92 protein-coding genes, 1 tRNA gene, 2 rRNA genes and 3 riboswitches (1 of these 98 running past the window's edge) are annotated in these 97,259 nt (G+C 53.1%); of the genes, 70 read left to right on the top strand and 25 right to left on the bottom strand.

Annotation, left to right across the window (positions count from 1 at the left end; genetic code table 11):
- From EVJ20_RS11680 to clpB, 27 genes are all read left to right on the top strand, one after another.
- Positions 1 to 123, top strand: a 23S ribosomal RNA gene (locus tag EVJ20_RS11680); the annotation flags it as partial.
- 51 nt (positions 124 to 174) lie between these two features.
- A 5S ribosomal RNA gene (gene rrf / locus EVJ20_RS11675) occupies positions 175 to 290 on the top strand.
- 85 nt (positions 291 to 375) lie between these two features.
- Complete coding sequence (locus tag EVJ20_RS11670; protein WP_034809046.1) at positions 376 to 567, top strand: NETI motif-containing protein; 192 nt, start codon at positions 376 to 378, stop codon at positions 565 to 567.
- A gap of 141 nt (positions 568 to 708) precedes the next feature.
- Positions 709 to 810: riboswitch (purine riboswitch) on the top strand.
- Between the two features lie 69 nt (positions 811 to 879).
- Complete coding sequence (gene purE / locus EVJ20_RS11665) at positions 880 to 1,368, top strand: 5-(carboxyamino)imidazole ribonucleotide mutase (protein ID WP_131508259.1); 489 nt, start codon at positions 880 to 882, stop codon at positions 1,366 to 1,368.
- On the top strand, positions 1,368 to 2,462 hold the full coding sequence (gene purK, locus EVJ20_RS11660; protein ID WP_131508257.1) for a 5-(carboxyamino)imidazole ribonucleotide synthase: 1,095 nt from the start codon (positions 1,368 to 1,370) through the stop codon (positions 2,460 to 2,462). Before purE ends, purK begins: the two co-directional genes overlap by 1 nt.
- Positions 2,459 to 3,751: an adenylosuccinate lyase gene (gene purB, locus EVJ20_RS11655; RefSeq protein ID WP_131441204.1), complete on the top strand. Its 1,293-nt coding sequence runs from the start codon at positions 2,459 to 2,461 to the stop codon at positions 3,749 to 3,751. Before purK ends, purB begins: the two co-directional genes overlap by 4 nt.
- 48 nt (positions 3,752 to 3,799) lie before the next feature.
- Positions 3,800 to 4,504, top strand: coding sequence for a phosphoribosylaminoimidazolesuccinocarboxamide synthase (purC, locus tag EVJ20_RS11650; RefSeq protein WP_131465790.1), 705 nt, complete (start codon positions 3,800 to 3,802; stop codon positions 4,502 to 4,504).
- Positions 4,501 to 4,743: a phosphoribosylformylglycinamidine synthase subunit PurS gene (gene purS, locus EVJ20_RS11645; RefSeq protein ID WP_021065194.1), complete on the top strand. Its 243-nt coding sequence runs from the start codon at positions 4,501 to 4,503 to the stop codon at positions 4,741 to 4,743. Before purC ends, purS begins: the two co-directional genes overlap by 4 nt.
- Positions 4,740 to 5,420 (top strand): phosphoribosylformylglycinamidine synthase subunit PurQ, encoded by a 681-nt coding sequence (gene purQ, locus EVJ20_RS11640; protein ID WP_070328802.1) that lies wholly within the window; start codon positions 4,740 to 4,742, stop codon positions 5,418 to 5,420. Before purS ends, purQ begins: the two co-directional genes overlap by 4 nt.
- A complete protein-coding gene (purL, locus tag EVJ20_RS11635) occupies positions 5,404 to 7,623 on the top strand; it encodes a phosphoribosylformylglycinamidine synthase subunit PurL (RefSeq protein ID WP_131508254.1) in 2,220 nt (739 codons plus the stop codon). Before purQ ends, purL begins: the two co-directional genes overlap by 17 nt.
- The gene (gene purF / locus EVJ20_RS11630) at positions 7,599 to 9,008 is read left to right on the top strand and encodes an amidophosphoribosyltransferase (RefSeq protein ID WP_131444204.1); all 1,410 of its coding nucleotides are present in this window, start codon (positions 7,599 to 7,601) and stop codon (positions 9,006 to 9,008) included. The genes purL and purF overlap by 25 nt, the downstream gene beginning before the upstream one ends.
- 12 nt (positions 9,009 to 9,020) lie before the next feature.
- The gene (purM, locus tag EVJ20_RS11625) at positions 9,021 to 10,055 is read left to right on the top strand and encodes a phosphoribosylformylglycinamidine cyclo-ligase (protein ID WP_131508252.1); all 1,035 of its coding nucleotides are present in this window, start codon (positions 9,021 to 9,023) and stop codon (positions 10,053 to 10,055) included.
- Positions 10,052 to 10,630, top strand: coding sequence for a phosphoribosylglycinamide formyltransferase (gene purN / locus EVJ20_RS11620; protein WP_131508250.1), 579 nt, complete (start codon positions 10,052 to 10,054; stop codon positions 10,628 to 10,630). Before purM ends, purN begins: the two co-directional genes overlap by 4 nt.
- On the top strand, positions 10,627 to 12,147 hold the full coding sequence (gene purH / locus EVJ20_RS11615; protein ID WP_131465786.1) for a bifunctional phosphoribosylaminoimidazolecarboxamide formyltransferase/IMP cyclohydrolase: 1,521 nt from the start codon (positions 10,627 to 10,629) through the stop codon (positions 12,145 to 12,147). The genes purN and purH overlap by 4 nt, the downstream gene beginning before the upstream one ends.
- Positions 12,148 to 12,160: 13 nt before the next feature.
- Positions 12,161 to 13,414, top strand: coding sequence for a phosphoribosylamine--glycine ligase (gene purD, locus EVJ20_RS11610; protein ID WP_131508248.1), 1,254 nt, complete (start codon positions 12,161 to 12,163; stop codon positions 13,412 to 13,414).
- A 99-nt stretch (positions 13,415 to 13,513) separates the two neighbouring features.
- Complete coding sequence (locus EVJ20_RS11605) at positions 13,514 to 15,799, top strand: bifunctional diguanylate cyclase/phosphodiesterase (protein WP_236636396.1); 2,286 nt, start codon at positions 13,514 to 13,516, stop codon at positions 15,797 to 15,799.
- A 175-nt stretch (positions 15,800 to 15,974) separates the two neighbouring features.
- Positions 15,975 to 17,717: an adenine deaminase C-terminal domain-containing protein gene (locus tag EVJ20_RS11600; RefSeq protein ID WP_131465780.1), complete on the top strand. Its 1,743-nt coding sequence runs from the start codon at positions 15,975 to 15,977 to the stop codon at positions 17,715 to 17,717.
- Between the two features lie 67 nt (positions 17,718 to 17,784).
- Entirely contained in the window at positions 17,785 to 18,090 is a 306-nt protein-coding gene (locus tag EVJ20_RS11595) for a YerC/YecD family TrpR-related protein (protein ID WP_016509246.1), read from the top strand.
- A gap of 35 nt (positions 18,091 to 18,125) precedes the next feature.
- Complete coding sequence (locus EVJ20_RS11590; RefSeq protein ID WP_083274110.1) at positions 18,126 to 19,508, top strand: TrkH family potassium uptake protein; 1,383 nt, start codon at positions 18,126 to 18,128, stop codon at positions 19,506 to 19,508.
- Between the two features lie 12 nt (positions 19,509 to 19,520).
- Positions 19,521 to 19,754 carry a hypothetical protein gene (locus tag EVJ20_RS11585; RefSeq protein WP_016509263.1) on the top strand — a complete coding sequence of 78 codons (234 nt, stop codon included), beginning with the start codon at positions 19,521 to 19,523 and terminating at the stop codon, positions 19,752 to 19,754.
- Between the two features lie 91 nt (positions 19,755 to 19,845).
- Positions 19,846 to 20,526, top strand: a complete 681-nt coding sequence (locus tag EVJ20_RS11580; protein ID WP_131508244.1) for a heptaprenylglyceryl phosphate synthase — start codon at positions 19,846 to 19,848, stop codon at positions 20,524 to 20,526.
- A gap of 40 nt (positions 20,527 to 20,566) precedes the next feature.
- On the top strand, positions 20,567 to 22,783 hold the full coding sequence (gene pcrA / locus EVJ20_RS11575; protein ID WP_131508242.1) for a DNA helicase PcrA: 2,217 nt from the start codon (positions 20,567 to 20,569) through the stop codon (positions 22,781 to 22,783).
- A 9-nt stretch (positions 22,784 to 22,792) separates the two neighbouring features.
- Complete coding sequence (gene ligA, locus EVJ20_RS11570; protein ID WP_131465778.1) at positions 22,793 to 24,787, top strand: NAD-dependent DNA ligase LigA; 1,995 nt, start codon at positions 22,793 to 22,795, stop codon at positions 24,785 to 24,787.
- 255 nt (positions 24,788 to 25,042) lie between these two features.
- Positions 25,043 to 26,473: an LPXTG cell wall anchor domain-containing protein gene (locus EVJ20_RS11565; RefSeq protein ID WP_131508265.1), complete on the top strand. Its 1,431-nt coding sequence runs from the start codon at positions 25,043 to 25,045 to the stop codon at positions 26,471 to 26,473.
- 205 nt (positions 26,474 to 26,678) lie between these two features.
- Positions 26,679 to 27,788: a CamS family sex pheromone protein gene (locus EVJ20_RS11560; protein WP_236633753.1), complete on the top strand. Its 1,110-nt coding sequence runs from the start codon at positions 26,679 to 26,681 to the stop codon at positions 27,786 to 27,788.
- A gap of 140 nt (positions 27,789 to 27,928) precedes the next feature.
- Positions 27,929 to 28,795, top strand: coding sequence for a DnaJ C-terminal domain-containing protein (locus tag EVJ20_RS11555; protein ID WP_070328816.1), 867 nt, complete (start codon positions 27,929 to 27,931; stop codon positions 28,793 to 28,795).
- 18 nt (positions 28,796 to 28,813) lie between these two features.
- Positions 28,814 to 31,405, top strand: coding sequence for an ATP-dependent chaperone ClpB (gene clpB, locus EVJ20_RS11550; protein ID WP_070328817.1), 2,592 nt, complete (start codon positions 28,814 to 28,816; stop codon positions 31,403 to 31,405).
- 33 nt (positions 31,406 to 31,438) lie between these two features.
- Here clpB and EVJ20_RS11545 read toward each other — a convergent pair whose 3' ends face one another.
- Both EVJ20_RS11545 and hemG read right to left on the bottom strand, forming a co-directional pair.
- Entirely contained in the window at positions 31,439 to 32,512 is a 1,074-nt protein-coding gene (locus tag EVJ20_RS11545; protein ID WP_070328818.1) for a TIGR04053 family radical SAM/SPASM domain-containing protein, read from the bottom strand.
- Entirely contained in the window at positions 32,509 to 33,876 is a 1,368-nt protein-coding gene (gene hemG, locus EVJ20_RS11540; RefSeq protein WP_131508240.1) for a protoporphyrinogen oxidase, read from the bottom strand. Before hemG ends, EVJ20_RS11545 begins: the two co-directional genes overlap by 4 nt.
- A gap of 111 nt (positions 33,877 to 33,987) precedes the next feature.
- Here hemG and EVJ20_RS11535 point away from each other — a divergent pair, with 111 nt between their 5' ends.
- Entirely contained in the window at positions 33,988 to 34,167 is a 180-nt protein-coding gene (locus tag EVJ20_RS11535; protein ID WP_070328819.1) for a hypothetical protein, read from the top strand.
- Positions 34,168 to 34,226: 59 nt separating this feature from the next.
- Entirely contained in the window at positions 34,227 to 35,168 is a 942-nt protein-coding gene (glsA, locus tag EVJ20_RS11530) for a glutaminase A (RefSeq protein WP_035386199.1), read from the top strand.
- Here the strand turns inward: glsA and EVJ20_RS11525 are convergent.
- Positions 35,165 to 35,938: a CHAD domain-containing protein gene (locus tag EVJ20_RS11525; protein WP_131490662.1), complete on the bottom strand. Its 774-nt coding sequence runs from the start codon at positions 35,936 to 35,938 to the stop codon at positions 35,165 to 35,167. The two genes, glsA and EVJ20_RS11525, sit on opposite strands and share 4 nt — an antisense overlap.
- A 39-nt stretch (positions 35,939 to 35,977) precedes the next feature.
- Between EVJ20_RS11525 and EVJ20_RS11520 the strand changes: the two genes are divergently transcribed.
- The 4 genes from EVJ20_RS11520 to EVJ20_RS11505 all read left to right on the top strand — a co-directional run bounded on the left by EVJ20_RS11520 (position 35,978) and on the right by EVJ20_RS11505 (position 40,697).
- A complete protein-coding gene (locus EVJ20_RS11520) occupies positions 35,978 to 37,348 on the top strand; it encodes an MATE family efflux transporter (protein WP_070328822.1) in 1,371 nt (456 codons plus the stop codon).
- Between the two features lie 179 nt (positions 37,349 to 37,527).
- Positions 37,528 to 38,676, top strand: a complete 1,149-nt coding sequence (gene nagA, locus EVJ20_RS11515; RefSeq protein WP_131505109.1) for an N-acetylglucosamine-6-phosphate deacetylase — start codon at positions 37,528 to 37,530, stop codon at positions 38,674 to 38,676.
- Positions 38,673 to 39,437, top strand: a complete 765-nt coding sequence (gene nagB / locus EVJ20_RS11510; RefSeq protein ID WP_131465764.1) for a glucosamine-6-phosphate deaminase — start codon at positions 38,673 to 38,675, stop codon at positions 39,435 to 39,437. Before nagA ends, nagB begins: the two co-directional genes overlap by 4 nt.
- Before the next feature lie 156 nt (positions 39,438 to 39,593).
- Positions 39,594 to 40,697 (top strand): LCP family protein, encoded by a 1,104-nt coding sequence (locus tag EVJ20_RS11505; protein WP_131508238.1) that lies wholly within the window; start codon positions 39,594 to 39,596, stop codon positions 40,695 to 40,697.
- A gap of 36 nt (positions 40,698 to 40,733) precedes the next feature.
- Here the strand turns inward: EVJ20_RS11505 and EVJ20_RS11500 are convergent, their stop codons facing one another.
- Positions 40,734 to 41,462: a GntR family transcriptional regulator gene (locus EVJ20_RS11500; protein ID WP_070328826.1), complete on the bottom strand. Its 729-nt coding sequence runs from the start codon at positions 41,460 to 41,462 to the stop codon at positions 40,734 to 40,736.
- A 95-nt stretch (positions 41,463 to 41,557) separates the two neighbouring features.
- Between EVJ20_RS11500 and EVJ20_RS11495 the strand changes: the two genes are divergently transcribed.
- From EVJ20_RS11495 to lysA, 10 genes are all read left to right on the top strand, one after another.
- Complete coding sequence (locus tag EVJ20_RS11495) at positions 41,558 to 42,718, top strand: alanyl-tRNA editing protein (RefSeq protein WP_131508236.1); 1,161 nt, start codon at positions 41,558 to 41,560, stop codon at positions 42,716 to 42,718.
- Positions 42,712 to 43,140, top strand: coding sequence for a GNAT family N-acetyltransferase (locus EVJ20_RS11490; RefSeq protein ID WP_131508234.1), 429 nt, complete (start codon positions 42,712 to 42,714; stop codon positions 43,138 to 43,140). Before EVJ20_RS11495 ends, EVJ20_RS11490 begins: the two co-directional genes overlap by 7 nt.
- 77 nt (positions 43,141 to 43,217) lie before the next feature.
- Positions 43,218 to 43,398, top strand: a riboswitch (Lysine riboswitch).
- Between the two features lie 114 nt (positions 43,399 to 43,512).
- Entirely contained in the window at positions 43,513 to 44,712 is a 1,200-nt protein-coding gene (locus EVJ20_RS11485) for an aspartate kinase (RefSeq protein WP_070328972.1), read from the top strand.
- Positions 44,713 to 44,724: 12 nt separating this feature from the next.
- Complete coding sequence (locus EVJ20_RS11480; RefSeq protein WP_131508232.1) at positions 44,725 to 45,720, top strand: aspartate-semialdehyde dehydrogenase; 996 nt, start codon at positions 44,725 to 44,727, stop codon at positions 45,718 to 45,720.
- 12 nt (positions 45,721 to 45,732) lie between these two features.
- The gene (gene dapA / locus EVJ20_RS11475; RefSeq protein ID WP_070328830.1) at positions 45,733 to 46,614 is read left to right on the top strand and encodes a 4-hydroxy-tetrahydrodipicolinate synthase; all 882 of its coding nucleotides are present in this window, start codon (positions 45,733 to 45,735) and stop codon (positions 46,612 to 46,614) included.
- Positions 46,611 to 47,360 carry a 4-hydroxy-tetrahydrodipicolinate reductase gene (dapB, locus tag EVJ20_RS11470; protein WP_070328831.1) on the top strand — a complete coding sequence of 250 codons (750 nt, stop codon included), beginning with the start codon at positions 46,611 to 46,613 and terminating at the stop codon, positions 47,358 to 47,360. The genes dapA and dapB overlap by 4 nt, the downstream gene beginning before the upstream one ends.
- Positions 47,338 to 48,045: a 2,3,4,5-tetrahydropyridine-2,6-dicarboxylate N-acetyltransferase gene (dapD, locus tag EVJ20_RS11465; RefSeq protein WP_070328832.1), complete on the top strand. Its 708-nt coding sequence runs from the start codon at positions 47,338 to 47,340 to the stop codon at positions 48,043 to 48,045. The genes dapB and dapD overlap by 23 nt, the downstream gene beginning before the upstream one ends.
- Before the next feature lie 46 nt (positions 48,046 to 48,091).
- Positions 48,092 to 49,018, top strand: a complete 927-nt coding sequence (locus tag EVJ20_RS11460) for a branched-chain amino acid transaminase (protein ID WP_071399081.1) — start codon at positions 48,092 to 48,094, stop codon at positions 49,016 to 49,018.
- 13 nt (positions 49,019 to 49,031) lie between these two features.
- The gene (gene alr / locus EVJ20_RS11455; RefSeq protein WP_131465756.1) at positions 49,032 to 50,120 is read left to right on the top strand and encodes an alanine racemase; all 1,089 of its coding nucleotides are present in this window, start codon (positions 49,032 to 49,034) and stop codon (positions 50,118 to 50,120) included.
- Complete coding sequence (lysA, locus tag EVJ20_RS11450) at positions 50,090 to 51,382, top strand: diaminopimelate decarboxylase (protein ID WP_236633752.1); 1,293 nt, start codon at positions 50,090 to 50,092, stop codon at positions 51,380 to 51,382. The genes alr and lysA overlap by 31 nt, the downstream gene beginning before the upstream one ends.
- 99 nt (positions 51,383 to 51,481) lie before the next feature.
- On the opposite strand, the gene EVJ20_RS11445 is transcribed toward lysA, so the two are convergent.
- Positions 51,482 to 52,096 carry a hypothetical protein gene (locus EVJ20_RS11445; RefSeq protein ID WP_131508230.1) on the bottom strand — a complete coding sequence of 205 codons (615 nt, stop codon included), beginning with the start codon at positions 52,094 to 52,096 and terminating at the stop codon, positions 51,482 to 51,484.
- 186 nt (positions 52,097 to 52,282) lie between these two features.
- Between EVJ20_RS11445 and EVJ20_RS11440 the strand changes: the two genes are divergently transcribed.
- On the top strand, positions 52,283 to 52,831 hold the full coding sequence (locus EVJ20_RS11440; protein WP_131465752.1) for a nitroreductase family protein: 549 nt from the start codon (positions 52,283 to 52,285) through the stop codon (positions 52,829 to 52,831).
- Between the two features lie 428 nt (positions 52,832 to 53,259).
- On the opposite strand, the gene EVJ20_RS11430 is transcribed toward EVJ20_RS11440, so the two are convergent.
- Positions 53,260 to 53,796, bottom strand: a complete 537-nt coding sequence (locus EVJ20_RS11430) for a gamma carbonic anhydrase family protein (protein WP_070328839.1) — start codon at positions 53,794 to 53,796, stop codon at positions 53,260 to 53,262.
- Between the two features lie 119 nt (positions 53,797 to 53,915).
- On the opposite strand from EVJ20_RS11430, the gene ade reads away from it, so the two are divergent.
- The 3 genes from ade (at position 53,916) to EVJ20_RS11415 (ending at position 57,966) form a co-directional block, all read left to right on the top strand.
- Entirely contained in the window at positions 53,916 to 55,625 is a 1,710-nt protein-coding gene (ade, locus tag EVJ20_RS11425; protein ID WP_131465750.1) for an adenine deaminase, read from the top strand.
- A gap of 117 nt (positions 55,626 to 55,742) precedes the next feature.
- A complete protein-coding gene (locus EVJ20_RS11420) occupies positions 55,743 to 56,015 on the top strand; it encodes a hypothetical protein (protein ID WP_070328841.1) in 273 nt (90 codons plus the stop codon).
- A 69-nt stretch (positions 56,016 to 56,084) separates the two neighbouring features.
- Positions 56,085 to 56,260, top strand: a riboswitch (Lysine riboswitch).
- Positions 56,261 to 56,373: 113 nt separating this feature from the next.
- Positions 56,374 to 57,966 (top strand): Na+/H+ antiporter NhaC family protein, encoded by a 1,593-nt coding sequence (locus tag EVJ20_RS11415; RefSeq protein WP_131465748.1) that lies wholly within the window; start codon positions 56,374 to 56,376, stop codon positions 57,964 to 57,966.
- Positions 57,967 to 58,076: 110 nt separating this feature from the next.
- Here the strand turns inward: EVJ20_RS11415 and EVJ20_RS11410 are convergent, their stop codons facing one another.
- Positions 58,077 to 59,705: a peptide ABC transporter substrate-binding protein gene (locus EVJ20_RS11410; RefSeq protein ID WP_131465746.1), complete on the bottom strand. Its 1,629-nt coding sequence runs from the start codon at positions 59,703 to 59,705 to the stop codon at positions 58,077 to 58,079.
- 224 nt (positions 59,706 to 59,929) lie between these two features.
- Between EVJ20_RS11410 and EVJ20_RS11405 the strand changes: the two genes are divergently transcribed.
- Positions 59,930 to 61,333 carry a basic amino acid/polyamine antiporter gene (locus EVJ20_RS11405; protein ID WP_070328844.1) on the top strand — a complete coding sequence of 468 codons (1,404 nt, stop codon included), beginning with the start codon at positions 59,930 to 59,932 and terminating at the stop codon, positions 61,331 to 61,333.
- Between the two features lie 42 nt (positions 61,334 to 61,375).
- Here EVJ20_RS11405 and EVJ20_RS11400 read toward each other — a convergent pair whose 3' ends face one another.
- Complete coding sequence (locus EVJ20_RS11400; protein ID WP_131465744.1) at positions 61,376 to 63,418, bottom strand: EAL domain-containing protein; 2,043 nt, start codon at positions 63,416 to 63,418, stop codon at positions 61,376 to 61,378.
- 157 nt (positions 63,419 to 63,575) lie between these two features.
- On the opposite strand from EVJ20_RS11400, the gene EVJ20_RS11395 reads away from it, so the two are divergent.
- From EVJ20_RS11395 to EVJ20_RS11385, 3 genes are all read left to right on the top strand, one after another.
- Positions 63,576 to 64,778: an ornithine--oxo-acid transaminase gene (locus EVJ20_RS11395; protein ID WP_131441167.1), complete on the top strand. Its 1,203-nt coding sequence runs from the start codon at positions 63,576 to 63,578 to the stop codon at positions 64,776 to 64,778.
- A gap of 92 nt (positions 64,779 to 64,870) precedes the next feature.
- Positions 64,871 to 65,275: a fluoride efflux transporter CrcB gene (crcB, locus tag EVJ20_RS11390; RefSeq protein ID WP_131441166.1), complete on the top strand. Its 405-nt coding sequence runs from the start codon at positions 64,871 to 64,873 to the stop codon at positions 65,273 to 65,275.
- A complete protein-coding gene (locus EVJ20_RS11385; RefSeq protein WP_236633519.1) occupies positions 65,275 to 65,622 on the top strand; it encodes a fluoride efflux transporter FluC in 348 nt (115 codons plus the stop codon). Before crcB ends, EVJ20_RS11385 begins: the two co-directional genes overlap by 1 nt.
- A gap of 29 nt (positions 65,623 to 65,651) precedes the next feature.
- Here EVJ20_RS11385 and yhfH read toward each other — a convergent pair whose 3' ends face one another.
- On the bottom strand, positions 65,652 to 65,813 hold the full coding sequence (yhfH, locus tag EVJ20_RS11380; RefSeq protein WP_016509445.1) for a protein YhfH: 162 nt from the start codon (positions 65,811 to 65,813) through the stop codon (positions 65,652 to 65,654).
- Between the two features lie 145 nt (positions 65,814 to 65,958).
- Here yhfH and EVJ20_RS11375 point away from each other — a divergent pair, with 145 nt between their 5' ends.
- Together EVJ20_RS11375 and EVJ20_RS11370 are read left to right on the top strand one after the other, a co-directional pair.
- On the top strand, positions 65,959 to 66,324 hold the full coding sequence (locus tag EVJ20_RS11375) for an ArsR/SmtB family transcription factor (protein WP_070328849.1): 366 nt from the start codon (positions 65,959 to 65,961) through the stop codon (positions 66,322 to 66,324).
- A 109-nt stretch (positions 66,325 to 66,433) separates the two neighbouring features.
- Positions 66,434 to 68,470 (top strand): heavy metal translocating P-type ATPase, encoded by a 2,037-nt coding sequence (locus EVJ20_RS11370; protein ID WP_131508227.1) that lies wholly within the window; start codon positions 66,434 to 66,436, stop codon positions 68,468 to 68,470.
- Between the two features lie 45 nt (positions 68,471 to 68,515).
- On the opposite strand, the gene EVJ20_RS11365 is transcribed toward EVJ20_RS11370, so the two are convergent.
- Entirely contained in the window at positions 68,516 to 69,139 is a 624-nt protein-coding gene (locus EVJ20_RS11365; RefSeq protein WP_236633751.1) for a hypothetical protein, read from the bottom strand.
- Between the two features lie 168 nt (positions 69,140 to 69,307).
- Here EVJ20_RS11365 and EVJ20_RS11360 point away from each other — a divergent pair, with 168 nt between their 5' ends.
- Entirely contained in the window at positions 69,308 to 71,377 is a 2,070-nt protein-coding gene (locus EVJ20_RS11360; protein WP_070328852.1) for an alpha-amylase, read from the top strand.
- A 43-nt stretch (positions 71,378 to 71,420) separates the two neighbouring features.
- Here the strand turns inward: EVJ20_RS11360 and EVJ20_RS11355 are convergent, their stop codons facing one another.
- From EVJ20_RS11355 to EVJ20_RS11345, 3 genes are all read right to left on the bottom strand, one after another.
- Entirely contained in the window at positions 71,421 to 74,024 is a 2,604-nt protein-coding gene (locus tag EVJ20_RS11355; protein WP_236636394.1) for a putative bifunctional diguanylate cyclase/phosphodiesterase, read from the bottom strand.
- A 100-nt stretch (positions 74,025 to 74,124) separates the two neighbouring features.
- Positions 74,125 to 74,991, bottom strand: coding sequence for a YitT family protein (locus EVJ20_RS11350; RefSeq protein ID WP_070328853.1), 867 nt, complete (start codon positions 74,989 to 74,991; stop codon positions 74,125 to 74,127).
- 86 nt (positions 74,992 to 75,077) lie between these two features.
- Positions 75,078 to 75,485, bottom strand: coding sequence for a YkvA family protein (locus EVJ20_RS11345; RefSeq protein WP_070328854.1), 408 nt, complete (start codon positions 75,483 to 75,485; stop codon positions 75,078 to 75,080).
- 114 nt (positions 75,486 to 75,599) lie between these two features.
- Between EVJ20_RS11345 and EVJ20_RS11340 the strand changes: the two genes are divergently transcribed.
- The gene (locus EVJ20_RS11340; protein ID WP_070328855.1) at positions 75,600 to 76,838 is read left to right on the top strand and encodes an aminopeptidase; all 1,239 of its coding nucleotides are present in this window, start codon (positions 75,600 to 75,602) and stop codon (positions 76,836 to 76,838) included.
- A 54-nt stretch (positions 76,839 to 76,892) separates the two neighbouring features.
- On the opposite strand, the gene EVJ20_RS11335 is transcribed toward EVJ20_RS11340, so the two are convergent.
- Positions 76,893 to 77,675: an alpha/beta hydrolase gene (locus tag EVJ20_RS11335; RefSeq protein WP_070328856.1), complete on the bottom strand. Its 783-nt coding sequence runs from the start codon at positions 77,673 to 77,675 to the stop codon at positions 76,893 to 76,895.
- A gap of 127 nt (positions 77,676 to 77,802) precedes the next feature.
- Here EVJ20_RS11335 and EVJ20_RS11330 point away from each other — a divergent pair, with 127 nt between their 5' ends.
- The 6 genes from EVJ20_RS11330 to EVJ20_RS11305 all read left to right on the top strand — a co-directional run bounded on the left by EVJ20_RS11330 (position 77,803) and on the right by EVJ20_RS11305 (position 80,680).
- On the top strand, positions 77,803 to 78,381 hold the full coding sequence (locus EVJ20_RS11330; protein ID WP_131490653.1) for a TetR/AcrR family transcriptional regulator: 579 nt from the start codon (positions 77,803 to 77,805) through the stop codon (positions 78,379 to 78,381).
- A gap of 11 nt (positions 78,382 to 78,392) precedes the next feature.
- The gene (locus EVJ20_RS11325; protein ID WP_070328974.1) at positions 78,393 to 78,722 is read left to right on the top strand and encodes a DMT family transporter; all 330 of its coding nucleotides are present in this window, start codon (positions 78,393 to 78,395) and stop codon (positions 78,720 to 78,722) included.
- On the top strand, positions 78,719 to 79,033 hold the full coding sequence (locus EVJ20_RS11320) for a DMT family transporter (RefSeq protein ID WP_070328858.1): 315 nt from the start codon (positions 78,719 to 78,721) through the stop codon (positions 79,031 to 79,033). The genes EVJ20_RS11325 and EVJ20_RS11320 overlap by 4 nt, the downstream gene beginning before the upstream one ends.
- 67 nt (positions 79,034 to 79,100) lie before the next feature.
- On the top strand, positions 79,101 to 79,658 hold the full coding sequence (locus EVJ20_RS11315; RefSeq protein WP_131465726.1) for a GNAT family N-acetyltransferase: 558 nt from the start codon (positions 79,101 to 79,103) through the stop codon (positions 79,656 to 79,658).
- An 86-nt stretch (positions 79,659 to 79,744) separates the two neighbouring features.
- Positions 79,745 to 79,817 (top strand) — tRNA-Val (locus EVJ20_RS11310).
- Between the two features lie 158 nt (positions 79,818 to 79,975).
- Complete coding sequence (locus tag EVJ20_RS11305) at positions 79,976 to 80,680, top strand: DUF554 domain-containing protein (protein ID WP_016509421.1); 705 nt, start codon at positions 79,976 to 79,978, stop codon at positions 80,678 to 80,680.
- Between the two features lie 26 nt (positions 80,681 to 80,706).
- Here EVJ20_RS11305 and EVJ20_RS11300 read toward each other — a convergent pair whose 3' ends face one another.
- From EVJ20_RS11300 to EVJ20_RS11285, 4 genes are all read right to left on the bottom strand, one after another.
- Positions 80,707 to 80,922: a FeoB-associated Cys-rich membrane protein gene (locus EVJ20_RS11300; RefSeq protein ID WP_131508225.1), complete on the bottom strand. Its 216-nt coding sequence runs from the start codon at positions 80,920 to 80,922 to the stop codon at positions 80,707 to 80,709.
- Positions 80,923 to 80,937: 15 nt separating this feature from the next.
- Positions 80,938 to 82,914 carry a ferrous iron transport protein B gene (gene feoB / locus EVJ20_RS11295; protein ID WP_131508223.1) on the bottom strand — a complete coding sequence of 659 codons (1,977 nt, stop codon included), beginning with the start codon at positions 82,912 to 82,914 and terminating at the stop codon, positions 80,938 to 80,940.
- A complete protein-coding gene (locus tag EVJ20_RS11290; protein ID WP_070328862.1) occupies positions 82,911 to 83,147 on the bottom strand; it encodes a FeoA family protein in 237 nt (78 codons plus the stop codon). Before EVJ20_RS11290 ends, feoB begins: the two co-directional genes overlap by 4 nt.
- Before the next feature lie 185 nt (positions 83,148 to 83,332).
- Positions 83,333 to 84,130: a pyrroline-5-carboxylate reductase family protein gene (locus EVJ20_RS11285; protein ID WP_236633749.1), complete on the bottom strand. Its 798-nt coding sequence runs from the start codon at positions 84,128 to 84,130 to the stop codon at positions 83,333 to 83,335.
- Positions 84,131 to 84,339: 209 nt separating this feature from the next.
- Between EVJ20_RS11285 and yidD the strand changes: the two genes are divergently transcribed.
- Both yidD and EVJ20_RS11275 read left to right on the top strand, forming a co-directional pair.
- Positions 84,340 to 84,609 carry a membrane protein insertion efficiency factor YidD gene (gene yidD, locus EVJ20_RS11280; RefSeq protein WP_083274114.1) on the top strand — a complete coding sequence of 90 codons (270 nt, stop codon included), beginning with the start codon at positions 84,340 to 84,342 and terminating at the stop codon, positions 84,607 to 84,609.
- Between the two features lie 132 nt (positions 84,610 to 84,741).
- The gene (locus EVJ20_RS11275) at positions 84,742 to 86,100 is read left to right on the top strand and encodes an alanine/glycine:cation symporter family protein (protein ID WP_131465718.1); all 1,359 of its coding nucleotides are present in this window, start codon (positions 84,742 to 84,744) and stop codon (positions 86,098 to 86,100) included.
- A gap of 19 nt (positions 86,101 to 86,119) precedes the next feature.
- Here the strand turns inward: EVJ20_RS11275 and EVJ20_RS11270 are convergent, their stop codons facing one another.
- Entirely contained in the window at positions 86,120 to 86,482 is a 363-nt protein-coding gene (locus EVJ20_RS11270; RefSeq protein ID WP_131465716.1) for a potassium channel family protein, read from the bottom strand.
- Between the two features lie 89 nt (positions 86,483 to 86,571).
- Positions 86,572 to 87,321: a sugar nucleotide-binding protein gene (locus EVJ20_RS11265; protein WP_070328866.1), complete on the bottom strand. Its 750-nt coding sequence runs from the start codon at positions 87,319 to 87,321 to the stop codon at positions 86,572 to 86,574.
- 101 nt (positions 87,322 to 87,422) lie between these two features.
- On the opposite strand from EVJ20_RS11265, the gene EVJ20_RS11260 reads away from it, so the two are divergent.
- Both EVJ20_RS11260 and EVJ20_RS11255 read left to right on the top strand, forming a co-directional pair.
- Positions 87,423 to 87,977 carry a GNAT family N-acetyltransferase gene (locus tag EVJ20_RS11260; RefSeq protein WP_236636391.1) on the top strand — a complete coding sequence of 185 codons (555 nt, stop codon included), beginning with the start codon at positions 87,423 to 87,425 and terminating at the stop codon, positions 87,975 to 87,977.
- 105 nt (positions 87,978 to 88,082) lie between these two features.
- Positions 88,083 to 88,892, top strand: a complete 810-nt coding sequence (locus tag EVJ20_RS11255) for a DUF368 domain-containing protein (RefSeq protein ID WP_070328868.1) — start codon at positions 88,083 to 88,085, stop codon at positions 88,890 to 88,892.
- An 80-nt stretch (positions 88,893 to 88,972) separates the two neighbouring features.
- On the opposite strand, the gene EVJ20_RS11250 is transcribed toward EVJ20_RS11255, so the two are convergent.
- Positions 88,973 to 89,527, bottom strand: a complete 555-nt coding sequence (locus tag EVJ20_RS11250; protein ID WP_016509434.1) for a methyltransferase family protein — start codon at positions 89,525 to 89,527, stop codon at positions 88,973 to 88,975.
- A 99-nt stretch (positions 89,528 to 89,626) separates the two neighbouring features.
- A complete protein-coding gene (locus EVJ20_RS11245; RefSeq protein ID WP_070328869.1) occupies positions 89,627 to 90,472 on the bottom strand; it encodes an ABC transporter ATP-binding protein in 846 nt (281 codons plus the stop codon).
- Positions 90,473 to 90,662: 190 nt separating this feature from the next.
- Here EVJ20_RS11245 and EVJ20_RS11240 point away from each other — a divergent pair, with 190 nt between their 5' ends.
- Positions 90,663 to 91,712, top strand: coding sequence for an NAD(P)/FAD-dependent oxidoreductase (locus tag EVJ20_RS11240; protein WP_070328870.1), 1,050 nt, complete (start codon positions 90,663 to 90,665; stop codon positions 91,710 to 91,712).
- 10 nt (positions 91,713 to 91,722) lie between these two features.
- Here EVJ20_RS11240 and EVJ20_RS11235 read toward each other — a convergent pair whose 3' ends face one another.
- Positions 91,723 to 92,136 (bottom strand): VOC family protein, encoded by a 414-nt coding sequence (locus tag EVJ20_RS11235; protein ID WP_070328871.1) that lies wholly within the window; start codon positions 92,134 to 92,136, stop codon positions 91,723 to 91,725.
- A gap of 102 nt (positions 92,137 to 92,238) precedes the next feature.
- Between EVJ20_RS11235 and EVJ20_RS11230 the strand changes: the two genes are divergently transcribed.
- Complete coding sequence (locus tag EVJ20_RS11230; protein WP_070328872.1) at positions 92,239 to 92,610, top strand: hypothetical protein; 372 nt, start codon at positions 92,239 to 92,241, stop codon at positions 92,608 to 92,610.
- Between the two features lie 62 nt (positions 92,611 to 92,672).
- Here EVJ20_RS11230 and EVJ20_RS11225 read toward each other — a convergent pair whose 3' ends face one another.
- Complete coding sequence (locus EVJ20_RS11225; RefSeq protein WP_131508221.1) at positions 92,673 to 93,554, bottom strand: hypothetical protein; 882 nt, start codon at positions 93,552 to 93,554, stop codon at positions 92,673 to 92,675.
- 331 nt (positions 93,555 to 93,885) lie between these two features.
- Here EVJ20_RS11225 and EVJ20_RS11220 point away from each other — a divergent pair, with 331 nt between their 5' ends.
- A complete protein-coding gene (locus tag EVJ20_RS11220; protein ID WP_035385937.1) occupies positions 93,886 to 94,107 on the top strand; it encodes a hypothetical protein in 222 nt (73 codons plus the stop codon).
- A gap of 177 nt (positions 94,108 to 94,284) precedes the next feature.
- Here the strand turns inward: EVJ20_RS11220 and EVJ20_RS11215 are convergent, their stop codons facing one another.
- Positions 94,285 to 95,199 (bottom strand): hypothetical protein, encoded by a 915-nt coding sequence (locus EVJ20_RS11215; protein WP_070328874.1) that lies wholly within the window; start codon positions 95,197 to 95,199, stop codon positions 94,285 to 94,287.
- A 201-nt stretch (positions 95,200 to 95,400) separates the two neighbouring features.
- On the opposite strand from EVJ20_RS11215, the gene EVJ20_RS11210 reads away from it, so the two are divergent.
- Together EVJ20_RS11210 and EVJ20_RS11205 are read left to right on the top strand one after the other, a co-directional pair.
- The gene (locus EVJ20_RS11210) at positions 95,401 to 96,615 is read left to right on the top strand and encodes an LCP family protein (RefSeq protein ID WP_131508219.1); all 1,215 of its coding nucleotides are present in this window, start codon (positions 95,401 to 95,403) and stop codon (positions 96,613 to 96,615) included.
- Between the two features lie 79 nt (positions 96,616 to 96,694).
- A protein-coding gene (locus EVJ20_RS11205; RefSeq protein WP_071399121.1) for an NAD(P)-binding oxidoreductase crosses the window boundary here: on the top strand, positions 96,695 to 97,259 show its 5' portion. 140 nt of this gene lie beyond the right edge of the window; only the first 565 of its 705 coding nucleotides appear in the window; its start codon is at positions 96,695 to 96,697; the stop codon falls past the right edge of the window.

The following is a 97,259-nucleotide window of genomic DNA, read 5'->3' as shown; positions in this document are numbered from 1 at the left end:
GATGAGATTTCCCTTTGAGCAATCAAGAAAGACCCCTCAGAGACGATGAGGTAGATAGGTCATGGGTGGAAGCACGGCGACGTGTGGAGCTGAATGATACTAATCGGTCGAGGCTTTGATCTAGAAACGGTTTGAACTTGATGAGTCTTCAGTTTTCAGGGAACAATTCCCTTGTCTGGTGGCGATAGCGAAGCGGCCACACCCGTTCCCATGCCGAACACGGAAGTTAAGCGCTTCAGCGCCGAAAGTAGTTGGGGGTCTCCCCCTGTGAGGATAGGACGTTGCCAGGCAAACGGTGGTTCTGGAGCATTCGCTCAAGGGCCGCCGCTTTTTTGTATTTTGTATCGTGACTCAAATGAAGGAGAGGAATAACAGATGGCCAAGAAAATCAAAGTATACGTCGAGCCAAACGAGACAGTCGGTGAGTGTTTAGACCGAATCGCTCAAATGGGGTATCGCCCGGTACGAAGGATTGAAAAGCCTGTCTTTGAAAAAACGGGAACCAAAGACGAACCTGTTCATTCTCATCAATCAATCTTATTTGAGTGCGTCGCTCTCAAACCATAATGCCAAACCGTCACGAATGCGTGGCGGTTTTTTTGTTTTTGTAAAAACATCGTAAAGACGAACGATAAATATTCAGACAATTAAATTGTTCGCTGTTTGTTGACATGTTTTCAAAGAACAAGGTACGATAGGCTTGTGAGTTAAGAAAATCAAATATTGCTCCATATAATCGCAAGGAAATGGCTTGCAAGTTTCTACCTGATCACCGATTCTGATCAGACTATGGGGTATAGCCGACATTTTTTTGTCATGGCCTATACCCTAAACTGTTTAATCAGTTTAGGGATTTCTTTATTTAAGGGGGACGTTGATGTGAAGGCAACAGTAGGTGTGATCATGGGAAGTTCTTCTGACTGGGAGACGATGAAGCATGCGTGCGACGCGCTAGAAGAGTTAAATATTCCATACGAAAAACAAGTCGTCTCCGCGCATCGAACGCCGGACTTGATGTTCCAATACGCCGAAGCGGCTCGGGAACGAGGAATACACGTCATCATCGCCGGTGCAGGCGGGGCGGCCCACCTTCCGGGTATGGTAGCAGCGAAGACGACGCTTCCGGTCATCGGAGTCCCGATTCAATCGAAAGCACTGAACGGACTTGATTCGTTACTGTCAATCGTTCAGATGCCAGCAGGTGTTCCTGTCGCAACGGTCGCCATCGGAAAAGCCGGAGCGACAAACGCCGGACTGTTTGCCGCTCAAATTCTCAGTCTTCAATTCCCTGAAGTCATCAATCGTCTAGAAACGTATCGTCAACAAAAACGAGACATGGCGCTGCGCGGAACGGAGGAACTCGTCTAATGAGAATCGGGATATTAGGCGGAGGACAGTTAGGGCGGATGATGTCACTCAGTGCGAGCGCAATGGGTTACGAGACGCTCAGTCTCGACCCGAACCCGACGGCTCCGGCAGCCCAAGTCGCACCGAGTATCGTCGCCGGGTTCGACGACATCTCAGCGGCAAAAGAACTAGCAGCCCGTTCGGACATCGTCACGTACGAATTTGAAAATATCGACTCAGCGATGATTGAGGCGATTGCCGATAAATGTCCGCAAGGGATGGACGTGTTAACAGCGACGCAGCATCGTCTGTTCGAAAAACAGATGATCGAGGCGGCCGGATTGCATGTCGCACCTTACGTGCCGGTCCGATCGGTACGGGACGTTTACCGGGCCGAGGATTTGCTAGGACTCCCATTGGTCATCAAAACATGCCGCTTCGGTTATGACGGGAAAGGGCAAACCGTGCTCCGGACATCACAGGACGTACGCGCGTTCACAGAACAGTTCAATGAAGGTGAGTATGTCGCCGAGGCGTGGTTGCCATTCCGAAAAGAAATCTCGGTCATCGTGACGAGAGGCGCACATGAGACGACAACATTCCCAATCAGTGAAAACATCCATCAAAATAACATCTTACATTTATCGATCGTTCCGGCCCGGCTCGACACCGGCATTCTAGAAGATGCGCGCCATTTAGCACTTCAGCTCGCTGACCATGTCGGATTGATCGGCACGCTCGCCGTCGAGCTGTTCGTGATGGAAGACGGCGAGCTATACGTGAATGAGCTCGCGCCACGTCCTCACAATTCAGGGCACTATACGATTGACGCCTGTGAGACGTCACAGTTCGAACAACACATCCGCGCGATTACCGGCATGTCACTCGGACGGACGACGCAGTACACACCGGTCGTCATGGTCAATCTGCTCGGCGAACATATGGATAAAGTGAACCCACAAACGTTACCATCGAATGTTAAACTACATCTGTATGGAAAAGAAGAAGCGAAACCCGGACGGAAAATGGGGCACTTGAACGTGCTCGGCAGTACCGTCGAGGACGCGCTTCACACCATCGAACAACTGGCAATTTGGAAGGAGACCGTTTTATGATTTCACGTTACACCCGTCCCGAGATGGCGGCGATTTGGACAGATGAGAACAAGTTTGATGCATGGCTCAAAGTAGAGCTTTACGCTTGCGAGGCGTGGAGCGAACTAGGTGTCATCCCGAAAGAGGACGTCAACGTATTATGGGACAAGGCATCATTCGATGTCGAGCGTATCCTTGAGATCGAGCAGGAGACGCGCCATGACGTCATCGCCTTCACACGGGCCGTCTCAGAAACGCTCGGAGACGAGAAGAAATGGGTCCATTACGGTCTCACGTCGACCGATGTCGTCGATACGGCGCTATCGTACTTGATCAAACAAGCGAATGACATCCTTGAAGCCGATATCGACCGCTTCATCGACATCCTCGCCGAGAAAGCGAAAGCCCACAAATATGACATCATGATGGGTCGTACACACGGAGTCCACGCAGAACCGACGACGTTCGGTTTGAAACTCGCACTCTGGTACGAAGAGATGAAGCGAAACAAGAAACGGTTCATGGCCGCACGCGAGACGATCGAGTTTGGAAAAATGAGCGGCGCCGTCGGGACGTTCGCAAACATCGACCCGTTCATCGAGTCGTATGTGTGTGACAAGTTAGGGATTCAAGCAGCCCCGATCTCGACACAGACGTTACAGCGTGACCGCCACGCCGAGTACATGTCGACGCTTGCTTTGATCGCCACATCCATCGAGAAAATGGCGACCGAGATCCGCGGCCTTCAAAAGACAGAGACACGTGAGGTCGAAGAGTTTTTCGCCAAAGGCCAAAAAGGTTCGTCGGCGATGCCGCATAAACGTAACCCGATCGGTTCGGAGAACATGACGGGACTCGCCCGCGTGATTCGCGGTCATATGGTGACGGCATATGAGAACGTCCCGCTTTGGCACGAACGCGATATCTCGCACTCGTCAGCGGAACGGATCATCCTCCCGGACGCGACCGGCCTTCTGAACTACATGCTCAACCGCTTCGGCAACATCGTGAAAAACTTGACGGTGTTCCCGGACAACATGCGCCGCAACATGGACCGGACGTTCGGCATCATCTTCTCGCAACGCATCCTGCTCGCCTTGATCGAGAAAGGCTGGTCACGTGAAGCCGCTTATGACGCGGTCCAACCGAAAGCGATGCAAGCGTGGGAAGAAGAGACGATGTTCCGGACGTTGATCGAGCAAGATGCCGAGATGGGCGCACTCTTCACGAGTGACGAGCTCGATGACTTGTTCGACCCGAGCCATCACGTACGTCGTGTCGATACAATCTTTGAACGCTGTGGTTTGTGATCGTTGAGGGGCGCTATGCCCCTCTCACTTTAAAGGGGGACGATACAGATGGAAGCAATCTACGAAGGTAAGGCGAAAGCGTTATACGAGACAGAAGAACAAGGTGTGCTCCGTGTCTATTATAAAGATGACGCGACGGCATTCAACGGAGAGAAAAAAGAATCGATCGCAGGGAAAGGCGTGTTGAACAACGCCATCACGACGCGTTTGTTCGAGCTCATGCACGACAACAAGATTCCGACCCACTTCATCAAGAAACTGTCAGACCGCGAGCAGCTCGTACGCCGCGTCGACATCATCCCGCTCGAAGTCGTCGTACGCAACGTCGCCGCAGGGAGTCTCGCTAAACGGCTCGGCTGGGAAGAAGGGACGCCGCTGTTGTCGCCGATCGTCGAGTTCTACTATAAAGATGACGCACTCGGAGATCCGCTTTTAACAGAGGACCATATCCGTTTACTGCAAGTCGCCACACACAAAGAAGTCGAAACATTGCGACAACTCGGGTTGTGGGTGAATGATGTCTTGCTCGACTTCTTCGACGGACACGGTATCGATTTGATCGACTTTAAACTTGAGTTCGGTAAACTCGATGACACGATCATCCTCGCCGATGAGATTTCGCCCGACACGTGTCGCCTGTGGGATAAAGAGACGAAACAAAAGCTCGACAAAGACGTGTTCCGCAGAGACCTCGGATCACTGACAGAGACGTACGGCCAATTGTTAACACGCATAGGGGGAACTGACCAATGAAAAAAGTGAACGTGTACGTGACATTACGTGAAAGTGTACTTGACCCACAAGGCGTCGCAGTCAAAGGCGGACTCGAGCATCTCGGCTTCACAGGCGTCGAATCGGTACGAATCGGCAAAGTCATCGAACTTCAAGTCGCAGACGAGACGACCGAGGCGATGGTCCGTGACATGTGCGAGAAATTGCTCGTCAATACGGTCATCGAGAACTATCGGATCGAGATGGGGGTACTCGCATGAGGTTCGCAGTCATCGTCTTCCCGGGATCAAACTGTGACCTCGACATGTATCATGCGGTCAAAGACGTGCTCGGGGAGGAAGCGGAATATGTATTCCACACGGAGACGTCACTTGTCGGTTTTGATGGTGTGCTGTTACCAGGCGGGTTCTCATACGGGGACTACTTGCGTTGCGGCGCGATCGCCCAGTTCTCACCGATCATGAGTGAGGTGAAGCGATTCGCTGAAGAGGGACGTCCGGTACTCGGCGTCTGCAACGGGTTCCAAGTGCTCGTCGAGGCAGGACTCCTACCCGGCGTATTGATGCGCAACCGTGATTTGAAGTTCATGTGCAAGACGGTCGAACTGAAAGTCGAGACGAACGAGACGATGTTTACGAGCGATTATGCGGTGGGCGAGACGATTCGCGTCCCAATCGCACATGGAGAAGGCAACTACTACTGTGACGAAGCAACACTTGAGACACTGCGAACGAATGGCCAGATCGCTTTCACCTACACAGACAACCCGAACGGATCGGTCGCGAACATCGCGGGCATCACGAACGCACAAGGAAACGTGCTCGGCATGATGCCACACCCGGAACGAGCGGTCGAGGCGATGCTCGGCGGAGAAGACGGCAAACGGTTATTCACTTCGATTGTAAAATGGGGGACACGACATGTTACTTACAACTGAACCGACAGCGACGCACATCCGTGAACAAAGACTGTATGCCACAATGGGGCTCACTGACGACGAATACGCACTCGTCGTCTCGCTCTTAGGCCGTGACCCGAACTACACCGAGATCGGTTTATTCTCGGTCATGTGGTCTGAACACTGTTCGTACAAAAACTCGAAGCCAGTGCTCCGTAAATTCCCGACGACCGGAAAACACGTCCTTCAAGGACCCGGTGAAGGAGCTGGAATCGTCGATATCGGCGATGGTCAGGCGGTAGCCTTCAAAATCGAGAGCCATAACCACCCGTCGGCCATCGAGCCGTATCAAGGTGCGGCGACAGGTGTCGGCGGGATCATCCGCGACATCTTCTCGATGGGCGCACGTCCGGTCGCACTCCTCAACTCGCTCCGCTTCGGAGATTTGAACGAATCACGTGTGAAACATCTCTTCGGCCACGTCGTCTCCGGCATCGCCGGCTACGGCAACTGTGTCGGCATCCCAACGGTCGGCGGAGAAGTCGCGTTCGACCCGGCCTACGCCGGCAACCCGCTCGTCAACGCGATGTGTGTCGGTCTCATCCGCCACGAAGACATTCAAAAAGGGATCGCTGAAGGAGTCGGCAACTCGGTCATGTACGTCGGGGCGACAACAGGACGCGACGGCATTCACGGCGCCACGTTCGCCTCTGAAGAGCTCGGCGAAGACGCCGATGAGAAACGTCCGGCCGTCCAAGTCGGCGACCCGTTCATGGAGAAGTTGTTGATCGAGGCGTGTCTTGAAGTCATCAAACATCCGGCCCTCGTCGGCATTCAAGACATGGGTGCGGCCGGTCTGACGTCGTCTTCGGCTGAGATGGCATCGAAAGCGGGCATGGGTATCGAGATGAACCTCGACCTCGTCCCACAACGTGAGGCGGATATGACGTCTTACGAGATGATGTTGTCCGAGTCACAAGAACGGATGCTCCTCGTCGTCAAGGCAGGACACGAAGACGAGATCGAAGCGATCGTAACGAAGTGGGGACTTCATGCGATCAAGATCGGCGAAGTCATCGAGCAGAAAGTGCTCCGTCTCGTCCATCACGGCGAAGTAGCCGCTGAAGTGCCGGTCGACGCGCTCGCGGAAGATGCGCCAGTCTACCATAAACCGTCAAAAGTTCCAGCATACTACGAGGCGTTCCAAGCGATGACACCGGTTCAACCGGTCGTCACAGACGTGCTCGCGACGTGGAAAGACGTCCTCGCGATGCCGACGATTGCTTCGAAACGCTGGGTGTACGAGCAATATGACCATATGGTCCAAACGTCGACCGTCGTCGCACCAGGTAGCGACGCGGCCGTCATCCGAATCCGTGACACGGACAAGTCGCTCGCGATGACAACCGACTGTAACGCGAAGTATGTCTACCTCGACCCGCGCGTCGGCGGTGCCATCGCGGTCGCTGAAGCGGCGCGCAACATCATCGCGAGCGGTGCCGAGCCACTCGCGCTCACCGATTGCCTGAACTTTGGGAGTCCGGACAAACCGGAAGGGTTCTGGCAGCTCGACCAAGCCGTCGAAGGTATGGCCGAGGCGTGTTTAGCACTCGACACACCGGTCATCGGCGGGAACGTCTCACTTTATAACGAGTCGAACGGAACGGCGATCTACCCGACACCGGTCGTCGGCATGGTCGGTTTGATCACGAAGCCGGAACATATCACGACGTCACACGCCAAGACAGCGGGAGATGTCATCTTCCTTCTCGGTGATACGGAGCCTGAATTTGGCGGCAGCGCGCTACAAATGTTGCAAGACGGAAAAGTGAGCGGACAAGCACCGACGCTCGACCTCGAGATCGAGAGCCGTCACCAGCAATCTCTGCTCACGGCAATTCGTCAAGGACTCGTCACGGCAGCTCACGACGTCTCAGAAGGTGGCTTAGCAGCGGCACTTCCTGAGCTCGTGTTCGGAACGGGGCTCGGTGCAGACGTCAGCAACGACACGGATCTCGTGACGACACTGTTCAGCGAGTCACAGTCGCGCTTCCTCGTCACGGTCGCGCCAATTCACGCGGACACGTTCGCCAAATTGACGAACGCCACACGAATCGGTCAAGTGACCGAAGCGGCGCAACTGACGGTCCGCTCGAGCGATCGGTTAATTGAAATGGACGTCACTGAACTTGAACGTGTATGGGAAGGAGCTATTCCATGTTATATGACATCCGAGGCATGAACGAGGAGTGTGGGGTGTTCGGGGTGTTCAATCACCACGAAGCGTCACACCTCGCCTACTACGGACTGCACAGCCTGCAACACCGAGGTCAGGAAGGGACGGGCATCGTCACGGCTGACGGCGAACGCCTGCACGCGAAACGCGGGCTCGGTCTCGTCGCCGAAGTGTTCGACGAACCGTCGCTCGATGCCCTCACGGGACATCACGCTATCGGTCACGTCCGTTATTCGACCGCGGGCGGCAACACGCTTGAGAACGTCCAACCGCTCCATTTCAAATCGCTCACCGGGGACCTTGCGATGGCGCATAACGGCAACCTCGTCAACGCCAACGAGTTGAAGCATATGCTCGAGGCGGAAGGGGCGATCTTTCAGACGACGTCTGACACGGAAGTCGTCGCCCACTTGATCAAACGGAGCCGCGGCAACTCGTTGAAAGAGCGGATCTCGGACAGCTTGGCGCGTCTCGTCGGCGCGTTCGCGTTTCTTTTCTTGACGGAAGACGCGCTCTACGTCGGCGTCGATGTCCATGGTTTGCGTCCACTCTCGCTCGGAAAGACTGAAGACGGGGCGTTCGTGTTCGCTTCAGAGACGTGCGCGTTCGACGTCGTGGGGGCGACGTACGTACGTGACGTCGAACCGGGCGAACTGTTGATGATCACGAAAGACGGGATCGTCTCAGAACGTTACAGTGAAGCAGCGGTCCGGGCGATGTGTTCAATGGAATACATCTACTTCTCGCGGCCAGACTCGATCATCGACGGGATCAACGTGCATACGGCCCGTAAGGCGATGGGGAAAAAGATGTTCAACGAGGCACCGGTCGAGGCGGATGTCGTGACCGGTGTCCCGGACTCGAGCATCTCGGCAGCCATCGGGTACGCCGAGGCGAGCGGGATCCCGTACGAGATGGGTCTCATCAAAAACCGTTACGTCGGGCGGACGTTCATCCAGCCGTCACAAGAATTGCGTGAGCGCGGCGTCAAGATGAAGCTGTCGGCGCTACGTGGGGTTGTCAACGGCAAGCGTGTCATCATGGTCGATGATTCGATCGTCCGAGGCACGACGAGCCGTCGCATCGTCAAGTTGCTGCGGGAAGCAGGGGCAACCGAGGTACATGTGCGCATCACGTCACCACCGATCAAACATCCGTGCTATTACGGTATCGATACATCATCAAAGGACGAGTTGATCGCGGCCATCAAATCGATCGAAGAGATTAAACAAGAGATCGGGGCCGACTCATTAGCGTTCCTCACATTAGACGGTACGGTCGAAGCGATCGGCCGACCGTTCGAAGGAAACTTGCGCGGGCAGTGTGCCGCTTGCTTCACCGGACTTTATCCAACTGAACTGGCGGAACTTGTGACAGAGACAAAAGCTTGAGGGGGACTGACGATGAGTTTAAGATATGAACAAGCGGGTGTGAATTTAGAGGCAGGTTATGAAGCGGTGTCACGCATGAAGCGTCACGTCGCACGGACGATGCGTCCAGAAGTGATGACCGGACTTGGCAGTTTCGGGGCGATGATCGATCTCGGCTCGATGCAATTGAAACATCCAATCCTCGTGAGCGGGACGGACGGGGTCGGCACGAAGCTAAAACTCGCGTTCGCGCTCGACCAACATGATACGATTGGAATCGATTGCGTGGCGATGTGCGTCAACGACTGTCTCGTCCACGGAGCCGAACCGCTCTACTTCTTAGACTATATCGCGACTGGAAAAGCGGAACCGGCGAAGCTCGAACGCATCGTCGCGGGTGTGGCCGAAGGCTGCGTCCAAGCAGGGTGTGCCCTCGTCGGCGGCGAGACGGCCGAGATGCCGGGCATGTATCCGGACGGGGAGTACGATATCGCCGGGTTTGCCGTCGGTGTCGTCGAGAAAGAGTTACTCATCGACGGACGGACGATCGAAGCGGGGGACATCGTTCTAGGGTTAGCTTCGTCAGGTGTCCATTCGAACGGTTTCTCGCTCGTCCGTCACATCGTCGAGGCGCAAGGGCTCGAGTACACGGATGAAATCGCGATGCTCGATACGACGCTCGGGAACGCCTTATTGCTACCGACCCGCATCTATTCGGAAGCGGCGAAAGCGGCCATTTCGACCGGACTCGTCCAAGGGATGGCCCACATCACTGGCGGCGGTTTCTATGAGAACGTACCGCGCATGCTGCCTGAAGGTCTTGGTGTCACGTTTGACGCATCAAGCTGGCCGAGCCTGCCGGTATTCGACTGGCTCGAACAAGTCGGCCACGTGTCGAAACAAGAGATGTTCAACGTGTTCAATATGGGCATCGGCTTCATGATTACGGTACGTCCCGAAGACGTCGACACGGTACAAGCCGCGCTCGAACGGATCGGCGAGACGTCGCATCGGATCGGCAAAGTCGAAGCGAAACCAGGCATCCGGATTATGGGGGTCGACCAGTGAAGCGGTTCGCTATCTTCGCCTCTGGATCTGGGAGCAACGCCGAAGCGATTTGGGAAGCGATTGAGCGCGGCGAGCTGAGCGGACAGTGTATGCTCCTCGTCACGGATAAGCCTGAGGCGAAAGTGCTCGAGCGGGCAGACCGTCATCATATCCAGACGTTCTCGTTCGAGCCGAAGGCGTATGCGTCGAAGTCAGAGTTTGAGTGGGAGCTGCTCGTTCTGTTAGAAGCGCTACACGTCGACTATATCGTCTTGGCGGGTTATATGCGTTTAATCGGGGATGTGCTGCTCGCGGCGTATCCAGGTCGGATCATCAATATCCATCCGTCGCTCTTGCCGGCCTTCCCAGGAAAAGACGCGATCGGTCAAGCGCTTGCGGCGAACGTGTCGACGAGCGGTGCCACCGTCCATTACGTCGACGCCGGGATGGACACGGGTCCAATCATCGCGCAACAAGAAGTCGACATCGCGGGATGTGACCGTATCGAGGCGGCCCACCGGATTCAAGCGATCGAACACCAACTCTATCCACGCGTATTACAACAAGTGTTGAACCAACAGGAGGTTTTCAAGTGAGAGCATTACTGAGTGTGTCAGATAAAACAGGTATCGTCGAACTCGCGCGCGTCTTGCACGAAGCGGGCATCGAACTCATCTCGACAGGTGGGACGGAAGCGGCACTCGTCGCGGCCGGACTGCCCGTGAAAAATATTTCGGAAGTGACATCGTTCCCCGAGATGCTCGACGGACGTGTCAAGACGCTGCATCCGCTCGTCCATGGCGGTCTGCTCGGACGCCGTGATTTAGATTCACACGTCGAACAGATGAAACATCACCACATTGAGCCGATCGACTACGTCGTCGTCAACTTGTATCCGTTCAAAGAGACGATCGCGAAAGAGAACGCGACGTATGAAGAGGCGATTGAAAACATCGATATCGGTGGCCCGAGCATGCTCCGTTCAGCCGCGAAGAACCATGCCAGCGTGACGGTCGTCGTCGACCCGGCCGACTACGGCAACGTTGCCGCAGAGATTCAGAATGGCGGTACGTCGTTTGAGACGCGGCAACGACTCGCTTTGAGGGCGTTCCGTCATACGGCGGCGTACGACGCCTTGATTGCCGACTATTTAGGTCAGCAAATCGGCGAAACGTTCCCAGAACAGCTGACGGTCACGTACGAAAAAGTCCAAGACCTTCGTTACGGGGAGAACCCGCACCAACAGGCGGCGTTCTATAAGACTCCGCTCTATGACGGCATGACGCTCGCCAACGCGGTGCAACTCCACGGCAAAGAACTCTCGTACAACAACATCCAAGATACGAACGCGGCGCTCGAGGCGCTCAGCGAATTGACGGAACCGGCAGCGGTCGTCGTCAAACATATGAACCCGTGCGGCGTCGCTGTCGGTCGGACGATCAGCCAAGCGTTCGCTCGCGCCCATGCGGCCGACCCGATCTCGATTTTCGGCGGTATCGTCGCCCTCAATCGTGAAGTCGACCTCGAGACGGCAGAAGCGCTCCGCAACATCTTCTTAGAGATCGTCATTGCCCCATCCTTTAGTGAGGCAGCACTTGACCGATTGAAAGAGAAAAAGAATTTACGTCTATTGACGCTTGAGATGGGGCAGATGACAGGCATGCGTCTGACGGCAGTCGCGGGCGGTCTCCTCGTCCAAGACGGCGACGACATGATACTCGACGATGCTTCGTGCCAAATCGTGACCGACCGTCGTCCGACGGCGGCCGAATGGGAAGACTTGAAGCTCGCGTGGCGTGTCGTCAAACACGTGAAATCAAACGCAATCGTCGTGGCGAAAGACGAGACGACGATCGGCATCGGTGCCGGACAGATGAACCGGGTCGGTGCGGCGAAAATCGCTTTCGAACAGGCAGGGGACCGTGCAGTCGGTGCCGCGCTTGGCAGCGACGCGTTCTTCCCGATGGGCGATACGGTCGAAGCTGCAGCTGCAGCCGGCATTACGGCCATCATCCAGCCAGGTGGTTCGATTCGGGACGACGAGTCGATTGAAGCGGCGAACCGTCACGGCATCACGATGGTGTTCACTTCAGTCCGACATTTCAAACATTGAGAGGAGCAAGAGGATGAACGTACTCGTCATTGGCCGCGGCGGCCGTGAACACGCGCTCGCGTGGAAGTTGAGACAAGACGGGCATGACGTATTCGTCGCCCCGGGTAACTTGAACATGGACGGTGTGACGTGTGTGCCGATTGAAGAGACGGACGTCACCGCACTCGTCCGCTTCGCAGAGACCGAAGACATCGATTGGACGATCGTCGGGCCTGAGTCAGCGCTCATGGCGGGTGTCGTCGATGCGTTCAACGCGAGCGGACGACGCATCTTTGGACCGACGAAAGCAGCGGCGTTGCTAGAAGGCAGCAAAGCGTTCGCCAAAGAAATCATGCGTGAAGCGAACATCCCGACAGCAGCTTATGAGACGTTCACGGAAGCGGAAGCGGCGCTCGCTTATATTGAGTCAATCGGGGCACCGCTCGTCGTCAAAGCGGACGGTCTCGCTGCCGGTAAAGGGGTCACGGTCGCCTTCTCGCTCGATGAGGCACGTGCGGCGATTCATGACATCTTCGCGACCGACAAGTTCGGTGACCAATCACGCGTCGTCATCGAAGAATTTTTGGACGGGGAAGAGTTTTCACTCATGGCGTTCGTCTCCGGTGAACACGTCATCCCGATGATCACGTCGCAAGACCATAAGCGCGCGTTCGACGGGGACAAAGGACCGAACACGGGCGGGATGGGGGCGTATAGCCCGATGCCTCATTTAGAGGAAGCCGTTTACGTTGAGTCGGTGGAACGTGTGCTCGTCCCGCTCGCGCGGGAGATGGTGGAGCGGGGGACGCCGTTCGAAGGATTCTTATATGCGGGTCTGATTCTGACGGAAGACGGACCGAAAGTAATCGAGTTCAACGCCCGGTTCGGTGACCCGGAAACGGAAGTCATCCTCCCGAATTTGGTGTCGCCGCTCCTTGACGTCATCGAGGCGGCCGTCGCTAAACGACCGTATGCGATTGAATGGCTTGACGGGTATACAATCGGTGTCGTCGTCGCGGCCGCCGGTTATCCGGAGCGAGCGACGACGGGGCAAGTGCTCTCGGATTTTGAGCGCTTACCGAAAGACGTGCTCGTGTTTCATGCGGGGACGACGCGCGACGGAAGTCACATCATCGGGAACGGTGGGCGACTGTTCGTCATCACGTCGACGAAACCGACCTTGCTTGAAGCGAAGACGGCCGTTTACGCCGCGCTCGAACAGTTAACATTACCGCACACGTTCTATCGTCGAGACATCGGCGGACGGGCGCTTGCGCGGATTTTTTAAAGGATGGGTCAACCCATCCTTTTTTTCATGCGAAAAAAAGGGAATACCGGCTTCCTGCTCTACAATGGTGAAGTAGATTGAAGGAAGAAGGTGGTCGACGTGCGCATTCGGACGAAGCTGATGATTGCGATTGCCGTGAATATACTTGTGTTTGTCAGTGTCATCTTTTTTGTGATTCGTCCCTACTTTATCGAGAAAAGCATGGAGCAAGACCGTCAAACGGTCGAGAGTCAAATTGCGAGTGTGACCGAGACGCTCGCGAATCGAAAAAGTACGCTTGAACGGACGCTCGTCGACTGGGCGGTTTGGAACGACACGTATGCGTTCATTCAAAATCAGAACGATTCTTACATAGCGAGCAATATAAGTGAGGAGTCGCTCGAAAACTTGAGTGTGCAAGCGATTGTGTACTTGAACCGTGAAGGTGAGGTCCACTATTCGACATTCCGTCAAGAAGACGCCCCGTTGTCTAAAGCGGATCGGCAAACGATCATCTCAGATATTACGAATCGGTTGAGCCCGGGCCTAGAAAAACAAGACGGTGTATATGACAGCGACTATGGACCGATCCTATACGCCAGTCACCCGATCTTACGGAGTGACACGAGCGGACCTGTTCAAGGAACGCTCGTCATGCTTGAATTTGTTGACGCGGATTTTTTGGCAGACTTAAGCGCCCAAACGAAAATTCAGCTGACGATGCAGCCTGTCCAACATAGTGAGACGAAGATGACGCTCAAAAACGAGGGGACCGAGGTCGTCGTGCCACTCGATACCGTCTTTCAAACGGCAGACTTTGAAGTCGGCTTTATCGTCGAACCGACCCATTACCAGAACACGATCTCGATGCTGAGGCTCGGGATGTTGTCGTTGCTTGCTTTAGCGTTAGGTCTGTTCTTGTCACTTCTATGGACGATTCATCATGTTGTGATTCGGCGGGTGATGGAAATCGTCGATGAGTTGAAACACATCACGGTCGAGCGCGATAGCCGGCTCCGTCTGCGTCGAGATCAACATAGCCGAGACGAGATCGAACAGATGGCGACGAGCATGAACGAAGTGCTCTCGGCACTCGAAGATACGCGGGCAGAAGTGCTCGATCGCGCGTTTCGCGATGCGTTGACGTTACTGCCGAACCGGCTCGCCCTCGAAGACTATTTTTCGACCGTGAGGGGGAGCCATGAACGGATCGGTGTGATCGGTTTAGACTTAGACGACTTCCGACGTATCAACGACCAGTTCGGTCACCGTACCGGTGATGCCGTCTTGATTTATATCGCGTCGCGTTTGAATTTCTATAAAGAAGCCGGATTTGCGGCCCGGCTCGGTGCGGATGAGTTCATTTTCTTGCATCCGGATTGGACACTCGAAGAATTGAAGCCGATCGCGCGACGGCTGACGAAAGACTTGAAAGACTGGTCCGACATGAACGGTGTCAAAGGGATGGCTGCGACGATCGGTCTTGATGTGTTTGCCTGTCGCGAGTCGCATCATACGTACGAAGTCATGATGGGACGGCTCGACGTCGTCATCCATGAGGCCAAGCTGTCCGGTAAAAATCGGACCTTGTCGTTCCAAGACATCGAGGATGGAAGCCACTATCTCCAGACGCTCGAGATGGAGCGTGACTTACGCTACGCGCTTGAACATGATGAGTTTGAACTGTACTACCAACCGATCGTGTCCCCGCGCCCGTTCGCTGTCCGCGGGGTCGAGGCACTCATTCGCTGGAACCATCCGGGGAAAGGACAAATTTCGCCGGGGCTGTTTATCCCGATTGCGGAGCAGCTGGGACTCATCTCGGACATCGGGCGCTGGGTACTCAGGCAGTCCATATTGGAGATGAAAGAGCACGCAGCCCGCCATCACTTGTTCTTGTCGATCAACGTCTCAAAGCGTCAAATCGCGGACGGTTCGTTCCTTCAGGAGTTAGAGGATGTGTTGCATGAAACAGGGTTTGACCCGCTCCTGCTCCATGTCGAGATTACGGAGAGCGAGGTCGGGGGTAACTTGTATGAGCTGCAACAGTTCATCCGTTCGCTCAAAGCGATCGGCGTCAAGATCTCACTCGACGACTTCGGTGTCGGCACATCGTCGCTGTCGTTCTTGCAATCGCTGCAACTCGACATCATCAAAATCGATCAAAACTTCGTCAAAGGGATTCCCGAGAACACGTTCGACCGGGCCCTCCTCGAAGGACTTTACCAGACGTTCCATACGCTCGGGCTCGACATCGTCACCGAAGGGGTCGAACGTCCGGAACAGCTCGCGTTCGTGCTCGAGCATAGCGGTTCATTGATTCAAGGCTACCATTACAGTAAGCCGGTTCCGCTCGCGCAACTGGAGCATTATTTGAAGAAAACGGCAACGATGTACGATTGGTGAAGGCGCCTCTGTGAAGAGGCGTCTTTATTATGTGAATTTCGTGTGAATTCCGTTACAATTGGCAACATAGCTTGCAGGTGTTTCATAGAAAAGGTAAACTTGAAACAAATGAAAGAAAACGCTTACAATATTATTTTTTGATACTATTGAAGCGATTAAGGGAGGACTGGGTTCGATGCCTTTAAAACGATCGGCGCGGGCACCGTGGTCAAAAGCGATGATTCGCTCACAACTTGAAGTCGTGGATCAATTGCGACCACCTTCGCTCGTATTGACAAATGCCACATACTTAAACGTGTACGTGAAACAGTGGAAACAGGCTAACATATGGATTGAAAACGACCGCATCGTTTACGTCGGACCAGACGTGCCGGATTCGGCCGTCGAGACGGTCGACATGACCGGGAAATATATCGTACCAGGTTACATCGAGCCGCACGCGCATCCGTTCCAACTTTATAATCCGGCGACGCTGTCGAAGTATGCAGGCGAGCGGGGTACGACGACGCTCGTGAACGATAACATGCTTCTTTTTTTACAAGACAAGGAGCAAGCGTTTGCGCAACTCGAGGCGATTCAACAGCTCCCGACGAGCACGTATTGGTGGGCTCGGCTCGACACGCAAACCGAGCTCGACCGCGACAGCGTCCTCGTCGACTCGGAGCGCGTCCACGCTTGGTTCAATCATCCTGATGTCGTCATGGCCGGAGAATTGACGGCTTGGCCGCGTACGTTAAAAGGTGACGATGAGATGCTCCAATGGATGCTCGACGCGGAGACGTGCGGTCTCCCGGTCGAAGGACATTTCCCAGGCGCGTCCGCGAAGACGTTGACGAAGATGGCGTTGATGGGTGTTCACAGCGACCATGAGGCGATGACGGCGAACGAGGCGTTATGCCGACTCGAACATGGTTATACGACGACGCTCCGCCATTCGTCGATCCGTCCCGATTTGCCGGGCATGATCCGCGGGTTATTGGACGCAGGTCTCGAAGCGTACGACCACTTGATGGTGACGACGGACGGTTCGACCCCTGGGTTTTATCAAGACGGCCTTCAGGACGCGCTCGTGAAGATTATGATCGAGGCGGGTCTGCCTGCCATCGAGGCGTATCGGATCGTGTCGCTCAACGTGGCGCGGCATTTCGGACTCGATCACGTCCTCGGCTCGATTGCGCCGGGACGGATCGCCCACCTGAACATCCTCGATGCGATCGATGAGCCGCGTCCGTCGGCCGTCATCGCTAAAGGCCAATGGATCTACCGGGACGGGGCTTCGCTCTTCCCGAACGAACTCATCGAGGCGGCGCTCGCGCTCATGCCGGCGACCGACGTCACGATCGACTTGACGCCAAACGATTTATCGTTCAGCATGCCGGTCGGTCTCGATATGGTCAATTCGGTCATCATGAAGCTGTTTAAAATCACACACGACACCGGTCAAGACGAACTGCCGCGCGACTGCGACGAATCGTTCTTGATGCTGTTAGATAAAGAAGGAAAATGGCGGCTCAATACGGTGCTGAAAGGGTTCGCCAACGATTTCGGCGGTCTTGTCAGCTCGTATTCGATCAGCGGCGACTACTTGATCCTCGGGAAGTGTAAACAAGACATGTTGATGGCGTTCGAACGGATGAAAGAGCTCGGCGGCGGGATCGTCCTCGTCGACAGAGGGGAAATCATCGCGGAAATCCCGTTACCGCTTTGCGGGATGACTTCGACAGAGCCGCTCGAACAATTGATTGTCCAAGAACAACGGTTGCGTGCCGAGCTGATTGCCCGCGGCTATCACTTCGAGGACCCGGTCTATACGTTGCTGTTCCTGGCGTCGACCCACTTGCCTTACGTCCGGGCGACACCGCTCGGTATATACGAAGTTATGAAAAAACAAATACTATTTCCGGCGATTTTACGATGAACAGTTGAGTCCGAGCCGGTCGTGCTTTAGAATGATAAAGAAGTACGATGAGAGAGGATGCTTGCGGATGCAACTCGATAAATTACGAGGACGAGAGCTCGATCAGCTTTTTGAAGCGATTTTGAAGCTCGACACACTCGAAGACTGTTATCAACTATTCGAAGATTTAGCGACCGTCAACGAAGTGCAGGCGTTGTCCCAACGGTTAGAAGTGGCACGCCAAATTCGTGAAGGCAGCACGTATCATAAAATTGAAGAAGCGACAGGTGCTTCGACGGCCACGATTTCCCGCGTCAAGCGTTGCTTGAATTACGGGTCAGGCGGCTATGATCTTGCCCTTGAACGTCTACAACAATCAGAAGGTGACTCGTAAGAGTCATCTTGTTTTTGATGGAGAGGAGGGGCGAGATGCAAGATAAGTTCATGAAGCGAAATTTACAGCTATTTTTCCGGAAATTGACGCCAGTCCAGACGCTCGTTTTAATTTATAGCGCGGCGGTCGTCCTTTCCGTGGTTTTATTGGCTCTGCCGATCGCAAGACAACCTGGTGTCACCATCACGTTCACCGATCTCGTCTTCTTCGCGGTCAGTTGCGTCAGTGTCACCGGACTCACCCCGATCGTCGTGACCGATACGTTCTCGACGTTTGGACTGTTCATCATTTTATTCATCGTTCAAGTGAGTGGGGTCGGTTTGATCAGTCTCCACGTCATCATGTGGATCTTGCTCGGGAAACGGATCGGATTCCGCGAGCGCCAGTTGATTTTGCGCGACCAGAACCAGACGTCGATGTCTGGCATCGTCAAATACATCGCGGAAATCGTCATTACCGTTATCGCGATCGAAGCGGTAGGGGCGATCCTGCTCGGGGTCCATTACTTAAACTACTTTGACACGGCCGGAGAGGCGTTCCTGCAAGGCTTATTCGGTTCGATCAGTGCGACGACGAACGCCGGGTTCGATATTACCGGCAGCTCGCTCGCACCGTTCCGTGAAGACCCGTTCGTCATCTTCACGCAAATCGTGCTCATGACCGGCGGCGCGATCGGCTTCCCAGTGCTCGTCGAGATCCGGACGTACTTGACGAACCGGATCAGTCGCAAGAGTGAGAACTTCCCGCGTCGTTTTTCTTTGTTCACAAAGTTGACGGTATCAACGTTCTTCAGTTTGATCGCCGTAGGTACGGTCGGTCTGTTCTTGTTCGAATACAATAACGCGTTCAAAGATTTACCGCTTTGGCTCGCGCTTTCCGATTCGTTGTTCCAGTCCGTGACGACGCGAAACGGAGGGCTGTCGACGGTTGACGTCAACTTGTTCTCCGAAGGCAGTATGCTGCTCTTATCCATCTTGATGTTCATCGGGGCCTCGCCGTCTTCTGTCGGCGGGGGGATTCGGACGACGACGTTCGCCGTCGCCGTGCTCGGGGTCATCGCGTTCATTCGCGGGGACTCATCGATCAAGGTGTTCGGACGTGAGATCGTGCTCGAAGATATATGGAAAGCGTTCGTGATCATCACGGTATCGCTTGCTGTATTACTGACCGGAGTGTTGATTCTCACATTCTTTGAGGACGCATCGCTCACGCGCATTTTGTTTGAGGCGTGTTCGGCGTTCGGGACGACCGGGCTCTCGGTCGGGCTCTCGTCGGAGTTTAGCAATGTCGGCAAATGGGTGCTTACCATTCTCATGTTCATCGGTCGGATCGGTGTCATCGCCTTCATCTTGCTCTTGCAACGGAGACAGCCGAAGCGAATGTACAACTATCCGAAAGAATCGATTATTTTAGGTTAAGGAGATTGTGACATGAAGGCATTTTGGATCAATTTCGGTTACGTGTTCGCTGTTCCGGTGTTGCCGTTTATCGCTGTTGTGAACGGGACGGCGCTTTGTTCGCCGGATTCACCGCTACTCGATATCCCTGTGCTTGGCTTTTTCTTGGCCAACCCGCTCTGGTTCGTCCCGGTCTATGGTTTGTTCGCGCTCCTCGTCGCCAAATGGTTGACGGAGCGCGAGCGTAGCCGGACCGCACGTACATGACTTGCTTCGGCAAGTCTTTTTTTTGTCCAACAGATGCAACATGTCCTAAAAATCGCTACACTAGAGAAGGTATCGAATGGAGGGAAGATGGATGGATTTTCAGACGTGGCGCCATGTGTTTAAACTGGACCCGAACAAACAGCTCGATGAATCGGCACTTGCCGCGCTCGTCCGTTCAGGTACGGACGCGTTTCTCATCGGTGGTACGGACGGGGTCGATGCGGAGAACACGTTCGCCCTTTACGCACGGCTGCAAGGTTACGGGATTCCGGTCGCGCTCGAGATGAGTCATCCTGAACACGCCATCCGTGGATTCGATCATTACTTTATCCCGACGGTGTTGAACGCCGGCACCGTCGATTGGGTCGTCGGTCATCAAATGCGGGCTTTCGAACGGTACGGCCATCTGTTTGACTCAAACAACGTAACCGGGCAAGGGTATATCGTCTTGAATCCGGAGGCGAAAGTGGCCGCTGTGACCGGGGCGAGAGCAACGTTGACGCTTGAAGAAGTCGTCGCCTACGCGGAAACAGGTCATCACCTGTTCCGTCTCCCGTCGCTTTATCTCGAATATAGCGGCACGCTCGGTTCACCTGACGTCGTCAAAGAAGTGAAGCTGGCTTTACCCGATGCCCACGTGTTTTATGGGGGCGGCATCGACGGGAGCGACACGGCCCGGATGATGGCCGAATACGCCGACACGATCGTCGTCGGCAATATCATTTACGACAATCTCGAAGGGGCGCTTGCGACTGTGCAAGTAGTCCGTTAAAATAAGAACAAATGTTTGGAAATAAGGAAGGATACCCCCTATGTATAACTTAAGCGAAGAATTAGTCAAAGGCATGAACCCGCCACAAGCAGAAGCGGTCAAATATACAGACGGTCCGCTCTTGATCATGGCTGGTGCCGGATCAGGTAAGACACGTGTGTTGACGCATCGCGTCGCCTATTTGATGGCGTCGAAACAGATCGCGCCATGGAATATTCTCGCGATCACGTTCACGAACAAAGCAGCCCGTGAGATGAAAGACCGGATTGCCCGTCTCGTCGGCGGCGTGGCAGACGACATTTGGATTTCGACGTTCCACTCGATGTGTGTGCGCATCTTGCGCCGCGACATCGACCGGATCCGTTACGACCGTAACTTCTCGATTTTGGATTCGTCCGATCAGCTCACGGCGATCAAGCAAGTGCTCAAAGAGTTGAACCTCGATCCGAAGAAGTACGAGCCCCGGACGTTACTCGGCATGATCTCGAACCATAAAAATGAACTGCGCACAGCGAAAGACGCGGCCGGACTCGTCGGCAACAATCCGTACGAAAAAGTCATCTCGGACGTCTACACGGCGTATGAGAAGAAGCTGAAACACAACAACGTCCTCGACTTCGATGACCTCATCATGAAAGCGATCCAGTTATTCGAAGAAGCCCCGGACGTGCTCGCGTTCTATCAGAAGAAGTTCCAATACATCCACGTCGATGAGTATCAAGATACGAACCGGGCCCAGTATACGCTCGTCAAGATGCTCGCGGCCGCTCACGAGAACCTATGTGTCGTCGGTGACTCGGACCAGTCGATCTATCGCTGGCGCGGGGCCGACATCGCCAACATTTTGACGTTCGAGAAAGACTATCCGAGCGCGCACGTCATCTTGCTCGAACAGAACTATCGGTCGACGAAACGGATTCTAGAAGCGGCGAACGGGGTCATTAAAAACAACTCGAGCCGTAAAGACAAAAACTTATGGACCGATAACGACGAGGGAGAGAAACTGCTCATCCACGTCGCCTCGGACGACCGGGACGAAGCGTTCTTCATCATCAACGAGATGAAAGAACTGCGTCAAGAAGGCATCGAATACGGCCAGATGGCCGTCTTATATCGGACGAACGCTCAGTCGCGTGGTCTCGAGGAAACGTTGCTCAAGTCGAACATCCCATACAAGATGGTCGGCGGCACGAAGTTCTATGAGCGTAAAGAAATTAAAGACATTCTGTCGTACTTGCGCTTGATCGCCAATCCGGACGAGGACCTCTCGTTCGTCCGCGTCGTCAACGAACCGAAACGCGGCATCGGCGCGGCGACGGTCGATAAGCTCGGCGACTTCGCCGGTATGCAAGGCGTCTCGCTCATGGAAGCGATTCGCGACATCGAACTGTCGGGCATCGCGCCGCGAGCGGCGACGAAGCTGACCGAGTTCCGCCAGCTCATGATCGACCTTCGGCAAATGGCAGACTATTTGTCGATCTCTGAACTGATTGAAGAAGTGCTGAAGAAGTCAGGCTATGAAGAGATGCTTAAAATCGAGAAGACGCTCGAAGCCGAGAGCCGCCTCGAGAACTTACAAGAATTTCTCTCGGTCGCTCAAAACTTTGAGAAGGAGAGCGAAGAGCAGACGCTCGTCGCCTTCTTGACCGATTTGACGCTCGTCTCAGACCTTGACTCGCTTGAAGAGGTCGATGAGTTGCATCAAGTGACGCTCATGACACTTCACTCGGCGAAAGGGCTCGAGTTCCCGGTCGTCTTCTTGATCGGGATGGAAGAAGGGTTGTTCCCGCACAGCCGTTCGTTGAATGACCCGGAAGAGATGGAAGAAGAACGCCGTCTCGCCTACGTCGGCATCACCCGTGCCGAGAAGCGCCTGTATTTGACACGGGCCCAGTCGCGCATGTTGTACGGACGCTTCCAAAACAATCCGGAATCCCGTTTCTTGCACGAGTTGCCGGAAACGCTGCTCGAACGTTCCGGCAAAGCGAAGAAAGCGATGCCGTGGAATCCGGTCGAATCACCTGGGAAGTTGCCAGTCAACGGGTTCAGCTCGAAACCGAAACCAAAAGTCGCCCAATCGTCCGGTGCCGAGTCGATGAGCTGGCAAGTCGGGGATAAAGCGAATCATAAAAAATGGGGACAAGGGACGGTCGTTCAGACACGCGGCGAGGGCGATCAGCTCGAACTTGATATCGCCTTCCCGCAAGTCGGCATTAAGCGCCTGCTTGCCAAATTTGCCCCGATCGAAAAAGCGTGAGGTGATCGTATGGAGATGACAGAACACGTCGAAACGTTACGACAAAAGTTGAACCAATACGGCTATGAATATTATGTGCTTGACCGGCCGAGCGTCCCGGACGCCGAGTACGACCGGCTCATGAACGAGTTGATTCAAATCGAGACGGACTATCCGGAGCTTAGGAGCCCGGATTCGCCGACGCAACGCGTCGGCGGCGCCCCGCTCGATGCGTTCGTGAAAGTGACGCACGATACCCCGATGCTCTCGCTCGGCAACGTGTTCTCGAAAGACGATTTGATCGAGTGGGTCGAGCGGATTGAAAAAGATCTTGGCTATGCCCCGTTGTTCGTCGCCGAGCTGAAGTTCGACGGTCTTGCCGTCTCGCTCAAATACGAAGACGGTCGCCTCAAGCGCGGGGCGACGCGTGGAGACGGGACGACTGGTGAAGACATCACGCAAAACTTGAAGACGATTCGCACGATCCCGCTCCGTCTGAATGAGGATGTGACGTTCGAAGTGCGCGGCGAGGCGTATATGCCGAAACGTTCGTTCGAACATTTGAACGACGAGCGGGAACGCCTTGGGGAGCCGTTGTTCGCCAATCCGCGTAATGCGGCCGCGGGGTCGCTGCGTCAGCTCGATTCGAAGATCGCGTCGTCACGAAATCTCGCCTTCTTCGCGTATGGGCTCGTCTCAAACGATGAGCTCGTCGCGTCACATGATGAGTCGCTCGAATACTTGAAGCGTCTCGGGATCGCCGTGAGCGGGGAATATACGACATGTCGGACAGCGGACGAGCTGTGGGACTATATCGAGATGTACGTGACGAAACGTTCAGAACTTCCGTATGAGATTGACGGGATCGTCATCAAAGTCGCGGCTTACGAAGAACAAGAACAGCTCGGTTTTACGGCCAAGAGTCCGCGCTGGGCCGTCGCCTATAAATTCCCGGCCGAAGAAGTCGTCACGACGATCGAAGACGTCGATTTCAGTGTCGGACGGACGGGGAAAGTGACGCCGCGGGCCCGGTTCGCGCCGGTCGCGGTCGCGGGATCGACCGTGACGTACGCGACACTCCATAACGAAGACTTCATCAAAGAGAAAGACCTTCGGATCAACGACCGGGTCGTCATTAAAAAGGCCGGGGACGTCATTCCGGCCGTCGTGTCCGCACTCGTCAGCGAACGGACCGGGAACGAGGCAGAAATCGTTTTCCCGACCCGGTGCCCGGCTTGTGAGTCCGAACTCGTCCGCTTAGACGGTGAGGCGGATCATCGCTGCGTCAACCCGGAATGTCCGGCCCAACTGCTCGAAGGGCTGATTCATTTCGTGTCACGACCAGCGATGAATATCGACGGTCTCGGTGAAAAAGTCATCACCCAGCTTCATGAGGCCGGCCTCGTCCATAACGTCGCCGACTTGTACGTCCTCGAGCGAGAAGCACTCCTTGATTTAGAACGGATGGGTGAGACGTCAGTGACGAACTTGCTTGCCGCAATCGAACAATCGAAACAGAATTCGCTTGAACGGGTGTTGTTCGCCCTCGGGATTCGTCTCGTCGGTCAGAAAGCGGCCTCACTCATCGCAGAGCGGTTCGAGACGATGGACGCGATTATGGACGCCTCGGTTGAAGCGTTGATCGAGATTGACGGGATCGGGACGAAGATGGCGGAATCGATCGTTCTTTACTTCGAGAAGCCTGAGGCGCGTGAACTCGTCCGTGAACTCGATACGGCCGGTGTCAACTTGACATTCAAAGGAGTGAAGCGGTCCGTCGCCGCCGACGCCCCGCTCGCTGGTAAGACGGTCGTCTTGACCGGGAAGTTGTATGAGATGACACGCGGTGAGGCGGGAAAACGATTAGAACTCCTCGGCGCGAGCGTGACCGGAAGTGTCAGTAAGAACACCGATCTCCTCGTCGCTGGCGAGAAGGCAGGTTCAAAACTGTCGAAAGCCGAAGCGCTCGGTGTCGAAGTATGGGATGAATCGAAACTGCTCGCCTTTTTAGCGGAACACGTCTGAACGGAAGACCCTCAAAGAAGCGAGGGTCTTTTTTCATTGACTTGATTTATAAAAATCTCAGTATATGGACGGATTCACTAAAGTGGTGGACGGGTAATGAATAGTAACAACAAAATTGTAAAATTTTTCTGCAACCGAGGTACTCTTGACACCACGACTCGTGCACACTCACCCTCTATCTCCCCTCCGTGCCAGAGCGCTGTCGTCGGGACATTTTGTCACTGATGGACATACATCTTAGAGGAGGGGACCACCATGCGTAGCGCCACCAAACGGTTCACGGCATTCATCACGTTATTCGTTTTACTCATCGGCATGTGGGCACCAAACGTTCTTTATGCAAGCGACACGACGGAAACGAGCACGCTGTACGTCCAAGTCGATCTCACCGCTGAAGAGCAAGCGACACTAGACGAAGCTAGTCTTGTCTATGCCGATATTACGTATTATGGGGTTCGCGAGACCGCGGACGTCTGGCGTTTTATCGTGGACGTTCAAGCAGTCGAGACGTCCTTGATTGATCAAGTCACGTTATATAACGAGGAAGGCGTGCCGTACTCGTTTACGCCAGCATCGATTACAGCTGAGCTACCGATTGAAGAGCCAGCGCTCGAGGTGACAGAATCTGGTGTCACCGACGAGAGCAGTGAACCAGTGAGCGAAGTGGCAGAACCGGCAACCGAAGCGCCGATGATCGAAGAAGTCGCGGCGACGACGGTCGAACCAGCGGTCGCAATCGGACTTGAAGTCGGCAAAGAGGCGAACATCGACCAAGCCGTCGTCGGAGGGAGCATCCCTTATACGTTCGTCATCGAGAACACGGGCGATGCGACGTTGATGATCACGTCGATTGAAGACGAGTTTTTCAGCGGTGGGATTCAAGACGATGCCGTCACTGCTTTCAACGAGGAAGTACGCAGCAAGTTGACGGCGCTCATCGGTGACGATGGTCTCGCTTCCGGCGAACGCGTCGAAACGACTGTAATTCTCGATGTGCCGAGCGACTACGACCAAGTGATGCATCCTGAAGTTGGGAACATCTTCCGTGTCGCTGCGACTGATGAATCGGGTCGTGTCGTTAACGCCGAAAGTCAGCAAATCGTTTTGCTCAACCGGCTCGATTTCACGGTCACGAAAGTCGCGAACCCGCAAACGGTTCATCCGGGCGAGACGATCCTCTATACGTACACGCTCACGAATACGTCGAACGTCACCCTTTACTTCGTCGACGTGGTGGAAGAGTGGACGAGCGGCGCTTTGACGGCGAAAGAACAACGCGAGACGACAGAGGTGCTCCGCGACGGGATGCGAGCGCTCGCTGAAGTCGAGAACGGATTGATTCCGGGCGAGGAAGTCGTGCTCGAACTAGAAAAAGTGTTGCTGCCGTCATACGATGTTCGAGCCGGGGGGATTTTGACGAACCGGGTCACGTTCACGTTTGAAGTCAACGAGGCAGCTCGCGTCTCTCGGTCGGCGGAAACGACAGTCCACGTCAAACAAGCGATCCCGGAACGGGAAGACGAGGAAGCATACGTACCAGAACCGACCACTCCCGTGTCACCTGAGCAAGGCACATTGCCAATGACCGGCACGACCGAGACGTGGGCTACTGTGATTGGCCTCGTCTTGATCGTACTCGGCCTATTGTTCTTCACACACCGGCGCCGGCCGTCTTCAAAAACTTGATCATACGTCCTTCGATGAAAGTCGAGGGACGTATTTTTGTGATTCTCGACTGATTCCGCTTCGACACTTTTTTCAACAGACGATTTTGTTATAATGGACGAAGTGTATAACGAATTGATTCGTCAAAGGAGTTTGGACATAGATGAAATGGAAACAAATAATAATCCCCGCCCTCGCCGCGACGGTATTTCTCGGTGGGTGTTCAATGAAAATTCCGATGGGGGAAGAAGAAGTGACGCCGACCGGGAACGAGACGACGTCAGAAGGTGTCACACAAGCGATTGAAGCGCGTGACTCGTATTACCAGATGGTGATTCCGTTCAAGCCGGCCGCAGCGCGCGGGCTCGCCCAACGCCAAGTCAGTTCATCGCTCGAACTAGAAGAAGTCGAGCTTGGTCTCATGCGCCATTCGACCGGCGCGTTCGCCCCTGAACAATACGTTTATCAAGAAGGGCAATTATTGAAGGCTGAAGACGTCTCTCGTCTGCTCGGACGAAAAGATAAAACGTCTGAAGGCCTGACACCGCTCAACCCGGCCTATGCGAACGGGACGGCAGAAGTGGCAGAGGACAAGTTCGTTGAAGAAAACAAGAAGTCGCCGCTCTATTTGGCGTCGCTCATCGAACAAAACTATATGACAAAGACGGATAGCGGATATCAACTCGATGGCGTCTCATTCGCCCTCATTTTGAACCGTGAGTACGTCTTCCAGGCCCCGAACTTCGGTCCGACCTATACGGAAAAGTTAGATGCGAAAAAAGTCATCGCAGAAGGGGAACGGATGGCAAATGAACTCGTCGCACAACTGCGGAAGCGTGAAGACTTTAAGGGTCTTGACATTAACGTTGCCCTATACATGAAGTCGGCGCAAGGGTCACCGACACCTGGCAATTATGTCAAGTCAGCGTTCGTCGGGGAAGGTGCGGAAGTAGCCGCGTCTGATTGGAAAGCAATCGACGAGAAGTACTACTACTTCCCATCGAATACGGCGACGACCGAAGTGCGTGATGACGCACAGAAGTTCACGTTGTTTAGCGACCGAATCGCTGATGTCTTCCCTGACTTCAGCGGCATGATCGGTAAAGGATTCTATCAGAACGGTGACTTGTCACGCATCGAGATCGACATCCCGATTCAATTCTACAGCCGGGCCGAACTCGTCGGTTTCACGCAACACGTCGTCGGTTTGCTTGAGAACCGTTGGGAATACAATCGGAACGTCCCGGTGCGTATCAATGTCACCTCACTCGGTGGCACACAAGAAGTGACGATCGTGTTCGAAGAAGGTATGGATACACCGAAAGTTTACTTTTAACAGATGAGGTGCTTCGTAATGAAACGAAGCGCCTCTTTTTTTCGTATGTATTGTAACGAGGAAAATCTTTGACCTTCTTTGACCAAATCGGTAGAATAGACTTAACAGAAACGGGAAAGAATAAGGTGAGGTGAATCGAGATGACGAAAAACTACTATGACGTACTTGGCGTGTCGAAACAGGCATCCGACCAAGACATTAAGCGAGCTTATCGAAAACTAGCGAAACAATATCATCCGGATGTGAATAAAGAGCCGGGGGCACAAGATCAGTTCAAAGCAATCCAAGAAGCGTTCGATGTGTTGAGCGACCCTGACAAGAAAGCGAATTATGACCGTTACGGCAGTCCGGAAGGCCCGACGTTCGGTCAAGGGACGTATGACGGTGACGGATACGGGGAAGGTTCGGCGCAATTTGAAGACTTGTTCCGTCAGTTCGGTGGCGGATCACGCACGACGTCGCGGACGTTCGGATTCGACGACATGTTCGGAAGTTTCTTCAACCAAGCGGTAGAAGAAGATTTAGATGAGACGGTCCGGGTCAACGTGCCGCTCAGTCAGTTGACGAGTGATTCGAAAGTGAGTTTGCGCCTGCAAACGGGTACGGTCAACGTGAAGATTCCGCAAGGCGCCCATGAGGGCCAAAAACTTCGACTGAAAGGCAAGAGCAGCAAAGTCGGTCAATCAGGCGACCGGGGCGATGTGTACGTCGAACTCCATTTCACCGATGACGAGACGTATCGACGAGAAGGAGCGAACGTCATCACCGTCAAACGGTTGCGGCCACTCGCTTTCCTAGACGGTACCGAAGTCGTCGTGGCGACGCTCGACGGCGGCCGCGTCAAGCTTAAAGTCAAACCGGGCTCACGTCCGGGCCAACGGATGCGGATTCCGGGTCGTGGTTTCATGACCGCTTCAAAAGTCCGGTCCGATTTGTTCATCCAACTCGAGGTCGACTTGCCGCTCGACGCCGCCCACCGGTCTGTTTATGAACAACTAGAACGCTGAGCATAAGGAGGAAACAACATGGATTTCAATCGATTTACAGATAAAGCGCATGAAGGGATTGTCAGTTCGCAAGCACTTGCTAAACAGTATCATCATAGCGAGATGAATGAATGGCACGTCCTCGCCTCGATGATTTCGCAAGCTGATGGCATCATTCCACTGTTGTTGCAAAAGATGGAGTTGAACGTCGCGGAGATCGAGGCAGAGGTCGCGATGGCGCTCAAGAACGCACCGAAACTTCAAAACCCGACGACACCGATGATCTCGGCCTCGCTGCTTAACGTGTTGACGACAGCTGAGCGTGAAGCGACCGGTATGAGTGACGAGTACGTCTCGGTCGAACACATCTTGCTCGGCATCCTTCTCAACAAGAGTCAGACGCAAGCGATGCTCGAGCGTAAAGGCGTGACCGAGGACAAGTTGCGCGAGGCGCTCGTCGCCGTGCGCGGCAACCGACGCATCACGTCGAAGTCACCGGAAGCGACGTACGACGTCTTGACGAAGTACGGCCGTGATTTGATTCAAGAAGTGAAGACCGGAAAGATCGACCCCGTCATCGGGCGCGACAGTGAGATTCGCCGCGTCATCCGCATCTTGAGCCGGAAGACGAAAAACAACCCGGTGCTCATTGGGGAGCCAGGGGTCGGGAAGACGGCGATCGTCGAAGGGCTTGCCCAACGGATCGTCCGCGGTGACGTCCCGGAAAGCTTAAAAGACAAGACGATCTTCAGCCTCGACATGAGCTCGCTCGTCGCCGGTGCCAAATATCGCGGTGAGTTCGAGGAACGGTTACAAGCGGTCTTGAACGAAGTGAAAGAGGCGGAAGGGAAGATCCTCCTCTTCATCGACGAGTTGCACACGATCGTCGGGGCCGGCAAAGCGGAAGGCGCGATGGACGCGGGGAACATGCTCAAACCGATGCTCGCCCGCGGTGAACTTCACTGTATCGGCGCGACGACACTCGATGAGTACCGCCAATATATCGAAAAAGACCCGGCGCTCGAACGTCGCTTCCAGCAAGTGCTCGTCGCCGAGCCGGACGTCGAAGACACGGTCTCGATTTTGCGCGGATTGAAAGAGCGCTTTGAGATCCATCACGGCGTCCGCATTCATGATAATGCGCTCGTCGCGGCGGCTGTGCTGTCGAACCGCTACATCACCGACCGGTTCATGCCGGACAAGGCGATCGACCTTGTCGACGAATCGTGCGCCATGATCCGGACCGAGATGGAATCGATGCCAGCGGAACTCGACGAACTCGTGCGTCGCGTCATGCAACTTGAAATCGAAGAGGCCGCTTTGAAGAAAGAGAGCGACGAGGCTTCGAAAAAACGTCTCGACGTGCTCCAGCAAGAGCTCGCCTCGACGCGTGAACAAGCGGATGCGCTCCGCCTGCGCTGGGAGAACGAGAAAGAGTCGACACACCGCGTCCAACACATCCGCGGGGACCTCGAGAAAGTGAAGCTCGAACTGCAAGAAGCCGAGAGCCGCTACGACTTGAACCGGGCTTCCGAGTTGAAGTACGGACGGATTCCAGAGCTCGAACGTGACCTCGCCGAAGCGGAACGTCTCGCCGGCTCGGTGACGCGTGAACTCGTCCGGGAAGAAGTGACGGAAGAAGAGATCGCCGAGGTCGTCTCGAAATGGACGGGCATCCCGGTGACGAAGTTGACAGAAGGTGAGCGCGACAAGTTGCTCAACCTCGAGACGGTGCTGCATCAACGTGTCTTCGGACAAGATGAGGCGATCCGACTCGTCAGCGACGCCGTCATCCGGGCCCGGGCCGGCATTAAAGACCCGAACCGTCCGATCGGCTCGTTCCTCTTTCTCGGTCCGACCGGGGTCGGGAAGACCGAGCTCGGGAAAGCGCTCGCCGAAGCGATGTTTGATTCTGAAGACCACATCGTCCGTCTCGACATGAGTGAGTACATGGAGAAACACGCCGTATCTCGACTCGTCGGGGCACCTCCAGGATACGTCGGCTACGAAGAGGGCGGTCAATTGACCGAAGCGGTGCGCCGCAGCCCGTTCTCGGTGCTCTTGCTTGACGAAGTCGAGAAAGCGCACGCTGACGTGTTCAACATCTTGCTACAACTGCTCGACGACGGTCGCCTGACCGATTCACACGGCCGCGTCGTCGACTTTAAGAACACGATCGTCATCATGACTTCAAACATCGGGGCCGATATTTTACTCGAGGCTGCGAAAGACGGTGTCATCGATGAAGAGGAAGAACGTCAAGTCATCGAGCGGCTCCGTCGCCACTTCCGGCCGGAGTTCTTGAACCGGGTCGATGAGACGATCTTGTTCCATCCGCTCACGCGTGCCCAAATCGGGCAGATTGTCGAGAAAGCGGTCGCTCGGATGGGCAGCCGCTTGACGGCACGCTCGATTCGGATCGAAATTTCGGACGCGGCGAAAGCGTTCATCGCCGACGAAGCGTACGAGCCACAGTTCGGCGCCCGTCCGATCAACCGTTACGTACAACGGACGATCGAGACGAAGCTCGCGCGCGGCATTCTCGCCGGTGACGTCGAGGATGGTCAGACCGTCATGATCGACGTCGAGAACGGAGAATTGACGCTCCGTCCGACGACGGTGGCGTACTAAACAATAAGGAGCACAGGCCTCGGCCTGTGCTCCTTATTTAGCGTGTTCAGGTTGATACGTGCAATACGGTTCCTCTGCCTTATAGTCGCCGGTGACGGCGTAGGCTCGGGCACGCGATCCGCCGCATAAGTAACGGTATTCGCAGTAGCCGCATTTGCCGCCGTGCGTGTCCGGGTCACGCAGCGTCTTGAACACCGGATGTTCCCGATAAATCTCGGCAAGCGGTGTCGTTTTGACGTTGCCGCAGTTGATCGGCAGGAAGCCGGACGGTTGAACATCACCGGTGTGAGAGATGAAGACGAAGCCGTTGCCGTCATTCGTCCCGCGTGGCGCTTTGGCGAGGTCGTCATGCGGATGACCGATCGGCGCGAGTCCTGCGTCTTTCCGTTTTTGATTTTCTTGCCGGGCGACCCGGCGATAGAACTGGGCCTCGGTCGTCGAGATGATGTATGGCACATGTTCTTGCAGCGCGAACGCCCAGCGCAGCACGTCCTCATGTCGTTCCGGCGAGATCGGTTGCAGGAGCGAGCCGCGACCGGTCGGGACGAGGAAGAACAGCGTCCAGACCGAGACGCCGAGCTCACCAACGAGTTTCGCGATCTCTGGCAGTTGGTCGACGTTGTACTCGGTCACGGTCGTATTGATTTGGAACGACATGCCTTCCTCCCGGAAATAGGAGATGCCGCGGATCGTCCGCTCGAAGCTACCCCGTGTCCCCCGGAAATAATCGTGCGCTTTCGCGTCGGCACCGTCGAGTGAGAACGCCCAGCGTGTCAACCCGGCCGCTTTGGCCCGTCTGACCGCGTCATGAGTCACCCGTGGCGTCGCTGATGGGGTCATTGAGACGCGCATGCCGAGTGAAGCCGCGTATTCAGTCAACTCGAACAAGTCTTCACGCATGAGTGGGTCGCCGCCTGTGAAGACGAGAATCGGGTTGTCCATCGCGTAAATGTCACGAATGAGCGCTTTGCCTTGCGCCGTGTCTAATTCATCCGGGTAACGATGGTACTGCGCCTCGGCCCGGCAATGGACGCAAGACAAGGCGCAGGCGCGCGTCACTTCCCAGATGACGATGAACGGGTTCTCGTTGTAATCAATCCGTTTCATGAGCGCACCACCTGCTTCGCCGTCATCGCCCGCATGACGGCCTGTTTGGCGGAATCGACACAGTCGGGAAGCCCGACCCCGTGTAAGATCGCCCCGCACGCCTCGACGCCATCGAGAGCGGCCAAGGCATGTTCGAACGCGTGCACATGTTGCTTATGACCGACCTCGTATTGCGGCATCGTATCGACGTGGCGCTCGACTTTCGTGAAAAGCGGTGTTCCGACGTGTTGAATTTTGCGGAGCTCGTTTAACGCAAACTCGGCGACCGCTTGATCCGTTGCAGCTAATAAGGCGGGAACGTGATCGGAACCGATATAGACGCGCAAGAGCGCCTTACCTTTCGGTGCCATGTGGGGCCATTTCTTATGCATCCAACTGCAGGCGGTCAACGCATTGGCTTCCGCTTTGGCGATGACGTAACCTGTCCCGTCGAGTGCCGCCACATCTTTCTCGTCGAACGCCGCGAGGACGGTGATCGATGAGGTGCGCTTCAATTGAGATAATCGCTCCGCCTCGGGGATTCCGAGGATCGGGCCGAGCGCATTCGGCGAAGTCGCTAAGATGATGCCGTCAAACTGTTCGATCGTACCGTCCTCGAGTTCGATCTCATGAGGGCGGACCGAGGCGACACGGGTGCCGGTGTAGAGGCGGTCGATCGACGGACGGAGCGCCTCGATGAGGATTCCGAGCCCGTTTTGTAATGATAAAAACTTCCCGGCCTCACGCGGTTTCACTCCGGCTTGTACAGGCGGCGTGAGTGCTTTCATGCCGAGAATCAAGCTGCGTGTTTTTTGTTCAATCGTGATAAACTGAGGGAAAGTAGACTCGATGCTCATATCTTGAAGCGTCCCGTTATAAATGCCTGACAGGAGTGGTTCGATCATCGATTCGACGACTTCAGAGCCGAGCCGGGTTCGGAAAAACGTGTCGAGCGAAATGTCTTCGCCCGCATAGACGCGGGGGAGCACCAAGTCCATCCCGGCCCGAGCCTTTCCACGCCACGTGAACAGGTCGGTCTTCACCATCGGCCAAAATTTCGTGGGGATGCCCATGACAGAACCGTTTGGCATTTGCCGTAACTTGTTGCGAACGTATATGTAAGACGTGCCGGTCTGTGAACGAACGAGCTGTTCATCAAGACCGAGTTCGGTGATGAGCTCGGTCAACGTCGGCTTTCTGGCCATATAACCGTCGGGACCGCATTCGAGTACAAATCCGTCCCGATAAACCGTCTTGATTTTCCCGCCGACCCGATCACTCGATTCATAGAGTGTGACGTGTGCACCGGCCTGTTTCGCATAGTAGGCAGCGGCCATACCCGTGATGCCGCCCCCGATAATCGCAATGTTGTTCAATCGATTCACCCATTTCTATATAGTCTTCGAACTAACCGTACCGAGAATATGGGTGTAGACATAGGATAAGTATCACACGGTTCTAGACGAAATTGTCACGGATGAAAGGGAGGGGCGACTATGGTTTGGTTCGGCATCACAGCTTCGATTGTCGTCGTTGGGATTGTCGCATTCATCGCCGCGATGAACCGACATGGAGAGAAGCTTGCCGGGGATGAGGAAAGTCCGCCGGTCATTTGGGCCGACGAAGACTGGTACAAGCCAGGATCGTCCAAAGATGACGGTCCGCCTGATGGCTAAGCTTGAGAAGATATGATAAGATGAGCCGGTTGTAAACTATCGGATATGAGGTGATTTTGATGAACGTATTAGAACAGCAGTTGGCGCATTTGGTCGACGAGTGTCGTCCGTATACGGCTCAAGGAAAAGTTGCGGATTATATCCCTGAGCTCGCACATGTCAAGGATGACTTGCTCGGCGTGGCGATTTGCCTGCCTGACGGTTCTTACATCCATGCGGGTGATGTCCATCATAAGTTTACGATTCAAAGCGTCTCGAAAGCACTCGCGCTTTGTTACGTGTTGATGGAGTTCGGCGAGGACTTCGTGTTCTCGAAAGTCGGGATGGAGCCTACGGGTGATGCGTTCAACTCGATCGCCAAGCTCGAAGAGACCGTGCCATCGAAACCACTCAATCCGATGATTAACGCCGGGGCGCTAGCCGTCACGAGCATGATATTAGGGGATACGGCGGAACTTAAAATTTATCAGTTCCGTCAATTTTTAGCGACGTTACTCGGCGTGCCGGTCGAAGAAGTGACGTACAACGAAAAAGTCGCCCGCTCGGAATACGAGACGACCGACTTGAACCGGGCCTTGCTTTATTTCATGCGCCACCACGGCATCGTGGAAGGCGACGTCGATGAGATCATCGACGTCTATACGAAACAATGTGCCATCGAGATCGACTGTTTTGACTTGGCCCGCATCGGACGGGTGCTCGCGGGCAACGGGGAAGACCCGGTAACAGGCGAAGAGTTGATTCCGCGCCGGGTCGTCCGCATCGTCAAAGCGATCATGACGACTTGCGGCATGTATGACGCCTCCGGTGAGTTTGCGGTCCGTGTCGGTCTGCCAGGGAAGAGCGGGGTGTCGGGTGCGATTCTCGCGACTGGGAAGCACGAACTCGGACTGAGCGACGTCGGCTTCGGGATTTTCGGTCCCGCGCTCGACTCAAAAGGCAATTCGATTGCTGGTATGAAGCTACTCGAACTACTCGTCGAACGCTACACGTCACGCTAGAGCTTGATGGCGTCGACAGAAGCGTCAAGTTGCTCGTGCAGTGTGTCGATGAGTCGTTCATACGCCGAAACGTATTCGGTCGGCGGTGAAAAATCGGTCCAGCGCAGCAGCAATTGATGACGGTCATTCATCTCACCGAGCTCTGTTTGGAGCCGTTTCAACTTTTGGACCTGGTCTTTCGAGGCCTTTTCTTCGTAGTTTATCAAGTACTCGTGCAAGTAGCGTTCACGCTTCACGGCGAGCCGGACTTTATGGAGTGCCTCGAGCCGGTCATGCTTTGATGTGGCGTGGTGGTGGGACTCGACGCGGCGTTTCCGCTCCGATTTTGCCTTATCGAGAAACGCTGAGGCGTCTTGCTTCTTTAACGAGCGATACAATTGACCGCCGATGAAGCGGCGCACTTGTTGGTCGAGCGACGGCGTCATCTTTTCGGTGACGCGCGAATTTAATAACGTCCGGTCTTTGGCGCGGTTCGCTTCCATGTGATCGGCAAACGCCTGCTCGAGCCCGGTCTCGATTGCGAGACCTTGGAGTAACACGTCCCCGTCACGGACCGCGCCGAGCGCTTCCATCAGCTGTTTCAATTGCCGATACGTGGAAGGTTTCGTTTCGTACAGTTGCATGAACGTCAGCAACTTGCGCAAATGGACCCGAGCCTGATGCACGTCTTCTGTGTTTTGGAAGGTGAGCGCTTCGGTCATATAATGGTTGAACGTATTCCATGTTTCCAATAGTTCGTACTTTAGCTTCTCTGCATTCCGTTGATTCATCCGAATTTGTTCCTTTCTGAAATGAGATGAGGGTTGTCCATGTATCAAACGCATTCACTTAACGAAAAAATAAAATTGTTCTTCACGATTTTCTTTCCGATTTTAGTCACGCAAGTATCATTCTACTTAATCAGCTTCTTCGATACGGTCATGTCAGGCCGAGCCGGAGCCGTCGACTTGGCTGGCGTCGGTGTCGGCTCGAGTCTATGGATGCCGGTCTATACGGGACTGAGCGGGATTCTGCTTGCCGTCGCACCGATCGTCGCTCAGGCGCTCGGGGCCCGTAATATCCAACATATCCAACGGACGTTGTATCAAGGCGTTTACTTAGCGATCGGACTGAGCATCGCGACACTCGTCCTCGGTGCGTTCCTCGTTCCGGCCGCAGTGGACGGGATGGGGCTAAGTGAGGAAGGAAAACGAATCGCCAAAGGTTATTTGCTCGCGCTCGGATTCGGCGTCTTGCCGATGTTCTTGTTCAACGTGCTCCGGACGCTCATGGATTCACTCGGAAAAACCCGAATTTCCATGTTGCTTATACTATTAGGGTTACCCATTAACGTCGGGTTAAACTACATCTTCATTTTCGGGAAGCTCGGACTTCCTGCTTATGGGGGCATCGGGGCCGGCATCGCTTCTGCGATCACGTATTGGCTTCTCTTCTTCATGGCGTTCGCGTTCGTCCGGAGCGGGAAACCGTTCCTTGAGTATCGGTTCCTGCGCGCGCCGGATCGATTGGCATGGCCGCGCCAAAAAGAACTGCTCAAGCTCGGGACGCCGATCGGCCTCGCCATCTTTGCCGAGGTCAGCATCTTCGCGGCCGTGACCTTACTCCTTAGCGAGTACGGGGACAATATCGTCGCCGCCCACCAAGCGGCGATCAACTTTGCCTCGTTCGTCTATATGTTGCCGTTGTCCGCTTCGAGCGCTTTGACGATCGTCGTCGGCTATGAACTCGGTGCGCGCCGACTCCAAGACGCGGTGCGCTATGCCAAGATTGGGATCGTGCTCTGTTTGGCCGTATCGTCATTTTCAGGCGCCTTGTTGTTCTGGCAGAATGAACGCGTCGCCGCCATTTATACGAATGACGCCGCTGTCGTGGAACTTGCGGCCCACTTCATGATCTTTGCGGTCTTCTTCCAATTATCTGACGCCGTCGCCGCCCCGATTCAAGGCATCTTGCGCGGTTTCAAGGACGTCAACGTGACGCTCGTGTTGTCACTCATCGCCTACTGGGTGATCGGGCTGCCGCTCGGTTTCTTACTCGCGGAACGGTTCGGCTTCGGTCCCGATGGTTATTGGATCGGGCTCATCGTCGGACTTGCCGCCGGGGCAGTGCTCTTGTTCATGCGCCTCGTCCATATCGTCAAACGATACAATGCCAAAGCAGCTGTCGAAGAGACAGCGTGACAAAATAAGGTTGGATGCCGGTTCGCCCGGGTTCAGCCTTTTTTTTGTTTGAGTCGATGGGAAGTCGGGCAAATGACTGATGATTTGATGTTTTTTTAAAATGGATAAATTGGTCTATACAACTATACTGATTTTTGTTATGCTATTGTCGAGAATAGTAGTGAAAGGGTGGATGACTGATGATGGTGATTATTAACGCACACCTCGTTTCTGGACAGGAGACGTGGGAACGCGGTTATGTTCGGATAAACGGGAAAACGATTGAAGCGGTCGGGGCGATGGCTGACTATGAGGCTGGAGATGAGACAGTGATCGATGTCGCAGGAAAACTCGTGACACCGGGCATGATTGATATACATGTCCACGGGGGTTATGACGTCGACACGATGGATGCGGACCGAGACCGGTTACGTTTCCTCAGTCAATCGATGCTCGCCGAAGGAGTGACCTCGTTTTTTGCGACGACGATCACGCAGTCACCGGAAGAAATCACCAAGGCGCTCGAGTCTGTCCGTGACGTCATCGAGTCAAACGAGACGACGGTTGCCGGTATCCATCTAGAAGGACCGTTCGTCAACGTCGAGAACGCGGGGGCTCAACCGGCAGAATATATTATCGATCCTGACGCTGAACAGTTTCGCATCTGGCAAGACGAGGCGGGCGGTCACATCCGACTCGTCACGTACGCACCGGAACGTCCGGGCGCACGAGAGCTTGAGCGAGTAATGATTGAATCGGGTGCCATCGGCTCAGCCGGTCATACGAATGCGACGTTTGCCGAGAACAAAGCGGCTGGCGTGAAGCACGGCACACATTTATACAATCAAATGCGCGGGCTGCACCACCGTGAACCGGGGACGGTCGGTTACTGCCTGCTAGAACGGGACGTCATGGTTGAAATTATTCCGGACGGGATTCACAGCCGTCCCGAGATGGTCGATTTCGCGTATCGCTTGAAAGGCGCGGACGGTCTCGTCGTCATCACGGATGCGATGCGGGCGAAAGGTCTTCCGGACGGGCGTTACGAGCTCGGAGGACAACCGGTCATCGTCGAGGATGGCGCAGCGCGGCTTGAAGCCGGTAACTTGGCTGGAAGTGTGTTGACGATGGACGCGGCGTTCCGCAACATTATCGCCTTCACCGGGTGCACGATTCAAGAAGCCGTGAAGATGACGTCCGCGAACCAAGCCGCGGAGTTTGGCATGAGTAAAAAAGGGTCAATCGCAGCCGGGTTTGATGCGGATCTCGTCATCTGGGACGAGTCATTGACGGTCGAGCAGACAATTCACCAAGGACGCATCGGATTTGAGAAGGAGGACGTGAAATGAATATATTAGTAGCGAAGACACCAGCGGACGCTGAACAGATTGCCTATACGCTCATTAAAGAGCGATTGGCCGGGAAACGTGAGTTCGTGCTCGGGCTGGCGACGGGGAGCACGCCGGTCGGGATGTATAAGATGTTCAAGCAGGACCAGCTCGATTGCCGCCATGTGACAAGCGTTAATTTAGACGAATATATCGGGCTTGCTCCGAGTCATCCTCAAAGCTACTATCATTTCATGGAAGAACGTCTGTTCAACGATGTTCCGTTCAAAGAAAGCCATCTTCCGCGTGGTGACGCAAAAGATCCTGATGCTGAAGCGGAGCGGTATGAACAGCTCGTCCGATCAATCGGTGTCGATCTTCAACTGCTCGGGATTGGTGAAAACGGGCATATCGCGTTCAATGAACCGGGGACGGCGCTCGATGCGAAGACGCACGTGACAGCGCTCACTGAGTCGACGCGGGAGGCGAATCGCCGCTTCTTCGATGCAAGCGAAGAAGTCCCGACGCACGCGATCACGATGGGACTCGATACGATCATGAACGCGCGCGAGATTGTTCTCGTCGCAACGGGAGACCGAAAAGCGAACGCGGTCCATCACATGATCGAGAGTGTGCCGTCTGTCGATTGGCCCGCGACGATTTTGCAGGCGCATCCGAGTGTCACGATCGTACTTGATACCGAGGCGGCCTCACAGTGCGCGCAAGCTTTACAGGCACGCGGAAGCGAAGCAGCCGCACGGTTCTTCTCGATCCGCTCATAACCGTTCAACCTGGGGACGCACGTCCCCAGGTTTTTTTGGTTGCGATTATGGGAAATTGTATGGAAATGAGTTTGTCATCAAAACGTTTTCGACAAAACTCGAGGATTCCTCTATAATAAGTGAAGCTCGTATCATTCGACCGTGAAGGAGAAAAACATGAACTCAAGAACCCAGGCGCGTAGACGGCGTAAAGGTCCGTCTACGTTTTATAAAGTGTTCAGCTCGCTGATCCTCATTGCCGTCATCGTCGGCTCTAGCATGTATGGGGCGGCTTTTTATAAAGCGCACAACATGTTGTCCGGCACACAAGTGACGCTCGAGGACGATCCGACGATCGAACCGACCCGGTTTGATAAAGAGGACACCGAAAGTTTCCTCGTGCTCGGGACCGACCTCTCCCCGCAAAAGAAAGCGCGAGGGGAGTTCGGTCGCTCTGACGTCATGATTGTCGTCATTTTGAACAAGAAAGACAAGCAGACGACGATGCTCAGCATTCCGCGAGACTCGTACGTCAATATCGATTACACAGGATTCGATATCCCTTACGGTAAGACCGGTCTCGATCAAGACAAAATCACGCACGCCTACTATTTCGGATCAATGGACGAGTCGGATCCGAACAACGGTATGCGCATGTCGACGAATACGGTTGAAGACCTAGTCGGTGTTGAAATCGACCACGTCGTGTCGCTCAACTTCCAAGGATTCGTCGACTTCATCGATGCTGTCGGAGGCGTCGAAATCGACGTTCCGTTCTCGTCTGAACAGAAGAGTTATGACGCATCCCGTGAAGCCGTCCAAGTCGAAGCCGGCCTTCAGCAGTTGTCGGGTGAAGAAGCACTCGCTTATGTCCGAAACCGCTATGACGACCCGCGCGGGGACATCGGGCGCGGCCAACGTCAAATGGAAGTCATCAACGCCGTGCTCGAGCAGTCGCTCGGCACGTCATTGATCAACAACTATGATAAAGTGCTCAAATCGGTCGGTGACAATATGCAGACGACGCTTGGACCGAACGACTATATGCGTTTGATCGAAGACGTCAGTGCCCTTAACAACACGGTTCAATATCAATTGACCGGAGAAGGTGCGCGTGGCAATGACGGCCACTTCTATTACTTCTTGAACGAGCCGTTGCTCGACGAGGTCCGGTACCGTGTGCAACAAGCGGATTCCGGCAACGAAGTCGAAGCGATGACGGAGACGGAGCTCGAGTCTTATATGCTCGACCCGTCCGGCATCACATACGAAGCCCAATAAAAAAATGGTTTGCCCTCAGCGGGGCAAACCATTTTTTTAGGTGCGTTCCATCGCGACAGTGAACGAATACGCATCGCCGCGGAACAAAGAACGACTGTATTCGAACATGTCACCGTTCTCGAGATACGTCCGTTGGTCGATCAATAGGACGGGCGCGTTCGGGGAGATGGTCAGCAGGTTCGCTTCAACAGGTCCGGCGCTTCGGGCTTCGAGCGTCTGTGTCGCGTTTTTCAAACGCAGTCCGGACTGTTCGGCGAACTCATAAATCGAGCCGACGGCATCTGCCTCGGTCAGTTCGGGCAATAAGGCGACCGGGATATAGGCGGTCTCTAAAGCGAGCACGTCCTCGTCGGCGAGTCGGAGACGCTTCATCTCATAGACCGGCGTACTGGCTGCGACATTCAATTTCTGCGCGATTTTATTCGAGGCCGGAATCGTGTCGAATGACAATAGACGGCTGAACGGGCGCATGCCCCGGTGTTTGATTTCTTCTGAGAAACTCGTCAAACCGGACAACGCCATCGTGATCTTTTTACTGGCGACGAACGTACCACGTCCTTTTTGACGGCTCAAATAACCGGCGTTGACGAGGTTCGTGATCGCCTGGCGCACCGTCATCCGGCTGACGTTATACCGCTCCGAGTATTCCCGTTCGGACGGGATCGATTCGCCGGGTTGGAGCTCGCCAGCGTCTATTTGTTGCTTTAAATAAGCTTCGATTTGATAATAAATAGGTAGCGGGGACTTTTTATCAATCTGTAACATACATATCGCTCCTGACCTAAGGGTAAGTGTTACTTATTATAGACCAAATCAGACTAGTTGTCTGAACATATCATGCAGAAAAGGTGGCGACCAATATGAACTCATGGCAATTTGAAACGACGGTGACAGCGCAGCGGGAAGATGAGCGGGGCACGTGGATCGCGCTTGCAGCAACACATTTTTACGCGGAAGGTGGCGGACAACCGGCCGATACAGGGACGATTGGCGGACAAGCCGTTTTAGATGTGCAACGTGACGACTCGACCGTGTGGCATCTCGTCAACGAGCCAATCGACGAAGCAACGGTAGTGATCGGTCAAATCGACGCAGCGACACGTCACGACCACTCGATCCAACATACGGCGCAACACGTGCTGACGGCCTTGCTTGAAGACCGATACGGTATCGAGACGCTCAGTTTTGGGATCAGTGCTGACGATTCATCGATCGAGATCGCGGCCGAATCGTTCGATTGGGAGTTAATCGAAACGTTAGAACGTGACGTTCAGCAGATCATCTTCGACAACCGACCGATTCACATTTTTGAATTACAGGATGGCGAAGTCGAGCATGACCGGTTACGTAAAGCGACGGATCGCACCGGCACGATTCGGATCGTCGAAATCGATGGACTCGATTATAACGCTTGCGGAGGGACGCATGTGTCGACGACCGGCCAGCTCGGGATCATTAAAGTGACCTCGATGAAAAAAGTGCGGGGGAACGTTCGTTTGACGTATATCGCAGGGATGCGGGCACTAACGGTCATCCAATCTTCGCGCACCGCGCTACGGGCGATCCATCAAACGTTGTCGACGACGAACGAGACGGTCGCGGCCCGTGTCGCCGAAGAGCGGACGGCGCGACTCGAACGTGAAAAAGAAGTGAAGGTGCTCGAGGCCCGGGTCGCCAAGGCGAAAGTCGCAGCATTCTTACAAGAGGACAATTACGTCATCACGCACATCGGCAAGACCGAGGCGGAGACGCTCACGACGATGATCGTCGAACGGATCGCGGCGACCGGACGGATTGCCGTCGGTGCCAATCATACCGGACAAAAACTGTTACTCATGCATGACGGGACGCATGACATCGCCATCGGCAAGTTTTTAAAACGGACGTTAGACGACCTTGGCATCGGTCGGGGCGGTGGCAGTCATAAACAAGCCCAAGCCCGCTTCGAATCGATCGTCGACCTAGAACGGGCCACGGCAGAAGTCGTCAAACGGTTACAGGAAGGAGTGGTGTCATGTTGACGATTGAACACGGCAACGACACGTCGCTCATCGAACGAGCCCGTTCCGTACGGGAGATTGTCTTTATCGGCGAGCAAGGGATTGACCCGGTGCTCGAATATGACGACCTCGATCCAGTCTGTATCCATTTTGTCGGGATGATAGACGGGGAGCCCGTGACGACGGCACGGCTACGACCGATCGGAGACGGTGTCGGCAAAGTCGAACGGGTCGCCACGCTCGCATCGGCGAGAGGGAACGGATATGCGAAAAAGCTGATGCTCGAAATCGAGGATGTGGCGCGCGAGAGCGGGCTGCATGAGTTGAAGCTCGGCGCTCAACTGACGGCGCTCCCGTTCTATGAACGGCTCGACTATACGACGTTCGGTGATGAGTTTTTAGACGCCGATATCCCGCATCGGATGATGAAGAAGTCGTGGTGATTATTTTTAGAAAGTTTCTTTTTTTCTAAAAAAAGGTTGGCAAGCCGGGAAGCATTTGTTATAACTAAAACTAACAACTGACAGATAGAGGTTGCGAATGACATGAGTAAGCTTGATTGAAACGGACGCATTCCGGATCGAGCCGAAAGGGGAAATTCGCCGAAGTCAACGTTCGCATGCGTACGAACGAAGGCTGGGGTAGTCGTGAACAACGCCTACACTGCCATGGATGAAATGCCATGGAGCGCTATCTACGGAACGATTTTTTAATCGTTTTTCAACTGCGCGTACAAGCGGCAGACCGTAGGGAGAGTGCTTCCTACCGGTCTGCCGCTTTTTCTGTTGGTCGACATCATGAAAGTGGGGAACCTGATGACAACCGTACTAAAATTTGGAGGAAGTTCTGTTGCCACAATCGAACAGATTCAGGCAATTTCTGAATATTTACAGACACGAGTCGTCGCTGGCGAGAAACTCGTCGTCGTCGTCTCCGCGATGGGGAAAACGACCGATTCACTCCTGTCACTCGCAAAACAAATTACAGAGCGTCCGATGATTCGTGAGCTCGACCGCTTGCTCGCCGTCGGAGAAGAACAGACGATCAGTCTACTCAGCATCGCCTTGAACTCACGAGGCGTCGCCGCCATCTCGCTCACGGGGCAACAGGCCGGGATCGATACGATGGGCATTCACACGAAAAGTAAGATCAAAGCGATCCGGAAAGAAGTGTTGGAAGAAAGGCTCAGAACGAATGACGTCGTCATCGTCGCCGGCTTCCAAGGCGTCAACGAGTTCGGGGATGTAACGACGCTCGGACGCGGTGGTTCGGATACGACAGCCGTCGCACTTGCCGCCGTCCTCAGTAAACGTTGTGAGATTTATACGGACGTCGCCGGTGTCTATACGGCCGACCCGCGTATCCATAAAACGGCACGTCGCCTAGATACCGTCTCGTATGACGAGATGATGGAAATGAGCGCGCTCGGCTCGAAAGTGATGGAAATGCGCAGCGTCGAGCTGGCCAAAAAATATGATGTGAACATCTTTGTAGGGAAGACGCTATCGAGCGAAGGAGGAACATGGATCATGGATATGACACAGGCGATGGAACAAAAAGCGGTGACGAGCGTGAGCGTCGTGAAAAACGTGCTCAGCGTCTCGATCAAACATATTCCGCATTCAGTGGCAGGGGTTGCCGATATTTTCGAGAAGTTGTCACAGCGTCACGTCAATATCGACATGATCAGTCAGACAGCGTTCGACGGTGAAGTGTTCCTGTCGTTCACTTGTCCACTTGACGAGGAGGCGTTCCTCGAAGAAGCGCTCGCCGAACTGACGGAGGCGTTCCCACAAATTAAAATCGACCGTCATACCGAACATGCGAAAATCTCGGTCGTCGGGATCGGCATGCGCGACGCGACCGGTGTCGCAGCCGGATTGTTCGCCACGTTCCGTGAGAGCGGAATCCCGTTCTATCAAGTCACAACTTCAGAGATCAGCATCTCTTACACGATTAACGATCAAGACGTCGAAGCGGCGGTCGCGGCCATCGCGGAGCGTTTCCATTTATAAGGGGGAGTTACCATGTATAACGTTGCCGTCATCGGTGCGACAGGCGCCGTCGGTCAAAAAATGATCGACGTGCTCACAGAATATGAGTTTCCAATCAACGAACTATTACTATATGCGTCAGCCCGCTCGGCTGGGAAAACAGTCGAAGTGAACGGTCGCGACATCGTCATCCGTGAACTGTCGGACGCGATTTACGCAGACGCGATCGACATCGCCTTGTTCTCGGCCGGTGGTAGCATCAGTGAACAGTATGCACCGCGTTTGAGTGAACAAGGGGTCATCGTCATCGATAACTCGAGCGCGTTCCGGATGCAAGAAGGAATCCCGCTCGTCGTACCAGAAGTGAACCGAGTCGAACTGGGCCCAGACAAGATGCTCATCGCCAATCCGAACTGCTCGACGATCCAATCGGTCGTCGCCCTCGCACCGCTCGCAGAAGTGTATGGATTGACGCGTGTCGCCTATACGTCTTACCAAGCCGTCTCCGGTTCGGGACAAAAAGGCATCGAAGACCTCGAACGGGGCGCCCGCGGTGAAGAGCCGCAAAACTACCCGTATCCGATCTACGATAACGTGCTGCCGCATATCGATGTCTTCCTCGAGAACGGCTACACGAAAGAAGAACAGAAGATGATCGACGAGACACGCAAAATTTTGAACGCACCAGAATTAGGTGTGACGGCGACGTGTGTCCGCGTCCCGGTCCGTAACAGCCACGCCGTCTCGATCACGGTCACGCTCGATCGTGAAGCGACGCTCGCGGAAGTGAAGGCGGTCCTCAGTGACGCGCCAGGCGTCGTCCTCATGGACAACCCGAGCGAGCTCGTCTACCCGACGCCGCTCGATGCGAACGGGACGGACGAAGTGTACGTCGGTCGCGTCCGCCGCGACGAGTCGCAACCGAACACGTTCCATCTCTGGTGTGTCGCCGATAACGTTCGCAAAGGGGCGGCGGCGAACGCCGTTCAAATCGCCCAGTGCATGATCGGGCAAGTCGCTACGAAATAAGGGGGAAATCATATGTTTACAGGAGTCGCTACAGCACTCGCTACACCGTTCCAAACGGACGGTCAGTTAAATCTCACAGCGTGGGAAGCATTGATTGAAGATCAAATCAAAGAAGGCGTCAGCGGTCTTGTCATCGGGGGGACGACAGGCGAAGGGATGACGATCACGGACGAAGAGTTCGAGACGCTCCTCACGAAGGCGATCGAAGTCGCCGCCGGTCGTGCCGTCATCATCGCCGGGACAGGGTCGAACAATACGGCGTTAAGTATCACCAAGACGAAACGGGCGGCAGAACTTGGTGCCGAGATGGCGATGGTCGTCACGCCTTACTATAATAAGTCGACCCAAGCGGGGCTGATCGCCCACTTCACGGCGATCGCCGACGCGTCACCGATTCCACTCATGCTCTACAACGTCCCGTCACGGACAGGCGTCGCCCTCGATCCGGCAACGGTCGGTGAACTCGCCGAACACCCACAGATCGCTGCGTTGAAAGAAGCGAGCGGGGACATCTCGGTGATGGCGCAAATGATGGCCCACTTGCCGGAAGGTTTCCCAGTCTACTGCGGAAATGACGACCAAATCCTGCCGTACATGGCATGGGGCGCCCAAGGTGTCGTCTCGGTGCTCTCGAACGTGTATCCGGGAGCGACGGTCGCGCTCGCCGAAGCGCTTCTCGCCGGAGATTTAGAGACGGCCCGCACATGGCAGATCCGCTTGCTTCCGGTCATCGATGAACTGTTCGCCGAAGTGAACCCGATCCCGGTCAAGGCGGCGCTTAACGCCCGCGGCTTCGAATTTGGCTCGCCGCGCCTCCCGCTCGTTCCGATGAGCGCGACGGCTGAGGCACGTCTGTTGTCGGCGATGGAGCAGTTTAATGAGGTGAGACAGTGAACTTGTTAATTCACGGATACGGCGCGATGGGGCAGATCGTTGAAGAAGTCGCGCTCGCTCAAAACTTGAACGTCGCGGCCATCGTCTCACCGGCGGGCGGCGATCATCCTGTTTCACTGAAAGAAGTTGACGCCGCGATCGACGTCGTCATCGACTTCTCGAACCCGGCGCTGCTTGATGACGTGCTCGCGTTCGGGAAAGACAAACAAATCCCGCTCGTCATCGCGACGACGGGCTTCTCGGAAGCGGAACTGGCAAAGATCGAGGACGCATCGAAACAGATCCCGATCTTCCAGTCGTATAACACGTCTTACGGGATTGCGCTGTTGAAGCAGTTGCTTGACCAGCTCGTGCCGCTCACGCTTGGTTATGATATCGAAGTGATCGAAGCGCATCACCGTAAAAAAGTCGACGCGCCGAGCGGGACGGCTGAACTGCTCGCCCGTGCCATCGAGGCGAAGCGGGACGTGACGCCGGTGTACGAACGTGCGTCACGCCGTGAGGCGAGAGGTGCCGACGAACTCGGTATGCACTCGGTTCGCGGCGGTACGATCTTCGGTGAGCATACGGTGCTCTTCGCCGGAGACGATGAAATGCTTGAATTAAAACATACGGCCCTGTCGAAACGCGTCTTCGCGAACGGGGCACTCGCTGCGGCGGCGACGATTCTCGACCGCCCAGCCGGATTATACAATTTAACGAACCTATACGAGGAGGCCACTCATGTTACTCACAAACGCTTATGAAATCGCACAATACATTAAAGATGCCAAGAAAGAAACGCCAGTCAAATTGTACGTCAACGGTCAGTTGGCAGGTCTAACAATCGAAGAAGCAAAAGCATTCGGAACAGACGAGTCGAAATTATTCCTCACGACGGCTGAACGTGCAGCCGCTTTCCTTGAAGCGAACGCGTCAGTCATCACCGACTCGCACCTCGAGTTCGACCGCCGCAACAGCGCCGTGCCGATGCTTGACACGACGAAGTTGAACGCCCGCATCGAACCAGGTTCGTTCATCCGTGACCACGTTCAAATCGGCAACAACGTCGTCGTCATGATGGGGGCGGTCATCAATATCGGCGCCGTCATCGGTGACGGGTCGATGGTCGACATGAACGCCGTCATCGGCGCCCGCGGCACACTCGGTAAAAACGTCCACCTTGGCGCTGGCGCAGTCGTCGCAGGTGTCCTCGAGCCGCCTTCAAAAGATCCGGTCATCATCGAAGACGGGGTCATGATCGGTGCAAACGCGGTCATCTTAGAAGGTGTCCGTGTCGGCGAGAATGCGGTCGTCGCAGCAGGCAGTGTCGTCACAGTCGACGTCCCGGCAGGAAGTGTCGTCGCCGGCACGCCAGCCCGTGTCATCAAGCAAAAAGATGAAAAAACAGCAGAAAAAACACAACTAGTGGATGACTTACGCTCCCTGTAACGTATAATAGACAGAAAATATCAAAAGTGAATGGGAGAGTTGAACAATGGAACAATATGGACAATGGATGTGGAAAGACGGGGCTTGGATCGAGCCGAGTGACGCGAACACGAGTATCATGACGCACGCGATCCACTACGGTAGCGGGTTCTTCGAAGGAATTCGGGCGTATCACACAGAGGAAGGTCCAGCCATCTTCCGACTCCGTGAACACTTGGAGCGACTCGTTCGTTCGTGTGCTTACTATCACGTCGAACTACCGTACACGGTCGACGAGCTCGAACAAGCGACGATCGAATTGATCGAACGCAACGGCTTTGAAGCGTGTTACATCCGTCCATTCGTTTTCCTCGGCACACCTTGGCAGGCACTCATGCCGACGCAGGAAACGAAAGTACACGTTGCCATCTCATGCTGGCCGCTCGGCGAATATTTCAGCAAGACGGTCGGTATCCGGGCGAAAGTCGCGTCATACCGCCGCGTCTCGTCGACGATGATGCCGATGCAAGCGAAAGCGGCAGCCAACTATATGAACTCGCAGCTCCTTAAAGGAGAAGCGGTCCGAGACGGGTATGACGAAGCGATCGCCCTCGACATGAACGGAAACGTCAGCGAGGCGAGCGTCGCCAACATCTTCCTCGTCAAAGGCAATAAAATTTTCACACCGTCACTCGACTGTTCTGTCCTCGACGGCATCACGCGTCAAACGGTCATCGATCTTGCCCGTGAAGAAGGGTTCGAGGTCATTGAGCGCCATATCGGACGTGACGAATTGTATGTAGCAGATGAGATCTTCTTGACGGGTACAGCAGCTGAAGTGACGAGTGTCATCGAAGTCGACAATATCTCGATCGGCGGCGGGGTTCAGACGGTCGCAACGACTATGCTCGCCCGTTACCGCGAGACCGTGACGGGACTGATCCCGGCACATCGCGATTGGATCACGTTCGTCAAAGAAGCAGTCAAAGAATAAGGGAGCAATGTGTATGGGAGTCACAATTGACTTAAACGCGATTCGCGAGAACAAACGTCGGATCGAGGCACTCGGCCGACCGGTGTTTGCCGTCGTGAAAAACAACGCCTATAACTTAGGGATGGAGCCAGTTGTGACGACACTGTACGCAGAGGGGGTGCGTCACTTCATGGTGACGACGCTCGAGGAAGCGACAGAAGTGCGGAGTCATGCGGAAGAGGCGCGTGTCTTGGTCATGAACCCGGTCTATGATTGGGCAGCGGTCCATGCCCATCGCCTCGATGTAGCAATCGGTTCGTACGATTGGCTCGTCTCACAACGCCATGAGCTCGACGGCGTCCGTCTTCATTTGAAGCTCGACGTCGGCATGAACCGGTTCGGTGCGAAGACGTTCGAAGAAGCGCTCGCCATCTTAGCGTTCTGCCAAGATGAAAAGCTCAATCTCGTCGGTTTATGCACACACTTTCCGCTCGCCGACGCCGATAACGCCGAAATCGAGCACAGCGTCCATGTCGAACGGTTTGCCGACTGGTCGACGCGTCTGATCGAACGGCATTCGTTTGAAGTCGTCCATGCCGCCAACAGCGCGGCGACGCTTCAAGCCGATCCGCGTCTCGGGCACTGCACGCACGTCCGGGTCGGAATCTTTCTCTACGGCTACTCATCGGTCGAGGCGGTCGATTGGCTCGTCCCGGCGTTTCATTGGGAGACGGAAGTCGTTGCCGTGCACGACATCGAGGCCGGCGCACACGTCGGCTACGGGACGGGCTACACGGCACCGTCGAAAGAGCGGATCGCCGTATTGTCAGTCGGATATGGTGATGGCTTGATGCGGGCCCGCCGGCATTTGCCGGTCCACATTAATGGACGGGCGTTCCCGTTCGTCAGCAATATTTTCATGAGCCACAGCTTCCTCCGTGTCGACGAGACGGTTCAAATCGGTGACCGGGTCGAGCTGTACGGTAATGAGACGAAGATCGATGACGTGACCCGGACCGGGCACGCCAACAACTCGGAACAACTATGCGCACGCTCATGGCGTGTCCCGCATCGCTTTGAAGGAGGCATTTTATGTACACCAGCAACCAATCCGTTTGTATGATCGAGGGCGTATCCGTCCAAGAACTTCAAGCGACGTACGGGACACCGCTCTATATCATGAGCGAGCCAGAACTTGAAACTCGGCTCGGGCTCGTCCGGAGCGCATTTTTAGATAAGTATCCGAACACGTACGCGCTCTATGCGTCAAAGGCGATGTCGATCGCGGCCGTGTATGAGAAAGTCATGACGGCGGGCTTGAGCATCGACGTCGTCTCACGCGGTGAGATGTTCGTCGCGCTCCATGCCGGTGTCCCGGCTGACCGGATTCACGTTCACGGGTCAAATAAGACGGTGCAAGACATCTCGTTCGCGCTCGAGAACGGCATCACCCATTTCACGATCGACAACATGCGTGAGATCGGTCTGCTCTCGGGTCTCGCCGTAAAGCATGATGTCGACGTCGACGTCTTGCTCCGCATCGTCCCGCAAGTCGTCGGAGGCGCCCACGAGGCGATCCAGACGGGTGGGGTCGATACGAAGTTCGGTTTCCCGACGCATGACGACACGTATCTCGAAGCGGTTCGGGAAACACTCGCGACGGAACGTCTTCATCTGAAAGGGATCCATTGTCACGTCGGGTCACAGATTCAAGAACCGACGCTGTTCATCAATACGGTCAAGACGATGGTCAACTTCATCGAGACGATTCGTCGGGAGACCGGCTTTACGGCTGATGTGTTGAACATCGGCGGTGGCTTCGGCGTCGCCTATCTCGAGACGGACGACCCGCTCGACTTTGCCGCTACGATGACGCAAGTGATGGATACGCTCGTTTCAGAAGTGGAGCGATTCGGTCTACCGCTCCCGAAAATCGGCATCGAGCCGGGACGTTGGCTCGTCGCCAACGCCGGTGCGACGCTGTATGAAGTCGGGACGGTCAAAGACGTGAGCGGTGTCCGCACATACGTCTCGGTCGACGGCGGCATGACAGACAACATCCGCCCTGCCCTCTATGATGCCGAATATGACGTCATTGCGGCGACGCGGATGGATGAAGCGAAGACGCTTGAAGCGAAGATCGTCGGGGCATGCTGCGAGTCGGGAGACATCATCTCGAACCGTTCGCTCATCCCGCCGGTCGAAGCCGGGGATCTTCTCCTCGTCAAAGCGACAGGCGCCTATAACTTCTCGATGGCGAGCAACTATAACCAAATGCTCCGCCCGGCCGTCGTGTTCGTGAAAGACGGGACACATCGTCTCGTCGTCCGCAGACAGACACTCGAAGACTTGGTCGCGTGTGAAGTGATTGGACAATCGACATAATTTTGTAGGTAGATAAAGAAAAGGGGTTCAGTCATAAACACGACTGAACCCCTTTTCGTATGAACGACCGATGCGACTTTATCGAGTCGATCTATCAGGTTAATCTAGTTGTGCGTTGACTTCCGCTTCATAACGATCAACGAGCTCGTTGTTGTCGTCTGTCTGGTACTTCTTTTCCAACTCAAGTTTCAACTTTAGCCAAATCGTATTCTTTTCATAAAGGTCTCGATCGAACTGATGATTTAGTTGTTGCAGCGACAAGCCGAGGGCGCTCGCGTAGGCGAGATGACTCGGTAAATCACTCCGGTCCGGTCCTTGTTGAATGTAACGGTCAATTTCTTCTTCCGTTACGTGAATGTTGTACTGCTCTTTTGCGACCATTTTCCATGCGATGTCATGCTTCATCGCTTCCGTTGAGAGCGTGATGACTTGTTCATCCGTCAAGTCGGTTTCATAATACAGTTTCTCTTGGGACAATGTCCGAATTACCCACTTTCGAAGCGGTTCCTCAACGTCGAACTGGTTTGCTTCGGTGATGACGTCGTCAAACAGTGCTTTATAATCTTCGAACGCGAAGTTGTCTACGATTTGGCGTTGTTCTTCTTCGCTCTTCATGTCAATCGTCAAAGGTGACGATGTCGCGGATTGACATGCTGTTGTAAAGATGACGAACGAGAGCGTACATAATAGAAACGATTTGAAACGTGGGGTCACGGTGATCCTCTCCTTATTTGTATCGTCTTCAAACGGAGTGCAAGTTTCAATCAAAAGAACAGTCTAGTCATTTCTATATACGGGACGATGAGCTACCAAGTTCCCATGCTTTTCGGTCAAATTGCTACACGTGAGAACCGTTTTCACTTATGATGAAAAAGACTACATCAGGGGAAGTGATTTCTAATGGAGAAGACAGTCGGACAACAGTTGATCGAGTCGCGGCGGACGATTCGGATGTTTGTAGAGGAACCGCTTGATACGGCATTGCTGTATCAGTTGCTGACATCGGCCCACCAAGCGCCGTTTCATAACAAAGTCGAGCCGTGGAATCTTTATTTGTTCAATGGAGACGGGAAAGGCGTGTTGTTAGACGCGCTCGAACCGGCGTTTCAAAACGGTCCTGAGGCCAAGCGAGAGAAGATTACCGGACGAATCCGCAACGCGGCGGCGTGTGTGTACGTGACGACGAAGCCGTTTGAGACGGAGAAAGGGCAAAAGGATGCACTGCTCGCGACGGCGACGTTCATCCAGAACTTCCATTTGCTCTGTGCCGAGCAAAACATCGGGCTCGTCTGGCGGACGGGCGGTATCTTCGAAGACGCTCGCCTGCAGGAGATGATCGGGGCGGACGGGGAGACGTTCGTCGGTCTGCTCCAACTCGGACGATTTGAAGACGTTCCGCCGACGAAGGCGCGGCAGTCGCTTGATGCGTGTTTGACGATCTTCGAGTGAACATGAAAAAGCTCGAGCACGGCGTGGCCGCACTCGAGCTGGATGTATAAACAGGCTGAGACGTTTAAAAACGTCTCAGTTTATTTTTTGAGCTTGCCAGCAAGCCAGTTTTGAATGACATTCGTCGGAATCATGGTAATTATTTTCCCCCAGTTTGAGTTTCTTCTTCTATGTCATTATCCGATTGCATCCGTTCCCAAACCTCTCGATGTGTACCTTTTAGCGTATCATCGAACGAATCATCGATGTGAAGGCAATAGCTCGGGTTAATGGACGAGGCGTACAGGTCTAACATGAGTTGTGCATGGTTTGGATACATACAATTGGCCCCTTTCAACACGTCGGCTTGACTACATCCTCAGTATACAAGGGAAACATGAAGAAAAATCGGGGTAATCGTTAACAATTTATGAATCTTGTAAACGCTTTCACAAACTTTGTGTCGGTGTTAACGGTTCACACGTGTTCAAATACTGCTCAGCCCGCTTCGCATACTTGTTGACGGTCCGTTCCATGATGAAGCGGTCTTCGTCATTGAGCGGACGGACGACTTTGGCTGGTACGCCCATGACCATGACACCTTCCGGAATTTGCATATTCGGTGTGACGAGGGCGCCGGCGGCAACGAACGAGCCTTTCCCGACTTTCGCACCGTCAAGCACGGTCGCATGCATCCCGATGAGACAGCCTTCCTCGATCTCACACCCGTGAATCATCGCCATGTGACCGATCGAGACACGGTCATGGATGATTGTCGGTGATCCTTCGTATTGATGGATCATCGACCCGTCTTGAATATTGACGTAAGCGCCGATCTGGATCGGACCCTCGTCTCCACGGATGACGGTGTTGAACCAGACGCCGGAATGGGCTCCGATCGTGACGTCACCGATGACGTGGGCGCCAGGCGCGACGAATACCGTCTCGTCGACTTGTGGGATCAGGTCTCCTAATTTGTATTGCATATGTGTAACCCCTTTCAATTAGATATGCTTTCATTGTCGCACAACTACAAAAAGAAATTGCACCCGAAAGATTATTCTTGATAAGATAGGTAAAATACGTTGCAAAAGGAGACAGACAGATGGAAAAACAATATTTGATCGACATTGCCGCCAAGAAAAAGAAAGCGGCGGTCGTCTTTAAGGACGTAGCGGTCATCGACGTCTATAGCCGCGAGACGATTCGCACCGATGTCGCCATCGACTCGGGCTATATCGTCGCCATCGGGGAAGGTTACGAAGGGGAGACGGAATATCATGACCCGTCTTGGACGCTCGCTCCGTCATTCATCGACTCACACGTTCACATCGAGTCGTCGATGGTCCCTCCGCATGAGTTTGCGAAAGCAGTCCTGCCGCTCGGTGTGACGACGGTCATCGCCGACCCACATGAGATCGCGAACGTCAACGGTGCGCTCGGGATCGAGTATATGCTTGCCGATGCGAACGGGTTGCCGCTCGACGTCCGGATGATGCTCCCGAGCTGCGTCCCGGCGACGCCGTTCGAACACGCGGGCGCCAAACTGTACGCTGAAGACCTTGCGCCATTTTTAGGAGACCCAGGGGTGCACGGTCTCGGGGAAGTGATGGATTATCCATCGGTCGAAGCCGGAAGCGAGGACATGCTCCAAAAAATCGCACAAACGGAACTCGCGGGAAAAGTCGTCGATGGTCACGCGTCAGGCCTCAATCCTGATCAGTTGAACGTGTACCGGACAGCCGGCATCATGACCGACCACGAATGTACGACGGCAGAAGAGGCGATCGAGCGGGTCCGTCGTGGCTTTTACGTCCAGATTCGCGAAGGTTCGGTCGCGCGAAACGTCGAAAAAGTGAGTCGGGCCATCACCGAAAGTAACGCCCACCGCTTCTTGTTCTGTACGGACGACAAGCACCTCGATGATCTCGTGGCAGAAGGTGGTATCGACTATAACATCCGCATGGCAATCCGTCAGGGCGTCAAGCCGGAGACAGCATACGCCATCGCCAGCCTTCATGCGGCCGAAGCATACGGCTTGAAAGACGTCGGTGCGATCGCGCCGGGCAAGAAAGCGAACTTTGTTATCTTGTCAGACGTCGAATCGGTTAACATCGAAACCGTCTACGTCGATGGTGAAGTAGTCGCTCGAGCGGGGAAAGCCACGTTCGAGGCCGAAGGGATTGAAGTGCCGAAGCCGATGAAAGGTGAGCTCAAACTCCCGGACCTGACAACTGACTCGTTCCGCTTGCCGATCAAGGAAGAAGCGGTCGACGTCATTCAAGTGTTGCCGAACAGCCTGTTGACGAAGCACGTCCGCCACGTGTTCAATCCGGATGAATCGGGCGCTGATCTTAACGAGGACATCGTGACGCTCGCCGTCATCGAGCGGCATCACGGGACGGGCCATATGGCGCTCGCACCGGTGACGGGCTTTGGACTCAAACGTGGTGCGCTCGCAGCGACTGTCGCCCACGACAGCCATAACCTTGTCATCGCCGGTGTCAGCCCGGAAGACATGTTACTGGCTGCAGAGACGCTCGAGAAGGTCGGTGGCGGTGTCGTCGCCGTCTCGGAAGGGAAAGTGCTTGCCGTCTTGCCGCTCGAGATTGGGGGGCTCATGACGAGGCGTCCGTATCATGAAGTCGCAGACGTGCTCGAACAGCTGAACGACGCACTTGACGTCGTCGGGGCTCACCGTCACTTCAACCCGTATTTGACGATGTCGTTCCTGGCACTTCCCGTCATTCCCGACTTGAAGTTGACGGACATGGGACTGTTTGATGTGACGACGTTCTCATTTATCGAAAATTGACTCGGTCTAACGTATGATTTTCGTAAAGACCAACCCGAAACGATTGAATGCGTGCGCTTAAGTTGATATAGTTACAACAAGTTTCATCGGTACAAATTGAAAGGGGGGATATAACAGATGGAACAAGTTGCTTACAACCGGTCGTATGATGAACATGAGGATTTGATCAATTCTGTGTATCGTGCCTTCAAGGACCGATGTGAAGAATTGCCTAGCGAGACGCAGACGAAGCGACGGTTGCGCCGTTTGATTTTATTGACGATCAAAGATCATACGTCATCGCATGCCGAACGGTTCGTGCTTTATCATTTCTTTAGTGATTTCTTTAAAGCCGTTGAGTCAAACGACCAAGCCGCGCTCGCTGTATTAAAACAAATCGTCCGTGACTAAAAAAACTATTGATATGTTACTGTAACCTATGATAATTTAGACGTAACTTTAAATGAATATTCGTGCTATCGATGAGGTAGAGGTGCGATGCTGATGAGTAAGTAGTCCGAGGATGACAACGGTGAAGACTACAGAAAGGCAGAATCGCCGAAGTGTAAAGTCATGTCTCTGACTTTATGCTGGGCTGACGGGAAACACCCGTCAGACTGCCATACATATATTACGTATGGAGCGCTCCAAGTCGGCTAAGAAAGACGGAACATCCAGCGAGGGTGTCGGCTTTGTTGCCGATGCCCTCGCTTTGCGTTTTTTTAAGCATTGGGGGGCCTCATCTCAAACAGAAGAGGAGGAAATCAGCATGGTAGATTATTCAACATCGGTACTTTCGTTAGTACCGGCACTACTCGCCATCATTATGGCGATCACAACTAGGAAAGTCATTCCGTCACTCGGTGTCGGGATCATCGCAGGGGTCTTGCTCCTTCATAGCTTCAATCCGCTTGAATCGATTCAGTACTTATGGTCGAACGTCATCGCCTTGTTCTGGGCAGATGGTGCCATAAACGAATGGAACGTGCTCTTGATCGCGTTCTTGCTCTTGCTTGGTATTTTATCGTCGATCATCCAAACATCGGGCGGCGCTCGCGCGTTCGGTGAATGGGCGGCTTCTAACGTCAAAACGGCGCGCGGCGCGCGCCTCGTCTCGTTCGGTCTTGGAATCTTGATTTTCATCGACGACTATTTCAACAGTCTCGCTGTCGGGAACATTAGCCGACCGCTGACGGATCGCAAGAAAGTATCGCGCGCTAAACTCGCGTATACGATCGACTCGACGGCGGCTCCAGTCTGTGTCATCAGCCCACTTTCGAGCTGGGGTGCCTACATCATCGCCATCATCGCTGGTATTTTAACGAAGTACTCAATCGACAGCTACTCGTCGTTCTCGGCGTTCATTCAAATCATCCCGATGAACTTCTATGCCATCTTCGCACTCATGTTGACGGGGTACGTCGCTTTCACAGGGCTTGCCATCGGACCGATGCGGACGCACGAGCTACGTGCGCTTAAAGGCGAGCTCTACGATGTGTCGAAAGGTGCACCGATGGGAATGAGTGAAGACATTAAAGAGCATGATGGTGGGAAAGTCCGCGACTTGATCGTCCCGATCATCGTCTTGATCATCGCGACCGTCTCGGCCATGCTTTACACAGGTGGCCAAGCGCTTGCTGCTGACGGTCAAAGCTTCTCGCTGCTCGGAGCGTTCGAATCGACGGACGTGACGCGTTCACTCGTTGCCGGCGCGGTCATCAGTTTGATCGTGGCGTTCTTGCTTCTCATCGGTCGCAACATTCCAGCTGTAGACTACGGTCATGCAGCGTGGGCCGGTATCCGGGCCATGTGGCCAGCCGTACTCATCTTGCTGTTCGCTTGGACGATCATTGCCGTCATCGGGGATATGAGAACTGGTGATTACTTGGCAAGCTTCGTCACAGATACGATCGCGGCGTCATACTTGCCGCTCATCTTGTTCGCGATCGCCGGTCTCATGGCGTTCTCAACAGGTACGAGCTGGGGGACGTTCGGTCTCATGCTACCAATTGGTGCTGATTTGATCATGGCGGTCGACCCAGAGCTGTTGCTCCCGACACTTGCCGCTGTGCTCGCAGGTGCCGTGTTCGGTGACCACTGTTCACCGATCTCGGATACGACGATCCTCAGTTCGACGGGTGCCGGGTCGCACCACATCGACCACGTGTTGACACAACTCCCGTACGCGTTAATCGCGGCAGGAGTGTCGGCGGTCGGTTACTTGGTGCTCGGAATCACAAGCTCGATGTGGATTGGATTCTTCGCGGCGTTCGCGACGTTCGTCGTCGCTCTCGTGATTGCTCAAATCATCTCGAAGCGCGGCCAAGTGCCGGCAGAGATGCGTGCTGAGCGTGAAGCGTAAACAGCTCGTCTAACAATCCGAAAAGATGTGTGTCACGAATCGCGTGACACACATCTTTTTTGTATGGAATGTAAAAACAAATCCTGCCGCTATGCGACAGGATTTGTTTTTTAGTTAACGTCCAACCACTTGAAGCTAGCGTCAGCTCCGAACGGATGGCGGTACATGTTTTGAATGTTTGAGCGCTCGAGGTAAGCTTCACCTTTTTGGTAGATCGGTGCGATCGCGAAGTCGTCTTCGAGCAAGATGCGTTCAGCTTCTTGCATCGTCTCCCAACGCTTCATTTGATCAGCTTCTTTCTTCGCGCTTTGGATTAACTGATCGTACTCATCGTTCGAGTACGCCATCCGGTTGAACGGACCGTCTGTGATCCACATGTCGAGGTACGTCATTGGATCCTGATAGTCAGGGCCCCAGCCGGCAGCAGAGATATCATAGTCGCCTGCACCTTCAAGCTCGAGGAAGTTTTTGAACGGCTGTTGTTTGATGTTAAGCGTGAGTCCAGGCAAGTTCTTCTCGAGTTCACCTTTGATGTACTCGTTGACTTTCTTGAACGCTTCTTCATCACGTGAGAGGAATTCGAGTTCGATCGTCTCGACGCCGAGCTCGGCAAGTCCTTTATCCCAGGCAGCTTTCGCTTCGTCGACGTTGTAGCTTTGAAGATCAGGATACTTCTCGCGGAAGTCAGCTCCGTCTTCCGTGAACGTGAAGTCCTTAGCGACGATGAAGTTGGCCGGCTGTGAACCGTCTGTCAAGATGACGTCAGTTACGCCTTGCTTGTCGAAACCTTTCGCCAACGCTTCACGAATATTCACGTTTTGGAGTGCTTCATTCTTTTGGTTGAAACGAAGGAAGTTGATCCGTGCGTCAGCACGTGTTTTAAACTCTTCTGCTTCTTGGAATTGTGGAACGAATTCAGAAGACAAGAGCGTATAGTCGACTTCACCTGACTCGAACAAGTTGACACCGGTCGCGACTTCTTTGACGACTTTGACGTTAATCGTGTCCATCTTGACGTTTTCAGCATCCCAGTAATCTGGATTCTTTTTATAAACCCAACCTTCGTTGTCTTGCCAGCTATCAAGTACGTAAGGGCCGTTGTAGAGCGTTTTATCGACGGCTGTCGCGAACGACTCGCCTTGTTCTTCGACGAACTCTTGTTTTTGCGGCATGTACGTCGGGAATCCTGTCAACCCGAGGAAGTATGGAGCCGGTGCTTCCAATTGAACTTCAAGCGTCTTCTCATCGACTGCTTTCGCACCGAGTGAATCGAGTTCAGCTTCGCCGCCGAGGATTTTGTTGGCATTCTTCAAGTCTTGAAGGATGTATGCGTACTCGGCACCCGTTTCAGGGTTGAGGGCACGTTTCCACGAGTAAACAAAGTCTTCAGCCGTTACTGGTGAGCCGTCTGACCAGTTGGCGTCACGTAATTTAAATGTGTATGTAAGACCGTCTTCCGAAATCTCGACGTCCTCAGCAATACCTGGTACTGGTTGGTTGTTTTCATCAAGACGATACAGTCCCTCGAAGACGTTGTTCGTCACGATGATCGATGTCGAGTCGGTCGTGAGTGTCGGGTCAAGCTGTGGCAAATCAGTTGCCGAAACGAGCGTGACTTCCTTTTTCGCGTCACTTGATGACGATCCGTCCGTCGAATCTGTTGCCTCTTCTCCACCGCCACACGCTGCTGTAGCAAGCAAAGCGACACCCGATAAAGCTAACCATTTTTTATTCCGCATTGTCTTACCTCCCGAAAATTCTGATTGTTTCGAATATATTGCAATTAAACTACAAACAGAATGAATGCGCAATAAAATTTTTTAAATTATTCGAAAATACAAACATTACTGAAATACCTATCTAAACGTTCCTTTATTCAGTAGAATGAGAAAATCATCGAATGTTTATACATTATGTGTGTATAGTTATTCGATAAAAGTGAACTAATGTTGGAGGGTTTTGAATGAAGTCACAATCAGCCGGAATCGGCTTTTTCGGGCTTGCCGCCATGGTCGTCGGGACGATGATTGGCGGAGGAGCTTTTAACTTGCCAGGAGCGATGGCCCAAGGTGCCGGGGTCGGGTCAGTGATGATCGGTTGGACGATCACAGGGGTCGGTATGATTATGCTGGCGTTCGTATTCCAATTTTTGGCGGATTCACGTCCTGAACTTGAGGGTGGGATTTATGCCTACGCTAAAGAAGGGTTTGGGAAGTTCGTCGGCTTCAATAGCGGCTGGGGTTATTGGATGTCCGCTTGGATCGGGACAGTAGCGAACATCACGCTGATCTTTAGCACGCTCAGTTACTTTTTCCCGATTTTTTCAGCAGAGCATCGATCGTTCCGGTTAGTGATGAGCGCGTTCTTCATTTGGGGGCTGTTCTGGCTCATCTCTCGAGGGATGAAGGAGGCGGCGCTCTTGAACATCGTCACGACGATCGCGAAGCTCGTCCCGATCTTCTTGTTCATCGTGCTCATTTTGTTTGCGTTCCAGATTGAGACGTTCCAAATCGATGTTTGGGGCGAGTCTGGTTTCAGTTGGTCGCACGTGTTTCCCCAAGTGAAATCGACGATGCTCGTGACGCTTTGGGCGTTTGTCGGCATTGAAGGCGCGGTCGTCTTATCGTCACGGGCGCGCAATAAGCGCGATGTCGGGCGGGCGACGGTGATCGGCCTCATCGGGACGCTGTTGATTTACATGATGATTTCAATCTTCTCCTTCGGCGTCATGACGCAAGAACAACTCACGGCGCTCCCGGAACCGTCGATGGCGTACGTGCTCGAAGCGGTTGTCGGTCCGGTCGGTGCGACGATTATCAATATCGGTCTGCTCGTGTCGCTCGCTGGGGCGTTGCTCGGGTGGACGATATTGGCGACGGAGATCTCCTACGTGGCGAGCCGGGACGGTGTGTTCCCGAAATTGTTCAATCGACTCAATCGAAATGATACGCCGGTGAGCGCCTTGTTCATCACGCAAGCGTTCACGCAAGCAGTCACGGTCATCGCCTTGTTCTCGGAACAGACGTACTTGGTGCTCTCGAGCATCGCCGGTATCGCCGCGCTCGTGCCTTACTTATTCTCGGCCTTGTTCGGCTGGAAAGAGGCACGGCGGACTGGTGTTCGGAAAATGGTCCTCGTTTCGAGTGTCGCCTCGCTCTACGCGGCATGGTTACTCTACGCATCCGGGATTGAATACATGCTCATCGCAATGATTTTGTATGCGCCGGGAATCTTCGTTTTCATGCTCGCAGAACGGGAGCAAGGACGGAAGTTCCTAAGCGGGATCCAGTATGCGATTGCGACTGTCATCATCCTCGCGGCGACTTATGGTGTGTACGGACTATGGACGGCTGCGATTAGCCTCTAATCAAAAGAAGCACCGGTCGTCGAGATGACGACCGGTGCTTCTTTATGTCTCGTTATTCGTGAGCAACCGGACGACTTGGTCGGGTGGCATTGGTTTGGCATATAAAAATCCTTGGAACGAGTCGCAATCGGTCTCTTTTAAATGGTCGAGCATGATTTGGTCTTCGACGCCTTCGGCGACGACGTGAAGGTTCAAACTCTTGCCGAGGTGGACGATGACGTCGAGCAAGTGAGACTTCGACGTCAACCAGTCGTCGAGGAACACTTTGTCGATCTTCAGCTCGTCGACCGGGAACGATTTCAAGTATTGAAGCGACGAGAAGCCGGTTCCAAAGTCGTCGATCGACAGGCGGTAATCGAGCCGTTTGATTTGATTCATCCGAGCGATGGTTTCTTCCGTCTGTTGCATGACGAGACTTTCTGTGATCTCGAGAATGACGTCGGACGGGTTCAAATCGAGTTGTTGCTTGATGTTTCGGAGCGTGTTGATGAAACTCTCGCTGCGGAACTGGTTCGGCGAAATATTGACCGCCATCGATAGAGGATGATTGACGAGCGGTTGCCACGCCTTCAGTTGCTTGGTGGCCTCAAGAATGACCCAGTTGTTGATCGGGACGATCAGCGCCATCTCTTCAGCGAGCGGGATGAACTCCGAAGGCGGGATTTGCCCGAGTTGGTCGTGATGCCAGCGCAGTAACGCCTCAAATCCAATCAGCTTATCCGTTTTCAAGTCGAACTTCGGTTGGTATTCGAGATAAAAATGTTTTTCTTCGAGCGCTTGGTACAGCGCTTTTTCGATATGGACTTGTCTTGAGAACGCATCGTCCATGTCTTTCGTGACGAATTGGATCGTCCCGACACCGATGCGCTTGCCTTTGAACAAAGCGCTCTCGGCCCGGGTGTACAGCTCGTCCAACGAATTAGTGGCCGATGGGTAGAACACGCAACCGATCGAGATCGATAACATGATCGAATGGTGGTAAATCCGGAACGGTCGTTGCAGTTCGTGTTGCAGTTGACGAAGCAGCTGGAACACTTCTTCTTTTGATTGTTCAAAGAAAAGAATACCGTACAAGCCGCCCGAAGGATGGAACATGACACTCGACTGGGGCAGGAAGCGTTCAGCCCGGTCTTTAATTTGGAGCAACAGTTCATTGCCGACGCGTGAACCGAACGACTCGTTGATAATTTTGAACCGATCGATATCGAAGAGGGCGACGTGCAATAACCCGTTATGTTCTTTCACGTCAGTAAGTGAATGCGCATATTGGCGCAAGAGCCCTTTTTTATTTAACAGCCCGGTCAAATCGTTGTGATAGGCGAGGTAGTTCACTTCTTGTTCGAGACGTTTTTTATCAGACACGTCGAAACCAAACGCCGTGTACTGGGCGATTTCGCCGTCTTCACTTAAAATCGGTACAATCGTCAAGTTGAGCCAGCAGATGTTCGTCACATGTCGTTGCGATCGAACCGGCATCTCGCCGTTCCAAATTTGATCGGTCGTGAGCGCTTGACGTACCACACCCGCAATCGGATCATCTTCAAAGGATGGGTGAATGAGCTCGAACCAGTTACGACCGATGAATTGTTGGTCAGGTGCCCCGATCAAGTCGCACAACAGCGGATTGATCTCGGTGATCTCGCCACGAGCGTTGGCTGCCAAATAATAAGTCGAATGCTCGATCATCGCTTGGAAGTGGTGGAGCAGGTTGAACTGCTCGGTGCTGATGAGCGGACCGAAGCCTTTCGGTAGGAAGGCTAAAAAATAGCCGTTGACGTCGTTGATCGAAAAAGTTTGTAAGTAAGCGGTCGCATAGACGACCGAGCCGTTTTTATGTTTAAACGCCGTCAACGCCGTCGTCGAGAATGGATATTGAAGGAGCAATGGTGACCACGTTTCAAGCGCCTGCTCTAAATGTTGGACGACGGGTAATGCGTGGTGAAGTACCTCGTCACGCTCCCAACCGAACAGCGTCTCCGCTTGTTCGTTCCAAAGAAGGACGGTGCCGTCAAAATCGATGTAACAGCATGGGATCGATAGGGCATCGATGAACGTATCAATCGGCAAATCACGCAATGAAGTCACACAAATTCCTCCAATCTACATCAAATAAGTCATACTATACGTTCAGTGTACCTTATTTTCCCAACCCAAGGAACGGGCAAGTTCGTCGTTGTCAAAAGAAAGACGGTCATCATATACTGAAGGTGTAAGGTAGTTCTTTTCATAAGGGGGAAATCAAATGTCAAAAACACAAGAAGTGATTGAATTGACAGAGAAATTCGGGGCGCACAATTATCATCCGCTTCCAATCGTCATCTCGGAGGCGAAGGGGATTTGGGTGACGGATCCGGAAGGAAATCGTTACATGGATATGTTGAGTGCGTATTCGGCTGTCAACCAGGGGCATTGTCATCCGAAAATCATTCAAGCGTTAAAAGATCAGGCCGACAAGATCACGTTGACGTCACGTGCTTTCTACAACGATCAGCTCGGTCGCTTCTACAAAAAAGTGGCAGCGCTTACAAATAAAGAAATGGTGTTACCGATGAACACCGGTGCCGAAGCGGTCGAGACCGCGGTCAAGGCATCACGACGCTGGGCCTATGAGGTCAAACAAATTCCGGGGCAAGCCGAGATTATCGTCTGCACCGGCAACTTCCATGGACGGACGATGGCGGCTGTGTCGATGTCGACAGAAGCGGACTATCAGCGCGGTTTCGGACCGCTCCTCCCAGGCTTCAAAGTCGTGCCGTACGGAGACATCGACGCGTTCGAGGCGGCGATCACGGAGAACACGGCGGCGTTCATCGTTGAACCGATTCAAGGGGAAGCGGGTATCATCATCCCGCCGGCGGGTTACTTGAAGCGGGCGGCTGAATTGTGTAAGGCGAACAACGTGTTGTTCATCGCAGATGAGATTCAGTCAGGTCTTGGCCGCTCTGGAAAATGGTTCGCAATCGAATGGGAAGGCGTCGATCCCGATATGTATATCCTCGGAAAAGCACTCGGTGGCGGTGTCTTTCCGGTATCGTGCGTGGCTGCTAACGAAAGCGTCCTCCAAGTGTTCAATCCAGGATCGCACGGGTCGACGTTCGGGGGGAACCCGCTCGCGGCGGCGGTATCAATCGCTGCGCTCGAGGTGCTTGAAGAAGAACAGCTTCCGGAGCGTTCGCTCGAACTCGGGACGTACTTTATGGACCGTTTAAAGTCAATCGACAACCCACGCATTAAAGAAGTCCGGGGCCGCGGCCTATTCATCGGGATCGAGTTGACGGAAGCGGCTCGTCCTTATTGTGAGGCGCTTAAAGAGCGGGGCTTGCTCTGCAAGGAGACGCACGAGACGGTCATTCGACTCGCGCCACCGCTTGTCATTACGAAAGAAGAACTCGATGAGGCGTTCACGGCAATCGAGGCTGTATTCGCACCGACTCCTATTTCATAATGCGGGAGGGCTTGTTATAATTTGAGAAGAAATGCAGACACCTGCCGGGCGATGTTTTCGCGGCAGGTGTCTTTTCGTAAGGAGGAACGGTCGTGCTCTACGTTTACGTTGGTTTAGCAGGAGCGCTTGGAGCGCTAGCAAGGTATGGGGTCGGTATAGGGATGCATACGTTGTGGACAGGTACATTTCCGCTAGGGACGCTCACCGTCAACTTGATCGGCAGTTTTCTACTCGGTTGGCTCACCCATTACTTGTTTCAGACCGGAAAGTTTTCACCGATGGTCATTACGGCGGTCGGTACAGGGTTTATCGGTTCGTTCACGACGTTCTCGACGTTCAGTGTCGAGACGATTGTGATGATCGAGTCAGGGAACCTGGTCGGAGCGCTCACCTATGTGACACTGAGCATCGTCCTCGGTCTGTTCAGCTCGTGGTTAGGCTATAAACTAGGAAGAAGACGATTCCGGCGTTTTGTGAAGCGAGAGGGGGAGGCGTGATGACTGTTTTGACAGTGATGATCGGTGCCTTTTTCGGGGCGATGGCCCGCTTCGGGATTGGTCAGCTCGTTAAAGTATGGACGACATCGGTCTTTCCTTGGGCGACTTTGTTCGTGAACGTGACCGGATCGTTTTGGCTCGGATATTTGTATGCGGCCCCTGTACCTTCGGTGGTGGGATTCGGAATCGGCGTCGGCTTCCTCGGTTCGTTCACGACGTTCTCGACGTTCAAACTTGAAGTGATGCGGTTCGTGACGAAAGATTGGGTTCGCTTTGGTTTATACTTACTGGCGACGTATGTCTTCGGTTTAATTGCCGCCTACCTCGGCTACCAATTTGGACAATAAACAATCCCTCGGAAACTCCGAGGGATTGTTTATTGTTCAGCGAGTTGAAGCTTTTCAGCACATGATGCGCATGTGTTTTCATAAGACTCACACTGCTCATCCATATGTTGTCCGCATTCTTGACACGTCTTATCTGGTAATTTCCGATAAAATTCGACTGACGATTCGAGTCGGCTTGCCCATTCATTCATATAAAGCGCCTCCTTTAAGTATGCGTGCGTTTGTTAAGTTGTATTCATTGTATTATAACAGTTGTGTTTAAGTCAATTATAATCTATAACAGATTTTTCTGTTTGGATTTGCTAAAATGAAATTATACGAAATGAGGTGACACGGATGAAGGCACCACAATGCGAAACAATCGCCATCCAAAGTGAAGATGTGGCTGTATTGCAACAGGCACTTGTGCGATTGGATGCTAACCGAGTCAGTCGGTTGTTTAAGGCGTTCGCTGATCCGACGAGACTGAAAGTGCTGTACGTCTTGACGCTCGAGCAAGAATTATGTGTCTGTGACGTCGCCGCCGTGATCGGACACTCGAACGCGACCGCGTCTCATCATTTACGGACGCTCCTCGATCAAGGGCTCGTTAAATATCGTAAAGATGGGAAAGTTGTTTATTACTCATTAGATGATGAGCACGTTCGTCTTCTCGTCGAAATCGCGATGGCGCACAGTGCCGAACAGCAATCAGGTCTTTGAGAAGTGTCTACTGCGACAACACAGTAGACACTTTTTTATATTGTATTCTCTTCCAATCAGCGTTACGATATATTCAAATAAACGTTTGAATGAAGTGGGAGGAAGAGCGATGGAATCACGTGACGTCTTACCAGTCGAAGGTATAACTTGTACAAATTGTGCGGCGAAGATCGAGAAAAGCGTCTCGGAGCAGACCGGTGTCGCATCCTGTCAAATCGACTTTGCGACGAGCCGGATGATCATCGAATGGATTGATCCGTCCGAGCGTGAAACAGGCCTCCGTTCAATTGAAGAGACGATGGGGCGGATTGAACCGGGCGCGCATTTCGTGAAAACTGATCAAATCGAGCAAGCATCGAACCACCTGTTGTGGCGCTTTGGTATCGCCCTCAGCCTGCTTGTGCTCGCTCTCTTGACTGAATCACTGCCGTTATACGTTGTTGCTTATGCGGTCGCCGGCTATGATGTCGTCTATGCGGCAGCACGAAACGTATGGCATCGCGAATGGTTCGATGAGAAGTTTTTAATGACGATTGCGACGATTGGAGCGTTCGCAATTCGAGAATATCCGGAAGCGGTCGCCGTCATGCTATTTTATCAACTCGGCGAATACTTCCAAGGACGAGCCGTCCACGCGTCGCGTCGGTCGATCCAGTCATTATTGAATATGAAACCGACGATGGCACGTGTGCTCGGTCCGGACGGTGAGTTCGAACGGCGTCCTGAAGATGTGGCAATCGGCTCGGTCATCATCGTCCGTGCCGGAGAACAAGTTCCGATGGACGGGAGCGTCGTGATCGGCTCGAGTTCACTCGATACGGCATCATTGACGGGCGAATCGGTTCCCCGTCAAGTCGGACCGCACGATGAAGTGCTCGCCGGAATGGTCAATTTAGAAGGGCGGCTTGAAGTGCGCGTCATACGATCTGCGACGGAGTCGAGCTTGCAAAAAATGATTGCGCTTGTCGAACAGGCAAGCTCGAACAAAGCGAAGACAGAGCAGATGATCACACGCTTAGCCAGAGTGTATACGCCGATTGTCGTCGTTTTAGCAGCAATCGTTGCGTTCATCCCACCTCTTTTCGTTGGGAATTTAGAGGAGTGGGTGTATCGCGCCTTAATTTTCCTCGTCATCAGTTGCCCGTGCGCACTCGTCATTTCAATTCCGTTAGGTTATTTCGGCGGGATCGGAGCTGGTTCTAAACGAGGGATTTTGGTCAAAGGCGGCGAGTATTTAGACGTGCTCGCCGAAGTGAAGACGGTCATCTTTGACAAGACGGGAACGCTCACGACCGGTCGCTTTGAAGTGACGGACGTGACGACGAGCGGAGACGTGACAGAAGCGGAGTTGTTAACGCTCGCTGCCCGTGTTGAGATGGCATCGACGCATCCGCTGGCAAAAGCAATCGTCGCGAAGGCGAGCAAGACGACCGCGTTTGCGAATATTACCGAAGACCCGGGCTACGGTCTGACAGCGACAGATAGCACGGATACAATCTATGTCGGAAGTGCCCGTTTCATGAGGAAGTTAGGACATTCGATTCAAGATGAACAAATGGGCACAAGCGTCCACGTCATGAGAAATGACCGCTGGCTCGGGCGGATTGAACTGATGGATAAGGTGAAAGAGGATGCCGCAGCAGCCATTGCCGCGCTAAAACGTCTCGGCTATCGGACGGTCATGTTGACAGGGGACCGGGATGAAGTTGCGACGTCGGTCGGTTTGAAAATCGGAATCGATGAAGTGAAAAGTGAGTTACTTCCCCATCAGAAAGTCGAGGAAGTGGAGAAGTTGGCCGCGCGAGGGAAAGTCGCGTTCGTAGGCGACGGTTTGAACGATGCGGCAGCGCTGGCCCGTGCGGACGTCGGACTCGTCATGGGTGGAATCGGGAGCGATGCCGCAGTGACGGCGGCAGACCTCGTGCTCATGAATGACGCACCGAGCGATGTCGTTGCGGCGATTGAGCTAAGTCAGCGGACGAAGCGGATCGTGTGGCAAAATATTGTCCTCGCATTCGGGATGAAGGCGCTGTTCCTCCTGCTCGGCGTGCTCGGACTCGCATCGATGTGGGAAGCTGTGTTCGCAGACGTCGGCGTCGCGTTGCTCGCCATCGGCAACGCGACTCGCTTGATCCGTTCCAACTAAAAAAACTTCAAGCGAGCTTGAAGTTTGGTGAATACTTGAGACCGATCAGTTGTGATCGGTCTTTTTTTGACGTGTTTTGAAAATCATGAACATGAGGATGATGAGGACCGCTACGAGTAAGAAAACGATTGAGTACAGTGCTTGAATGACGATATCGATTTGATTTTGAGTGGATACGAGCTCTTTCCGGATATCGTTGTATTGCATCTGTTTCAAAGCTCTTAAATCTTCTAGTATCGTCTGCCGTTGATCGGTCATCGACTTGGCCGTCACCGTCGCCTGTTCGATGTCACCGCTCTCGTACATGACGAGGACGCGGTCGGCTTCTTGTTCCCAAATGCCGTCCCGATGCAGTAAGTCGAGGAATGAACTTGGCGTTCTCGGATCATTCTTGATAGATTCCTTCAACTCTTTCGTACGTTGGGACATGCTGTAATAGGCTTCTAAAAAGCGGCGGTCTTCATAGGCGAGGAGACCGCGGATAGCGTTGGCGCGTTCGATATTGTAGTACATGATTTCTTCAATTGCTTCATATGAATCGAACCGTTGCTCGTGAATGGTATCGATCTGGTCAGTCGTATTTCGCAGTTGAACGATGAAACTGGCGATGACGAGGACGATTAATACGGACAATGAGGCGAGCAGCAGCAGCCACTTTCGTTGGGACATGTTCATCCCTCCTTTATGAAGACAATCGTACAATATTTTTCGGGTTTCAGCATAAAATATTTTTTTGGGAAAGGAAAAACTGGGTAAAGAGTTAAATATATAATATGACGTTTCTTGTTATCGCTTACAATAGACGATGGAATGATTTCATTCATAAGGAGAGTAAATATGCCAGAGAACTCGTCGTTAAAAAAGTTACATCAGGTCTTAAAAACAAAACGGACCAACCTTCAATATGAAATCCCGACCTTGTGGAACCGGATGCGATTTCCGGCAGAACCCGTGCGCGACGGTGTCGAGCGGGTGAACCCGTACGACTTTTTAATCGATACGATTGAACGAGGCATTCTTCCGCACGCTGTCAACGGGCGTGATTATCGTCAGTCGGTCGCACAAGCGGACGGGCACCTCGAGACAGGGGGAGACTGGATTAAGCGCTCCTCGGTCTACTCGATGCAAGTCCGGACCTCGACGTCGTGGGACCATGACGGGTCAGGCTACGTCGAGATGGACAACTCTCAAGGCATGAAAGATACCGGCACGTTCGTGAAAACGCTGGCTCTGTTGCCGCACTTGTTATACATGGGAATCGACACGTTATTTTTATTGCCGATCTCGCAGCACAGTCATAAAAATAAGAAAGGTGAGTTCGGTTCCCCATACGCTGTCCAAGATTTCTTTGCCATCGACGAAGAACTAAAAGAGACATTGACAGGGGACGGGTTGACGGTCGAGGAAGAGTTCGCCGCTTTCGTCGAGGCGTGTCATATGGTGGGCATTCGTGTCGTCATCGATGTCATTCCTCGCACGTGCGCCCGCGATAACCGTCTCATTTTAGAAAATCCGGAATGGTTCTACTGGATTCCGGTTGCGGAACTCGATTACTATCACCCGCCTCACGTCCCGGGAATCGGAGAAAACGTGAAGCCTGAGTATGCATTCCTGCCGATGATCTATGGATCTGAGGACGTTTGGCACCATCTCCGCCGCTTCTCGATGGCGCCTAATCTCGTCGATGCTGCCAAGTGGGAGACGGTGAAAGCCTACTTGGTCGAACATCCGGACGAAAACTTACTTGCCGTCATCGAGCGTGAGTTCGGTTTGACGACCGCTCCGGCGTTCTCGGACTGTATCAACGATCCGCAACCGCCGTGGTCGGACGTCACATACTTCCGCCTGTTCCTCGACCACCCGACAGCAGCTGCACCTTATGTCGGCGAGGCGAGTCTAGCACCGTATATTTTGTTCGACTCAATCAAGTCGAACCAGTTCCGGGGTGACGAGATCAACGAGCCGCTTTGGGTGATGTTAGCCGACATCATCCCGCATTATCAACGCGAATATGGGATTGACGGTGCTCGAATCGACATGGGACACGCTTTGCCAGTCGATCTCGCCCAGCGCATCTTGACAGAGCCGCGTCAACTCGATTCGAACTTCAGTTTCATCGCCGAAGAACTGATCGAAGTCGGGGCTTGGTCGGCGCGTGACGCCGGCTACAATATGATCATCGGATACGGATTCTATAAAGAGCCGCGTTTTGACACGCATGACACCCACCAATTCATCTACGACTCACGTTTCTTGCCGTTGCCGGTATTTGCGGCTGGTGAGACAGCCGATACACGCCGGATTGCGACACGAGACGGTGGACGCCAGGCGAGTCGCTTGCTCACCGTACTGAACGGCTTCATGCCGAACGGGGTGCCATTGACGAACTCGGGGCTTGAACTGTATGAGACGCAGCCGATGAATACCGGTCTCGACTGCCGACCGGAAGAGGCGTATCAGTTGTTCCCGACCGATCCATATTTCGGGAAACTTGCTTTCTTCGACGCGTATCAGTTCCATTGGGATCATCCCGAGCGGACTGAAATGGTTGAACTCATGCATCAAGTGGCGGAAGTTCGCCGCCGTTGGCTCGATGTTCTCGTCGACCCGAGTCACTTTGAACCGCTCACGATGATGGATATGGGGGCGCCGTTCATCGGTCTAGCTTGGTTACGAGCAGATACGAACGAGACGTTGCTCATCATCGCCAACACGAATATGCAAGAGCACCTGCAAGGGAAGGTGCCGCTCGATGGGGTGCGTCGCCGGAACTGGAACGCGAGTCGTTTCGCCGAGATGGTGTACTCACCGAACTCATGGCCGTACGCCGAGCATTCGTTCGACGACAACTGGGACCTTTGGGTCGATTTGATGCCAGGCGAAGTCAAAATCTATGAAATGAAATAAGCAACGCCTCGGGTCCGTAAGTGGATCCGAGGCGTTTGTCTGTTCAAGCGTTTTGTTTCATGTAATAGATGACGAACTCGTCGAGCGGCATCGGTTTCGCGTAACGATACCCTTGCATCGAATTGCAACCGATCCGCCGAAGGAACGTCTCTTGGTATTCGGTCTCGACGCCTTCAGCGACGAGAGCCATCCCAAGTTGTCGTGCCATGGCGACGATGGTCGCGGTCACGGTTTGATACTCGCGATTTTCTTCTAGCTGCATCGTGAACTCCCGCGGGATCTTTAACTCGTCAATCGGATAGCGGACGAGATAGGCGAGTGAGCTGTAGCCGGTCCCGAAATCGTCGATCGATAGTTTGATGCCGAGTGCCTTCAACTCGAGAATTCGATTTAAGACGCGGTCCGACTGGTGCGCCGCGACCGTTTCGGTCAACTCGAAGTTCAAGCGGCTCGGTTCGATCGGGAAGCGTTCGAACAACGTCGTCAAATAATCGATCAAGTGTTCATCGAACAATTGCCGGACCGACAAGTTGACCGATAGTTTCGGCAAATCGATGTCGCCTTGTTCAAACGCGTACATCAGTTGGAACGTCTCATGAATCATCCAACGACCGAGGTCATGAATATGACCGGTCTCTTCGGCGATCGGAATGAATTCGCTCGGCGGGATGAACTTGCCGTCGCGTTGCCAACGCATGAGTGCCTCGGCGCCGATGATCGCCTTCGTCGAGGCATCGACCTGTGGCTGGAGATAAAGTGAGATTTCACCTTTCTCGAGTGCCATATCAAGTCCTTCCATCAACAATTTTCGTTCTTCCTTGTCGACGCGAAGCGCAGGAGCGAAGATGACGGTCTCATCGCGTCCTTTGTCTTTTGCCTTATACATGGCCAAATCAGCGTTCGATAAGAGGTGCTTCAGCGTCGTGCCGTGCTCCGGATAACGGACGATTCCGATTGAAGCATGAATTTCGACGAGGTTCCCGGCCATGAAATAAGGAGGACGATAAACGAGACGACGTAAACGTTCAACGAGAATTTCATCATCATTGTGTTCGGCGACGACGATGAATTCATCGCCTCCAAGTCGTCCGGCATATTCGTTTGGCAACAAGGCGCTGCGTAGACGTTTACCGATGTGCTGCAGCAACTGATCACCCATATGATGGCCGAACTGGTCATTGATTTCTTTGAACCCGTCGAGGTCGGAGAACATGAGTGTGAACGGTCGGCCGTCCGCAATCAGGCGCTCGATCTGTTCTTGCAGCGCGTAACGGTTATGCAGCCCGGTCAAGCTATCGTGGTTAGCCTGATACAGGATCTGTTCTTGCTGGACGATCATTTGCGTGATGTCTTTGACGATGGCATAGATGCCTTCGACTTCCCCATCAATGATCATCGGGATGTTCATCAATTGCCAAACGCGTGCCGAACCATCTTCTGTCACGACATTGACGTCTAATGTTTGCGGCCGTCCGTTCGTAAGGTCACGTAACACGTTCGTATAGGCGGATCGATCCGTTTGTTCGATGATGTCTAAAATATTTGATCCGATGAGCGTCTCGGTGTCATGACCGAGGACAGAGCTCCCTGCTTCGTTGACGGACAACACTTCGCCGTCAAGGTCGAACAAAAAGATGGGCTCTGCGTGATACGCGAACAGCGAGCGGTACTGTTGTTCACGGAGTTCGAGCTCGTGGGCTTTCGTCGTGACCGCGACTTCGAGGTCTGTATTGACGGTATGTAAGCGATGGCTAATGAGTGCGTTCTGTTTGGCGACAACGAATTGACGGATGAGCAGTAGCAACACCGCGTTCGCAATCATCGAGTCGACGATCGAGGTGCCGAGCAGTCGATCCGAGGCGAGCATGTACAGCATGACAATCGTACTGTAGATGACGTAATCAAACACAGAATCATGGGCGAGGACGTCTTCTGTCGATTCATCGAACAAATAACTGATTGAAATGATGAGAATGCTGATGACTTGAAGCAAATGGAGAAGCTCATGGCCGATACCGGTTAACAACTGCAGCTCATTGATGATCGAGGCGGTTGTAAAACCGAGAATCCCGATGAGGAGCATCACGCGGAAGCCTTGCCCGGATGTCACGATGCGATTCAAATATAAGAAACCGAGCACCATGTAAAGGCTGATGAGCACCATCTGTTCTTCAAAGCCGTTCAAACTCGTGACATACTGGCCGCCGTTCTTTGTGTAAAAGAAGATATGCAACGCACCGACAATCAAAAAGCTGAGCAGTGCGAACACATCAAACATACGCAACTTCAACGTTCTAATTTCAATCGATTGGGTGATGACGATGAGGGCCATGATCAAATAAAAGAAGTTTTGAATGAACAGCATCATATCAATTGGCATCGCCGTGGTAAAGCGGTGTCCCACCAAATAAGCGATGAAACAGACGTTGCCAGCGCTAGTGAGAAGATAGATATAGCGGCGCATCCCGTGATGGCGCAATACAGCACTCCCGCTTACCACGGTGGCGACGAGTGCGATGATCATAAAGTAGACGAACAAGCTCGTCTCCCTTAACGCATAAGGGCTGAATAAGATAACGAATAGACCGATAAAAAACGTCCCGACGAGAAGAGCGGGGACTGATTGGCGCAAAGTGTGGCTAGACAACTTATGCACCTCCTTCTGTATATGTCTCTGAGGCTCATCCTTATTATCGGACCGTTCGGGTATTTATTACACAAAAAAATCGACAGCACGATGCTGTCGATTAAAGTGTATACGAATGTTCTTTAAAGTTACCGACAATCGAGTCGATTTCTGAGACAGTGACGAACGCCTCGGAATCAATGTCTGAGACGATTTGACGCAACTTTGGAATCTCATTGTTTTGAACGACGACGTATAGCATTTTTTTCGCGTCGTTCGAATAGCCGCCGGTCGCGTCCATGATGGTGACCCCACGCTTCAAGTTTTGTTTGATGACCAAGTTGATCTCATCCGCTTTTTTACAGATGATGAAACACTGTTTTTGGGCGGAGAAGAAGCGATGGATCGTCAACAGCGTCCGCGACCGGACAAAACTGAGAACGAGTGCATACATGACCGCTTTAATATCGAACGTGATGAACACGAGAATGTAGACGATGATATCTTGGGTCAAAAAGATTTTCGGGAGCGATAAGTTGCGGTTGTTCATGAAGATGACTTTCCCCAAAATATCGAGCCCGCCTGTCGACGCCCCGGCAAATAACAAAAGTGCCAAACCGAGTCCTGAGACGATACCGCTGAAGACGGACGCGACGAGCGGATCGTCGAGTGGCGTCGGTGGAATGAGGACAGGCAGCGCATCGATTAAAATCGATGATAATATGACGACGAGTCCTGTCATGAGAATAAATCGTCTCCCGAGATATTTGATCCCGATGATGAAGAGCGGGATGTTTAGTACCAACTGGGTGAGTCCAATCGGTGTGCCGAACAGCTCGTTGACGATGAGCGTGATTCCGACAATCCCGCCGGATCCGATTTCATTCGGTTTGAGTAACAGACCGACAAAGATAGATTGTAGGATTGTTCCGGCGATGATAAAAAGGATAGTCTCGACAGCGATCCGTTTACGTGATTTTGCGTACATATGAGTGGCTAAGGCGCCATACGCCTCCTTTGAATGAACTCATGCAAGCGTACTCCGATGACGCCGGAATTTCAAGTCTTGAAAGATTATAACTCGTTATGGAAGCGGTCGATATCACTCGCTAGCTGTTCGTGGACGTAGTCGATGACTTGAGCGTCGTCAAACAGTCCGAGCGGGGCGTCGTCCGGAATCGCGTCGAACGGTGAGACGAAATAGAGCACGGCCGCGACGAGAGCGTGTTGCTTGTCGGGCTGCATCTCGAACTGGGCGTTGTAGACGGCACGTAGCATGTTGAGCAGTTGTTTCATTTGGAAGTATAGTGTGAGCTCCTCTTCCCGTTCGATGTCGCTGATTTCGTTTGAGGCGACGTCGACCGTGACTTTTGCTAGGGCGAGTTCTCCTTGAACTAATAAGTCACCTAGCTTTTCGTTCTCGGTGAATTCGGTTTGGGCGTTGTTTAAAAAGTGTGAATAAGTCGTTTTCCAATCTGACATGTTTTTCTCCTCCTTCTCTCTACAACTACTAATATGCCCGTTTTTGCGATTTGGTTGCAACTTTTCCGAAAATTTAAGAAAATAGAAGTAAGTGAAAAAGGAGGAACTGTACATATGTCTACTGTAACTTTACCGACCGAGGCAGAATTTGCCCGCTATGCCGAGCTTGCTGTCAAAAAAGGTGTCAACATTCAACCGGGTCAACAGCTCGAAGTCCGAGCCGATATTAGCCAAGCACCGCTCGTCCGCCAAATCGTGAAAGCGGCCTACGCGGCCGGAGCGAAACAAGTGTACGTCAACTGGAGTGATGAAGAGACGACGAAAGTGCGTTACTTCAACGCACCGACTGAAGCGTTCAAGGAGTTCCCGGAGTGGCTCAAAGCACGATTCGAGCAACTCGCGGAAGAGAAGACGGCGTTCTTGTCGATCGTCAGCGACGATCCTGACGCGCTGAACGGTGTCGAATCATCACGCATCGCCGACTCGAACCGGGCGTCTGGTGTCGCGCTCGCGAAATGGCGTAAGTATGTCATGAGTGATAATGTCAGCTGGTCAATCGTGGCCGGTGCATCTGAAGCATGGGCGAAAAAAGTATTCCCAGACCGTGAAGATGCGGTTCCAGCCCTGTGGAGAGCGATTTTCGCAGCGACACGAATGGACCAAGACGATGTCGTTGCCGCCTGGGACGAGCACGATCAAGCGTTGCGCTCGCGGGCGCAGCTGTTGACGGATAAGAAATACGCGAAACTTCACTACAAAGCACCAGGCACGGAATTGACGATCGGTCTTCCGAAGAAGCACGTCTTCCTCGGCGGCGGTGGTCCGAACATGGACGGCGTCGACTTCATCGCCAACATGCCGACGGAGGAAGTGTTCACGCTCGCCGATAAAGATGCGGTCGAAGGACACGTGTCGAGCACGAAGCCGCTCAGCTACAGCGGGAACTTGATCGACGGGTTCACGCTTTGGTTCGAAGGCGGAAAAGTCGTAAAAGCGGAAGCGAAGCAGGGGCAGGCAGCACTCGATGAACTGTTGAACCTTGATGAAGGGGCGCGCCGCATCGGAGAAGTCGCGCTCGTGCCGGACGATTCGCCGATCTCGAACTCGGGACTCCTCTTCTACAACACGTTGTTCGATGAGAACGCATCGTGCCACTTGGCGCTCGGACGTGCCTACTCGACATGCCTTGAAGGCGGACCGACGATGTCGCCCGAAGAACTCGCTGAGAATGGCGCGAACGATTCGATGACACACGTCGACTTCATGATCGGTTCGGCCGAAATGAATATCGACGGTGAGCTCGAGGACGGAACACGCGAAGCGATCATGCGTGATGGGAACTGGGTCATCTAATAGAAAAAGATAGTTGAAAAGACGCAAAGGCGACCGCCTTTGCGTCTTTTCATGTCATGAGAGTTCATACAGAAATGCGAGCGCGTTCGGCAACCGACGCCGCCATGCAATCTCGTTGTGGACCGCCCCGGGCTCGACTTCGTAGCGGAAGGCGACGCCGGTCCGAGCGATCGTCTCGACGAGTCTCGCATTCGTGTATAAGTAGTCCTCGGGCGTGATCGGTCCGCTCGTCTCGTTCGTGCCGATATCCATATAGAGTCGGGCAGACAGGTCAGTTTGTTTCAGTTCGCGAATGAGCGAGTCGAGGTTGGACCAGGCGGCCGTCGACAGCGAACCGACACGACGTATTGCCGGATACGTCGCCATCATGTAGAGCGAGATGACGCCGCCCATCGAACTGCCCATCACGCCGACGTCATCCGGATCGGTCGCATAGCGTGCGTCAATCCACGGCTTCAGCTCCTGCATGAGCCAGTCGGCATAGAGGCGCCCCTTGCCGCCGAGTGTCGGCCGGGTCTTAGCGAGTTCAGGCCCGATGCGCTTGTAAAGCATCTCGTCTTCATAAAATGAGTACTCATCGTATCGGTCGAGCCAATCGGGGGCACTCGCGATGGCGACGACCATGAGCGGCAGTTGCAAATCGTCGAGATGGCGGTCAATCGCCCAACCTTCCCCGATTGTCGCGGTCTTGCCGTCGAAGACGTTTTGGCCGTCATGCATATAGAGCACGGGCAACGCCTCGTCGGTACGAGCGAAGTCGGGACGGTAGACGCGGACGATTCGTTTTCGGCCGCGCATCGTCTCGGTCGGCAAGGTGAAACTAAACTGTTCGATCATACAATCATTCCTTCCTCTGACAATCTCTTCTCATTTTGGCGTTGTCCGTACAAAAACTCAATCCGGAAATTTGACTACCTACCGTTCGTTAGGTAAAGTAAGGGGAGATGAAAGGGGTAGATCGCATATGACCACGAAACAGCGCATTGAACAAGCTGCCAGACGCCGGTTCGCGCTTGAAGGATATGAAGGATTATCTTTGGCGGCGCTCGCCGAAGATGTCGGGATTAAGAAGGCGTCTTTATATGCGCACATCGACGGAAAAGAACAGCTGTTCAAACAAGTCGTCGAACAGATGGCCGAGCGTTACCAGGGAGCTTGGTCACAAGCGCGGGACGCGTCAAATGATGCGGCACCGCTCGAACGGATCGAGACAATCGTTGAAGCGCTGATTCATTTCTTCGAAGAAGAAGAGACGTGGATGTTGACGAAGCGAATGCTGCTCGTACCGCCTCCTGAGCTGCGCGTCTTCATCGAGACGACGATTGGGTCGGTCGAGACCGAGCTCCAGGCGTTTGAGAAAGAGCAATTCCGTTTGGCGATGGAGCGTGGCGATTTACCGGAACAATCGCTCGACGACGTATATGACGCGTACTATTGTTTTTTGGACGGGGCGTTGCTTTCACTCTTTTCGTTTGCAACGAATCGAGCGCAACGACAGCATGCAGCATTTAAAATTTTCAAGAGAGGAGTCGGGTGGACATGAAAAAGGAACAAATGGCTTGGTTGTGGCTCGTGCTCGCCGGACTTCTTGAAATTGTTTGGGCGACGACGATGAAATTGTCGAACGGGTTTACCGTGTTAGGACCGACCGTCGTGACCATCGTGTTATTGATTGTCAGTTTTGGCTTGTTGGCGATGTCGTTCCGTGTGTTGCCAGCTGGCACCGGGTACGCCGTTTTTACGGGTATCGGTGCTGTCGGGACGGTCATCGTTGGAAATATTTTGTTTGATGAGACGATGACGGGAATGAAGCTGTTGTTTATCGCGACGCTCCTCATCGGGGTGGTCGGTTTGAAGCAAGTGACAGGAGGTGAGTCGGCATGAGTTGGACATTTTTAATCGGGGCTGGGCTCGCTGAGATGCTTGCTGTTTTCTTCATGGGAAAATCAAAAGGCTATCAGATTTTAAAATGGTCGCTTCTTTCGATCACGACGTTCGCACTAAGTTTTTATTTGTTGTCACGTTCCCTCGAGACGCTGCCGCTCGGACTCGCTTACTCGATTTGGGTCGGGATCGGCGCGGCGGGTGGAGTGATTCTCGGTATGTTGTACTTGAACGAGTCGAGGGATCGCTGGCGTATCTTCTTTTTAATTCTCATTATCGGGAGCGTTATCGGATTGAAAGTCGTGGCGTGAATAGGATTGAAACGAGATGAAAACGGGAATCGAATAGTTCAGACTGTGAACGAAAGGGGCGGGAAAGATGAATCTTGTCGAGTTGCAATCAGAACGTCTACGGCTTGAACATTACACGATCTCCGATTTCTATTTCGTAAAATCGCTACTCCAAGATCCGCGAGTGATGCGTTTCATCAGTCCGGACGGCAAGCCATATACGGATGAACAGACAATCGAATGGTTCGAGAGACAATTGGTCCGCTATACAACGGGCCGACAGACCGGACTCCTCAAACTGATGACACATCACAGCGATGAGCCGATCGGCCATGCCGGGACGCTCTTGCATGAACTTGATGGCAACATCGAGCTCGAGGTCGGTTATTGGCTGGCACCAAAGCACTGGCACATGGGCTACGGCCGGGAAGCGGCCGCGCGTCTCATGCGGCATGCGTTCGAGGAAGGCGAGAAAGACATCATCTCGCTCATTCACCCGGACAACGTGCCGTCACAACGAGTCGCGAAAGCGAACGGATTGCATTGGGACCGTGACACCGAACACGGAGGCATGATTGTGTCCGTGTATGCCGGCGATTTGGAACGTCTATGCCGTCACATGAAGCGGGAAGAAATGACGCGGTGAAAAAAATAAAAAAAGTTTTAAAAAACAGTTGCCAAGGCATTAGTTTCTTGATATATTAATAGTGTCCTAAAGAGAGGACACGACCTGATTCTGTAGCTCAGCTGGGAGAGCGCTACCTTGACAGGGTAGAGGTCGCTGGTTCGAGCCCAGTCAGAATCACTTGGGTGCCAAACCCGATGCGAAACCCATAGGAACGTGGGTTTCCGCGCAGCCACTTCTTACGAGAAGTGGCTTTTTTTGTGTATTCTTTTAATTGACAGCCCACATAAACAGTTGGTATATTCCTCTCAATACATACAGAAACGGGGAATTATACGATGGTATTAACCGGAACAATCGTCAATGCGGCCTTGATCGTGGTCGGCACATTACTCGGGTTGTTGTTTCACCGAATCCCCGAGCGGATGAAAGAGACGGTCACGGCTGCCATCGGTCTCGCCGTCGTCGTGCTTGGCGTGCAGATGGGCATGAAGAGTGAGAACTTTTTAATCGTCATCGGCAGTCTCGTTATCGGAGCCGCACTTGGCGAATGGTGGAAGCTCGACGAGAAGTTGAACGAGATCGGCTATCAGTTGGAACGGCGTCTCGGTGGAAAAAGTAAGTCGAGCATCGCGGAAGGCTTCATCACGGCGACGCTCATCTTTGTAATCGGGGCGATGGCCGTCATCGGGGCGCTCGACAGCGGCCTGCGCGGGGACCATGACGTCCTCTATACAAAAGGGTTGATTGACGGTTTCACGGCGCTTGTGCTCAGTTCGACGCTCGGCATCGGCGTCATGTTCTCGGCCGTACCGGTCTTGTTGTACCAAGGAGCGATCGCGTTGCTCGCCATCCAGATCATGAAGTTTATTCCGGAGTCGCTCATGGATGACTTTATTTTGGAGATGACGGCGACCGGCGGCGTCATGATCGTCGCCATCGGGTTGAACCTGGTCGGGATCACCCGGATTCGTGTCGCCAACTTGCTGCCCGGTATTTTGATGGTCGCGATCATTGTCACCACGTTACATATCTTCCAATGAAAAACGGACTAGCGCATTTTTTCGCGCTAATCCGTTTTTTTGTGGGCCGTGACTGGTTGATCAGGATGTAGTGCTTCCGCAATGATTTGATCCCAGTCTGCTGCATCACAGGATGTCGTACAAGTCGGTGCGATTTCGCACGTGGCGCATTTACCGGCTTTTGCTTTACGGGTGTAGCGATAGAGCGAATAGGCGGCGTACCCGAATACGGCAAGACCGATCAGTAAATCAAATAAGAACATATGATTTCCTCCTTGTTAAGACAATCCGAACAGACGACCGATTTGATAGATCATCAGTGATACGACGTACGCAACACCAAGCCCATAAAGGCTAGCGATCCACGTCAACTTGGCACTTCCCACCTCGCGCCGAATGACGGCGACGGTCGCTAGACAAGGGACGTACAAGAGGACGAACGCCATGAAGCTATATGCGCTCAACGGCGTAAACACCGGAAGCAACGAAGCGGACAAGTCAGATTCGCTGACCGCATAAATGATCGCCATCGTCGATACGACGACTTCTTTCGCCAAAAAACCTGTGATGAGCGAAGCACCGGCCTGCCACGTCCCGAAACCGAGTGGAACCAACAACGTCGCAACGACCCCGCCGATCATAGCGAGAAAACTCTCATTCATCGGGACGTCCATTCCGGCTGGACCGGAATAGGCGAGTAACCAAATGAAGACTGAACCGCCAAAGATGAACGTACCTGCTTTTCGGACGAACCCTTTCGCTTTTTGCCACGTGCTGCGCCAAAGCGTCAACCCTTGGGGGACACGGTATGGAGGCTGTTCGACGATAAAGAGGCTGTTCCGATCTTCCGCCGCCAATACGGACGTGAATATTTTCGCGGCAATCAACGCCAGGACGATCCCGAGCATATAGAGCGATAAGACGACGAGCGCTTGGTTTGATGCGAAAAAACTGGCAGCGAAGACGGCATAAATCGGCAGACGCGCCGAGCACGACATGAACGGCGAAATAAAAATCGTGACGAGCCGCTCCCGTTCTTCCTCGACCGTCCGTGCCGCCATAATACCTGGGACGTTACAACCAAATCCAATGATCATCGGAATGAAACTTTTCCCGTTCAGTCCGACGAGTTGCATAAATCGGTCCATGACAATGGCGACACGCGCCATATAGCCAGAGTCCTCTAAAAACGAGATAAAGAAAAAGAGCACGAAAATCTGAGGGACGAAGACGAGGACACCGCCGACACCGGCAATTACCCCATCAATCAGCAACGCCTGGATGAAAGAAGAGGTCCCGAGCATTTGTAACAACGAGCTCGTTCCGGACGTGACCGGACCCGACAGAAATCCATCCAACAGATCAGACAACGGGGCACCGATCCAGTTGAACGTGATGTGGAACAAGGTATAAAGTACTGTAAAGAAAATAGGTAAGCCCCAGATCGGATGTGTCACGACGGCATCGATGCGGTCGGTGACCGTGGCTTGTTGTGCGCCTTGCTGATCGACAACGTGATGGCGAACGTCTTTCGTCCAGTCGCGTCTGCGTTCTGTAATGTGGGCGTGGGCGAAGCGTCCGAGTTTCACTTCTAACGCTTTACGAATTTCATTGACGGTTGGCGTCGACGATTCGAGCTGTTCTGAAATGACACGATTTCCGGCCAAGTATTGAATGGCGACCCAGCGATCGCGCTCACTCAGTCCCGTCGCTTCAAGAATTTGTTGAATCGCCTGTTCGGTCTCTTCCCCGTAATCGAGTACGAAAGGTTCGCGAGGGGTCGTTCGCAGGGAGGACAGGAGGACTTCACAGCCGGCGCCTGTGCGCGCTGTGATCGGAAACACGTCCGCGTCCAAACGTTCTTTCAAGCGCTCTAAATTGATGTGGATGCCCCGTCCTTTGGCGACATCGACCATGTTCAGACCGATTTGAAGCGGACGGCCCATTTCGAGCAATTGGAGCGTTAATTGTAAGTTACGTTCGAACTGCGAGGCATCGATGATATTGATCATCCCATCGAACGGTTCCTTCAACAGGAATCGCGAGACGATTGCTTCGTCAGCCGATAGCGGGTCTAAATCATAGACACCTGGCAAGTCGATCAACTGTCCGATGTTTCCATGCAGCTCCCCGATTTTCTGTTCGATCGTGACACCTGCCCAGTTACCGACGTGGGCGAAGGAGCCGGTCAAGCGGTTAAATAGAGACGTTTTTCCGGTGTTCGGGTTTCCGATTAAGGCAATCCGTTGTGTCATGGGACTATCACCCCAATCTGTTCAGCGTCACAGCGACGGATGGCAATCATTTGTTGATGTTCGATTTGTTCAATCGTGAGCGGTCCGGAAAAGATGGCCCGGCGCTTGATTCGGACGGAGCAACCTTCATAAAATCCTAAGGCAATCATGCGACGCCGCAAGCGGTCATCAATTCTCGTTAAATCGGATATGAGCACTGGTTGATGTAGCGGCATAGCAAGTAATGAACTCATTAAGATCTCTCCATTTTAGTCAAATGATAATTCTTCTCATTTGGTAGCATAACACGTTCTTTACTATCGGGAAGCAGGATTATTTGTGGATTTTATGACTTCTAAAAAATAGTAGTGCGAGAATTAAAAAAACCGCCCGATGTAAGTCGGAATAAAATCCGGCTTGCATCGGGCGGTTCAAGTACTTACGTTCTTTCAATCGTTGCGTCGATAGGATCATGATTTTCTTTCGCGCTCTCGCGGAGCGCGGACGACATCACGTCAGACAAGTCACGTGAGCGGAGCACGCCGACACCGCGGTCGGTCGGTCCATCAGGTGCGGCGACGTCTGCGATCAGCTCGTCGGTCGGACGTGTCTCATGCAACAATAACTCGGCTGATCCTTTCATCGCTTGAGCGACGATTTGGCGGGCCGTGTCTTCATCAAACCCGGCTTCTGTCAGCACCGGGGTCATCGAACCGACGATCTCGTAAAAGAACGCAGGACTGCATCCGGCCGCCGCCATGAAAGCCGACATCGTTTTCGCGTCCGTTACGGCCGTCCGACCGACACGGTTGAACAGTGCCGTCGCCGTCTCGCGGTCGGTCGCATCTGTCTCAGGTCCGAACCAGAGTCCGGTCATCCCGGTTTGATGGGCGACCGGGGTGTTCGGCATCGCGCAGATGGCTGGGATGCCGGCTACTTCTTCAAGCTCGCTCGGCTCGATATGCGCCGCAACGGATACGAGCAGTGGTGTTTTCCACGTCTGTGATTGAGCGTAAGCTAAGACGCCGTCTGGTTGCATCGCGAGCACGACGATTGTATAAGCGTTGACGTCTTCTGTTTCGACGATCTGTACGCCGAGTTCATCTTGCAGCTGCTCTAGACGTGCAAGGTCGCTCCGGTTCGTCATCGTAATCTGTTCAGGGGAGAGCCCGGAAGCGATCCAGCCTCGGACGAGTGCCTCGCTCATCGATCCTGCTCCTACCATTAATATGTTCATTTCCGTCACCTCTTCATTCATTTGATTCGGTCGTATATATGTTGCCTATCATAACAAATGTTCGAACAATTATCGCCTGCCACGCTTGAATTGTAAAAGAAAGGAAAAAAACTCGTCGTTTTGTAACGAGAATCGACGAAGCGCTGCAGATGACAATTCACGCAGTCCGGGCTATCATTGCAGTAATCTGACTGAGCGAGGCGATTGAAATGAAACGAGTATTAGTACGTGGGATTCAAGGGTACCAACGCTTTATTTCTCCTTTAAAGCCCCCGACGTGCCGATTTTATCCGAGCTGTTCGCACTACGGGATTGAGGCGATTGAGAAGCATGGCGCTGTCAAAGGCGGGTATTTGACGACGCGGCGCCTGTTGCGGTGCCAACCGTTTCATTCGGGCGGACTTGACTATGTGCCGGACGATTTTGATTGGAAAGCCCCTCTGCAACGCGAAAAGCCACCGTCACAGCGAGACGTCTAACCGACGGCTCGCTGTTTTAGATACAGGGCGTTTATCCCCTTCTTTGTTTTAGCACAATACTTTTGACAACGTTCCGAGTATTCTGAAAAAATAGAGGTGTATTTATTACATAAGGGGAGAGGGGATTACAGCATGAGTCAATCGTTCAGCGAACTAATCGGTACGATTTCAGACTTTGTGTGGGGACCGCCGCTGTTAATTTTGCTTGTGGGGACAGGCGTTTATTTGACGGTGCGTCTCGGGGGACTCCAAATCACGAAGTTGCCTTACGCGTTGAAACTCGCATTCTCTAAAAATCAAGATAAGACGTCACGAGGAGATATTAGCCACTTCCAAGCGCTCATGACAGCGCTCGCGGCGACCGTCGGTACGGGGAATATCGTCGGTGTCGCGACTGCGGTCGTCCTCGGGGGACCAGGCGCGATCGTTTGGATGTGGGTATCGGGCTTCTTCGGGATGGCAACAAAGTACGCCGAGGCCGTGCTCGCCGTCAAGTACCGGGTGACGGACGAACGTGGTCAAATGGCCGGAGGACCGATGTATTATTTGGAACGGGGCTTGAAGCAACGCTGGCTCGCAGTCGCGTTTGCAGCGTTCGCCTCACTGGCCGCGTTCGGGATCGGGAACGGGGTTCAAACGAATTCGGTCGCGTTAGCGCTCAACTCGACGTTCGACGTTCCGCTTTACGTGTCGGGTATCTTGATGATGATTTTCACGGGCGCCGTCATTCTCGGTGGTGTCAAATCGATCGGTCGTGTCGTCAGTTACTTCGTCCCGGTCATGATCGTCTTTTACTTAGGGAGCGGTCTCTTGATCATGATCATGAACTACACACTCATCCCCGATGCGATCGCGCTCATCTTTAGCAGCACGTTCAGTGCCGAAGCGATTGGCGGCGGGGCCATCGGGGCAGCCATCCGGTACGGGGTTGCGCGCGGAGTCTTCTCGAACGAAGCTGGTCTTGGCTCGGCTCCGATCGCTGCGGCCGCGGCCAAGACGGACATGCCAGGTCGTCAAGGCCTCGTCTCGATGACGCAGGTGTTTCTTGATACGTTGATCGTCTGTTCGGTCACCGGGATCACGCTCGTCATGGGCGGTCAAATCGGATCGGGACTTGAAGGGGTCGAGTTGACGACGGCGACGTTCGAACAGTTCCTCGGGCCGTTCGGCAGTTATGTCGTCACAATCGGTCTCGTCATGTTCGCTTACTCGACGGTGCTCGGTTGGTCGTATTATGGTGAGCGATCGATTCATTACTTATTCGGTCAAAAATCAATCATCCCATATCGGATCGCATTCGTACTCGTCGCTGGACTCGGGGCGATGACGACGAACTTGAACATGGTGTGGGCACTGTCTGACGTCTTCAACGGCTTGATGGCCATCCCGAACTTGATCGGGCTCTTGTTCTTGTCGGGCGTCGTCATCGCTGAGACGAAGCGCTTTAATCAGCAATTGGCAATCGAGAATCGAAGTCGAAAAGCATCATAACGAACGAACGCCGCTATCCTTAATCGGATGGCGGCATTTTACGTTTGTTCTTGATCTCCTCAAGTCGTGCTTGCTGCAAATGATTGAATACTTGGGTGATGAACCCGACCATGATGCCGACGCCGGTGATGACGTAACCGATCGTGAACACTTTGCCGATATCGGTCGTCGGGACGAAATCACCGTAGCCGATCGTCGTGAGCGTGATGACGCTGAAATAGAGGGCGTCTAACCAACGCATATCTTCAAAACGGGAGTAAAACAGCGTACCTGACAAAATCGTGAGGAATGCTAGACTGAACAGAACTTGAAATTCAGGCTCTTTCAACCCACGCCATATTCCACGAAACATGCGACGAAACGTCAAAATGAATGAGAGCATACGGCCCCCTCCCTTCCTATGTAAGTTTGTTCGGTAGAAGCGAGGTAACATCCTTTATAACCATAAAATGAGTCGACGAATTCGTCGACTCATTTTGTATGAAGTGTCAATCGTTTCGTGATCGGTTGGATCGTGATGTTCATGTCGACCATCCGATTGTCGCGTTTTGGTTCATCCGTTCGCTCGACGCGCCACGCGAGGTCATGCAACTCGTTTAACGAAGTGGCGATGTCATAGAACGACAGGCTCGGATTGCCGTTCAATTGATATAGACCCGGACCGCGCTTCGTCAATATCTCGAACAATGCGTCAGCCGTGTCTTCTAAAAAGGAGCAGGATGGATACCAGTGTGCGCTCGCATTGATGACACCGTGTTGGTTCATTTCATTCGTAAAATAGTCCATCATATTATTCGAACCGGCAGCTTCGCCGATTTGCCAGCCGAGTCGGACGATTTGTGCACCAGGGTTGGTCCGGGCGATTGCTTCTTCGCAGGCGCGTTTGTAGGTGCCGTACTCGTCCGTTGCGTCAGGTGGTGTGTCCGGCGTGATTGGACCAGTCACATTGTCTGAGAATACCGAGACCGTGCTCGTAAACAAGAACGGGATGTTGTATTCTCCGCAAAGGCGGGCCAACGTTTCCGCCCATTCAACCGATCCCATACCGATATGAAGAAAATAATGAGGACGCACCGATTCGATAAATTCACGCATCGCCGCCTCGTCTGACGTCGAAACTTTTGACCTGTCCCAAGCGACAGGTTCGATCCCATGTCGTTGTATTGTTTTGGCGACGACCGGTGCGACTGTACCGTTCATGCCCGTTAAAATAGCTTTCATTACAAATTCCTCCCTTCTGTTTCTATCATCCCACACTTCTAGATGTGACAAACCACCAGTTTCTAGCTTTGTGCTAAACTGATTGATGGAGGAGATAAATGATGAACATTCGACACGCACAGTCAAACGAAAGTGGAGCAATCGCACCGCTCGTTTACTCAGCGATTCATGATATCGCCTATTCATTGACGGGGACGGCAGACCAAAAGCAAGTGCTTGAGCGCTTAGCGATGTGGATCGGTCGGCCGAACAACCGGTTAAGTTATGAAAACATTTGGGTGGCAGACATAGACGGCGTCATCGCAGGTATTATTATCGCCTACGAGGGCAAGCGCGCGATTGAGTTGGATGAGCCGATTAAGCAATGGCTCATCGAACATGGGCAGCCTGGACATCTTGACGTGGAGACGGAAGGAGACGTTTTGTATATCGATTCCGTGGCCGTCGACTCAGAATTTGGAGGACGCGGCATCGGTACGAAGTTGATCCAGCGAGTGGTCGAACATGCTCGCGAAACAAACATCCCGGCCGTCACACTCAACGTCGACCAGGGCAATCCGGCAGCGGCTCGTCTGTACGAACGTCTTGGATTCCGCAAACATAAAGAGATTGAGATTTCAGGAGACCGTTTCGATTATATGATGCTCGACTTGTGAAACATGGACCGAAGTCCGAGTCTCAGTCTCGAAACCGATGCAAAACCCGAGCTTCTCGGATATACTAAGTGCTTGAAACGAATCAGATATAAAAGGAGATCGATTATGGAGTGGAAAAATATCCTGCGCGGTATCGCGATGGGGACGAGTGACTTGATTCCTGGCGTCAGCGGGGGGACAATCGCAGTCATTTTAGGGATTTACGATCGATTGATCGAAGCGATCAGCGGTGTGTTCAGTCGGCAGTGGAAAAAGCATATTGGGTTTCTAATTCCGTTAGCAATCGGAATGGGAACCGCGATTTTAGGACTGAGCCGTCTAATTGAATTTTTATTGTTAGAATACTATGCACCTACACAGTTCTTTTTCATCGGCTTGATTCTTGGGATTATCCCACTGTTGATGTTTGAATTTAAATCGCGTGCGACGATGCGCCCCGTGCACATCGTGGCGATGGTGATCGGAGCGATTCTAGTAGCAAGTATGGCAATCATCAAACCGGCCGACACAGCCATTATTACTGAACTGTCGACCGGCACGGCGCTGTTGTTGTTCTTCTCGGGTTGGCTCGGCAGTATGGCGATGTTGCTCCCGGGGATCAGCGGCTCGTTCGTCTTGCTCTTGATTGGCGTGTACCCGACGGTCATCAGCGCCTTGTCGAACTTGAACGTGCTCATTATCGGGATCGTCGGACTCGGTGTAGCCGTCGGATTCATCGTCAGCAGTAAAGTGATCCGTTATTTGCTCGGGAATTTCCCGGGCATGACGTTCTCGGTCATCTTAGGACTCGTCATCGGGTCCCTCGCCGTCGTCTTCCCGGGTCTTCCGGAGACGGCGACGATGTGGGTCTTGAGCGTTGTTTCGTTCGTTGCCGGTTTTTTGATCGTCCGACTGCTCGGCCGATTTTCCGTATAAAAAATGCGATCCTGTCATTTGCTGACAGGATCGCATTTTTGTTGGGTCGAGGTTATCAATTCGTGTTTTTCGACGCTTGTTCAATAAATGAACGGAATCAATCGTTTTCGTGATTTCGCCCAAGTTTGATAGGCGCTGCCGAAGTGTGACGTCAACATCTGTTCTTCGATATGGATGCGCCAAAGCAAGGCGATCCCCATGGCGAACGTACCGACGAGCGCGACGCCCCAATGACTGAAATAGAGCGAAAATCCGAACGTGATAAATAATAGCCCGGTATAGAGCGGATGGCGCAAAAAGCGGTACGGTCCAGAGCTGACGATCTCATCAGCAGGACGGACGACGACGTGACGAGTGAATTGATGACGCAAATGCGCGATTCCCCAGTAACGAAGTGAAACACCGGCTATGTAACACCCGAGCCCGAGCCAACGGACTAGGAGCGGTTGGCGTGTTTCAGTGAAAATAGATAAACCGATCGAGACGGCGAACACGGTGACCATAATGAGTGAGACGATGTAAAAGCTCATGTGCTCACTGTTGCCATCGGTCGGTTCATCACGATTACGGTATCGCCTCATCTCATACAGCCATGCGGTCGAGACGAGAATGAACAAACCATCGAGCCAATCCATAGCGTTTCCCCCTTTCTTCAATATGTTCCACTCATTACCCGCCTCTTCCTGCTGAAAAACGCCTCGCAATGTGCGAGGCGCTCCGTTCGCTTCATCATACTAACGAGAACTAGCAACGAGATCAGCACTCGAAGGGTCGAGCGCTTCACGTTGAATCTCATCTTTTATAAGTTGGTAGGTGAGGCACATCGGTTTTTCGGTCCGTGGGTCTCGTCCGATGATGGCATCGATATGAAAGACTTGTCTAAGGACGAGCGGACAAATGACTTCCTCGGCGGAGCCCGTCGCGAGCACTTCTCCGTCTTTCATGGCGACGATATGGTCGGCAAACCGGGCGGCCTGATTCAAGTCGTGGAGGACCATGACGATCGTCCGGCCCTGCTCGCGGTTCAACGTCTCGAGTAGTTCGAGCACTTCGAGCTGATGCGCGAGATCGAGATACGTCGTCGGCTCATCTAAAAATATCAAGTCCGTCTCTTGGGCCAGTGCCATCGCGATCCACACCCGTTGGCGTTGTCCGCCTGAAAGGGCGTCGACGCTTCGATCTTTGAACTCGAGCGTACCGGTCACGTCAAGCGCCCAATCAATCACTTCATGGTCATGTTTCGATAAACGACCAAACCCGGATTGATAAGGAAAGCGACCGTACGAGACGAGTTCTCCCACGGTCAAGCCGCCAGCGCCTTCAGGCGTTTGCGACAAAATCGCCATCTTTTGGGCGATTTCTTTCGTATTGCATTTGGCGATGTCCGCTCCGTCTAAATGGACCGAACCGTTAGACGGGGACAGAATCCGAGTCATGGCTTTCAAGAGTGTCGATTTCCCACAACCGTTCGGTCCGATGATGGTTGTGATTTGACGGTCCGGGATCGATAAACTCAATTGCTTCACAATTGTTTTGCCGCCGTAACCGACCTCGATGTCTGCCGTATGGATCCGTGACATGTGGATTCCCCTCTCCTCGTAACAGTAGTTTTGATAATGATTCTCAATGTAACGTCAACTATAGCAGTCTAAATGAAAAGCTGTCAACGAATGTTTTGATATCAAAATAGATTGTCTGAACTAAAATTTCGATGTATATTAAATGAGAATGATAATCAGTGACGGTAAATGTTTAAGGAGGATGGAGCGGATGAGCGAACAGGACGTGTACGACGTAACAATCATTGGTGGCGGTCCGGCGGGATTGTATGCCGCTTTTTATAGCGGGTTGCGCGGGATGAAGACGAAGTTGATCGAATTTCAACCGCATCTCGGTGGTAAGATCCATGTCTATCCGGAGAAGATGATTTGGGATATCGGTGGCGTCACCCCGACGACAGGTGCCCGCCTCATCGAACAATTGATCGAGCAAGGTCTCACGTTCGATCCGACCGTCGTGCTCGGCGAGAAAGTAGAATCGATGGCGAAAGATCATACTGGTCATTTCGTGCTCGATACGACGAACGGCCGGCACGTGTCAAAGACGGTCATCGTCGCGACGGGGAGCGGTATTTTACAACCTCAAAAAATTGAGATCAGCGGGGCGGAGCGGTTCGAAGTCTCGAACCTTCACTATACGGTTAAGTCGTTGATGCGTTTTAAAGGGAAGACGGTATTGATTTCCGGTGGCGGCAACAGCGCCATCGATTGGGCGAACGAACTTGAGCCGATTGCGGAGCGCGTGATTTTGACGTATCGAAAAGAAGCGCTCAAAGGGCATGAATCGCAAGTCGACAAGCTCCTCTGTGGCCGAGTCGACTGCCGACTTCATACAACGATCGAGGACTTGATTTCCAATGATGGCACGACGATCCATGCCGTCAAGCTCATCGATTGCGGGACCGGGGCAAGTGAATTGGTCGAGGTCGATGAAGTGGTCATCAACCACGGCTACGAACAGGACTCGGCTCTCCTCAACGACAGCGAGTTAAAAGTCGAGATGGTGGATGGGTTCTATGTGAACGGGAACGCGAGCAGTGAATCGTCAGTACCTGGACTTTATGCGGCGGGCGATATTTTGACGCATGAAGGCAAGGTGCATCTGATTGCGGGAGCGTTCCAAGATGCGGCTAACGCGGTCAACCGGGCCAAGACGTTCATCGATCCGGACGCGACGAAGTCGGCGATGGTGTCGTCGCACAACGAACGGTTGAAAGCGAAAAATCGTGATATTATCGAGCGGACAATAATGAAGCAGTGAGGGATGTCCCTCACTGCTTCATTGCCGGATAATCACATAGTTCGACGATGACCCCGCCCGAGTGGCGTGGGTCCATATAGATGAGGCGTCGGCCTTTTGCCGTCGTTCGGAGCGTATCTTCTAAAAACGTGATGCCGTCGCGTTTCAAAGCGGCAATCGATGCTTCTAAATCATCGACTCGATAGGCGATGTGGTGAACGCCTTTGCCGCGTGCTTTCATGAATCGGGCGATCGGGCTCGTCGAACTTGTCGGCAAGAGCAACTCGATCACGTCTTCACCGACGTGAATCACGGCGAGCTCGGTTTCGACACCGGCTGCCGTATTCGTATAACGGTCGACAAGTTTTCCTTGTAACACGTTCGTGTAAAACGAGATCGCTTCGTCTAAGTCGCGAACAGCGATCCCGGTGTGGTCAATTTGCATACTAATCCCTCCTCTTGCTCTAGTTTGCCGAAACTTGAACAAAATGTCACTTCACAACGTTTTAGCAAAATCCGATATAGTAGAAGAGGGAGGGACGGCGACATGAACGGAAAGATCACTCTTGGATTGATCAGCGCGTTCGCGCTGGTATCATTTGTGTTTGGACTCTCACTTGCGACATTTGTCGATTATCAGATCAATGAGGAGCAAGTCGTTCTCGAACGACTGACGACCCACAAAAAAATCGGCCCGGCAGAAATCCTTTCGACCGAAGTGGATTTTCATTTGAACGGTTCGAATTATGCGCTTCGCTTCACGGATGAACCTCACATCACGTATTGGTTCAGTGTCGCGGACCGTGAAATTCAATTCGATCGGATTGAATCGTTGGACCGACGTGATATCGGGCTTCGAACCGTGCTGTTCGAAGAGATGCCACCCTTAGCAATCGAATCGGCAAACGCTGCTGAATGAAGAAAAGACGCCAAACGAACGAATCCTTTCCGTGAAAAGGACGTGACGTTTAGCGTCTTTTTCTAATTGAGTGGAAACGATGGCGCGGAAGGCGCCACTTCTTTAATCATCGTGTAGGTTCCTGCTTGGGTTGGCGATCCGCCTTGTCGGATCAAAGCGTATCGTAGCTCTGGTTGGAGTGAAGTCAACGTGACCCGAATTTGTTCAAGCGACCTGAACCGGAAATAAAATTCTTGCTGAATAAAAGACACGGCCTCTTGAATCAATTCATCGCTACCTGACACGTGGAGTTCATATACGTCCAGTCGTCCAGATCCAATTCGAGATCGCATGATGCCGACGATTTTCCCTTTTAATTTAAGGGAATGGAAGACTTCCTGACGACGTTCATGCTCGAGCAGTCGTGATGCAGTCAGCGGCAACACATCAGTCAGCATATGCGCATATTGATTTCGGTAGGCGAGCCAGCTAGAGTGTGTCGCAAAATAATCAACGTGAAGCGACCAGTTCTCGTATGTATATTTTTGGAAAGGGATGAGCGGCAATGTGTAAGTGACAGTCTCGTGATATGGATCAAAACCGAGCACTTCAAACATTCGACGCTTATCTTGGTCGTGGTCTTGTTTGACGTGTAACAGCAACGTTGTGTCATGTATACTGTTTCGACGTATCTCACGGATCAGTCGGTCGAGCAAACCTCGGAAGACATAGCGGTCCCGATACGCCTCGTGCGTGAGCCGGATCATCTGATCCGTTGCATAATCGCTATAGTCGGAGGCGATTGCTGCGACGGGAACATCTCCTTGCCAGGCCGTATGGACATATTGGTGTGGTTGGATGGCGAGGATGTGAGGCGACTCGCCCGGGTTGTACAATTGGTGAAGCAGTGAACGTTTTTTAGGTTGGATTTGGCGACACTCCGCGAATATAAGCGTCCGTTTCATGAGGAATCCTTCTTTCTTCTAAAATAATCACTACCCTTAAATTGTAAGGGCTACCAATTGAAAAATGTCGTGTTCATTTTATGAACATTCATCATGTTTGATTACTGTTTTGACACGTGGAAAGTCAGATTTTTAAAGGGGAATGGTGAGGGAAATGGCTTTGGAATGAGCATTTTATCGAAGTGTGATCCGTGTCGGAACGAGGAAGTTTAGAGCAACGAAGGGGCTGTGAGATTTGTTAAACTTTTCCGGTGGGAAGAGGAGAAGCGAATGGGTCGAAGCGAGAGAGACGTGCTATACTGTCAGTGAGAAAAAACGACAGGAGTATGATATGCGATACGTAATAAGTTTATGGTTGGCGCTGCTATTGGTCGGTGTCCCGGCCACGGCTCTTGCCGAGACTGAACCGATTGTAGTCCATGACAATGTCATCGTTGAAGAACAGGTCGAGTTATACGAAGGCTTCCGGTCACCAAATGAGATGGTGTTTATTTTCGTTTTAATTGTTCTGTTGTCAGTGATCGGGTTGGGCATTATTAACGCGATTGAATAACGTGAAAACGTTCACAAAACTGCAATAACTATCCCGGAAGCGGTTTCAAATATCTTTTATACTAGATATGTAGGAAGGAAGTTCTGCACCAACTTCCACTCCTCTTTTCAGATGAACACCCCTCGTTCATATCATGTTTTGGAGTCAACCGACGCCGTCGGTTGACTCCCTTTTTTTTTAAAATTGGATGCGTTTCTCTTTGGCTAGCCGGCGAAGTCGTTTCGTTTCATCAGAATGTCCGCGGCTCTCGAGCATATTGACATACACTTTGAACGGTTCTGAACGGTGTGAGAAGAAGGGGATGTACTCAGAAAACAACTTCCGTTCAGCTTCTGACAATTGTCCGCGCTCAACGAGGAGTTCGAGTTCAAGCATTTTAAGTGCTTGATAGTCCTCAAGTGCACTGTCATCGGACGGGGCTTTGGCAAGTGTCCGTTCACAAAGTGTGATGATGCGTTGATGGAATAAATTCCATTCAAACGAAGTGTAGGGTTGCTCAAGAAGTGTAGAGAGTAAGTCGACCCGTGTCGAGTCAACATCTTTTGGGACGTGGAGCGCCGTGTACAAAGAACGATCGATCCACACGTCGGAGGTGGGGGCGTCGAGTTGATAGTAATGAATCAATTGAGTGAGCATCGTGGTTTGCGAGAGTTTCAGCAGTCGAAACGGGTCACTTGTTGAAAATAGGGGCTCTTCCCCTGCCGAAGAGGACAAGAGTAAAAACATTTCCTCATACATCGTCCGTGCCTCTGCTTCATCTTCGGCGTAATACGATAAGTCACGAATGATTTTCTTGGCGTGTATATACCAATTCTTTTGATCGCGTTCGCTCATGATTTGATTTGGCAGCAAGTAGAGGTGATCGTAAGCCAATTCCACGAAGCGTTCAGCGAGGATTACTGTCTGCGAGAGCGAATGTCGCTCGTCTGACGATTTTTGTTCTTTGTAACGAGTGAACTGACTAATCATGTAATCCATATCTTTTTCTTCGATAACGGCTTTAGGGGTGTTTCGGTACATTTCGACGACTAAATCGCGAAGAGTCGTCTCTCCGTACTGTTCAAGTAACATGCGGAGCTTCCCGATGCGCATTAGCTCTCCCTCCCTTCAAAGGACATCGAACGGGCTGCCATGTCTCGTTTATAGGCAGACACCGATTATTATTCCTTTCCCGCTTTTCATTTAAAACAATCCTCGCGTCTCATGCTTAAGACGGATTTTTGCGCTAACCGTTGTCAGAATAGAGTTTGTCGATGATAATGTAGGAAAATCTAAACTATAGAGGTACATCATATGAATGACGATCAACAACTCTCACGTGTCGAACGACGCAGACGTGAATTAGAACGCGAGCGGCTAGAAGAACTGTCTCGCGATGAACAAGTGAATCCGGGTGAGGCGGAAGACGAAGTGATTCGCCCTTCACCAGAGTCGAAGCAAGCGGAAGGACAAGACCATCCATTTTTAGATCGTTCCGATGAAAAACGGACCGAGACGAACAATAATCGAAAACGGAAGGTTCAGGCACCTAAACTGAAGATGCCGTTCGGGAAAAAAGCGAAGCGCCAAAAGCGTGAGGACAAGCGGGAACCTCGCTCTCATGACACGAAAGAGCGTGTTCCGAAGCAGCAAAGCAGCGTACCGCCGAAACAAAAGCCGCAAAAAGACAAGCGCAAGCGCCGAAGTTGGAAAGGAAAGCTCTTGCTCGTCTTGTTGCTCCTCGTGATCGGGGTCGGTTATATGGCATCAAACCCAGTTACGTTCTTAGTCATGGGCAGTGACGCCCGTGTCGGCGAATCGGTGTCCGGTTCACGAACCGATTCGCTTCAGTTGATGGAGTTCGTCCCGCGTTCGCGGACCGTTCAAAACGTATCGATTCCACGAGATACGTATACGGCGATCCCTTGTGAACCTGAGCGCGAAGGCGATAAGATTACCCATGCCTTCGCTTATGGAGGCGCGGAGTGTACGGTCGGTGCAGTCGAAGGATTGACCGAGACTTCGGTCGACGGTCAAGTCGTCATCACGTTCGAGACGTTCATGGAATTGATCGACGTCGTCGGCGGAGTGAACATCACGGCCACCCATTCGTTCAGCGAAAAGGGGTTTAATCAAACGTATGAATACACGGAAGGTGTATCGTATTCGATGGACGGGGATATGGCGCTCGCCTACGCGCGACATCGTAAATCGGATACAGACGGTGCCCGTTCAAGTCGCCAAACCGAAGTCATGTCGGCAGTGGCCGACAAGTTGGTAAGCCCGGCCGGATGGTCGAAGATCCCGGCCGCGTACAGTTTTATGAAAGATGAGATGGGGCTCGAAATGAATCCGCTGCAAATGGCGTCGGTTGGCCTCACGATGATGCTTCAACCCGAAGTGAACAAACTTCAAGTCGACGGACAAGATGCTTACATTGACAACATCTACTATTATCAACCGAATGAAGAGAGCGTCCAATCGATTCGTGACGCGCTCGACTTAACGATGTGGGGAACTGTGAGATAATTTTGCGAAACGGGTTTGATTCCGTACGGAAAGAGGAATTTTAATCAAATGAACTACTCTTTTGAGGAGGGAAATTTGAATGAAAGTTTTAGTCATTGGAGCAACAGGAAAGATCGGTAGACGTGTCTTGAAAAGTTTAGCGAAAACGCATCAAGTGACCGCTTTAATTCGTTATCCTGAACTGCAAGCAGAGTACGAAAAAATGGGTGCGCGCGTGCTCACCGTCGATGTTGAAAAAGAGCTTGATAAAAAGATTCACGAGGCGACCGCTGGCCAAGACGCCGTCATCGTCGCTGCGACAGCAGGTGCTGAAGGCACGAGCAAAGAGATTGAACTGCTTGACCGGAACGTCGCGATGAAAGCGATTGACGCCGCTAAAAAAGAGCGCGTCCGTCACGTGGTCTTACTAAGCGCATACGGTGCCGATCGACCAGACGCGGGCCCGAAAGAACATTACAACTTCTTGTCTGCGAATAATGCGGCCGATGAGTATATCGAACATAGCGGCTTGAACTACACGATCATTTGCCCAGTGGCAATTATAGATGGACCTGGAAAAGGGTCGATCGAAGCTTCAGAAGACTTAAGTGACGCCTCAGGCGCCACGATTTCCGAGACGGACGTCGCGACAGTCATTGCTGCCT

The sequence above is a fragment of the Exiguobacterium sp. SH0S1 genome (assembly GCF_004337165.1).
GTDB lineage: Bacteria > Bacillota > Bacilli > Exiguobacteriales > Exiguobacteriaceae > Exiguobacterium > Exiguobacterium aurantiacum_A.
Note: the sequence above shows the minus strand (reverse complement) of the source record. Positions and strands in the feature narration are given on the sequence as shown.

Bases quoted from the DNA above. Each gene is read 5' to 3' on its own strand.
- EVJ20_RS11670 (WP_034809046.1), top strand. From the start codon at position 376: ATGGCCAAGAAAATCAAAGTATACGTCGAGCCAAACGAGACAGTCGGT.
- purK (WP_131508257.1), top strand. From the start codon at position 1,368: ATGAGAATCGGGATATTAGGCGGAGGACAGTTAGGGCGGATGATGTCA.
- purB (WP_131441204.1), top strand. From the start codon at position 2,459: ATGATTTCACGTTACACCCGTCCCGAGATGGCGGCGATTTGGACAGAT.
- purC (WP_131465790.1), top strand. From the start codon at position 3,800: ATGGAAGCAATCTACGAAGGTAAGGCGAAAGCGTTATACGAGACAGAA.
- purS (WP_021065194.1), top strand. From the start codon at position 4,501: ATGAAAAAAGTGAACGTGTACGTGACATTACGTGAAAGTGTACTTGAC.
- purQ (WP_070328802.1), top strand. From the start codon at position 4,740: ATGAGGTTCGCAGTCATCGTCTTCCCGGGATCAAACTGTGACCTCGAC.
- purL (WP_131508254.1), top strand. From the start codon at position 5,404: ATGTTACTTACAACTGAACCGACAGCGACGCACATCCGTGAACAAAGA.
- purF (WP_131444204.1), top strand. From the start codon at position 7,599: ATGTTATATGACATCCGAGGCATGAACGAGGAGTGTGGGGTGTTCGGG.
- purM (WP_131508252.1), top strand. From the start codon at position 9,021: ATGAGTTTAAGATATGAACAAGCGGGTGTGAATTTAGAGGCAGGTTAT.
- purD (WP_131508248.1), top strand. From the start codon at position 12,161: ATGAACGTACTCGTCATTGGCCGCGGCGGCCGTGAACACGCGCTCGCG.
- EVJ20_RS11600 (WP_131465780.1), top strand. From the start codon at position 15,975: ATGCCTTTAAAACGATCGGCGCGGGCACCGTGGTCAAAAGCGATGATT.
- EVJ20_RS11595 (WP_016509246.1), top strand. From the start codon at position 17,785: ATGCAACTCGATAAATTACGAGGACGAGAGCTCGATCAGCTTTTTGAA.
- EVJ20_RS11590 (WP_083274110.1), top strand. From the start codon at position 18,126: ATGCAAGATAAGTTCATGAAGCGAAATTTACAGCTATTTTTCCGGAAA.
- EVJ20_RS11585 (WP_016509263.1), top strand. From the start codon at position 19,521: ATGAAGGCATTTTGGATCAATTTCGGTTACGTGTTCGCTGTTCCGGTG.
- EVJ20_RS11580 (WP_131508244.1), top strand. From the start codon at position 19,846: ATGGATTTTCAGACGTGGCGCCATGTGTTTAAACTGGACCCGAACAAA.
- pcrA (WP_131508242.1), top strand. From the start codon at position 20,567: ATGTATAACTTAAGCGAAGAATTAGTCAAAGGCATGAACCCGCCACAA.
- ligA (WP_131465778.1), top strand. From the start codon at position 22,793: ATGGAGATGACAGAACACGTCGAAACGTTACGACAAAAGTTGAACCAA.
- EVJ20_RS11565 (WP_131508265.1), top strand. From the start codon at position 25,043: ATGCGTAGCGCCACCAAACGGTTCACGGCATTCATCACGTTATTCGTT.
- EVJ20_RS11560 (WP_236633753.1), top strand. From the start codon at position 26,679: ATGAAAATTCCGATGGGGGAAGAAGAAGTGACGCCGACCGGGAACGAG.
- EVJ20_RS11555 (WP_070328816.1), top strand. From the start codon at position 27,929: ATGACGAAAAACTACTATGACGTACTTGGCGTGTCGAAACAGGCATCC.
- clpB (WP_070328817.1), top strand. From the start codon at position 28,814: ATGGATTTCAATCGATTTACAGATAAAGCGCATGAAGGGATTGTCAGT.
- EVJ20_RS11545 (WP_070328818.1), bottom strand. From the start codon at position 32,512: ATGAAACGGATTGATTACAACGAGAACCCGTTCATCGTCATCTGGGAA.
- EVJ20_RS11535 (WP_070328819.1), top strand. From the start codon at position 33,988: ATGGTTTGGTTCGGCATCACAGCTTCGATTGTCGTCGTTGGGATTGTC.
- glsA (WP_035386199.1), top strand. From the start codon at position 34,227: ATGAACGTATTAGAACAGCAGTTGGCGCATTTGGTCGACGAGTGTCGT.
- EVJ20_RS11525 (WP_131490662.1), bottom strand. From the start codon at position 35,938: ATGAATCAACGGAATGCAGAGAAGCTAAAGTACGAACTATTGGAAACA.
- EVJ20_RS11520 (WP_070328822.1), top strand. From the start codon at position 35,978: ATGTATCAAACGCATTCACTTAACGAAAAAATAAAATTGTTCTTCACG.
- nagA (WP_131505109.1), top strand. From the start codon at position 37,528: ATGATGGTGATTATTAACGCACACCTCGTTTCTGGACAGGAGACGTGG.
- nagB (WP_131465764.1), top strand. From the start codon at position 38,673: ATGAATATATTAGTAGCGAAGACACCAGCGGACGCTGAACAGATTGCC.
- EVJ20_RS11505 (WP_131508238.1), top strand. From the start codon at position 39,594: ATGAACTCAAGAACCCAGGCGCGTAGACGGCGTAAAGGTCCGTCTACG.
- EVJ20_RS11500 (WP_070328826.1), bottom strand. From the start codon at position 41,462: ATGTTACAGATTGATAAAAAGTCCCCGCTACCTATTTATTATCAAATC.
- EVJ20_RS11495 (WP_131508236.1), top strand. From the start codon at position 41,558: ATGAACTCATGGCAATTTGAAACGACGGTGACAGCGCAGCGGGAAGAT.
- EVJ20_RS11490 (WP_131508234.1), top strand. From the start codon at position 42,712: ATGTTGACGATTGAACACGGCAACGACACGTCGCTCATCGAACGAGCC.
- EVJ20_RS11485 (WP_070328972.1), top strand. From the start codon at position 43,513: ATGACAACCGTACTAAAATTTGGAGGAAGTTCTGTTGCCACAATCGAA.
- EVJ20_RS11480 (WP_131508232.1), top strand. From the start codon at position 44,725: ATGTATAACGTTGCCGTCATCGGTGCGACAGGCGCCGTCGGTCAAAAA.
- dapA (WP_070328830.1), top strand. From the start codon at position 45,733: ATGTTTACAGGAGTCGCTACAGCACTCGCTACACCGTTCCAAACGGAC.
- dapD (WP_070328832.1), top strand. From the start codon at position 47,338: ATGTTACTCACAAACGCTTATGAAATCGCACAATACATTAAAGATGCC.
- EVJ20_RS11460 (WP_071399081.1), top strand. From the start codon at position 48,092: ATGGAACAATATGGACAATGGATGTGGAAAGACGGGGCTTGGATCGAG.
- alr (WP_131465756.1), top strand. From the start codon at position 49,032: ATGGGAGTCACAATTGACTTAAACGCGATTCGCGAGAACAAACGTCGG.
- lysA (WP_236633752.1), top strand. From the start codon at position 50,090: ATGTACACCAGCAACCAATCCGTTTGTATGATCGAGGGCGTATCCGTC.
- EVJ20_RS11440 (WP_131465752.1), top strand. From the start codon at position 52,283: ATGGAGAAGACAGTCGGACAACAGTTGATCGAGTCGCGGCGGACGATT.
- EVJ20_RS11430 (WP_070328839.1), bottom strand. From the start codon at position 53,796: ATGCAATACAAATTAGGAGACCTGATCCCACAAGTCGACGAGACGGTA.
- ade (WP_131465750.1), top strand. From the start codon at position 53,916: ATGGAAAAACAATATTTGATCGACATTGCCGCCAAGAAAAAGAAAGCG.
- EVJ20_RS11420 (WP_070328841.1), top strand. From the start codon at position 55,743: ATGGAACAAGTTGCTTACAACCGGTCGTATGATGAACATGAGGATTTG.
- EVJ20_RS11415 (WP_131465748.1), top strand. From the start codon at position 56,374: ATGGTAGATTATTCAACATCGGTACTTTCGTTAGTACCGGCACTACTC.
- EVJ20_RS11410 (WP_131465746.1), bottom strand. From the start codon at position 59,705: ATGCGGAATAAAAAATGGTTAGCTTTATCGGGTGTCGCTTTGCTTGCT.
- EVJ20_RS11405 (WP_070328844.1), top strand. From the start codon at position 59,930: ATGAAGTCACAATCAGCCGGAATCGGCTTTTTCGGGCTTGCCGCCATG.
- EVJ20_RS11395 (WP_131441167.1), top strand. From the start codon at position 63,576: ATGTCAAAAACACAAGAAGTGATTGAATTGACAGAGAAATTCGGGGCG.
- EVJ20_RS11385 (WP_236633519.1), top strand. From the start codon at position 65,275: ATGACTGTTTTGACAGTGATGATCGGTGCCTTTTTCGGGGCGATGGCC.
- yhfH (WP_016509445.1), bottom strand. From the start codon at position 65,813: ATGAATGAATGGGCAAGCCGACTCGAATCGTCAGTCGAATTTTATCGG.
- EVJ20_RS11375 (WP_070328849.1), top strand. From the start codon at position 65,959: ATGAAGGCACCACAATGCGAAACAATCGCCATCCAAAGTGAAGATGTG.
- EVJ20_RS11370 (WP_131508227.1), top strand. From the start codon at position 66,434: ATGGAATCACGTGACGTCTTACCAGTCGAAGGTATAACTTGTACAAAT.
- EVJ20_RS11365 (WP_236633751.1), bottom strand. From the start codon at position 69,139: ATGTCCCAACGAAAGTGGCTGCTGCTGCTCGCCTCATTGTCCGTATTA.
- EVJ20_RS11360 (WP_070328852.1), top strand. From the start codon at position 69,308: ATGCCAGAGAACTCGTCGTTAAAAAAGTTACATCAGGTCTTAAAAACA.
- EVJ20_RS11350 (WP_070328853.1), bottom strand. From the start codon at position 74,991: ATGTACGCAAAATCACGTAAACGGATCGCTGTCGAGACTATCCTTTTT.
- EVJ20_RS11345 (WP_070328854.1), bottom strand. From the start codon at position 75,485: ATGTCAGATTGGAAAACGACTTATTCACACTTTTTAAACAACGCCCAA.
- EVJ20_RS11340 (WP_070328855.1), top strand. From the start codon at position 75,600: ATGTCTACTGTAACTTTACCGACCGAGGCAGAATTTGCCCGCTATGCC.
- EVJ20_RS11335 (WP_070328856.1), bottom strand. From the start codon at position 77,675: ATGATCGAACAGTTTAGTTTCACCTTGCCGACCGAGACGATGCGCGGC.
- EVJ20_RS11330 (WP_131490653.1), top strand. From the start codon at position 77,803: ATGACCACGAAACAGCGCATTGAACAAGCTGCCAGACGCCGGTTCGCG.
- EVJ20_RS11325 (WP_070328974.1), top strand. From the start codon at position 78,393: ATGGCTTGGTTGTGGCTCGTGCTCGCCGGACTTCTTGAAATTGTTTGG.
- EVJ20_RS11320 (WP_070328858.1), top strand. From the start codon at position 78,719: ATGAGTTGGACATTTTTAATCGGGGCTGGGCTCGCTGAGATGCTTGCT.
- EVJ20_RS11315 (WP_131465726.1), top strand. From the start codon at position 79,101: ATGAATCTTGTCGAGTTGCAATCAGAACGTCTACGGCTTGAACATTAC.
- EVJ20_RS11305 (WP_016509421.1), top strand. From the start codon at position 79,976: ATGGTATTAACCGGAACAATCGTCAATGCGGCCTTGATCGTGGTCGGC.
- EVJ20_RS11300 (WP_131508225.1), bottom strand. From the start codon at position 80,922: ATGTTCTTATTTGATTTACTGATCGGTCTTGCCGTATTCGGGTACGCC.
- feoB (WP_131508223.1), bottom strand. From the start codon at position 82,914: ATGACACAACGGATTGCCTTAATCGGAAACCCGAACACCGGAAAAACG.
- EVJ20_RS11290 (WP_070328862.1), bottom strand. From the start codon at position 83,147: ATGAGTTCATTACTTGCTATGCCGCTACATCAACCAGTGCTCATATCC.
- EVJ20_RS11285 (WP_236633749.1), bottom strand. From the start codon at position 84,130: ATGAACATATTAATGGTAGGAGCAGGATCGATGAGCGAGGCACTCGTC.
- yidD (WP_083274114.1), top strand. From the start codon at position 84,340: ATGAAACGAGTATTAGTACGTGGGATTCAAGGGTACCAACGCTTTATT.
- EVJ20_RS11275 (WP_131465718.1), top strand. From the start codon at position 84,742: ATGAGTCAATCGTTCAGCGAACTAATCGGTACGATTTCAGACTTTGTG.
- EVJ20_RS11270 (WP_131465716.1), bottom strand. From the start codon at position 86,482: ATGCTCTCATTCATTTTGACGTTTCGTCGCATGTTTCGTGGAATATGG.
- EVJ20_RS11265 (WP_070328866.1), bottom strand. From the start codon at position 87,321: ATGAAAGCTATTTTAACGGGCATGAACGGTACAGTCGCACCGGTCGTC.
- EVJ20_RS11260 (WP_236636391.1), top strand. From the start codon at position 87,423: ATGAACATTCGACACGCACAGTCAAACGAAAGTGGAGCAATCGCACCG.
- EVJ20_RS11255 (WP_070328868.1), top strand. From the start codon at position 88,083: ATGGAGTGGAAAAATATCCTGCGCGGTATCGCGATGGGGACGAGTGAC.
- EVJ20_RS11250 (WP_016509434.1), bottom strand. From the start codon at position 89,527: ATGGATTGGCTCGATGGTTTGTTCATTCTCGTCTCGACCGCATGGCTG.
- EVJ20_RS11245 (WP_070328869.1), bottom strand. From the start codon at position 90,472: ATGTCACGGATCCATACGGCAGACATCGAGGTCGGTTACGGCGGCAAA.
- EVJ20_RS11240 (WP_070328870.1), top strand. From the start codon at position 90,663: ATGAGCGAACAGGACGTGTACGACGTAACAATCATTGGTGGCGGTCCG.
- EVJ20_RS11235 (WP_070328871.1), bottom strand. From the start codon at position 92,136: ATGCAAATTGACCACACCGGGATCGCTGTTCGCGACTTAGACGAAGCG.
- EVJ20_RS11230 (WP_070328872.1), top strand. From the start codon at position 92,239: ATGAACGGAAAGATCACTCTTGGATTGATCAGCGCGTTCGCGCTGGTA.
- EVJ20_RS11225 (WP_131508221.1), bottom strand. From the start codon at position 93,554: ATGAAACGGACGCTTATATTCGCGGAGTGTCGCCAAATCCAACCTAAA.
- EVJ20_RS11220 (WP_035385937.1), top strand. From the start codon at position 93,886: ATGCGATACGTAATAAGTTTATGGTTGGCGCTGCTATTGGTCGGTGTC.
- EVJ20_RS11215 (WP_070328874.1), bottom strand. From the start codon at position 95,199: ATGCGCATCGGGAAGCTCCGCATGTTACTTGAACAGTACGGAGAGACG.
- EVJ20_RS11210 (WP_131508219.1), top strand. From the start codon at position 95,401: ATGAATGACGATCAACAACTCTCACGTGTCGAACGACGCAGACGTGAA.